The 111,364-nt window shown below is 63.0% G+C and carries 107 protein-coding genes and 4 tRNA genes (1 of these 111 only partly in view); 65 read left to right on the forward strand and 46 right to left on the reverse strand.

Translation table 11 applies throughout. The annotated features are described in order from the left end of the window. On the reverse strand, positions 1-927 hold the 5' portion of the coding sequence (locus tag MesoLj_RS19540; RefSeq protein ID WP_202321865.1) for an acetylornithine deacetylase/succinyl-diaminopimelate desuccinylase family protein. Its footprint begins 351 nt before the window's first position; only the first 927 of its 1,278 coding nucleotides appear in the window; its start codon is at positions 925-927; its stop codon lies off the left edge, out of view. A 220-nt stretch (positions 928-1,147) separates the two neighbouring features. Between MesoLj_RS19540 and MesoLj_RS19545 the strand changes: the two genes are divergently transcribed. Beyond that, positions 1,148-1,579, forward strand: a complete 432-nt coding sequence (locus tag MesoLj_RS19545) for a L,D-transpeptidase (protein WP_140773044.1) — start codon at positions 1,148-1,150, stop codon at positions 1,577-1,579. A gap of 67 nt (positions 1,580-1,646) precedes the next feature. On the opposite strand, the gene MesoLj_RS19550 is transcribed toward MesoLj_RS19545, so the two are convergent. From MesoLj_RS19550 to MesoLj_RS19590, 9 genes are all read right to left on the reverse strand, one after another. Beyond that, positions 1,647-2,630, reverse strand: coding sequence for a lipid A biosynthesis lauroyl acyltransferase (locus MesoLj_RS19550; protein WP_181179889.1), 984 nt, complete (start codon positions 2,628-2,630; stop codon positions 1,647-1,649). Positions 2,631-2,643: 13 nt separating this feature from the next. Further along, the gene (locus tag MesoLj_RS19555; RefSeq protein ID WP_202321866.1) at positions 2,644-3,672 is read right to left on the reverse strand and encodes a zinc-binding dehydrogenase; all 1,029 of its coding nucleotides are present in this window, start codon (positions 3,670-3,672) and stop codon (positions 2,644-2,646) included. Between the two features lie 115 nt (positions 3,673-3,787). Next, on the reverse strand, positions 3,788-5,065 hold the full coding sequence (locus tag MesoLj_RS19560) for a beta-ketoacyl-ACP synthase (RefSeq protein ID WP_140773050.1): 1,278 nt from the start codon (positions 5,063-5,065) through the stop codon (positions 3,788-3,790). A 51-nt stretch (positions 5,066-5,116) separates the two neighbouring features. Further along, a complete protein-coding gene (locus tag MesoLj_RS19565; protein WP_202321867.1) occupies positions 5,117-6,307 on the reverse strand; it encodes a beta-ketoacyl-ACP synthase in 1,191 nt (396 codons plus the stop codon). Between the two features lie 56 nt (positions 6,308-6,363). Next, a complete protein-coding gene (locus MesoLj_RS19570; RefSeq protein WP_027029416.1) occupies positions 6,364-6,657 on the reverse strand; it encodes an acyl carrier protein in 294 nt (97 codons plus the stop codon). Positions 6,658-6,891: 234 nt separating this feature from the next. Continuing rightward, the gene (locus MesoLj_RS19575) at positions 6,892-7,890 is read right to left on the reverse strand and encodes a slipin family protein (protein ID WP_244735104.1); all 999 of its coding nucleotides are present in this window, start codon (positions 7,888-7,890) and stop codon (positions 6,892-6,894) included. Between the two features lie 561 nt (positions 7,891-8,451). Next, positions 8,452-8,525 (reverse strand) — tRNA-OTHER (locus tag MesoLj_RS19580). A gap of 224 nt (positions 8,526-8,749) precedes the next feature. Continuing rightward, positions 8,750-9,298, reverse strand: a complete 549-nt coding sequence (locus MesoLj_RS19585) for a histidine phosphatase family protein (RefSeq protein ID WP_202321868.1) — start codon at positions 9,296-9,298, stop codon at positions 8,750-8,752. A 99-nt stretch (positions 9,299-9,397) separates the two neighbouring features. Continuing rightward, complete coding sequence (locus MesoLj_RS19590; protein WP_202321869.1) at positions 9,398-12,418, reverse strand: caspase family protein; 3,021 nt, start codon at positions 12,416-12,418, stop codon at positions 9,398-9,400. Between the two features lie 144 nt (positions 12,419-12,562). On the opposite strand from MesoLj_RS19590, the gene MesoLj_RS19595 reads away from it, so the two are divergent. The 3 genes from MesoLj_RS19595 (at position 12,563) to MesoLj_RS19605 (ending at position 16,280) form a co-directional block, all read left to right on the forward strand. Then, complete coding sequence (locus MesoLj_RS19595) at positions 12,563-13,513, forward strand: AEC family transporter (protein WP_202321870.1); 951 nt, start codon at positions 12,563-12,565, stop codon at positions 13,511-13,513. A gap of 194 nt (positions 13,514-13,707) precedes the next feature. Next, positions 13,708-15,165, forward strand: a complete 1,458-nt coding sequence (locus MesoLj_RS19600; protein WP_056572490.1) for an NAD-dependent succinate-semialdehyde dehydrogenase — start codon at positions 13,708-13,710, stop codon at positions 15,163-15,165. Positions 15,166-15,257: 92 nt separating this feature from the next. Beyond that, complete coding sequence (locus MesoLj_RS19605) at positions 15,258-16,280, forward strand: aldose epimerase family protein (RefSeq protein ID WP_202321873.1); 1,023 nt, start codon at positions 15,258-15,260, stop codon at positions 16,278-16,280. A 12-nt stretch (positions 16,281-16,292) separates the two neighbouring features. On the opposite strand, the gene MesoLj_RS19610 is transcribed toward MesoLj_RS19605, so the two are convergent. Continuing rightward, the gene (locus MesoLj_RS19610) at positions 16,293-17,213 is read right to left on the reverse strand and encodes a sugar kinase (RefSeq protein ID WP_202321874.1); all 921 of its coding nucleotides are present in this window, start codon (positions 17,211-17,213) and stop codon (positions 16,293-16,295) included. Positions 17,214-17,364: 151 nt separating this feature from the next. On the opposite strand from MesoLj_RS19610, the gene MesoLj_RS19615 reads away from it, so the two are divergent. Further along, on the forward strand, positions 17,365-17,814 hold the full coding sequence (locus MesoLj_RS19615) for a FixH family protein (RefSeq protein ID WP_140773928.1): 450 nt from the start codon (positions 17,365-17,367) through the stop codon (positions 17,812-17,814). A 7-nt stretch (positions 17,815-17,821) separates the two neighbouring features. Continuing rightward, entirely contained in the window at positions 17,822-19,021 is a 1,200-nt protein-coding gene (locus MesoLj_RS19620) for a cytochrome-c peroxidase (RefSeq protein ID WP_202321876.1), read from the forward strand. A 64-nt stretch (positions 19,022-19,085) separates the two neighbouring features. On the opposite strand, the gene MesoLj_RS19625 is transcribed toward MesoLj_RS19620, so the two are convergent. Continuing rightward, positions 19,086-19,538, reverse strand: coding sequence for an Lrp/AsnC family transcriptional regulator (locus MesoLj_RS19625; RefSeq protein WP_056572481.1), 453 nt, complete (start codon positions 19,536-19,538; stop codon positions 19,086-19,088). 162 nt (positions 19,539-19,700) lie between these two features. Between MesoLj_RS19625 and putA the strand changes: the two genes are divergently transcribed. Further along, positions 19,701-23,309 (forward strand): bifunctional proline dehydrogenase/L-glutamate gamma-semialdehyde dehydrogenase PutA, encoded by a 3,609-nt coding sequence (putA, locus tag MesoLj_RS19630; protein ID WP_202321878.1) that lies wholly within the window; start codon positions 19,701-19,703, stop codon positions 23,307-23,309. 81 nt (positions 23,310-23,390) lie between these two features. After that, positions 23,391-24,458: a glycosyltransferase gene (locus MesoLj_RS19635; RefSeq protein WP_202321880.1), complete on the forward strand. Its 1,068-nt coding sequence runs from the start codon at positions 23,391-23,393 to the stop codon at positions 24,456-24,458. Positions 24,459-24,501: 43 nt separating this feature from the next. On the opposite strand, the gene MesoLj_RS19640 is transcribed toward MesoLj_RS19635, so the two are convergent. The 4 genes from MesoLj_RS19640 to MesoLj_RS19655 all read right to left on the reverse strand — a co-directional run bounded on the left by MesoLj_RS19640 (position 24,502) and on the right by MesoLj_RS19655 (position 28,682). After that, positions 24,502-24,816 (reverse strand): antibiotic biosynthesis monooxygenase family protein, encoded by a 315-nt coding sequence (locus MesoLj_RS19640; protein ID WP_019858631.1) that lies wholly within the window; start codon positions 24,814-24,816, stop codon positions 24,502-24,504. 59 nt (positions 24,817-24,875) lie between these two features. Next, the gene (locus tag MesoLj_RS19645) at positions 24,876-25,922 is read right to left on the reverse strand and encodes an energy transducer TonB family protein (protein ID WP_342215752.1); all 1,047 of its coding nucleotides are present in this window, start codon (positions 25,920-25,922) and stop codon (positions 24,876-24,878) included. A gap of 91 nt (positions 25,923-26,013) precedes the next feature. After that, complete coding sequence (locus tag MesoLj_RS19650; RefSeq protein WP_202321882.1) at positions 26,014-26,457, reverse strand: hypothetical protein; 444 nt, start codon at positions 26,455-26,457, stop codon at positions 26,014-26,016. 5 nt (positions 26,458-26,462) lie between these two features. Then, the gene (locus MesoLj_RS19655) at positions 26,463-28,682 is read right to left on the reverse strand and encodes a TonB-dependent hemoglobin/transferrin/lactoferrin family receptor (RefSeq protein WP_202327361.1); all 2,220 of its coding nucleotides are present in this window, start codon (positions 28,680-28,682) and stop codon (positions 26,463-26,465) included. Positions 28,683-28,881: 199 nt separating this feature from the next. Here MesoLj_RS19655 and hemP point away from each other — a divergent pair, with 199 nt between their 5' ends. The 5 genes from hemP to MesoLj_RS19680 are packed head-to-tail and all read left to right on the forward strand — an operon-like array spanning position 28,882 to position 32,997. After that, positions 28,882-29,088 carry a hemin uptake protein HemP gene (gene hemP / locus MesoLj_RS19660; RefSeq protein WP_010909946.1) on the forward strand — a complete coding sequence of 69 codons (207 nt, stop codon included), beginning with the start codon at positions 28,882-28,884 and terminating at the stop codon, positions 29,086-29,088. A 21-nt stretch (positions 29,089-29,109) separates the two neighbouring features. Then, the gene (locus MesoLj_RS19665) at positions 29,110-30,171 is read left to right on the forward strand and encodes a hemin-degrading factor (RefSeq protein ID WP_202321884.1); all 1,062 of its coding nucleotides are present in this window, start codon (positions 29,110-29,112) and stop codon (positions 30,169-30,171) included. Positions 30,172-30,182: 11 nt separating this feature from the next. Then, the gene (locus tag MesoLj_RS19670; protein WP_202321887.1) at positions 30,183-31,073 is read left to right on the forward strand and encodes a heme/hemin ABC transporter substrate-binding protein; all 891 of its coding nucleotides are present in this window, start codon (positions 30,183-30,185) and stop codon (positions 31,071-31,073) included. A gap of 11 nt (positions 31,074-31,084) precedes the next feature. Next, a complete protein-coding gene (locus MesoLj_RS19675; protein WP_202321889.1) occupies positions 31,085-32,185 on the forward strand; it encodes a FecCD family ABC transporter permease in 1,101 nt (366 codons plus the stop codon). A 23-nt stretch (positions 32,186-32,208) separates the two neighbouring features. Then, positions 32,209-32,997 carry a heme ABC transporter ATP-binding protein gene (locus tag MesoLj_RS19680; protein ID WP_202321891.1) on the forward strand — a complete coding sequence of 263 codons (789 nt, stop codon included), beginning with the start codon at positions 32,209-32,211 and terminating at the stop codon, positions 32,995-32,997. 278 nt (positions 32,998-33,275) lie between these two features. On the opposite strand, the gene rirA is transcribed toward MesoLj_RS19680, so the two are convergent. Continuing rightward, a complete protein-coding gene (gene rirA, locus MesoLj_RS19685) occupies positions 33,276-33,737 on the reverse strand; it encodes an iron-responsive transcriptional regulator RirA (RefSeq protein WP_202321893.1) in 462 nt (153 codons plus the stop codon). A 330-nt stretch (positions 33,738-34,067) separates the two neighbouring features. Here rirA and MesoLj_RS19690 point away from each other — a divergent pair, with 330 nt between their 5' ends. The 3 genes from MesoLj_RS19690 to MesoLj_RS19700 all read left to right on the forward strand — a co-directional run bounded on the left by MesoLj_RS19690 (position 34,068) and on the right by MesoLj_RS19700 (position 36,595). Then, positions 34,068-35,363 carry a DUF445 domain-containing protein gene (locus MesoLj_RS19690; RefSeq protein ID WP_202321895.1) on the forward strand — a complete coding sequence of 432 codons (1,296 nt, stop codon included), beginning with the start codon at positions 34,068-34,070 and terminating at the stop codon, positions 35,361-35,363. Between the two features lie 103 nt (positions 35,364-35,466). After that, positions 35,467-35,895 carry a phasin family protein gene (locus MesoLj_RS19695; protein WP_140773084.1) on the forward strand — a complete coding sequence of 143 codons (429 nt, stop codon included), beginning with the start codon at positions 35,467-35,469 and terminating at the stop codon, positions 35,893-35,895. 202 nt (positions 35,896-36,097) lie between these two features. Then, the gene (locus MesoLj_RS19700) at positions 36,098-36,595 is read left to right on the forward strand and encodes a MaoC family dehydratase (RefSeq protein ID WP_027043813.1); all 498 of its coding nucleotides are present in this window, start codon (positions 36,098-36,100) and stop codon (positions 36,593-36,595) included. A gap of 25 nt (positions 36,596-36,620) precedes the next feature. On the opposite strand, the gene MesoLj_RS19705 is transcribed toward MesoLj_RS19700, so the two are convergent. Further along, the gene (locus tag MesoLj_RS19705; protein WP_202321896.1) at positions 36,621-38,096 is read right to left on the reverse strand and encodes an MFS transporter; all 1,476 of its coding nucleotides are present in this window, start codon (positions 38,094-38,096) and stop codon (positions 36,621-36,623) included. Positions 38,097-38,225: 129 nt separating this feature from the next. Here MesoLj_RS19705 and MesoLj_RS19710 point away from each other — a divergent pair, with 129 nt between their 5' ends. After that, complete coding sequence (locus tag MesoLj_RS19710; RefSeq protein ID WP_202321897.1) at positions 38,226-39,116, forward strand: LysR family transcriptional regulator; 891 nt, start codon at positions 38,226-38,228, stop codon at positions 39,114-39,116. A gap of 16 nt (positions 39,117-39,132) precedes the next feature. Here MesoLj_RS19710 and MesoLj_RS19715 read toward each other — a convergent pair whose 3' ends face one another. Next, a complete protein-coding gene (locus MesoLj_RS19715; RefSeq protein WP_202321898.1) occupies positions 39,133-40,551 on the reverse strand; it encodes an aminotransferase-like domain-containing protein in 1,419 nt (472 codons plus the stop codon). A 105-nt stretch (positions 40,552-40,656) separates the two neighbouring features. On the opposite strand from MesoLj_RS19715, the gene MesoLj_RS19720 reads away from it, so the two are divergent. After that, positions 40,657-41,520, forward strand: a complete 864-nt coding sequence (locus tag MesoLj_RS19720) for a DMT family transporter (protein WP_202321899.1) — start codon at positions 40,657-40,659, stop codon at positions 41,518-41,520. Between the two features lie 21 nt (positions 41,521-41,541). On the opposite strand, the gene MesoLj_RS19725 is transcribed toward MesoLj_RS19720, so the two are convergent. The 3 genes from MesoLj_RS19725 to MesoLj_RS19735 form a co-directional block, all read right to left on the reverse strand. Continuing rightward, the gene (locus tag MesoLj_RS19725) at positions 41,542-42,123 is read right to left on the reverse strand and encodes a hypothetical protein (RefSeq protein WP_202321900.1); all 582 of its coding nucleotides are present in this window, start codon (positions 42,121-42,123) and stop codon (positions 41,542-41,544) included. Positions 42,124-42,227: 104 nt separating this feature from the next. Then, positions 42,228-43,271: a zinc-dependent alcohol dehydrogenase family protein gene (locus MesoLj_RS19730; RefSeq protein ID WP_202321901.1), complete on the reverse strand. Its 1,044-nt coding sequence runs from the start codon at positions 43,269-43,271 to the stop codon at positions 42,228-42,230. 110 nt (positions 43,272-43,381) lie between these two features. After that, the gene (locus tag MesoLj_RS19735) at positions 43,382-43,843 is read right to left on the reverse strand and encodes a winged helix-turn-helix transcriptional regulator (RefSeq protein ID WP_202321903.1); all 462 of its coding nucleotides are present in this window, start codon (positions 43,841-43,843) and stop codon (positions 43,382-43,384) included. A 99-nt stretch (positions 43,844-43,942) separates the two neighbouring features. On the opposite strand from MesoLj_RS19735, the gene MesoLj_RS19740 reads away from it, so the two are divergent. Continuing rightward, the gene (locus tag MesoLj_RS19740) at positions 43,943-45,187 is read left to right on the forward strand and encodes an MFS transporter (RefSeq protein ID WP_202321905.1); all 1,245 of its coding nucleotides are present in this window, start codon (positions 43,943-43,945) and stop codon (positions 45,185-45,187) included. 5 nt (positions 45,188-45,192) lie between these two features. On the opposite strand, the gene maiA is transcribed toward MesoLj_RS19740, so the two are convergent. After that, entirely contained in the window at positions 45,193-45,840 is a 648-nt protein-coding gene (maiA, locus tag MesoLj_RS19745) for a maleylacetoacetate isomerase (protein ID WP_202321907.1), read from the reverse strand. A 12-nt stretch (positions 45,841-45,852) separates the two neighbouring features. Then, positions 45,853-46,551: a fumarylacetoacetate hydrolase family protein gene (locus MesoLj_RS19750; RefSeq protein ID WP_202321909.1), complete on the reverse strand. Its 699-nt coding sequence runs from the start codon at positions 46,549-46,551 to the stop codon at positions 45,853-45,855. 232 nt (positions 46,552-46,783) lie between these two features. On the opposite strand from MesoLj_RS19750, the gene MesoLj_RS19755 reads away from it, so the two are divergent. Continuing rightward, the gene (locus MesoLj_RS19755; protein WP_140773104.1) at positions 46,784-47,467 is read left to right on the forward strand and encodes a response regulator; all 684 of its coding nucleotides are present in this window, start codon (positions 46,784-46,786) and stop codon (positions 47,465-47,467) included. A 76-nt stretch (positions 47,468-47,543) separates the two neighbouring features. Here the strand turns inward: MesoLj_RS19755 and MesoLj_RS19760 are convergent, their stop codons facing one another. Both MesoLj_RS19760 and MesoLj_RS19765 read right to left on the reverse strand, forming a co-directional pair. After that, positions 47,544-48,884, reverse strand: a complete 1,341-nt coding sequence (locus MesoLj_RS19760) for a hybrid sensor histidine kinase/response regulator (protein ID WP_140773105.1) — start codon at positions 48,882-48,884, stop codon at positions 47,544-47,546. Positions 48,885-48,898: 14 nt separating this feature from the next. Then, complete coding sequence (locus MesoLj_RS19765) at positions 48,899-50,035, reverse strand: FIST signal transduction protein (RefSeq protein ID WP_202321911.1); 1,137 nt, start codon at positions 50,033-50,035, stop codon at positions 48,899-48,901. 315 nt (positions 50,036-50,350) lie between these two features. Here MesoLj_RS19765 and MesoLj_RS19770 point away from each other — a divergent pair, with 315 nt between their 5' ends. The 4 genes from MesoLj_RS19770 (at position 50,351) to MesoLj_RS19785 (ending at position 55,419) form a co-directional block, all read left to right on the forward strand. Continuing rightward, complete coding sequence (locus tag MesoLj_RS19770) at positions 50,351-50,851, forward strand: (2Fe-2S)-binding protein (protein WP_140773106.1); 501 nt, start codon at positions 50,351-50,353, stop codon at positions 50,849-50,851. Between the two features lie 109 nt (positions 50,852-50,960). After that, on the forward strand, positions 50,961-53,312 hold the full coding sequence (locus tag MesoLj_RS19775) for a xanthine dehydrogenase family protein molybdopterin-binding subunit (RefSeq protein WP_140773107.1): 2,352 nt from the start codon (positions 50,961-50,963) through the stop codon (positions 53,310-53,312). A 12-nt stretch (positions 53,313-53,324) separates the two neighbouring features. After that, entirely contained in the window at positions 53,325-54,122 is a 798-nt protein-coding gene (locus MesoLj_RS19780) for an FAD binding domain-containing protein (RefSeq protein WP_202321913.1), read from the forward strand. A 274-nt stretch (positions 54,123-54,396) separates the two neighbouring features. Beyond that, positions 54,397-55,419 carry an acyltransferase family protein gene (locus tag MesoLj_RS19785; RefSeq protein ID WP_202321916.1) on the forward strand — a complete coding sequence of 341 codons (1,023 nt, stop codon included), beginning with the start codon at positions 54,397-54,399 and terminating at the stop codon, positions 55,417-55,419. A 69-nt stretch (positions 55,420-55,488) separates the two neighbouring features. Here MesoLj_RS19785 and MesoLj_RS19790 read toward each other — a convergent pair whose 3' ends face one another. From MesoLj_RS19790 to MesoLj_RS19800, 3 genes are all read right to left on the reverse strand, one after another. After that, positions 55,489-55,971 (reverse strand): SRPBCC family protein, encoded by a 483-nt coding sequence (locus MesoLj_RS19790; RefSeq protein WP_202321918.1) that lies wholly within the window; start codon positions 55,969-55,971, stop codon positions 55,489-55,491. Positions 55,972-56,039: 68 nt separating this feature from the next. Further along, positions 56,040-56,528 (reverse strand): GNAT family N-acetyltransferase, encoded by a 489-nt coding sequence (locus MesoLj_RS19795; protein ID WP_202321921.1) that lies wholly within the window; start codon positions 56,526-56,528, stop codon positions 56,040-56,042. Further along, positions 56,525-57,283 (reverse strand): copper homeostasis protein CutC, encoded by a 759-nt coding sequence (locus MesoLj_RS19800; RefSeq protein ID WP_202321923.1) that lies wholly within the window; start codon positions 57,281-57,283, stop codon positions 56,525-56,527. The genes MesoLj_RS19795 and MesoLj_RS19800 overlap by 4 nt, the downstream gene beginning before the upstream one ends. Positions 57,284-57,556: 273 nt before the next feature. Between MesoLj_RS19800 and MesoLj_RS19805 the strand changes: the two genes are divergently transcribed. Beyond that, a complete protein-coding gene (locus tag MesoLj_RS19805) occupies positions 57,557-58,012 on the forward strand; it encodes a carboxymuconolactone decarboxylase family protein (protein WP_202321925.1) in 456 nt (151 codons plus the stop codon). An 84-nt stretch (positions 58,013-58,096) separates the two neighbouring features. On the opposite strand, the gene MesoLj_RS19810 is transcribed toward MesoLj_RS19805, so the two are convergent. Together MesoLj_RS19810 and MesoLj_RS19815 are read right to left on the reverse strand one after the other, a co-directional pair. Continuing rightward, positions 58,097-58,528: a cupin domain-containing protein gene (locus MesoLj_RS19810; RefSeq protein ID WP_202321927.1), complete on the reverse strand. Its 432-nt coding sequence runs from the start codon at positions 58,526-58,528 to the stop codon at positions 58,097-58,099. A gap of 130 nt (positions 58,529-58,658) precedes the next feature. After that, on the reverse strand, positions 58,659-58,952 hold the full coding sequence (locus MesoLj_RS19815) for a hypothetical protein (RefSeq protein WP_140773116.1): 294 nt from the start codon (positions 58,950-58,952) through the stop codon (positions 58,659-58,661). A gap of 230 nt (positions 58,953-59,182) precedes the next feature. On the opposite strand from MesoLj_RS19815, the gene MesoLj_RS19820 reads away from it, so the two are divergent. After that, the gene (locus MesoLj_RS19820; RefSeq protein ID WP_202321929.1) at positions 59,183-59,326 is read left to right on the forward strand and encodes a hypothetical protein; all 144 of its coding nucleotides are present in this window, start codon (positions 59,183-59,185) and stop codon (positions 59,324-59,326) included. On the opposite strand, the gene MesoLj_RS19825 is transcribed toward MesoLj_RS19820, so the two are convergent. Further along, positions 59,323-60,345 carry an acyltransferase family protein gene (locus MesoLj_RS19825; RefSeq protein WP_202321931.1) on the reverse strand — a complete coding sequence of 341 codons (1,023 nt, stop codon included), beginning with the start codon at positions 60,343-60,345 and terminating at the stop codon, positions 59,323-59,325. The two genes, MesoLj_RS19820 and MesoLj_RS19825, sit on opposite strands and share 4 nt — an antisense overlap. A gap of 599 nt (positions 60,346-60,944) precedes the next feature. On the opposite strand from MesoLj_RS19825, the gene MesoLj_RS19830 reads away from it, so the two are divergent. Next, positions 60,945-61,139: a hypothetical protein gene (locus MesoLj_RS19830; protein WP_202321933.1), complete on the forward strand. Its 195-nt coding sequence runs from the start codon at positions 60,945-60,947 to the stop codon at positions 61,137-61,139. 146 nt (positions 61,140-61,285) lie between these two features. On the opposite strand, the gene MesoLj_RS19835 is transcribed toward MesoLj_RS19830, so the two are convergent. Next, positions 61,286-61,360: transfer RNA gene (locus MesoLj_RS19835), tRNA-Asn, on the reverse strand. Between the two features lie 222 nt (positions 61,361-61,582). Between MesoLj_RS19835 and MesoLj_RS19840 the strand changes: the two genes are divergently transcribed. From MesoLj_RS19840 to MesoLj_RS19860, 5 genes are all read left to right on the forward strand, one after another. Then, on the forward strand, positions 61,583-61,843 hold the full coding sequence (locus MesoLj_RS19840) for a hypothetical protein (RefSeq protein ID WP_202321935.1): 261 nt from the start codon (positions 61,583-61,585) through the stop codon (positions 61,841-61,843). Between the two features lie 533 nt (positions 61,844-62,376). Continuing rightward, positions 62,377-62,450, forward strand: a tRNA-Cys gene (locus MesoLj_RS19845). Between the two features lie 91 nt (positions 62,451-62,541). Then, the gene (locus MesoLj_RS19850) at positions 62,542-63,210 is read left to right on the forward strand and encodes a protein-L-isoaspartate O-methyltransferase family protein (protein WP_140773122.1); all 669 of its coding nucleotides are present in this window, start codon (positions 62,542-62,544) and stop codon (positions 63,208-63,210) included. A 183-nt stretch (positions 63,211-63,393) separates the two neighbouring features. After that, positions 63,394-64,770, forward strand: coding sequence for a TolC family outer membrane protein (locus tag MesoLj_RS19855; RefSeq protein WP_140773931.1), 1,377 nt, complete (start codon positions 63,394-63,396; stop codon positions 64,768-64,770). A gap of 214 nt (positions 64,771-64,984) precedes the next feature. Continuing rightward, positions 64,985-65,821 (forward strand): PopZ family protein, encoded by an 837-nt coding sequence (locus tag MesoLj_RS19860; protein ID WP_140773124.1) that lies wholly within the window; start codon positions 64,985-64,987, stop codon positions 65,819-65,821. Positions 65,822-65,880: 59 nt separating this feature from the next. Here the strand turns inward: MesoLj_RS19860 and MesoLj_RS19865 are convergent, their stop codons facing one another. Next, positions 65,881-66,513, reverse strand: coding sequence for a bleomycin resistance protein (locus MesoLj_RS19865; protein ID WP_202321937.1), 633 nt, complete (start codon positions 66,511-66,513; stop codon positions 65,881-65,883). 264 nt (positions 66,514-66,777) lie between these two features. On the opposite strand from MesoLj_RS19865, the gene MesoLj_RS19870 reads away from it, so the two are divergent. The 4 genes from MesoLj_RS19870 to MesoLj_RS19885 all read left to right on the forward strand — a co-directional run bounded on the left by MesoLj_RS19870 (position 66,778) and on the right by MesoLj_RS19885 (position 73,985). Beyond that, positions 66,778-69,561: a valine--tRNA ligase gene (locus MesoLj_RS19870; protein ID WP_202321947.1), complete on the forward strand. Its 2,784-nt coding sequence runs from the start codon at positions 66,778-66,780 to the stop codon at positions 69,559-69,561. Positions 69,562-69,920: 359 nt separating this feature from the next. Continuing rightward, positions 69,921-71,132: an OmpP1/FadL family transporter gene (locus tag MesoLj_RS19875; protein ID WP_202321949.1), complete on the forward strand. Its 1,212-nt coding sequence runs from the start codon at positions 69,921-69,923 to the stop codon at positions 71,130-71,132. Positions 71,133-71,422: 290 nt separating this feature from the next. Beyond that, a complete protein-coding gene (gene ilvD, locus MesoLj_RS19880) occupies positions 71,423-73,147 on the forward strand; it encodes a dihydroxy-acid dehydratase (protein WP_140773132.1) in 1,725 nt (574 codons plus the stop codon). Next, entirely contained in the window at positions 73,134-73,985 is an 852-nt protein-coding gene (locus MesoLj_RS19885) for a tetratricopeptide repeat protein (RefSeq protein WP_202321951.1), read from the forward strand. Before ilvD ends, MesoLj_RS19885 begins: the two co-directional genes overlap by 14 nt. A 40-nt stretch (positions 73,986-74,025) precedes the next feature. Here the strand turns inward: MesoLj_RS19885 and MesoLj_RS19890 are convergent, their stop codons facing one another. From MesoLj_RS19890 to erpA, 4 genes are all read right to left on the reverse strand, one after another. Beyond that, positions 74,026-74,343 (reverse strand): hypothetical protein, encoded by a 318-nt coding sequence (locus MesoLj_RS19890; RefSeq protein ID WP_202321953.1) that lies wholly within the window; start codon positions 74,341-74,343, stop codon positions 74,026-74,028. Positions 74,344-74,432: 89 nt separating this feature from the next. Continuing rightward, positions 74,433-75,227, reverse strand: a complete 795-nt coding sequence (gene xth / locus MesoLj_RS19895) for an exodeoxyribonuclease III (protein ID WP_140773136.1) — start codon at positions 75,225-75,227, stop codon at positions 74,433-74,435. A gap of 14 nt (positions 75,228-75,241) precedes the next feature. Beyond that, complete coding sequence (locus MesoLj_RS19900) at positions 75,242-75,640, reverse strand: VOC family protein (protein ID WP_202321955.1); 399 nt, start codon at positions 75,638-75,640, stop codon at positions 75,242-75,244. Between the two features lie 4 nt (positions 75,641-75,644). Continuing rightward, positions 75,645-75,992, reverse strand: a complete 348-nt coding sequence (gene erpA, locus MesoLj_RS19905; RefSeq protein WP_013531288.1) for an iron-sulfur cluster insertion protein ErpA — start codon at positions 75,990-75,992, stop codon at positions 75,645-75,647. Between the two features lie 87 nt (positions 75,993-76,079). Between erpA and MesoLj_RS19910 the strand changes: the two genes are divergently transcribed. The 13 genes from MesoLj_RS19910 (at position 76,080) to MesoLj_RS19970 (ending at position 92,043) form a co-directional block, all read left to right on the forward strand. Beyond that, positions 76,080-77,294 carry a deoxyguanosinetriphosphate triphosphohydrolase gene (locus MesoLj_RS19910; RefSeq protein ID WP_202321957.1) on the forward strand — a complete coding sequence of 405 codons (1,215 nt, stop codon included), beginning with the start codon at positions 76,080-76,082 and terminating at the stop codon, positions 77,292-77,294. Positions 77,295-77,357: 63 nt separating this feature from the next. Further along, a complete protein-coding gene (gene argS / locus MesoLj_RS19915) occupies positions 77,358-79,115 on the forward strand; it encodes an arginine--tRNA ligase (protein WP_140773141.1) in 1,758 nt (585 codons plus the stop codon). 103 nt (positions 79,116-79,218) lie between these two features. Further along, positions 79,219-82,599, forward strand: coding sequence for an SPOR domain-containing protein (locus MesoLj_RS19920; protein WP_202321959.1), 3,381 nt, complete (start codon positions 79,219-79,221; stop codon positions 82,597-82,599). Positions 82,600-82,750: 151 nt separating this feature from the next. Continuing rightward, on the forward strand, positions 82,751-83,770 hold the full coding sequence (gene nagZ, locus MesoLj_RS19925; RefSeq protein ID WP_095790978.1) for a beta-N-acetylhexosaminidase: 1,020 nt from the start codon (positions 82,751-82,753) through the stop codon (positions 83,768-83,770). A 63-nt stretch (positions 83,771-83,833) separates the two neighbouring features. Next, a complete protein-coding gene (locus MesoLj_RS19930; RefSeq protein ID WP_056573419.1) occupies positions 83,834-84,637 on the forward strand; it encodes a segregation and condensation protein A in 804 nt (267 codons plus the stop codon). Then, positions 84,634-85,401 (forward strand): SMC-Scp complex subunit ScpB, encoded by a 768-nt coding sequence (scpB, locus tag MesoLj_RS19935; RefSeq protein ID WP_140773145.1) that lies wholly within the window; start codon positions 84,634-84,636, stop codon positions 85,399-85,401. The genes MesoLj_RS19930 and scpB overlap by 4 nt, the downstream gene beginning before the upstream one ends. Before the next feature lie 180 nt (positions 85,402-85,581). After that, complete coding sequence (locus MesoLj_RS19940; RefSeq protein ID WP_010909892.1) at positions 85,582-85,803, forward strand: twin-arginine translocase TatA/TatE family subunit; 222 nt, start codon at positions 85,582-85,584, stop codon at positions 85,801-85,803. Positions 85,804-85,833: 30 nt separating this feature from the next. After that, entirely contained in the window at positions 85,834-86,607 is a 774-nt protein-coding gene (tatB, locus tag MesoLj_RS19945) for a Sec-independent protein translocase protein TatB (protein ID WP_202321961.1), read from the forward strand. Beyond that, positions 86,604-87,479 (forward strand): twin-arginine translocase subunit TatC, encoded by an 876-nt coding sequence (gene tatC / locus MesoLj_RS19950; RefSeq protein WP_202321963.1) that lies wholly within the window; start codon positions 86,604-86,606, stop codon positions 87,477-87,479. The genes tatB and tatC overlap by 4 nt, the downstream gene beginning before the upstream one ends. Positions 87,480-87,670: 191 nt before the next feature. Beyond that, a complete protein-coding gene (gene serS / locus MesoLj_RS19955; RefSeq protein WP_202321965.1) occupies positions 87,671-88,975 on the forward strand; it encodes a serine--tRNA ligase in 1,305 nt (434 codons plus the stop codon). Beyond that, complete coding sequence (gene surE, locus MesoLj_RS19960; RefSeq protein ID WP_140773152.1) at positions 88,975-89,733, forward strand: 5'/3'-nucleotidase SurE; 759 nt, start codon at positions 88,975-88,977, stop codon at positions 89,731-89,733. Before serS ends, surE begins: the two co-directional genes overlap by 1 nt. Further along, positions 89,730-90,383: a protein-L-isoaspartate(D-aspartate) O-methyltransferase gene (locus MesoLj_RS19965; protein WP_140773154.1), complete on the forward strand. Its 654-nt coding sequence runs from the start codon at positions 89,730-89,732 to the stop codon at positions 90,381-90,383. Before surE ends, MesoLj_RS19965 begins: the two co-directional genes overlap by 4 nt. Before the next feature lie 127 nt (positions 90,384-90,510). Further along, positions 90,511-92,043 carry a peptidoglycan DD-metalloendopeptidase family protein gene (locus MesoLj_RS19970; RefSeq protein ID WP_202321966.1) on the forward strand — a complete coding sequence of 511 codons (1,533 nt, stop codon included), beginning with the start codon at positions 90,511-90,513 and terminating at the stop codon, positions 92,041-92,043. A gap of 110 nt (positions 92,044-92,153) precedes the next feature. Here MesoLj_RS19970 and MesoLj_RS19975 read toward each other — a convergent pair whose 3' ends face one another. Continuing rightward, positions 92,154-93,044 carry an NAD-dependent epimerase/dehydratase family protein gene (locus MesoLj_RS19975; protein ID WP_202321967.1) on the reverse strand — a complete coding sequence of 297 codons (891 nt, stop codon included), beginning with the start codon at positions 93,042-93,044 and terminating at the stop codon, positions 92,154-92,156. A gap of 106 nt (positions 93,045-93,150) precedes the next feature. On the opposite strand from MesoLj_RS19975, the gene MesoLj_RS19980 reads away from it, so the two are divergent. Further along, positions 93,151-93,972 (forward strand): AraC family transcriptional regulator, encoded by an 822-nt coding sequence (locus MesoLj_RS19980; protein WP_202327363.1) that lies wholly within the window; start codon positions 93,151-93,153, stop codon positions 93,970-93,972. A 27-nt stretch (positions 93,973-93,999) separates the two neighbouring features. On the opposite strand, the gene MesoLj_RS19985 is transcribed toward MesoLj_RS19980, so the two are convergent. Further along, positions 94,000-94,890 (reverse strand): ATP-binding protein, encoded by an 891-nt coding sequence (locus MesoLj_RS19985; RefSeq protein WP_140773159.1) that lies wholly within the window; start codon positions 94,888-94,890, stop codon positions 94,000-94,002. On the opposite strand from MesoLj_RS19985, the gene MesoLj_RS19990 reads away from it, so the two are divergent. From MesoLj_RS19990 to MesoLj_RS20020, 7 genes are all read left to right on the forward strand, one after another. Next, positions 94,874-95,086, forward strand: coding sequence for a hypothetical protein (locus tag MesoLj_RS19990; RefSeq protein WP_172350189.1), 213 nt, complete (start codon positions 94,874-94,876; stop codon positions 95,084-95,086). The genes MesoLj_RS19985 and MesoLj_RS19990 overlap by 17 nt on opposite strands. Before the next feature lie 94 nt (positions 95,087-95,180). Then, positions 95,181-95,522, forward strand: coding sequence for a preprotein translocase subunit YajC (gene yajC / locus MesoLj_RS19995; RefSeq protein ID WP_056572354.1), 342 nt, complete (start codon positions 95,181-95,183; stop codon positions 95,520-95,522). Between the two features lie 51 nt (positions 95,523-95,573). Beyond that, positions 95,574-98,123, forward strand: a complete 2,550-nt coding sequence (gene secDF / locus MesoLj_RS20000) for a protein translocase subunit SecDF (protein ID WP_140773163.1) — start codon at positions 95,574-95,576, stop codon at positions 98,121-98,123. A 28-nt stretch (positions 98,124-98,151) separates the two neighbouring features. Further along, complete coding sequence (locus tag MesoLj_RS20005) at positions 98,152-98,544, forward strand: Mth938-like domain-containing protein (protein ID WP_081295109.1); 393 nt, start codon at positions 98,152-98,154, stop codon at positions 98,542-98,544. Between the two features lies 1 nt (position 98,545). Beyond that, positions 98,546-99,397, forward strand: a complete 852-nt coding sequence (locus MesoLj_RS20010; RefSeq protein WP_202321968.1) for a phytoene/squalene synthase family protein — start codon at positions 98,546-98,548, stop codon at positions 99,395-99,397. A gap of 79 nt (positions 99,398-99,476) precedes the next feature. Then, the gene (locus MesoLj_RS20015; RefSeq protein WP_202321969.1) at positions 99,477-99,911 is read left to right on the forward strand and encodes a hypothetical protein; all 435 of its coding nucleotides are present in this window, start codon (positions 99,477-99,479) and stop codon (positions 99,909-99,911) included. Further along, positions 99,911-100,861, forward strand: coding sequence for a sterol desaturase family protein (locus MesoLj_RS20020; protein WP_202327364.1), 951 nt, complete (start codon positions 99,911-99,913; stop codon positions 100,859-100,861). The genes MesoLj_RS20015 and MesoLj_RS20020 overlap by 1 nt, the downstream gene beginning before the upstream one ends. Before the next feature lie 12 nt (positions 100,862-100,873). Here the strand turns inward: MesoLj_RS20020 and MesoLj_RS20025 are convergent, their stop codons facing one another. The 3 genes from MesoLj_RS20025 to trmFO form a co-directional block, all read right to left on the reverse strand. Beyond that, complete coding sequence (locus tag MesoLj_RS20025) at positions 100,874-101,206, reverse strand: type II toxin-antitoxin system RelE/ParE family toxin (RefSeq protein ID WP_202327365.1); 333 nt, start codon at positions 101,204-101,206, stop codon at positions 100,874-100,876. Beyond that, positions 101,178-101,480 (reverse strand): type II toxin-antitoxin system ParD family antitoxin, encoded by a 303-nt coding sequence (locus MesoLj_RS20030; protein ID WP_202321970.1) that lies wholly within the window; start codon positions 101,478-101,480, stop codon positions 101,178-101,180. Before MesoLj_RS20030 ends, MesoLj_RS20025 begins: the two co-directional genes overlap by 29 nt. Positions 101,481-101,547: 67 nt before the next feature. Beyond that, positions 101,548-102,960 carry a methylenetetrahydrofolate--tRNA-(uracil(54)-C(5))-methyltransferase (FADH(2)-oxidizing) TrmFO gene (gene trmFO, locus MesoLj_RS20035; RefSeq protein ID WP_202321971.1) on the reverse strand — a complete coding sequence of 471 codons (1,413 nt, stop codon included), beginning with the start codon at positions 102,958-102,960 and terminating at the stop codon, positions 101,548-101,550. A gap of 377 nt (positions 102,961-103,337) precedes the next feature. On the opposite strand from trmFO, the gene MesoLj_RS20040 reads away from it, so the two are divergent. Beyond that, on the forward strand, positions 103,338-103,484 hold the full coding sequence (locus MesoLj_RS20040) for a hypothetical protein (protein ID WP_202321972.1): 147 nt from the start codon (positions 103,338-103,340) through the stop codon (positions 103,482-103,484). Between the two features lie 47 nt (positions 103,485-103,531). Here MesoLj_RS20040 and MesoLj_RS20045 read toward each other — a convergent pair whose 3' ends face one another. Next, positions 103,532-103,672 (reverse strand): DUF1127 domain-containing protein, encoded by a 141-nt coding sequence (locus tag MesoLj_RS20045; protein WP_065005581.1) that lies wholly within the window; start codon positions 103,670-103,672, stop codon positions 103,532-103,534. Positions 103,673-103,722: 50 nt separating this feature from the next. Continuing rightward, on the reverse strand, positions 103,723-103,863 hold the full coding sequence (locus tag MesoLj_RS20050; RefSeq protein WP_013531315.1) for a DUF1127 domain-containing protein: 141 nt from the start codon (positions 103,861-103,863) through the stop codon (positions 103,723-103,725). Between the two features lie 235 nt (positions 103,864-104,098). Here MesoLj_RS20050 and MesoLj_RS20055 point away from each other — a divergent pair, with 235 nt between their 5' ends. Then, positions 104,099-105,217 carry a DUF2157 domain-containing protein gene (locus tag MesoLj_RS20055; protein ID WP_140773169.1) on the forward strand — a complete coding sequence of 373 codons (1,119 nt, stop codon included), beginning with the start codon at positions 104,099-104,101 and terminating at the stop codon, positions 105,215-105,217. Then, positions 105,214-105,798, forward strand: a complete 585-nt coding sequence (locus tag MesoLj_RS20060) for a GDYXXLXY domain-containing protein (RefSeq protein ID WP_202321974.1) — start codon at positions 105,214-105,216, stop codon at positions 105,796-105,798. Before MesoLj_RS20055 ends, MesoLj_RS20060 begins: the two co-directional genes overlap by 4 nt. Positions 105,799-105,818: 20 nt before the next feature. Here the strand turns inward: MesoLj_RS20060 and MesoLj_RS20065 are convergent. Continuing rightward, positions 105,819-105,901: transfer RNA gene (locus MesoLj_RS20065), tRNA-Leu, on the reverse strand. 358 nt (positions 105,902-106,259) lie between these two features. On the opposite strand from MesoLj_RS20065, the gene tig reads away from it, so the two are divergent. From tig to MesoLj_RS20090, 5 genes are all read left to right on the forward strand, one after another. Continuing rightward, a complete protein-coding gene (gene tig / locus MesoLj_RS20070; protein WP_140773172.1) occupies positions 106,260-107,744 on the forward strand; it encodes a trigger factor in 1,485 nt (494 codons plus the stop codon). 164 nt (positions 107,745-107,908) lie between these two features. Then, positions 107,909-108,433: a hypothetical protein gene (locus tag MesoLj_RS20075; protein WP_140773173.1), complete on the forward strand. Its 525-nt coding sequence runs from the start codon at positions 107,909-107,911 to the stop codon at positions 108,431-108,433. 150 nt (positions 108,434-108,583) lie between these two features. Beyond that, entirely contained in the window at positions 108,584-108,964 is a 381-nt protein-coding gene (locus MesoLj_RS20080; RefSeq protein ID WP_202321976.1) for a c-type cytochrome, read from the forward strand. Positions 108,965-109,122: 158 nt separating this feature from the next. Then, positions 109,123-110,058 carry a heme o synthase gene (locus MesoLj_RS20085; RefSeq protein ID WP_202321978.1) on the forward strand — a complete coding sequence of 312 codons (936 nt, stop codon included), beginning with the start codon at positions 109,123-109,125 and terminating at the stop codon, positions 110,056-110,058. Positions 110,059-110,531: 473 nt separating this feature from the next. Further along, entirely contained in the window at positions 110,532-111,344 is an 813-nt protein-coding gene (locus MesoLj_RS20090; protein WP_202321980.1) for a DUF2189 domain-containing protein, read from the forward strand. Positions 111,345-111,364: the final 20 nt, after the last annotated feature.

A 111,364-nucleotide genomic window follows, 5' to 3' on the forward strand; every position in this document is an offset into this window, starting at 1 on the left:
GGTCACTTCGCCCTTGACCGTCGCCAGATCTTCCTCGAGCAGGAAGCGGCGGTCGATGGTCAGCCGGCAGGAATCAGGCACGTTGGGCGAGGGCAGACCCGGCCGGAAATCCTCGGTCTGGCCGCCATGGATGGAATTGATGTTCATGGTCGAGCGCCTGGCGCCTTCGGGCACGACCGGCATGCGCGTAACCTTGCGGTCGAGCGCAGGGAACAGTTCATCCTCGAAAGCCTTGAGCACGGCGCCCATATGGCGCACCGCATTGTCGCCGAGAAACGGCATCGAGCCATGCGCGATCTCGCCCTTGGTCTCGATCTCCGCCCACCAGACACCGCGGTGGCCAAGGCAGATGCGGTCCTTGTTCAACGGCTCGGGGATGATGACGTGGTCGACCTTGGGCTTGGAGAAATAGCCGAGGCCGGCCAGATGGGCGACACCGCCGAAGCCGCCGGATTCCTCGTCGACCGTGCCGGATATTTCGATGGCGCCTGGAAAATCGGGATAGACGTCCATAAAGGCCTCGACCGCGATGATCGACGCGGCCAGGCCGCCCTTCATGTCGCAGGCGCCACGTCCATAGACCTTGCCGTCCTTGACGATGCCGGCAAACGGATCGACGGTCCAGCCGTCGCCAGCCTCGACCACGTCGATATGCGAGTTGAAGTGGACGCAGGCACCGGGCGATCGGCCGTCGAAACGGGCCACGACATTGACGCGTGGGTAGCGATCGGTGTCGCCGGGCGCGCCTTCGGCACGGATGAATTCGGTTTCAAAACCACGCTTCCTCAGCCGCGCGCCAAGATATTCGGCGCATGGCCGGTAGGCTTCGCCCGGTGGGTTGATGGTCGGAAAACGGATGAGGTCGGCGGTCAGCGCGACGACATCGTCGCGCCTGTCATCGATTGCCTTGAGGAGTCTCTCGTTCATCGGGAGAGTTGAGCAGCGATCGGTGTTGCATTGCAAGCCCGCCGGACATCAAGCCTGCGCGACGTGTCGTTGCGGCAACTATCGCGGGAAATCGTTCAAATTCGCTGCTTTGGATTGGGGAATTGATCAAGGAGTGTGTGCTATCTGTTCACTGCCATTAAAAAGGTGAAAAACAACGTGATGGCAAGCAGGCAAGGGGCAATCAAAGGGGTTTGATCGCATGAAGAAGTTCTTTCTCGTGGCAGCGGCGATGTTGGCAACCGCGCTGTTGGGTACGCCGTCGGCAAGTTACGCGGCGATGTTGGAAGCGAAGATCGACGTGTCGTCGCAGACGATGACGGTGCGCTACGGGTCGGAGGTCTATCGCTGGGCCGTGTCGACCGCCCGCTCGGGTTATTTCACCCCGCGCGGCACATATCGGCCGCAGCGAACCGCCAAGATGTGGTATTCGCGCAAATACGACATGTCGCCGATGCCTTATTCGGTATTCTTCCATGGTGGCTATGCCATCCATGGGACGGGCGCTGTCAGGCAACTCGGCCGTCCGGCCTCGCATGGCTGCGTGCGGCTGCACACGGCCAATGCCGCGGCCTTCTATTCGATGGTGCGGGAAGTGGGCTTCGGCAACACGCGCATTGTCGTGACGAACTGAAACGTCCCGGATTTGCCGGTCGCATCAATGGCTGGCGTAGAAGTCGCTTTCTCGCCAGCAGCTTGGGCTAAGCGCTCGCGGCAGGAGCCGGCTTCGGCCGCTTCTTGCGCCGCCAGTTGCTGATTTCCCACCTTTTGTGAAACCACATCCACTGGCCGGGATCCTCGCGCACCCAGCGCTCGACCACATCGTTCAGCATCTGGGTAGTGGCGTGGACGTCGACGCTGCCGTCAGCGGTGCGCGGCAAGACCAGCTTGTCCTCGATCTCGAGCCGGAAACGGTTGCCTGGCAATCTGATGCAACGCGCCGGATAGACGTCGCAGTCATAGTGGCGGGCAAGGGTGCCGAGCACACGGTTGCTCTGGCAGGGACGGCCAAAGAAGGTCGTGTCGAGACCGTTGGAGAATTTCTGGTCGACAAGGACGCCGATATTGCCGCCGTTTTCCAACACAGACGCCAGGGCAAACGAGGCTCCCGCCATCGACGGCAGCAGCGATCCCATGGTCGAGCGGCGGGTCGAAAGTATGTAGTCGGCAAGATAGGGGTTGTTGGGTGGGCGAAACAGCGCAGTGATGTTCATGCCGAAAGTTGCCGCTGCCACCGGCAGCAGTTCGAAATTGCCGAGATGGCCGGTGAAGACGATGTGCGGCTGCTTCTCCGCGGCGATCTCGACGAAATGTTCTGTTCCCTTGACCTCGACGCGGCCGGGCTTGCTGGCGGCAGGGTCATAGTCGAACAGGGCGTCGAGGAAGATGTATTCGGCGGCGAGGCGGGCCATGTTGCCCCACATGTCGGAGGCGATGGCCTGGATTTCGTCCTCGCTCTTTTCCGGATAGGCCTTGCGCAGATTGTCGATGGCGACCTGATGGCGCCCGACCCGGGGACCAATGAGGCGCGCGACCCGGTCGGCGAAATTCAATGCGCTGTCGACCGGCAGCAGGCGCAGCACCGAAAGGATGATCATCGCCGCACGCGCAACCAGCCAGTAGTTCGCCTGGCGCAACTGCCGGCCGTAGCGAAATCTGAGGTCGCGGCGAAACTTCTTGAGCACCGAGGTCAAGGCCCTAGGCGACGCGCAGAATGATCTTGCCGAAGACGTCGCGGCCTTCCATGCGCTTCAGCGCGGCGTCGATATCGTCGAATCCGACCTCGGTGTCGATGACCGGTGCGACCTGTCCCGCCGCCATTTTCTGCATGGCGTTGGCCATGTTCTCCATGCGGCAGCCGAAGGATCCGAGCAGCTTCAGTTGCTGCTGGAACAGCTGCATCAGGTTGATCTGCGTCGACACGCCGGAGGTCGAGCCGCAGGTCACCAGGCGGCCGCCGCGCTTCAGGCACAGCATCGAGCCGGCAAAGGTGTCGGCGCCGACATGTTCGAACACGACGTCGACACCCTTCTTCTTCGTCAACTTGCGCACGACGCCTTCGAAGCGGTCGTCGCGATAGTTGATGACATGGTCGGCGCCGAGCGCCTTGGCCTTGTCGATCTTGTCGTTCGAGCCGACCGTGGTGATGATGGTGCAACCCGTCCGCTTGGCCAGCTGAATGGCGGCCGAGCCGATGCCGGAGCCGCCGGCATGGACGAGGATGGTTTCACCCGGCTGAAGCCTGGCATTGTCGAACAGCATATGCTCGACAGTGCCGAAGGTGACAGGCGCCACCGCGGCGCCAATGTCGGTCACGCCGGGTGGGGCGGGGACCAGCAGGCGTGCGGGCAGGTTGATCTTTTCCTGCGCGAAGCCGTCGAGATGGAAACCGTGAACGCCGGAAACATGTTCGCACAGATTGTCGCGGCCTTCGCGGCAGGCGCGACAAAGGCCGCACGTGCGCGCGCCATAGATCGACACCAATTGTCCGGGCAGCAGGCTGGAAACGCCGGGGCCGACCGCCTCGACCTCGCCGGAGGCTTCAGCACCGACGACCAGCGGCAGCTTGCGCTTGGCGAAGGCCATGCCGCGCCAGCCCCAGACGTCGATGTGGTTCAGCGCCACCGCCTTGATGCGCAGCGTGACTTCGCCCAGTGCGGGCGGCGGGGGAGGCGGCAGGTCCACCGTTTCGAGACGGCGGTCCTCGATAAGTTGCAGTGCGCGCATAAGCCTGTCGGTTCTGTTCTAAAGCGCGTCGCGCTTCAGGTCTTGGTTTTATGCATGTCGTTGTCGCAGAACCAAGGTCACTTTTGCGCGACATGCATTGGCGGAAAGCGCTCGCTTAGACCGGTTCCCGCGCCATGACAAGGCAAGTGTTCTGGCCGCCGAAGCCGAAGGAGTTCGACAAAACACTGCGAACCTCGGCGTTGCGCTTCTTGTTCGGCACCACGTCGAGGACGATCGCCGGGTCGGGATTGTCGTAGTTGATGGTCGGCGGGATGACGCTTTCACGCATCGTCATCAGCGAGAACGCCGCCTCGACGGCTCCGGCCGCCGACAGCGTGTGGCCGATCATCGACTTGTTGGACGAAACCGGCATGGAGCTTATGCGCTCGCCGAATACGGTCGACAGTGCCAGATGTTCCATCTTGTCGTTCTCGGGAGTCGACGTGCCGTGGGCGTTGACATAGTCGATCTCGTCTTCACTCAGGCCGGCATCGGCGAGGGCGGCGCGAACCGCGGCGATGGCAGGCGAAGCGTCCGGCTTCGAGCGGGTGCGGTGGAAGTCGTCGGCCTTCTCGCCGCAACCGCTGAGGACGCCAAGAATGGTCGCGCCGCGAGCCAATGCCGCCTCAAGCGATTCCAACACCAGTGCCCCGGATCCCTCGGCCAATACGAAGCCGTCGCGATCCTTGGAGAAAGGCTTCGATGCCTTTTCGGGAATGTCGTTGTGCGTGGAGAGCGCCGAAAGCAATGAGAAGCGGATCAGTGCCTCGGCGGTGGCGGAACCGTCCGCGCCGATCGATAGCGCACGGTCGCATTCGCCGCGCCGGATCGCCTCGACACCGAGCTGGATCGCGGTGGCGCCTGAAGCGCAAGCCGTCGACAGGGTGATCGGCAGACCGCGCGTGCCAAGGCGGTCGGCAAGGCGGTCGGCGATCGAACCGAACTGGGTGGTCTCGAAAATATCCAGCTCTTTCAAGCTGCGCGCCACCCGAAGCAGTCTTTCGGCGGCGGTGTCATCCTTGTCCTTGTCGGAATTGTAGAGCGAGAAGCGCTCGGCCCAGTCGAGTTCGACCGGCGGCGATGCAAGGAAAAGCGGTCCGCCGAAGTCGCTGGAATCAAGACCGGATTCGGTCACCGCTTCGAGGCCCGCAAGCTCGGCCAGCTCATAGGTGAGCGGGCTGGCACCTTTCGAACTCGACGGCAGGAAATCGACCATGCCGGAGATGCGGGTGTTCAGTTGGTCGATGGGAAAGCGGGTGATCGGGTGGATGCCCGACTTGCCGGAGGTCAACGCCGCCCAATTGTCGGTCTTGCCGACGCCAAGCGAGGTGACCACGCCGATGCCGGTGACGGCGACGATTGGCCTGCCCATGTGATCGTTCAGATTGGCCATCCGGGAGCCCTCGAGCGTTTATCGTTGCAGCATGGATCGCGGAGCGCCGCGTTAGGCGGCGTTGACCAGCGCCATGCCCTCGAATTGGTGATAGCCGATCGCCGTTGCAAGGACGCTTGCGGGAATGCCTTCGAACGGCTTCTCGGCCGCGGCATCGAAAACAGGGTAAGCGGCCTTGCGGTCGACGGCGAGTGCCGCCAGCGCCACGGCGAAGGGAAATTGTGCTTCCTTCATGTGTCCGGTTAGTGTCGAGAAGCCGCGCGCGGCGATCTCGGGATTGGCATCGAGCACTGCCTTCTCGGCAGTGGTTGCGGCATGCGCGCCCGAGGCGCCCGACAGGGCAAGCAGCTTGCCGTTCGGCAGCGCCGCCTGGCCGAGCAGCGCGGCAATCTCGGCATCGAGCTCTCCGCGTGGCCGCCTGGCGCGGCCTGAGACGACCGGGCCGAGTTCAGCATAAATCTTGCGCCCGCGGCTTGTCGCGTGTTCGCGCTGCTCCAGCACAAGGAAGGCACCGCCGGATCCGGTGACGATGCCGCCGCCCTCGGCGCCCTGTCTTTGCCACACGGGTTTCCAGGGGCCGCGATGCAGATAGCCGGCAAGCTCGTAACCGAGCAGCATGTCGGAATGTTCGGTCTGGAAGGCGCCGCCGACCAGGATGTGCGTCGACTGGCCGGAGCGGATGCGCGCGGCGGCCGTTTCGACGGCGGCGACCCCGGCACCTTCCTCGCCCATGAAGGTGCGCGACGAGCCGGTCACCTTGTGGACGATGGAGATGTTGCCGGCGAGCAGGTTGGAAAGCTGCGCCAAAAACAGGGTCGGCCGCAACTCGGTGGTCAGCTTCTCATTGAGCAGCACGTCGCGGTCGTTGCGGCTCTCGGATGCGGCGAGAATGGCGGCATCGACCGCCTCGTCGCGCTCGCCGCCGCCGGCGGCCACCACCATGTCCATGGTCGTGCTGAGCTCGTCATTGCCTTTGATGCCGGCGTCGTCGAGCGCAAGCCCGGCGGCATAGGTGCCGAGCCGCTGCCATGTTTCCATCTGCCGTTGGTCGCCGCGCTTGGCGATCTGCAGGTTCCAGTCGATATCCGGCAGCGGATGGACGGTGTAGGGCGCAAAGCGCGCGGCTTCGAGCACCGGCTGCAGGCCCGGCTGCGCCAGCTTCTGCCAGTGGGCGTCAGGGCCTTCTCCCAGCGAGGAGACAAGGCCGATACCAGTGATGACGACGTCGCGGGGGCTGCTCATGGGCGGCTTTGTGGGTCAGGCGGCGGAGCGCGTCAAGGTCGCGCGCTCAACTGACGTCAGGCGGTCTTGGCGGCGACCAGCGCGTCGATCTTGGCGCACAGGTTCTTCATGACGAAGTAGTCGTCGGTCGACGCCTTGCCGTCATTGACTTCCTGGGTCCACTTTTCCAGCGGCACCTTGATGCCGAATTCCTTGTCGATGGCGAAGACGATGTCGAGGAAATCGAGGCTGTCGATGCCGAGATCGTCGATCGTGTGGCTCTCGGGTGTGATGGTGTCGATATCGATCTCGCTGGTGTCGGCAATGATCTTGGCGACTTTGTCGAACGTGGTGGAATTCGTGGTGGACAACGGGCTTTTCCTTCTTTGCGGGCGGAATCTGTCCGCATCTTGTTTGGGCGCTGTCTAATCGGTTTTTCCGGGCAGGAAAAGGCCTGATAGTCCGGGCGCAGATGGGTAGGCTGCCCAAGAAACGCAAGAAGGGCCGCCGGTCAACCCGGCGGCCCTTCCCATTACGTCACGTCAGTCTCTGTTTCGATGCCTGTCGTTTTCCCAAAACCGGAACCAATTTTGGGCGACATCCCATCAGTTGTCGCGGAGCTTGACCAGATCGTTGAGCAATCCGCCCGTTCCGTTGTGGACGGTCAGCCGCTCGACCTTACCGGCGATGGTTTCCAGAGCCTCGAGCTCCTTCAGCCGCAGCATCACCGGGTTCTCCGCCATCACCCTGGCCGTGTTGAGCAGCGAACGCGTGGCGTTCGTCTCCTCGCGGCGGCGGATGACATTGGCCTCGGCCTGCTTTTCGGCCGACACCACCTGGTTCAGGATCTCGCGCATCTCGCCCGGGAGGATGACATCCTTGAGGGCGATATCGCTGACCTCGACACCGATCTCGGCCATGTCGGCACGGACCTTGGCTGCCGCTTCCTCGTCGACTGTCACCTTCTTTTCAAGGATCTGGTCAAGCGTCAGCGCGCCCAGCGTCTTGCGGAAAGCGTATTGCAGGGCGCGGTAAAGGGCTTCAGAGAAGTCCTTCACGGCACTCACCGCCTTGACCGGATCGACGACCCGGTATTCGGCGGCGATATTGACGCGGATCGTCACGCGATCCTTGGTCAGCACTTCCTGCCCGGCGACGTCGAGCGACTGGCGCTTGAGGTCGACGACCTTCATCTGCACCATGCGTCCGACATTCCAGAAGCCGTGCACGCCCGCGGAAAGCGTCCGGACCAGGACACCGTCGATGAACAGCAGCCCGGCCTGGCCGTCGAGGACCGGGTGGACCGACATCAACTCCGCCTTCCGGGCCTGTCCGAGCCGGCGCATGACCGCCGGATCGATGGCCAGATCGGCCGATGTGTCGATCAGCGCCACCGTCCACGGACCGGCATCCGTCCACAGCACCAGCTTGCGATCCGGTGCCAGCACGGCATGCAAATTGCCGTCACGCTCGATGACGGCGACATCCGTGCGCCCGGTGCGAACGACGGTGAAATGACGCGCGGCCACATCCGGGAGCTTGTCGAACAACGCCTTCTCATATGCCGAAACGAATTCCGGGTTCTTCAGATCGTGCCGCGACACTTCCAGGCTTCCGCGCCGATTGGCGAGCGAGTGCTCGCCCGGCAGCAGGACGGCCTTGATCTCCCCCTTGTGGAGGGTGAGGGCACGTTCGTTTTCCTTTACGAGGACGCGCTAGCGTCCAAGAACCTTGTCGAGAATAGTCGTCATTTTATTACTCCTGTCGGGCATGGCCCCATGCGAGGCGTCACGTCATGCGTCGATCTTCCCTTCGTTTCTCGTTTCACGTCGTCATGGTCCGGACACGAATGATCCGGGGACTGGTGGTATCAATCCGTGGCGGGTCTTCGGGAGCGGGTCGCGGGGCAGCGAAGCGGGCTCGGCAAGCCGTGGCCTGCCTTGCCGGCGACACCGCGCCTTGACCGTCACCGCGGACCTGGCCGCGAGCCGATGGCGTCAAACCTTTCGATACGGCCTTGGCCCGAAGGCTTCGGTCGTCCGTCGGGTCTTCGGCATTCCAGTCCCCGGACCGTTTTTCAGATAACACCGTGGCAGGGTGGAGAAGGATTCGAACCTTCGACAATCAGAACCTAAATCTGATGCTCTACCAAACTGAGCTATCCGTGGTGCAGACAGCAGGAATCGAACCTGCGACCTCCGGACCCAAATCCGGCGCTCTACCCCTGAGCTACATCCGCGACCCCAATCCCCAAAGCGGCGCCGTATACAGGGCGGCAACGCCGCCTGCACGGGCGGAGACGAAAGCTCCAACCGTTGTGCTCACTTCGGTTCTCGTGACCGGGAGCGCGGCTATAGAGCCTGCGACGGGTTGTCGCAAGCGGCATTGTCGGGGCGAATTCGCGGCTTTTTTCAGTGGTGGCAATTCGGCAACACTGCGTCCAACGTTGGAAGCGCGGTACCGTTAGAAGGTGACGCGACCGAGTACACGCAGGCCGTCGCCCTGCGGCTCGACGATCACGGCTTCGCCCTCTCGCGGCGAAACCCCGGTCAGCGCCATGATGTCTTCCAGATGGGTGACCATGACCAGGTTGTCGGAACCGGAATAGGCGCGGATTTCCTTCATGATGGCGGCGATCTGCGCTGCCTTCTGCGCATCGTCGCCCTTCAGCAGATCGAGCGGCGCAAACAGCTCCGGCTCGGCCTCGAAGGCGATGCGCGCGGTGTCGAGGCAGCGGCAGTAGCGGCTGGACAGCACGCGCTCGATCGGAGCGGCGCGGGCGGCAAACAAGGCGCCGATCTTGCTTGCCTGCTGCTTGCCGCGCGCCGAGAGGTTGATCTGGGTGGCGCAGCTGTCGACGTCGAAATTAGCCGGATCGGTGGTGCCGGTGACCATGGCATGGCGCAGCAGCACGACATGGCCGCCATCGCGCAGCAACGCCCAGCCGGCATCCGTGGCATGGGCCGCGACGGGAATGGCGAGCAGGAACAAGGCCAGGGCAAATCGAATCATCGCGGTCCTTCCAGGAGCCTGACACCGGGCTCCGGTCATTCGCATATAGGGATCGGAAGGCCGGCACAAAGACAAGCGGGCGTCGCGGACGTCCCAGACTCACTTTTTGGCGAGCTGCTGCTTCACCAGATCGATCTTCTGGTCGGTGAGCGGGATGGGGATGGTGTAGCCGGCTTCGGTGAAGCCCAGCTTGGCGTTCTCGAAGAACTCTATGGCCCTGAGATATTCCGGCTTGCCGCCGCCATAGCTGGCGCGGTTCCAGTGGATATCGCCGAGATTATTCTGCTCGAAAGCCCATTGCATGGGCTGGTTTTCCCTGGTGAACACCTTCAGCGTCGCGGTGAAAGCCGCCTCGGCCTCATCGAGATATTTGCCGGTCCGTTCGATGTTGCCGAGGTTGAGCAGGCTCATGCCGATGCCGTTCTGGGCGTTGGCCCAGTCGACCGGTGCCGATTCGATGGACAGCACTTCAAGTGCCGCCCGCCGCGCCGCGATCGAATCCTGCAAGGTTTTCGGATCGGCATTGCTCATGCTCAGCCAGTGCAGCGTCGAGCCCAGACCGGCCTGGGCCAGCGCCCACTGCCGAGGGTTCGTCTCGCGCTTGTATTCGCGCAACGCATTCCGATAGGCGTCGACCGCCTCGCTGTAATGCTCGGGCTTGTCCGTCACGCCGCCAAGAAGCTGCAGCGTGTTGCCGAGATTGTAGTAGCTCATGGCCCAATCCAGCGGGAATTTCCGCCTGACATAGATCTGCCGGGCTGCCTGGAAGGCTGCCGCCGACTGTTCGAGCTTGGCCGCATCGCGGGTCCGCTGGCCAAGCGTCTGGTAGATCGAGCCGAGATTGTTCTGCGCCGACGCCCAATCCATCGGGAACCGCTGGCGGGTAAACACCGTCAGCGCGTCGTCATAGGCCGCGGCGGCCTCTTCGAGCGCGCCCGTGCCCATATCGAAGCGGGCAACCCCGCTCAGCGCGTTGCCGAGGTTGAGCCGGCTGGTCGCCCATGACACCGGGAAGGTCTTGCGGGTCCGCACCTTCAGCGCCGCGCGGAAAGCATCGGCCGCCTCGTTGATCTTGGCCTTGTCGTTGAGCTGGATGCCTGAAGTCACAAGGGTATTGCCGAGATTGTTCTCGACCATCGCCCATTCCACTGGCGTTTTTTCGCGCGTGTATTCCTCAAGCGCCAGCCGGTAGGCTGCTTCCGCATCCTTCAGATGCTCGCCGTTGGGCTCACGCTCCGAGAGCGCATAGAGCGCGAGGCCGAGATTGTTCTGCGAAGCGGCCCAGTCGAGCGGCAGCTTGTCGCGCGGGCGCTTTTCCAACGTGGCGCGCATCGCCGCCACTGCTTCATTGAGTCGCTTTGGGTCACTCTCGCGTTCGCCGATCTTCAAAAGCACATTGGCGAGATTGTTCTGCGCGGCGGCCCAATTGGGGTCGTCCTTCTCGCGCTCGAAGACGACAAGCGAATCGCGGAAGATCTGTGCTGCCTCCTCGAGACGCGCGGTCTCGGTCTCGCGCTCGCCGATGGTCTGCAGCACCACCGCCATATTGTTGCGGGTGATCGCCCAATCCCTGTTCTGCTCGCCGTTGGGAATGAAGTTCAGGATGACGTGATAGGCTTCGATCGCGTGCTGCAATGCATCGAGGTCGCCGGTGGCATAGCCATAGGCGTTGAGTGCCTCGGCTTCCTGGTTCTTGTAGTTCCAGCGCAGCTTGTCGTCCCATTTCTCGACCAGCGAGAAGGCTTTGGCGTAATCGTTGGCGGCGGATTTGTAGTCGAAGACCAGGGCGGCGGCGTCGGCGCGTTTGGCATAGATGGCGGCGTCGGCGATGCGTTTCTGTCGGACCAGGTCCTCGGCCTCGTCAACCGCGTCGCTGTTCTGCTCAACCCTGCCGACCGCGTCATCGAGGAATTTGCGCGCCGTCACCATAGCGCCCTGGCCTATGGCCTTGTCGGCGGACGCGACCAGCCGCTTGATCTCCGGATCGTCCGTGCGCAGCGCCGCGCGCTCGGACATCATCTTCTTCAGGCGCTCGGCTTGGGCGTCGAGCACCTTCTGCAGGTCGGCCGGATCCTCGGGGATCTTTTCCGTGCCGAGTGCCCTGAGCACGCCATAGAGCGCGTCGAGCGGCACTCCGTCCTGCAGCGAGGCCAGTTCCACCTGCGCCCGCTTGGGATCGGGCAGGTCGGAGATAGTCAAGAGCAACTGCCGTCTTTCGCCGGTGATCAGCCCGTCATCGCCTGTCGGTTCCGGTGGCGCGACGCCGAAATAGAGCAGCCGGCGCAGGCTTTCATTGACCCAGGGGCGCTGCTTTGCCTTGGTGTCGAGATAGACCTCCTCGGTCACCATGCGCATGACCGAGCCGAACTCCGTGCCTTTCATCGCCGCGAGGTGGCGCAGCAGCGCGGCCGCGTAAGGGCTGTTTTCACCGGCGGCGCCATCCAGAGCCGGACGCCCCGGTTCGGCGGCGAAGCCGACCACCGTGCCCAGGCTCGCATCCGCCGCCGGTGCGTTGCCGAGGGCCTTGGCACCACGCACCGGTTCCAGCCCGCCAGCACCGATCGGCTCGGCGGAAGCGGTTGGCGCGCGCCGCACCACGGCGTCGGCCGGGAACGGATTGGTGCGGCAGGCGTCGAGCAGCATGATCGTCACCGGCACGGTCTTCTTCAATTCATCCATGACGGCGGACATCGGCACCAGGGCCTGACCAGCATCCTTGAGCGACGAGACGTCTGCATCGACAGGAACCAGATAGTTTTCGCCACCGGCTTCGATACCGTGGCCGGAATAGTAGATGAAGGCGACGTCGGCGCCTTCGGCATCCTCGACGAACCGTTCGAGGTCGCGCTTCAGCTTGCCGGCATCGCGATCGGTGACGTTGCGGGCGTCGAAGCCGAGGTCGGTCAGCATCTTGGCCATGTCGCGGGCGTCGTTGGCCGGGTTGGGCAGGGCGGCGATGTGTTCGTATTTCGACTGGCCGATGATCAGCGCCACGCCCTTGAGGCTCTTCGTCTCGGCAAATGCAAACGCTGTCGCGGCAAGACAAAGCAGAGCGGCGACGAAGGCCGTCAGCCACATCCGTGCAAAAAGATTACGTCTTGAGGTCTCGACAAAGGTCATTTGTCGTTCGTGTCCGCCCTGATGTTCCAAACCCTCTATAACGCTGCCAGCAGACCATGATCAAATTCAGACATGATCAAATTCGGGCATGATCAAATTCGGGCGCGATTGCGCCACGGGCGCGGCTCGCCTATCCCTGAAAAAATGTCCCCGCTCACAGAAACCGTCCTTTTTGTCTTCAGCCTTGTCGCGCTCGGCTATCTCGCCGGGCTCACCGGCTATCTCAGGCCGGCGAGCGGCGAGGGGATATCGGACTTCGCGGTCTCGGTGGCGATGCCGCTGCTTCTGTTCCAGACGATGGTGAATGCCGATTTCCACGGCGTGGCGCCATGGCCGCTGTGGGGGGCTTATTTCACGGCGGTGGCGATCACCTGGGCCGCCGGCCATGTCGTCACCACGCGGATATTCGGACGTGATGCGCGCGCCGGCGTCGTTGGAGGCGTGTCGTCGGCCTATTCCAATGTGGTGCTGCTCGGCGCGCCGTTCATCCTCGGCATATTCGGCCCGAGCGGCTTCGAAGTGCTGTCGCTTCTGGTCTCGGTGCATCTGCCGGTCATGATGATGGCCTCGATCGTGCTGTTCGAAATGTTCGGCCGCGGCAGCGGCGACCATGTCCATCCGCTGCGGGTGCTGCGCAGCTTCCTGCGGCGGCTGTTCATGAACCCGCTGATCATCGGCATTCTGCTGGGGCTGGCATGGCGCCTCGGCGGCGTGCCGCTGCCCAACCTCGCCATGCGGCTGGTCGATGCGCTGGCCGACACGGCTGGGCCGGTGGCGCTGTTTGCCATGGGGCTCAGCCTGCGTCGCTTCGGCGTTTCGGGCAATGTCAGGCCGGCCCTGGCGCTTTCGGCGCTGAAACTGTTCCTGATGCCGGCGCTGGTTCTCGCCTTCGTCTGGCTGCTCGGCCTGCCGCCGATGACCGCCAAGGTGGCGGTCGTGGTCGCGGCGCTGCCGTCCGGCATCAATTCCTATCTCATCGCCGTGCAGTTCAACACCGGCCAGGCGCTGGCTTCGAACCAGATGACCATCGCCACGGCCTGTGCCGCCATCACCACGGCTTTCTGGCTGACCGTCGTCTTGCACGTATTCGGGTAGGCATTCCACGGACGAAGATGTCGACCGCTCTCGTCTCCGGCTGGTCCAACCCCTATATGCCATCTTGCGATTGCTTGCGGGCCTTGCCCTAGGTAAAGAGCAATGGCTCCGGCGTGCCGGCTTTTCAAGTCCTGGCGCACGCTCACCGAAGATTCACAGACCGGCCCGTCAGCGCGCCGAACGGAGGATAGACCATGCTTCAGAAAACCAGCCATTTCATGCGGCAGGCCAATCTCATCAACGGCGAATGGGTGCAGGCCGACAGCGGCCAGACGGTCGACGTCAACAACCCCGCCACCGGCCTCAAGATCGGCACCGTGCCGAAGTCGGGCAAGGCCGAGACCCGCCGCGCCATCGAGGCGGCCGATGCCGCCTTCAAGTCGTGGCGCAAGACGACCGCGCTCGAACGCTCGAAGCTGCTGCGCAAGCTGCATGACGCGATGATGGACAATCAGGACGTGCTGGCCGAACTGCTGACCATCGAGCAGGGCAAGTCGCTGTTCGAATCGAAGGGCGAGATCGGCTCGGCCGCGGCTTATATATTGTGGTTCGCCGAGGAGGGCCGCCGCACCTATGGCGACGTCGTGCCGTCACCATGGGCGGACCGCCGCATCCTGGTGACCAAGGAGCCGGTCGGCGTCATCGCTGCCATCACGCCGTGGAATTTCCCGTCCTCGATGCTGGCCCGCAAGCTCGGTCCCGCACTTGCCGCTGGCTGCACCGCCGTCGTCAAGCCGGCCTCGCAGACGCCATATTCGGGCCTCGCCTGGGGCGCGCTGGCCGAGGAAGTCGGCTTCCCCAAGGGCGTCGTCAACATCCTGACCGGTGCCGCCGGCGAAATCGGCGACGAGATCTGCGCCAACCCGCTGGTCAAGAAGATCACCTTCACCGGCTCGACCGAAGTCGGCAAGATCCTGATCCAGAAGTCGTCGGTCACCGTCAAGAAAGTGTCGATGGAACTCGGCGGCAACGCGCCGTTCATCGTCTTCGACGACGCCGATATCGACCGTGCCGTCACCGGCGCCATAACCGCTAAGTATCGCAATTCCGGCCAGACCTGCGTGTGCACCAACCGCTTCCTCGTGCAGGCCGGCGTCTATGACAAGTTCGTCGAGAAACTGGCCGCCGCAAGCAACGGGCTGAAGGTCGGTTCCGGCCTCGAGGAAGGCGTGCAGCAGGGACCGCTGATCGACGAGAAGGCGGTCGAGAAGGTCGAGGAACTGATCGCCGACGCCACCTCAAAGGGCGGCAAGATCGTCGCCGGCGGCAAGCGTCATGCGCTGGGCGGCTCGTTCTTCCAGCCGACGGTCATCGCCAACGCTACGCCCAAGATGCGCTTCATGAAGGAAGAGATCTTTGGGCCGGTCGCACCGGTGTTCAAGTTCGAGACCGAGGAAGAGGCGGTGCAACTCGCCAACGACACCGAGTTCGGCCTTGCCTGCTATTTCTACACCGGTGATCTCGGCCGTGCCTTCCGCGTCATGGAAGGGCTGAAATACGGCATGGTCGGCGTCAATGAAGGCCTCATCACCACGCCGGAAGCGCCGTTCGGCGGCGTCAAGGAATCGGGTCTTGGCAAGGAAGGCGGACATCAGGGCATCGAGGATTATCTCGATACCAAATATGTCTGCATCGGCGGCCTCGGCCTCTGATAGACTGGTCTTGAGATGGGCAAGCCAATGGGCGGCCCATCTCTCCTGGGAAAACCTCCCGAAGTCCTCTGGATCAACTGGCATTTGCGGGCATGGCGATGAAGGACGGCGAGGTTTTCGGCACGACACAGGCGGGCGAACCCGTGCGCCGTTTTACCATCAGGGGCGGCGGCCTCACCGCCAACATCATCGATCTCGGCGCCATCATCCAGGATTTGCGCCTGACCGGTCACGATGCGCCGCTGGTGCTCGGCTACGGCACTCTGCAAGAGTATGAGGCCGACAACGCCTTCTTTGGCGCGGTGGTCGGCCGCTATGCCAACCGTATCCGCGACGGCCGCTTCACCATTGGCGGCAACCGCTACCAGACCGAGCCAAATTTCCTCGACAAGCACACGCTGCATGGCGGCTCGCAGGGCTATTCGCACCGGCCATGGGCGGTTTCACTGCACGGCCGGGACTTCGTCACGCTGACGCTGCATGATCCCGACGGCGCGATGGGCTTTCCCGGCGCGCTCGACGTCACCTGTACCTACCGGCTGAAGATACCCGGCACGCTCAGCGTCGAGCTGACGGCCACCTGCGAGGAGCCGACGCTGTGCAATCTCACGCAGCACTCCTATTTCAACCTGGATGATGGCGGGGCCGGCGACATTCTCGATCACAGGATGATGCTGAACGCGGGCGCCTATCTGCCGGTCGATGGCGACATGATCCCGACCGGCGTGGTCAAGCCGGTTGACGGCACGCCTTTCGATTTCCGCCAGGCGCGGCCGTTGCGCATGGAGACCGAGGGCGAACAACTGCCTTACGATCAGAATTTCTGCCTTGCCTCGGCGCGCGGGCCGCTGCGGCAAGCGTCATGGACGCAAGGGGCAAGCTCCGGCGTCGAGATGGAGGTCTGGACAACGGAGCCCGGCGTCCAACTCTATACAGGCCAGTATGTGACGCCCCGCAAAGGGCTGGAAGGGCGGGACTACAAAGCCTTCAGCGGCTTCTGCCTGGAGCCTCAGATATGGCCGGATGCGCCAAACCGGCCGTATTTTCCACAGGCGACGCTGTGGCCGGGTGCAATTTATCACCACGTGACGGAATATCGTTTCCGCCTTCCCTAGTTTCTCCAGACATTAGTTTTCAAACGCCTCCCGCAATGTCTCGAACGGCGCCAGGGCGCCGCGGACCTGCACCACGGCGGCGGCGACGCGATGGGCCCGGCTTGCCGCTTGCCGCGGACCATGGCCGGCAAGGCGTGCCGCCAGATAGCCGCCATTGAAGGAATCGCCGGCCCCGGTCGTATCGACAGGGTCCGCGACATGGATGGCCGGCACGTCGTGCAGTGTTCCGGTTTCGGCAATCAGCGCCGGCTGTTCGCCGTTCTTGACGACGACTTCGCCGACCCATTGCCTGAGCCGCACTGCGGTCGCCTGCGGTGTCTCGTCACCAAACAGCATCTGCTCGTCGGGGAAGGTCGGCAGTGCGATGTCGGTGACGCCGAGTGCTTCGACAATCGCTGCCTGCGCGCTTTCGCGGTTGCGCCAAAGCCGCGGCCGATAGTTGGGGTCGAAGGCGATCAGCGAGCCAGCGGCGCGTGCCTTGGCCACGGCTTCCAGCAGTGTTTTGCGCGCCGCATCCTCCAGAATTGCCAAAGTGATTCCGGAAAAGTACACAAGCGCTTGGTTTTCAAGGTTTTTCAACAGCGCGGCGGAATCCGAAGCAAGCTGCCGGGCAGCGGCGTCGCCGCGCCAGTATGTGAAGGAGCGTTCGGCCCCGGTCAGCGTGATGGCGTAGAGGCCAGGCCTTGCGCCTGATATTACCGGGCTGGAGCCGATGCCGATACCGTTTTCGGCGAAGAAGCCGATCTGGCCTTGCGAGAAGGGGTCGTCGCCGAAGGCCGAGACATAGGTCGCCGGCCGGTCCTGGCTCAACGCATGCAGCGCCCAAAGCGTGTTGAACGTGTCGCCGGCAAAACCCATGCGCCAGTTCGCGCCGGTCTGGCCCGACAGTTCGAGCATGCATTCGCCGATCGATGCGACGCCGTTTCCCGCCATCTGCTATCCTCCAGTGATTTCCGTGCTGTAGCTTTTTGCCGGCGGCGGCGCCATGCTTGGCAAGCAGGCTTTTTTCCGCCACAGCGTTTTCCCACAAGCTGGCGGGATGCGATCCACCCGGCAGAACGTTGTCTGCAGAAGAGGAACCGGTTTGGCATCGATATGGCGTTATCTCCTGGCGGGTCTTGGTCTGGCTGCTCTGCTGGTCGGCGTTCTCGCGGTCGTCTATCTGACGGCGCCACAATCAGCGCAGCTTGCCGGCCCGGATGTCTCGCGGACGAAGAAATCCGAGAATGGGCTGTACATGGCCAGCTTCGTGCCGGAACGGGGCGTGGTGCGGCAGGGCGAACTGGAATCCTGGCTGCTGACCCTGAAAACAAAGACAGGGGCTTCGGTGGAGCGCGCCGCGATCGCCATCTCCGGCGGCATGCCGCAACACAATCACGGCCTGCCGACCAGCCCGCAGGTGACCGATTACCTGGGCGACGGCCGCTACCGCATCGAGGGGCTGAAATTCACCATGAGCGGCTGGTGGCAATTTCGTTTCGCCATTTCGTCCGGCGCCGGCTCCGACACGGTGCTGTTCAACGTGGTGCTGTGAGCGATCGATGAAGCGCCTTTTCTGCTTTCTGGCGCTGACGGTCGCCGTCATCCTCGTCGGCTGCGGCAAGCCGGATTTCTCCGACGCCGAGAAGAAGACCATCGCTTCGCTGGCGTTGAACACGCTGCCGTCGTTGAAGCCCGACACCACCAATCGCTTTGCCGACGTGCCGGCCGCGGCGGCGCTTGGCTCGACACTGTTCTTCGATCTGGGCATGAGCCGCGACGGCACCGTGTCGTGCTCGACCTGCCACAAGATCGACCGCCAGTTTCAGGACGACCTGCCGCAAGCCGTCGGCGTTGGCCGCACCAACCGGCGCACCATGCCGCTGGCGGGCGTGGCGCGCGATCCCTTTTTCTTCTGGGACGGCCGCCGCGACAGCCTGTGGGCGCAAGCGCTGACCCCACTCGAAAACCCGCTGGAGCAGGCTGGAAACCGCGCCGCCTACGCGCATTACATAAAGGCGCGCTTCGGCGAGCGCTATGAGCGGATCTTCGGGCCGCTGCCGGATTTTTCCGGCGTTCCGTCGAATGCCAGCCCGCTGGGAACCGATGCCGAGAAGGCCGCCTGGAATGCAATGAGCGATGGGCAGCGCGACGCCATCAACCGCGTCTATGCCAATATCGGCAAGGCGATCGCTGCCTTCGAACGCTCTATCGAGCCCGCGCAGACGCGTTTCGACCGCTTTGCGCTGGACCTTGCCACCGGCGCCGAACCCAAAGGCGATGCCGTCTTTTCCCGGGAGGAAATCCTCGGGCTGAAACTGTTCATCGGCAAGGCCAATTGCGTGACCTGCCACAACGGCCCGCGCTTCACCGACAATAGTTTTCACAACACCGGTGTGCCGCCAGTCGCGTATCTGCCACCGGATCGCGGGCGTGTCGATGCGGTTGCTCAGGTCGAGGCCGACCCGTTCAATTGTCTCGGCGCCTATCGCGACGGTGATGCGAGCGCCTGCGGCGAATTGCGCTTCATGGTCAAGGATGGACCGCAACTGATCCGCGCCTACAAGACGCCATCGCTGCGCGGGGCGGCCACGCGGCCGCCCTATATGCATGCCGGGCAATTTTCGTCGCTGGACGAGGTGGTGGCGCACTATGCCAAGGCGGCTCCCAGCGTCGAGGGGACATCCGAGGTCCATCCGCTGGAGCTGTCGGATCGCGAGCGTGCCGCGCTGGTGGCGTTCCTGAAGACGCTGTCGGAGTAGGCTCTGTTTTCTTGTTTGACCATGATCCCGTCCGAAAACCGGCGCCCGATTTTCGGGATCATGGTCAGCGGTCCTTCACCGTCTCCATCGCCACGAAGGTCGAGGTCTGGGCGACGTGGGGAAGGGCCGAGATGCGCTCGCCCAGCACACGGCGATAGGCGGCGATATCCCTGGTGCGGACCTTCAACAGGTAATCGAAACTCGACGCCATCATGTGGCACTGCTCGATCTCAGGCACGGACTGTACCGACCGATTGAATGCGTCGAGTGCTGCTGAACGGGTGTCGGACAATTTCACCTGGACGAAGGCGACATGGCCTTCGCCCATGCGCTCGCGGTCGATGATTGCCTGGTAGCCCCTGATATATCCGTCCTTCTCCAGGCGCTTTACCCGCGCCTGCACCGGTGTCTTCGACAGACCGACCTTTGCCGCCAATTCCGACATGGAAAGCCGGCCATTGCTTGCCAGCGCCGACAGGATGTTCCGGTCGATGCGGTCCAATTGGTCTTCTGTCATGCAAATCACAGTCCAAACCTTGGAAAATTGGCAGAATGATAGATCGATTGGTTTATCTTGTCGATTTCTTTGGACCGATGGAAACTCGCAGCTGTGCTAGCTTGCGCCATTCGGTCCGGTGACCGCCGGCCCGTTCCCTGATGCTCGTTCCGCAGGACCGCCATGCCGCTAGACACCATCCGCCAGCAGATCCGTGCCAACTATTTGCCTGACGAAGACGAGGCCGTGAAGCGGCTGGCCGAGGCGACAGGACTCTCGACAGAAGATCGGAATGCGATCTCGGCCCGCGCCGCCGATCTGGTGCGGGCGGTGCGCGGCTCGTCCGATCCCCGGCTGATGGAGGTCTTTCTCTCGGCCTACGGTCTCTCCACCAAGGAAGGTGTGGCGCTGATGTGCCTGGCCGAGGCGCTGCTCCGCGTGCCGGACACCGAGACGATGGACGATCTGATCGCCGACAAGATCGCGCCGCATGATTGGTCCGCGCATTCCGGTGGTTCGAGCTCGATCTTCGTCAACGCGTCGACCTGGGCGCTGATGCTGACCGGTCGTGTCCTCGACGAGGGCGAGGGCGGTATCGAAGGCACGCTGCGCTCGATGGTGCGGCGGCTGGGCGAGCCGGTCATCCGCAAGGCGGTGGCCGCCGCCATGCGTGAAATGGGCGAGCAGTTCGTGCTCGGCCGCACCATCGCCGAAGCCGTCAAGCGCGGCCGGCCGATGATCCAGAAGGGCTATCTCTATTCCTTCGACATGCTGGGCGAGGCGGCCCGCACCGAGGCTGACGCGCTGCGCTACCACAAGGCCTATGCCGATGCGATCTCGTCGCTCGATTCCGGCTCGAACGGTCCTGATATCAGGCAGAACCATGGTATCTCGGTGAAGCTCTCGGCGCTGCATCCGCGCTATGAAGTGGCGCAGAAGGAAGAGATGCTGCCTGTCATGGCCGAGCGTCTGTTGTCGCTGGCGCTCGCGGCACGGCATTCGCGCATGGGCCTCAATATCGACGCCGAGGAGGCGGATCGGCTCGACCTTTCGCTCGACGTCATCGAGCGGGTTCTGGCCGAGCCGGAACTCGCCGGCTGGAACGGCTTCGGCGTCGTCGTCCAGGCCTATGGCCCGCGTGCAGCCTTCGCTATCGACTGGCTCTACGCGCTGGCGAAGAAGTACGACCGCACCATTATGGTGCGGCTGGTCAAGGGTGCCTATTGGGATACCGAGATCAAGCGGGCGCAAACGCTCGGGCTTGACGGCTATCCCGTCTTCACCCGCAAGGCCAACACCGACGTTTCCTACATGGCTTGCGCGAAAAAACTGCTCGGCATGACCGACCGCATCTATCCGCAGTTCGCCACCCATAACGCACATACCGTCGCCGCCATCCTGTCTATGGCGGGTGACCGCAATTCCTTCGAGTTCCAGCGCCTGCACGGCATGGGCGAGGCATTGCACGAGACGGTGCGCCAGGCCGAAGGCACGCGCTGCCGTATCTATGCGCCGGTCGGCGCGCATTCCGACCTGCTGGCCTATCTGGTCCGCCGGCTGCTGGAGAACGGCGCCAACTCTTCCTTTGTCCACCAGCTGACCGACGAAGACGTCGAGCCGGAGGACATCGCGCGCGATCCGCTCGAAACGATTGAAAGCCAGGGCCCCGCCGCCAATCCGGCGATAGCCCGGCCTTCCCAGATTTTTGGCGCTGGCCGCCGCAACTCGAAGGGATTCGACATCACCGACACGGTGACGCTGGCGGCGATCGACAGGGCCAAGGCGGCCTTTGCCGGGCCGGACCGCTGGCATGCCAAGCCGATTACGCGGGCCGCCGGCTATGGCAAGCAGCGCCCGGTGGTCAATCCGGCCAAGCCTGACGACGTGGTGGGCACTGTTCACGAGGCCGCGGCCAAGCAAGTCGCGACCGCCGTGCGCATTGCGGTGGAAGCGCAGCCGGCCTGGGCAAAGCGCCCCGTTGCCGAGCGCGCCGCCATCCTCAACCGCGCCGCCGACCTCTATGAAGCCAATGCCGTTGAGTTCTTCGCGCTGGCCACCCGCGAGGCCGGCAAGTCGCTGGCCGACGGTGTGGCGGAAGTGCGCGAAGCCGTCGATTTCCTGCGCTATTACGCGACCGAGGCGGCAAACGCCGAGACGGGCACACAAGCGCGCGGCGCCATCGTCTGCATTTCACCGTGGAATTTCCCGCTCGCCATCTTCACCGGCCAGATGGCGGCAGCGCTGGTCACGGGCAATTCGGTGATCGCCAAGCCGGCCGAGCAGACGCCGCTGATCGCCTTCCGCGCCGTCGAATTGCTGCGCGAGGCCGGCGTGCCGGAAGACGTCATCCAGCTTCTGCCCGGCGACGGCCCATCGGTCGGCGCGCCGCTGACGGCCGACCCGCGCATTGCCGGTGTCTGCTTCACCGGCTCGACCGAGGTCGCCAAGCTGATCGAAAAGCAGCTTGCCGAGACCGCGGCACCGGACGCCATGCTGATCGCCGAGACCGGCGGTCTCAACGCGATGATCGTCGATTCCACCGCGCTGCCTGAACAGGCGGTGCGCGACATCCTGGCCTCTGCCTTCCAGAGCGCCGGCCAGCGCTGTTCGGCACTGCGCGTGCTCTACGTGCAGAAGGACGTCGAGAAGAAGATGCTGGAGATGCTGAAGGGCGCCATGGAAGCGCTCAGCATCGGCGATCCCTGGCAGATTTCGACCGATGTCGGCCCTGTCATCGACGATGAGGCACAGGCTTCGATCCGCGACTATTGCACCAGGAAGGGCCTCGAGGGCCGGCTGATCGCCAAGCTCGAGGCGCCGAAGGATGGCCGCTTCGTCGCGCCGCATGTGTTCAGGGTCAAGGGCATCGAGGAGATGGAGCGCGAGGTGTTCGGGCCGGTGCTGCATGTCGCGACATTCGACGCAGATGAGATCGACGCTGTGATCGCCGCCATCAACCGCAAGGGCTATGGCCTGACTTTCGGCCTGCATACCCGCATCGAGGGACGCGTGCAGCATTTCGTCGACGGCATTCACGCCGGCAACATCTACGTCAATCGCAACCAGATCGGCGCTGTCGTCGGTTCGCAGCCCTTTGGCGGCGAGGGGCTGTCCGGCACCGGGCCGAAGGCCGGCGGACCGCATTATCTCCGGCGTTTCCGCAAGGGGCCGGAGGCGGGCACCCATCTGCAGGATGGCCACAAGGTGACTGCGACCGAGCTGGCCGACAATCTGCCCGATCCCACGTTGGGCGGCTGGTCAACGCGCCCGGACCGAATCGCCATCCTGAGGAAGCACCTGCGCGGCAAGGGAGCCGCCGCCATCGGGGCCGCCGCCGGTATCGATTTCGGCCAGGTCGATCTGCCCGGGCCAACCGGCGAGGCCAACACGCTGTCGCTGTCGCCGCGCGGCCGCGTGCTGTGCCTGGGGCCGGATGCCGACACGCTGCTTGCCCAGACGATCCAGGCGCTTGCCGCCGGAAATGCGGTGCTGGCCGTTGCCCCTGGGGCGCCAGCGGCGCTTTCGGCGTTGACCGGCAAGGGGCTGCCGCTCGCGGCAATAGATGGCCGGCCTGATCCGGTCGAGGCCCGCTCGCTGCGCGTCGATGTCGTCGCTTTTTCGGGCACGCCTGAAGCCGCGCGCATCGTGCGCAAGGTCATTGCCGAGAGGACTGGTCCGATCGTGCCGCTGGTCAGCGAAGTGCTCAACCCGGCGGCCTATGCGCATGAGCGTGCCGTCTGCGTCGACACGACCGCAGCCGGCGGTAATGCCAGCCTGTTGGCCGCGGCATAGGGACGATTCGCGCCTCGCTTGCCTTATGTCGAGTTGCCGGGGATAAACATGGCCGGCGACTCGAGCGGGGCAACCGATCAAATGAATGACAAGTCCCCACCGTTCGAACTGCCGTGCGTGGCGGTGGTCATCACCTGCTACAATTACCGAGCCTACGTCGAACAGGCGATCCGCTCGGTGTTGGCGCAGACCTATCGGAACTGGGACTGCGTCATTGTCGACGACGCCTCGACCGACGGCTCGGCCGACCATATCCGCGAGCTTCTGGCGGCCATAGACGATCCGCGCCTGCGCCTGCTGGCGCGCCCGCAGAATGGCGGGCAGATCGCGGGATTCCGCGATGGCTTCGCCGCGACCGACGCGCCTTTCGTGGTATTCCTCGATTCCGACGATGCGTGGCTGCCGGATTTTCTCCTGGCGCATCTATCCGCTCACCTCAACGCAACACATTCGGCCGCGCTATCGAGCTCCGACGTGTTCCTGGTCGACGGCCGCGGCACCTTGCTGAGCGGCACTTTCATTCCCTTGCGCAAACCGCGCTCCGGACCGGATGGCAATGGCCTCGCCATCGTGCCTGGTGGCCAGCTTGCCGACATGGCGTCCGGGATTGCCTACGCATCGGAGCATCCGGTGACTTATTTCGCGCCTGCGATAACCGGCTGGCTATGGTCACCATGCTCGGCGATCATGTACCGGCGCGGCGCGCTGGAACCGGTCTTGTCCTTCCCGTTCAAGGCCAATATGGGGGCGGATTATCTGACCGCCACATGCGCGCATCTGGCCAGCGGCAGCCTCATCCTGTCCGAAGGACTCAGCCTCTACCGCCTGCACGGATCGAACATGTCCTCCATCGGCGCTGCCTTCACCGGGGGCCATGTACCGCAAACGCCTAGCTACCGCGCCTACAGGAGCATATTGGCGGCGGATGTCGTCGACTATGTGCTGGAGAATTCAGCATGGCTCAGTGATGTCCACGGACGCAAGTTCATACCCGCATTCCTGAGGCAGCATGTGCGCCAGTTCAGAGAGATAGCCGACGATCCGCGGCTGATGCGATACCTGACCCGAGGACGGCCCTGGCAGTGGCTGCGCATGCACATTGCCCAATGGCTGCGTCGGCTGGGTGGGCGCGGTTCCACGCGATCATGACGAGGGTGCCAGAGGTCCTCACATTCGCTCGGGCAAAGCCACGTCAGGCGCCCTCGACGACGGAGAAGCCCTCGAATTGCGGATGGCCGAGATAGTGGACTTTCGTCGTGCCGACATTCCTGTGGGCCGCGCGGAAATTCTCCGATTTGGTCCAGGCGACGAAATCGTCCTGGCTTGCCCACACGGTGTGCGAGGCAAACAGCGTATAGCCTTCGGTCTCGTTGACCGGGCCGCGCAGCAGGTGGAATTCCCGAAAACCCTTCATCTCGGCAAGGCTGGAATCGCGGTTCTTCCATACGGCTTCGAAATCGGCTTCCGAGCCGTTCTGCACCTTGAAGCGGTTCATGGCGATGTACATGGGATTTCCTTTTTCAATCAATGAATTGCATGAGCGGTTGATGGTGGAAAGCGGGTCATTCAAAACGGCCCGATAGCGCCGGTAAACTCGAGGCTGCTGCCAATTTTGGGCGGAATGGGCGGGAACGGCGCCGCCTTGCGGACGATGCCAAGCACGATCTGGTCGAAGTTTGGCGATCCGGAGCTTTCCAGGATACGCAGGTCATCAATGCCGCCTTTGCTGCTGATAACGAATGTCACAACGGCATTGTTGCGCGCGGTCAGTTGCAGGGAAGGCGGGACGGCTCGATTGACGCGGCTGAGCTTTCTGATCACATCGCCGCGGTAGCTGTCTTCCGCGGCGCTGCCTGGCTCTTCCTGTTTTTTGCCCTTGCTGGCCGCCTGCGCCAGCCGGTCCTGGCCGTCAGCGGTGCCGCGCTTCTCGTCCACCGCTTTTGAAGGCGCCGCCGCCGGCGTTGGCCTAGCGCTGGGGATCGGCGGCTGGTTCGGAACGGCGACAGGCATATCGGTGGTTTCGGCCTGGGCGCTTGGCTGTGCCGCCGTTTCGGCCTTGGCAGCCACGCTTTGGTCATCGGGGCGCGGGGCCGCCGCCACCAGTATGTCCGGCGTGACCGCTTGCTGTTTGACAGCTTCCGGCAAAGGCTGGGGCGATTGCTTTGCCGCTTCCTTTGCCGGCTCTGGAGCTTGGTTCACCGCTTCCTGCTCGGGCTGCGGAGGTTTTGCCGGCGTCGCTGGTCTGGCGGCCTCTGCCTGATGTGGCTTGGCCGGCCGAGGGCTTGGCACCAGCCTGACGTTTACCGCCTCGGGGTCCTTGTCGAGCGCGCTGCCGGCGACCTTGTCACCTGTCCGATCGCTGCCTTCCGACTGCTCCGCGTCCTGGAAATCGAATGTGCCGGCCGGCGAGATCAGAAAGGCCGCCGCTGCCGCGGCATGGAGCAGACCGGAGATGATAATAGCCGTCGCCCACTTGCCGTTGCCGGCTTGCGGCCGCGTCTGGGCAAGCGGCTCGGCCGGCGCTATCGCCAACTCGCCGCCAGCGTCGGGGAGGGGACTGACTTCCTGCATGTTGCGGGCCGGAAACTGCAGCGGCCCGCGCAGTGTTGTCAAATCAAGATCGTTTGCCCCGCACGGCAGCAGACCGCGGCCGGCCATGGACCATGCCGCGGTGTCTTGTGTGAACGTGGTGTGCAGCCCCACCTCAGACGCCGAAAGCGATGCCGGTCTTGGTGTCGGTCTTCAGCTTGCGCATGCAGGCATTCGGCTCGACGCCGGTGCCGGCGCACTCGGTCGCGCTGTTGATCAGAACGCGGCTGACCTTGGTGCAATCGGTGCCGGCGAGATCAAAGCGCGTCACCTTGGTCTTGCCTTCAGGCAGATCCTTGAAGTCGAGCACGGTCAGCCGGTCGACGACGCCGGCCTCGTTGAACAGCGCGATCTCGAACGCCGCCTTGGAGAGGCCGGCACCGAGGTTGTTGTTGACCAGGAATGTCAGTCGGCAACCCTTGTCGGAAGGTTGCGCGGCATTCAATTCGAGAGTCAGTGCGGGGACCGGCGCGGACCCTTCAGCCCACGCCGGAACCATCGCCAGCGACATCGCAAACGTCGAGGTCAGCAGACGAAGGGATGTCGCCAAGCTCTTCATGATCATCAGCCTCCAAAACGCATGGTTGCCGCCAGTTTCAACGTTATGCCCGGCTCATAGACCGCAACTGTCGTGCTGCCGTTCAACGGGTTGGCGTATTTGACGTCGAACAGATTGTCGGCCCGGAAATCGACCTTCAGATTGTCCGTCGCCTGATAGCTGGCGAAGGCGTTGACCAGCGTATAGTCCGTGGCCACGGCATTGCCCTTCGGCTTGCCATTATATTGCACTTCGCCGCCGACGGTCAGCTTGTCCTCGAGGAAGCGCAGGCCAAGCTGGGCCGTGACCTGGGAGGATGGTATCGTGGCGAGGTCTGCTCGAACGCCTGTGTAGGAAATGGTGTGACCATTGGTTATCGAGGCAGAGAGGCCAGCATATCCCCACGCGGCGTCATAGACGCCTTCAAATTCAAAGCCTTGGATCTTCGCATTGGCAAAGTTCTGATACTGCGCGCAGGTGGGTATGTAGTAGCCGCCGGGCGGGCCAATGATCGGCAGGCCTGGAATGAAACGACAGCCATTGTTGCCGATGCCGACATCGTCGTTCAGACCGATGTAGTCGTCTACATCGTTGTGGAAGTAGGCCGCCTTGATGCGCAATGCATCATCGGATTGAATGACGCCATTGGCTTTGTAGTTAATGCCGGCTTCGAGCGTCTTTCCGGTTTCCGGCCTCAGATTCGGATTGGGCAGGAACGGGAAGCTGACACCGGCCGGATGAAGGCCGCTGATCAGGGTTTCCGTGAGCGAGGGAGACCGGTAGCCTTCTGCGTAAGTGCCATAGAATTGCAGCCCATCCAGGCCCGCACTCTCGAATGGCGACACGCCTACGGTAATACGCGGTGAGAGGCGATCCCCCGACGTATTCCCCTCATCACTCTTCAAACTATAGTTGTCATACCGCAGCCCGGCGATGACTTCGAGCCAGTCCCAGGTGAGCTTGTCTTGGACATAGGCGCCGGACACGTTGCGCTTGCCCGAAGGGGTGTAGAAACTGTCGCCACCCGTCGTGCCACCTGTCTCGACATTGTCGCCCACCCAGTCGCCGCCATAGGTCAGTTCGTGGGCGATGCCACCTGTCTCGAACCGTGACGTGTTCCAGATGTCGATGCCGGTGGTGCCGACATCGAAAGTCGATGTCGAGCCTGCCGGCAAGATGACGGGAAGGCCGGTGACCGGGTCAAACCTGTTGAGCGGGGCCAGACTTGTCAGGCCGAGATTGGTCTTGTTGTAGGAGGCATTGATGTGCAGGTCGAGCCAGCTCTTTGCGTCGTCGGTAATGTTGTAGCGGGCGGTAAAGGTGTTGGACTTCAGATCCGCGTCATTGGCCGGGATGCCGCGGCTGGTTTCAGTCCAGCCGTCGCTTGAGCCGACCCAGCCGAGCTTCAGCTCGCTGTTGTCGGTCGGGCGGATGGTGGTCTTGAGAAGGCCGCTCAGCACGTCGAAGCCGGTGCCCTTGACGGTGTCGCCGCCACCATCCTTATAGTCGTCATAGTTGCGGTAGACGATATTGCCCAACACATCCCAGTTCTCGTTGAGGCGATAGGCGCCGGCGGCGCTGGTGGTCCAGCCCTTGCCGTTGCTCTCGTAGCGTCCGGTGACGGAGCCGGCCCACGTCTCTTCAGGCTTGAGAAAATCCGAGGCATCCTTGGTGTCGAAGAAGACGACACCGCCGATGGCGCCCGAACCGTAGGTGTTGGCGACAGGACCACGGATCACATCGACGGATTTGACGAGTTCGGGATCGATATAGAAGGTCGACTGCGTGCCGTGGTCGGACCGCTGGAAATTCTGGCGTGCGCCATCGACGATGACGGCGACACGGCCAAAATCCTGCAAGCCGCGGATGTTGATGCTGGTGCTGACACGCCTGGCGTCGGCCTGTGCGGCGACACCGGGCACGCCGAGCAGCATCTCGTTCGGCGTCGTCGCCATGCGACGGTCCAGCTGTTCCTGGTCGATATGGCTGGCCGAGGCCAGTGATTCGATCGCTGTTTCGCCGGTGCGGCTGAGCACCAGGATCTTGTCGAGCAGCGTAGCGCCCGCGGGGGCTGCTTTTTCCTGGTCAGCCTTCTTCGATTGATCCGTTTGATCGCCCGCCGGCTGCGTTGCCTGTTGGGCGTGGGCTGCTGGCGCGGACAGGGCGATGACCGCCACGCTTGCCAACAAAGCCGCCATGCCGCTCGCCGCCGACCGGCCGCGCGATTCCCAGTTCACCAACCCCATGCCCCAACTCCAAATTCCAGGTTTCATGCTGGCTGGCCCGGGGCTGGCTGGCATTTTTCATCGTGTCCGGCGTGTTAAATGTTGACTCATTTGCTCCGGTATTGCACTGACTAATAAACATGATTATTCAAGTCAAGAAATGAATCGGCAATATGCAACGCCTAGCCAGATGCCCGGCACAGGAAAGGGATCGACCCAGATGAACACGCACAATCCCAACGATTTTCGTTATCGCGTCCGCCGTTCCGATGATGCCTCCACCCGCTTCGACCGGATCCCGCTGGCGGTGCGAACGCTGTCCAGCAACACGCTGTTCCAGGGCGAGCACGAGATCGGCATCGAGCATCATGGTGCGCTCTACCGGCTGAAGATCACCCGGCAGGGCAAGCTCATTCTCAACAAGTAAAAAGGTATCAGGGGTTAAGACATGGACCAGCGCGTAAAACCCGCCCCACATGAAATCCGGCGGGCACGGACGGACAATCCGAAAGCGCGCGAGCGTGACCTGGCCGCCCAGCTCGGCATTTCGGAAGCCGAACTGGTGGCTGCGCATTGCGGCGACGGCGTCGTGCGCGTCGAGCCGCGCGTCAACGACCTTCTGACCGGCCTCGAGGCCGTCGGCGAGGTGATGGCGCTGACCCGTAATGAAAGCGCGGTGCACGAAAAGATCGGCGTCTATGACAAGGTGGTCACCGGCAACCACAATGCCATGGTGCTTGGCGAGAACATCGACCTACGCATCTTCCCGAAAGTCTGGGCGCATGGCTTCGCGGTGGAAAAGCGTGACGGCGAAGAGATCCGCCGCAGCCTGCAGTTCTTCGACGTGGCGGGCGAGGCGGTGCACAAGGTGCATCTGCGTCCGGCCTCCAGCCTCTACGCCTACCAGAAGCTGGTCGCCACGCTGGCATCGTCGAACCAGGAGCCGACGATCGATATTTCGGGACCAATCGCGGATGATGAGAGCGAGGCCGGAGCAACCACCGCCAATCTTGACGATCTGCGCGACCGCTGGAGCCGGCTGACCGATGTGCACCAGTTCTTCGGCATGCTGAAGACACTTAAGCTCAGCCGTCGCCAGGCGGTGCGCATGGTTGGAACGGACTATGCCTGGCTGCTCGACAATGACGCGGTCCGCGCCATGTTCCATCACGCCTCCGAAGGCGAGATGCCGATCATGTGCTTTGTTGGCAACCGCGGCTGCATCCAGATCCATTCCGGACCGGTCAGGTCGATCAAGCCGATGGGGCCGTGGATCAACGTGCTCGACGAGACCTTCCATCTGCACCTGCGCACCGACCACATCCATGAAGTCTGGGCGGTGCGCAAGCCGACCAAGGATGGCCATGTCACCTCGCTCGAGGTCTATGCCGCCGACGGCGAGATGATCATCCAGTTCTTCGGCAAGCGCCATGAAGGCGAAAGCGAGCGCGACGATTGGCGATTCCTGGCGGAGAATCTGCCGCGCATCCCAAACCCGACCGCAGCCTGAGGAGAACGACAATGGGCTGTTTTTCCAGGATCATCGCCGGCCCGATGGTCGGCCTTGCTTTGGCTTTCACCGCGCTGCAACCGGCGGGTGCCGCCGAGGGCGTTTCCGTTTTCTCCGATCCGTCGAAGATCGCCGCCATAGGCGGTTCGATCACCGAAATCGTCTATGCGCTTGGCGAGGAGAAGCATCTGGTGGCGCGCGATTCCACCAGCCGGTACCCAAAGGCGGCGCTCGACCTGCCCGATGTCGGCTATATGCGCGCGCTGTCGCCGGAGGGCGTGCTGTCGGTCAATCCGACCGGCATCCTGGCGTTGCAAGGCAGCGGTCCGAAGGAAGCCGTCGACGTGCTGAAGAAGACGAGCATCCCCTTCATCGAAGTACCTGAACATTATAGCCGTGAGGGCATCCTGGAGAAGGTCCGTATCGTCGGCAAGGCACTGGGCGCCGACGCCAAGGCCGAGGTGCTGGCCAGGGAGCTCGATGCCAGGCTCACCGCTGCCGAAAAGCAGACTGCCTCGATCAAGGAGCGCAAGCGCGTCCTGTTCGTGCTGTCGGTCCAGGGCGGCAAGATCCTGGCGGCCGGCAGCGAAACCGCGGCCGACGGCATGGTCAGACTGGCGGGCGGCGTCAATGCCGTCGAAGGCTTTTCCGGCTACAAGCAGATGTCCGACGAGGCGATCATTACCGCCAGGCCGGATGTGATCCTTATGATGAGCAATGCCGGGCCGCCGGTATCGGACGACGAATTGTTCGGCAATCCGTCCGTCGCCTCGACGCCGGCAGGTGCCGCCCGCAAATTGATCCGCATCGATGGCGGTTATCTGCTCGGCTTCGGGCCGCGCACGGCCGACGCCATCCACGACCTCGCCGTCTCGCTCTATGGCGGGCAGGTCACGGACTGAGCGGGCGCATCATGGTCGATCAATCGATCGTCGGCCCGGTGAAGGCGATGAGTGTGTCCGAAGGCGATCGCTCGGGCCGCGCCCGCATCGTCATCCTGCTGCTGTGCCTCGGGCTCACCGCCGCCGTGTTTCTGTCGCTTACATCAGGCGCGTCGGACGCATCGGCCGTCAATGTCATCAGGGACTGGCTGTCCGGAGCTGTTCCACTTGATGCGGCGCTGAGCGCGCGTGACAGCCTGATCGTCTACGATATCCGACTGCCGCGCATCATCCTCGGCATGCTGGTCGGCGCGGCGCTCGCGGTGTCGGGCGCCGTCATGCAGGGGCTGTTCCGCAATCCGCTGGCCGATCCCGGCCTGATCGGCGTTTCGGCCGGCTCCAGTCTCGGTGCCGTGGCCATCATCGTGCTTGGCGGCACCATTCTGGCGCCGGTAACGGCTTTGCTGGGCACGCTTGCCCTGCCGCTGGCGGCTTTCTTCGGCGGCCTCGCCACGACCCTGGTGCTCTACCAGGTCGCCACGCGGCGCGGGCAAACCTCGGTTGCGACCATGCTGCTCGCCGGCATCGCGCTGGCAGCGCTTGCCATGGCGCTGACCGGCATCCTCATCTTCATGGCTGACGATCGTCAGCTGCGCGACTTGACCTTCTGGTCACTGGGATCCCTTGGTGGCGCAACCTGGGCGAAGATCGCGTCCGTCGGGCCGATCATCATATTGGCGCTGGCGGCAATGCCGTTCCTGTCGCGCGGTCTCAACGCGCTGGCGCTTGGTGAGGCGACCGCCGGCCATCTCGGCATACCTGTCCAGCGCCTGAAATACACCGCCATCATCGGTGTCTCGGCGGCGGTCGGTGCGTCCGTCGCCGTCAGTGGCGGCATCGGCTTCGTGGGCATCGTCGTGCCGCATCTGCTGCGCCTGCTGATCGGTCCGGACAATCGCTATCTTTTGCCGGCCTCGGCACTGCTCGGAGCCTCGCTGCTGCTGCTTGCCGATGCCGTCGCACGTACCATCGTGGCGCCGGCGGAACTGCCGATCGGCATTGTCACCGCGGTCGCCGGCGCGCCGTTCTTCCTGTGGATACTGCTGCGCAAGCGAGGCGTAATTGACCTGTGAAATTCGGGATTTGTGAGGCTGGGATGATCGAGGCAAGGGATGTTTCGGTTGATATCGCCGGCAAACGCATCGTCGGCGGTGTCGATTTCGATGCGCGACCCGGCGAAATCGCGGCGATCGTCGGCCCCAACGGCTCGGGCAAGACGACCTTCCTGAAGGCGTTGTCCGGCGAGCTTGCCCATACCGGGCGCATCGCCCTCAACGGCCGCGACCTCGCGGCGATGAAACCGGTCGAGATCGCCGTCCATCGCGCGGTCCTGCCGCAGGCGACGACGCTGTCGTTTCCATTCACCGTGCGCGAGGTGGTCAAGCTCGGGCTGGTCGGCGGCCGCTCGGGTGCCTTGCCTGGCGAGGATGCGCGGCTGCCGGAACGGGCGTTGGCCCGCGTCGATCTCGATGGGTTTGCCGGGCGGCTCTACCAGGAGCTTTCGGGCGGCGAGCAGCAACGAGTCCAGCTTGCGCGCGTGCTGTGCCAGGTCTGGGCGCCGGTGCTCGACGGCAAGCCGCGCTACCTGTTCCTCGACGAGCCTGTTTCCAGCCTCGACATCAAGCACCAGCTGATCATCATGAACATCGCCCGCGATTTCGCCAGAAGGGGTGGCGGCGTGGTCGCCATCCTGCACGACCTCAATCTGACGGCCATGTATGCCGACCGCATCTTCGTCATGCATCGCGGCCGGTTGGCTGCCACCGGTTCACCGCAGGACGTGCTGAGCGACGATTTGATCGAGAAAGTGTTCGACTGCCGGCTCAAGGTCGGTGTGTTGCCGGCCGGGAATATGCCGTTCGTGCTGCCGCAATCTGCCGTTTAGGCTTGGCAGTGACCTTCGTCATCCACGGGCGGAGCGGGAGCGAAGCGGACGCACAGACCCGAGGATCCATTCCGTTACATCAACCGAAGGATGCGGCGATGCAGAACAGGCGCTGCCGCCACTCGTTCTGCATCGTTGCGGCGCTCGAACGTCACGGAATGGATTCTAGGGTCTGCGCTGCGTCGCTTCGCTCCTTGCTCCGCCCTAGAATGACGACCCCATGGGTGGCGTCGCGCGCAAGGCATCAATAGAATCAAACCGCTAAGCCGCGTTGTGGACTACGCTGCCGGGGCGCGGCGTTCCAGCATGTCGATGCCAAGCAGGTTGCGCACATTCGGCCGTGCCGCCACCATATCGGCGATCGTGTAGCGGGCAAGCACGGCGAAGAAGGCGTTGAGCGCCTCGCGCAGCGCTGAATTCAACGCGCAGCTGTCGACCAGCGGGCACTCGGCCGCATCGTTCTCGAAGCATTCGGCCATGGCGAAGCTTTCCTCGGTGACGCGCACGACGTCGAAGAGGCTGATCGCCTCGGCGGCACGGCCAAGCCGGACGCCGCCATTGCGGCCGCGCACCGTCTCGACCAGCCCATGCTCGACCAGCGGCTGCAGGATCTTGAACAAGAAAAGTTCCGAGACGGAGTAGGCGGCCGCGATTTCGGGAATGCGGCTCAACCGGTCATTGTTGGCGGCACAATACATCAGGATGCGCATGGCATAATTGGTCTGGCGGGTAAGCCGCATTTCGTCCTCACTAGGCGCCGGCGTGGTGTGACCGCGCCAGATTCCAGAACTTTGCTGGCGCGGCTGTGATCCGGAATTTCGGATTCGCCACACTGGCCTCGACCGAATATGGCGTATACCTTGGAATAATTCCAGACTAGCTTCGCACTATAGATGAATATTCTCGTCAACTTTATGTGCGCAACCGGGCGGAACGCGGGGAAAACCGGTCGTCACGGGCATTTTGGCTGATGAAACCCTAGATAGGCCGGAGATCGACCCCAGAGATCGACCAGCGGTCGACCAGAGATACCAGTGGTCGACCAGAGATCGACGAGGAGCAGTTCGTCCATGTCACAATCGGCTTCGTCCCTGGCGCCTGTCCGTTTCGATGCCGACGCGGCCGCCAAGCTCTCGGCGCTGCGGCGGACCAAATTCATCGCCACGGCCGCGCTGGCGCTCTGCGTGCTGGTGTTCGCCTTGGCCAAGTCGTTCCAAAACAGCTATCCGTGGCTGGGCTTCGTCGCCGCCTTCGCCGAGGCGGCGACCATTGGCGGCCTGGCCGACTGGTACGCGGTGGTGGCGCTGTTCAGGCGGCCGCTTGGGCTGCCGATCCCGCACACCGCCATCATCCCGGAAAACCAGAACCGCATCGCTGACAATCTCGGCCGCTTCATCGAAGCCAATTTCCTGGCGCCGGAGCCGGTGCGGGAAAAACTCGCCGAGGTCGATTTTGCGGCACTCGTCGCCGACTGGCTGACTGATGCCGAACGCGCCGCCGGCCTGTCGCGTTTCGTGGTTCGACTGGTGCCGCAGACACTTGCGGCCGTCGAGCAATCCGGCCTGCGCGGCTTCGTCACCAGCCGCATGCTTGAACAGATCGAAAAGGTGCCGCTTGCGCCGCTGGCGGCGGAACTCCTGTCGGCGCTCACCGACGATCGTCGCCACCAGAAACTGTTCGACGAATTCATCAAGGTGGTCGGCCGCTTCCTCAACGATGAACAGGCGCTGGCAACGATGCGCGAAAAAATCCGCGAGGAATTGCCGTCGCTGTTCAACCTGTTCAGAGCCGACGCCTATCTCCTGAAGAAGATCGTCGCTTCGGCGGGCTCCCTGCTCGACGAGGTGCGGGCCGATCCGGACCATCCGATGCGGGCCGAGTTCGATCGTTTCGCGCAAGGCTTCGTCGAACGGCTGCGGACGTCCAAGCAATATGCAAAGCGTGCCGAGAAGATGAAGCACGATTTCCTCGCCCGCCCCGAAGTCAGGGCGCTGGCCGGGGACATGTGGGAGAGCCTCAGCCTGTTCATCGAGCAGGACGCCAAGGCGCCGAATTCGGTGATCCGCGCGCATCTCGCCAGTATGTTCGTCGAGGTCGGCCGCCATCTTGCCGGCGATGCGCAGATCCGGGCCGATATGAACCAAGGGTTCGTCGTGGCGCTGGCCTCCTTCGTCGAGAGCCAGAAGAGCGGCGTATCGAAATTCATCGCCGACCAGGTCAAGCGCTGGGACCTTGCCCAACTGACGCGGCTGATCGAGATGAACATTGGCCGAGACCTGCAATACATCCGCTTCAACGGCATGATCATCGGCGGGCTGGCGGGCATAGTGCTTTATACGATCGAGCTGCTGCTCCCGGTCAATTGATTCCGTGTCCATCGCCATGCCTGTGTCCGAATGGACTCGTGACACGCGAGTGCTATTCTCCGGCGAGGGCGCCCGCATTCGCGGCGACAGGGGAGAAGACGTCATGGCAAAACAACCGGAATCCGATTCCTTCATGGACATGTTCGGCAAATTCGGCCGCGACCTGAAGGTGCCCAATGTCGATGTCGAGGCGATCCTCGCCCATCACCGCAAGAACCTGGAAGCGCTGGAGAAGGCGGCGCGCGCCGGCGCAGCCGGAGCGACCTCGCTGTTGTCAAGGCAACGCGAAATGCTGCAGGACACGTTGCGCGAGGTTGCCGACGTGGCGCAAAGCTATCGGGCGCCGGGCAATCCACAGGAGCTCATGGCCAAGCAGACGGAGTTCGCCAGGAAGTCGTTCGAGGCGGCGCTCAAGAATGCCGGCGAAGTGGCTGAATTGGCCCGGAAATCCGGCACCGAATCGATCGACATCCTGCGCGCACGGATCAAGGAAGCGATGGAGGAAATCCGCGCCGGCTACGAGAAGAAATAGGTCTGCGTGGGCCGTCGTCCGCATCCCCCAACGCGGATCGCCGGCACTCCTTACCCCCTTGCGCATAGTTGCATCGGCGCCACGCGTCAGGCGGCATGGGGCGATTCAGCCGGAATTCGGCGGAACGGATTCACGCAAGGCGAATTGACAGGAGCCGTCCGTTCGTGGTCCGGAGGCACTGCAAGCTATCGGGAAAGCAGGAATGACTGAAGTACGGCCTAAAACGCCGCCGACCTACGAGCAGTTGAGGACGATGTCCGGGCAGGAACTGGGCGTCTCGGAATGGACCACGGTCGACCAGAACCGTATCAACCAGTTCGCCGAATGCACCGGCGACCATCAATGGATCCATGTCGATCCCGAGCGGGCGCGGCGGCAAAGCCCGTTCCGCACGACGATCGCGCATGGCTACCTGACGCTGTCGATCATCGGCGCGCTGGCGCTCGGCATGGGCATCGTGCCCGAAAATACGCAGGCCGCCTTCAACTACGGCTTCGACAAGGTGCGCTTCCTCGCGCCGGTCAAGGTCGGCGCACGCATCAGGCTGCGCACGGTCTTGCTTTCCATGGAAGACAGAGGCCCTGGCCAATATCTGATGAAGGCAGCCAACACCGTCGAGATCGAAGGCGAGGAAAAGCCGGCACTGACGGCCGAAACGCTGGTCATGCTGTATGAGCGCCGCAAACGGGCAGGGGCCTGAGCGCATCAGCCCAAGCCCCGTACTGTCAGGAATCCCGCGTTGATTGCCCCGGCTGTTCAAGCTTGATCGCATTGCGTGCCGAAAACAGGGCAAGCAGCAGCGCCACCAAGGCCATGGCTGTTGCCGTCTCAAAGGTGATTTGCATGCCGCGGGCCGCAGAAGCGGAGGTCAGGACGTCCGGTCCTGTTGCTTTCGGAGCACCAGCCGACGCAACCGCGAAGATGGCGCCCATCAAGGATGCGCCGGTGATGAGGCCGAGATTGCGCGACAGGTTGAGCAGGCCCGACATGACACCGCGTTCGCCGGCGCCGACACCGCTCATGACGGCTGCATTGTTGGAGGTCTGGAACAGGGCATAGCCTAAGCAGGTGACGGTGATCGGAACGACATAGCTGGCAATGCCGAGTTTCGTCATGGCGAGCGAAAGCAGGAACGTGCCCGCGGCAAGGCTGATGAGCCCGGCGACCATCATCCTGTTGGCTCCGAAGCGATCGGAAAGCCGCCCAGCCAGCAGCGCCGACAGGGTCGAGACCAGCGGCCCGGTTGAAAGCACCAAGCCGACCATCGCGGCATCGAGCCCCAACCCTCGCGACAGATAGAACGGGGCAACCACCAGGGTTGCCATCATCACCGTGGCGACGATGAGGCTCATGGCCAGGCTGGCGCTGAGCCGCGGATCCCGGAAACTGGCAAGCTGAATCAACGGGGTTTTCACTCTTGATTGCGTGACGGCGAAGAGAGCAACGCCGATGCCGGTCGCAAAAAGCAGGCCAATGTTGAGCGCGCCGAAATTGCCTCGCCCAAGTGTCATGGCCAGCGCATAGGCAGCCAGGGTCAGGGCCAGCAGGACAGTGCCTGTCGCGTCGAACTTGCCTTGGGCGGCCCGCGCGTTCTTGTCCCTGGCAGGCAAGGCACGCCAGGCGAGGGCGAAGGTCAGCAGACCCAGCGGCACATTGACGAGAAAGATCGCGCGCCAGCCGAGACCGGCGATCAGCAGGCCGCCGAGCGAGGGACCGAGCGTGGTGCCGATGGCCGACATGGCGCCGAGCAGACCCATGGCGCTGCCGGTCCGCTCCTTGCTCACGGTCTCGGCGACAAAGGCCAGCGTCAGCGCCATCATCGATGCGGCGCCAAGCCCCTGCACGGCGCGCGCGGCGATCAGCAGCCAAAGCGTCGGGGCCAGGCCGCAGAGCACCGAAGCCGATGTGAACAGCGCGATGCCGCCAAGCAGCAGCGGCCGGCGTCCGAACATGTCGGCCAGCCGCCCGGCGCTGACGATCAGCGTGGTGATGGCGAGGAGGTAGGCCAGAACCACCCATTGCACGGCCTGGAACGACGCGCCGAACGTCTGCATCAGAGATGGCAGCCCGACGCTGGCGATGCTGGTCCCGAGCGACGACAGCAGCGTGGCGAGCGACAGGCTTGCCAGAGCCCAGCCGACCGATTCTTTCTCTTGCGGGGCTGATATCAACCCATCTCGACTTTGTGCGGCGACTGCCATGGCGATCTCCTTTCCATTCGCTCCGGAACCGGAACCATCAGAGATCTAGCCTTGTGGTTGATATGGCGGAAGGCGCAGCATTTGCATCATATCAATGCATGAGACGCCACATCATGTTATGGTTCGCGGATGACGTCTCCTGATCTCAATCTGCTCTTTGCTCTCGACGTGCTGCTGGCGGAAGGCAGCGTGGCCCGCGCCGCGCGCCGTCTGCGGCTCAGCCCCTCGGCGATGAGCCGGACGCTGGCGCGGCTGCGCGAGGCAACGGGCGATCCCTTGCTGGTGCGGGCCGGGCGCGGCCTGGTGGCGACGCCGCGCGCGGAGGAATTGCGGCGGCAGGTCGGCCCCGTCGTCCAGGACGCGGAGATGCTGCTGCGCCCTGCCGAACTGCTTGATCTCTCAAGCCTGGACAAGGTCTTCACGCTGCGCACCAATGAAGGCTTCGTCGAGGAGTTCGGGCCTCGCCTTGTCGCCCGCATCGAGGCTGATGCGCCAGGAGTGCGGGTGCGTTTCGCGCCGAAATCAGACAAGGATGTGATGTCGCTGCGCGACGCGGCGATCGACCTGGAAATCGGCGTTGCCGGCGAAACCGGACCCGAAGTGCGCATCCAGGCCTTGTTTCGCGACCGCTTCATTGGTGCTGTTAGAGCAGGCCATCCCTTGAGCGAAGGCACGGTGACGGCCGAGCGCTATGCGGCGGGCCGGCACATCAGTGTTTCGCGGCGTGGCCGCGAGAAGGGGCCGATCGACGAGGCCCTGAGCGCGCTTGGCCTGCGGCGGACGGTCGTGTGCATGGTTTCGGGTTTTTCGGCAGCACTCGCCATGGCGCGCGCCTCGGACCTGATCGCCAGCGTGCCCGAGCGGCACACGGCCGGCGCGCGCGCCGGCATGCACAGTTTTCCACTGCCGGTCACGACGGTGGAGGTCACCATTTCGATGCTCTGGCATCCGCGCCTCGATGCCGATCCGGCGCAACGCTGGTTGCGCGACTGCGTGCGGGAGGTCTGTGCGGGGCGTTGATTAAAAGTGGCTGAGATCAACGCTTCATCGCGGTTTCCAGCACCTTGAAAATCCGCTCGTCGTCGCACTGGGCGACGTTGAAGCGCAGGAAACGGCTGGCCGTCTGGGACAGGCTGAACGCATTGCCGGGCGCCAGCACGACGTTGTCTGCCAAGGCATGCCGTGCGACGTCGGCCGCATCCACGCCATCGGGCAGGCCGCACCACAGGAACAGGCCGGCCGGCTGGTCGATCCAGGGCGTGATGCCGATCGCCTTCAGGCGAGTGCCGGTCTCGGCCATCGCGCGCGCGAGCTTGGCGCGCAGCAGATCCATATGCTTGCGGTAGCTGCCGTCCTTGAGCAGCGTCAGCACCAGTTCGGCCGCCAGCCGCCCGCCGCCGAAGGTGGTGGCGATCTTGAGGTCGGTCAGGCCCTCGATCCAGTCGCGGGGCGCGGCGATGAAACCGCAGCGGACCGAGGCCGACAGCGTCTTGGAGAAGCTGCCGATCTGGACGACGCGGTTCAGCCCATCGAAGGCCGCCATCCTGGGGGCAGGGGCATGTTCGAAATCGGCGAAGATATCGTCCTCGACGATAGTCAGGTCCGACTGGTCGGCGAGTTTCAGCAAGCGGTGCGCGGTGACCGGTGACAGGATCGCGCCGGTCGGGTTGTGGATGGCGGAATTGGTGATGTAGAGGCGCGGCCGGTGCTCGGCGAGCGCCTGGGCGAACAGCTCGATATCAGGCCCCGACGGCGTGTAGGGAACGCTGATGACCTTGGCGCGGTGGGCACGCAGCAAAGCGTGGAAGTTGAAATAGCAGGGGTCGTCGACCAGCACCGTGTCGCCGGGTTCGATCAGGAACCGGCACAGGAGGTCAATGGCCTGCGTGCCCGATTCCGTCAGCATGATCTGTTCGGGCGAGGCTTCGATGCCGTGCCCGGCCATGCGCCGGGCCAGCAATTGCCGCAGCGGCGGCAGGCCGAGCGGCGTGCCGTAGTCGGCAAGCGCGGCATCATCGGCACGCGCCGCCGTGCGTAGCGCGCGGCGCAGTCCGGCCTGAGGCATCCACGAGGCCGGCAGCCAGCCGCAGCCGGGTTTCAGCACCTCGTCGCCAGCATCCAGCGACTGGCGCGAGACCCAGAGCGGATCGACGGCACGGTCGAGCCGGGGACCGATCTCGGCCAGCGACAGCGGCGCCAGCGTGCCGGCGGCATAGAAGCCTGAACCCGGCCGGGAGCGGATCGTGCCTTCGGCGGCGAGCCGCTCATAGGCTTCGACCACGGTGGATTTGGACACCTGCATGGATTGCGCGAAGGCGCGGATCGACGGCAGCCGCGCTCCTGGTGTCAGGCTGCGCGCGGCGATCCGCTGGCGTATGGCCGCCATGACGCTTTCGACCAAAGTGGGGGCGGCCAGGGCGCGCGCGCCGTCGGTTTCCAAAGCGAAGTCCGTCATCCGTACTGCTCGTCATGCCATTACAGTTTCGCTGAATTGTACTCCATTGTCTCTGGCCGCGCCATGACATCTGCCCGATAGAGGGCGAAAGACATGGAGCCTGGAATGGACAAGACCGCGAGCGGCTGGCTGAACGGATTTATCGGCGTGCTGATCTTCTCAGGCTCGCTGCCGGCGACGCGCGTGGCCGTGATGGATTTCGATCCGACCTTCGTGACATCGGCCCGCGCCGCGATTGCCGGGCTGCTTGGCCTGGCAATGCTGGTCTTGTTCCGGCAGAAACGACCGGAGCGGGGCGATCTGCTGTCGCTGGTGATCGTCGCCCTTGGGGTGGTGGTCGGCTTTCCGTTGCTGACCGCGCTGGCGCTGAAGCACGTCACCTCCGCCCACTCGATCATCTTCGTTGGCCTGCTGCCGCTGGCAACCGCGATCTTCGGCGTGCTGCGCGGCGGCGAGCGTCCACGACCGGCGTTCTGGCTGTTTTCGTGCATCGGCAGCGCGCTTGTCGCCGGTTTTGCCCTGTCGCAAGGCGTGACCGCGTCACCGCTCGGCGACGGCCTGATGCTGGGCGCCATCGTCGTGTGTGGACTGGGCTACGCCGAGGGCGCCGCGCTGTCGCGCAGGCTAGGCGGCTGGCAAGTGATCTGCTGGGCGCTGACGCTGTCGCTGCCGATCATGCTGGTGCTGACTTTCGCGACTCTGCCGCCGTCCTTTGCCGCCGTCGGCTCCCACGCCTGGATCGGTCTCGCCTATGTCTCGCTGTTCAGCATGCTGATCGGCTTCGTCTTCTGGTATCGCGGCCTGGCGCAAGGCGGCATTGCCGCGGTCGGCCAACTGCAGCTGTTGCAGCCCTTCTTCGGCCTGGCGCTCGCGGCGAGCTTGCTGCACGAACAGGTCAGCCCGCTGATGGTGGTTGTCACGCTCGGCGTGGTGGCCTGCGTGTTTGGCGCGAAGAAGTTTGCGCGGTAGGGGTACCGCTGTCGCGGATGCTCACTGAGGCGGCTTGCCTATGTAGGCTAAACCAGGGCACTCGGAGGTATCCACGACTTTCTCGCGATCCTCGTAACGCTTGACGAATTTGCGCCCCGTCCACTCAAAATCTTGACGCACGCACACGGGATTTTCGGAGGGGTCCGCCCAGGCAACCCTCATCAACCGACTCCTCACATGGTATTCCAAATCCAACTGGTAGCCCCCTGGTATCCAAAAGAGCTGACCGGTGCGCAAATCGATCATGCGCGCGGCGATGCAAGCGGTACCGCAATTGACCAGAACAACGGAGAAGTGGCCGGCGAAATCGGCACCACGTTTCATTGCTTGGCGAATATCCGCCTTAACTGCCTGCGCCCAGGAGTCACTAGGGTGAACTTGGATGTTTTTCGCAGCCTTCAGTTGAAAAATTTTCGCTGGAAAATCTTCGAACCGCAGGGTGGATTCCTTTGCCGTCCCTGGCTCATTGGATATCGAGGCGCCCTGACCTGGCGCTTGGGCTTCGTCGTGAACTCCACTGTCTTGCGCCCAGGCGCTGAGCGTGGGCCACAGCAACAAGAGACAGAGCAGAAAAATTCTCATCTCCGACATCGATCTATGCGCGCTCTTTGAATTTTTTGCTACTTAAGATTGTGTATGACCTCGCGTCGGTTGTAAAGCAATCGCGCAAAATTTTTGTCGGACGGCTATCCGAACTTCGTCACCACGCCGATACCGATGCCTTCGAAACCGCCCATCGCCATCAAGGCCGCGGGCGCTTCGTCGAGGCTGATCTTCTTGCCGATCAGCAGTTCGGGTTTGAGCTTTCCGGTACGAATCATCTCCATCATCGCCTGGTAGCGGTAAGCTTGCATGCCGTGACTGCCGAGGATCTCCAACTCGAAAGCGATGATCTTGCTCATGGGAACCGCAGCCTTGGCATGGTCGCCGAGCATCAGGCCGACCTGCACATGGCGGCCGCGCCGGCGCAGGTTCGAGATGGAGTTGAACGAGGTGGTCGGATGGCCGAGCGCGTCCATCGACATATGAACGCCGCCATTGGTGATCTGCTTGACGGCCTTCACCACATTGGGGGTGGTCGATGCGTTGATGGTCGCCACCGCGCCGATCTTGCGGGCAAACTCCAGTTTCTCGTCGGTGAGATCGATGGCAATGACATTGGCGCCCATGGCGCTGGCGATCATGATCGCCGAAAGCCCGACGCCGCCGCAGCCATGCACGGCAACCCATTCTCCGGGCTTGACCCGTCCCTGGTCGACGATCGCCCGGAACGACGTGACGAAGCGGCAGCCCAGGCTGGCGGCGGTGGCGAATTCCATCTCTTCCGGCAGGCGTACGAGATTGGTGTCGGCGAAGTCGATGGCGACATATTCGGCGAAAGAGCCCCAGGCGGTGAAACCGGGCTGGAACTGATGCTCGCAGACCTGGTGGTTGCCGGACGTGCATTCGAAGCAGTGGCCGCAGCCGCCGACAAAAGGCACCGTGACCCGGTCGCCTGCCTTCCAGTGCGTCACGCGCTTGCCAGCCGCCACAACGACGCCCGCCAATTCATGGCCCGGCACATGCGGCAGCCGGATATCATCGTCATGGCCCATCCAGCCATGCCAGTCGCTGCGGCAGAGCCCCGTCGCCTCGACCTTGATGACGACACCATCGGCGGCCGGCTTCGGATCGGGGACGGTCTGGATCGTCGGCGCTTCGCCGAATTTCTCGAAGACGACGGCTTTCATCGGTCACTCCACCCTGCGTACTGTCTGTGGAAACGATAGCCGATTCCCTGTCCGGTCAAGCGGAAATCGATTCCGCCAGCCCTGCCAGTCCGCCGAACCAGCCAGGGCGCTCAGCTGTTTTCCTGGTCGCGGAAATCGGCGAGCCTCGTGTCGCCGGGGACCAGCAGCCTCCCGTCCTCGGCATGCACTTCCAGGCGCCTGATCGGCCGGCCGCTCTGCGTGTCGACCATGAAAGTGTAGGGCTCGCCCGGTCCGGAGAAATAGGCCTCGCCCCATTGCCGCAAGGCGACCAAGACATAGAACAGGCCGCGCCCTTTTTGCGTCAGCACATATTCATGGTGCGCGCTGCCGTCGGGCGCGGGAACCGTTTCCAGTATGCCGTGCGCGACCAGATTGCGCAGCCGCGCCGACAGGATGTTCTTGGCGACGCCGAGGCTCTTCTGGAATTCGCCGAAGCGGCGCAAGCCGTCGAAGGCGTCGCGCACGATGAGCAGCGACCACCAGTCGCCGATCGCATCCAGCGGCCGCGCGATCAGGCAATCCGCTTCGTGGTGGCTCGTTCGTTTCACCATGGCAATCGTTGGTCCAGATCAATCATCTCGGTTGCAAGATAAAACTGATTTGGCTATCCAGCAAGTGGTTTCAAGTTGAAACCTATTGTGGAGAGCGACATGAATCTGCGGGTGGTGAACGGCGTGGCAACAGGAGCGGAGCGGGCCGACAGGCTGTTGCAGGCAACACCAGATTCACCACCGGGATTGTCGAGAATGACGGCACTGGTCTTCGCCATTGCCTGTGGCCTGAGCGTCGCCAACATCTATTTTGCCCATCCGCTGCTCGACGCCATCGCGCATGATTTTGCCATCGCGCCGGCCTCGGTCGGCATCGTGGTGACGGTCACCCAGGTCGGCTACGCGCTCGGCCTGTTCTTCATCGTGCCGCTTGGCGATCTGTTCGACCGCCGCAAGCTGATCGCCGGCCAGGCGGTGCTTTCCGCGGTGGCGCTGATCGCGGTCGGGGTCGCGCCGAACGCGGCGATGCTGCTGGCAAGCCTGGCGGTTGTCGGCCTGCTTGCCGTGGTGGTGCAGGTGCTGGTGGCGTACGCCGCCGACCTCGCGCTGCCATCCGAGCGGGGGCGGGCAGTCGGCACCGTCACCAGCGGCGTCATAACAGGCATCCTGCTTGCCCGCTTCGTCGCCGGCGTCGTCGCCGACTTCGCCGGCTGGCGCTGGGTCTATCTGGTCTCGGCGACGCTGACGCTCGTCATGGCGGTGGTCCTCTTCCTGATGCTGCCGCGCCACGAGACGGAGCGGCCGCGCACGTCCTATCCGCGCCTGCTCGCTTCGGTCGTGCTGCTGTTCGTGCAGGAGCCGCTGCTGCGCGTGCGCGCCGTGCTCGCCATGCTGATCTTCGCCACTTTCAACGTGCTATGGGCGCCGCTGGTGCTGCCGCTGAGCGCCGTGCCATTTTCACTCTCGCACACCGCGATCGGGCTGTTCGGCCTTGCCGGCGTCGCCGGCGCACTGGGCGCGCGCTGGACGGGAGGCTTGGTCGATCGCGGGCGCGGGCAACTGGTCACCGGCCTCAGCCTGCTTCTGATGACGGCTGCCTGGCTGCCGATCGCCTTCATGGGTCTGTCGCTGTGGCTGCTTGTCGCCGGCATCGTCATGCTGGACCTGGCGATCCAGGCCGTCCACGTCACCAATCAGAGCCTGATCTTTTCGCGCCGGCCGGATGCGCGCAGCCGGCTGGTTGGTGGCTACATGATCTTCTATTCGCTCGGCAGTGCGCTCGGCTCGATTGCCTCGACCATGGTCTATGGCGCCATGGGCTGGAGCGGCGTCTGCCTGCTTGGGGCGGGTATCGGCCTGTTCGCTTTGGCGTTCTGGGCACTCACGCTGCGCGTGGGTCGGTAGAGGCCCTATTCGGCATCGATCTGGTTCTGCGGTGCGGCTTTCTGGAAGGCCGGCAGTGCCATGCAGGCGGCGTGGATGCGGGCGATCGTCGGGTAAGGCCCCATGTCGACGCCGAAGCGGGCATTGTTGGTGACCTGCGCTGCCAGGCAGATATCGGCCAGCCCTGGCGCCTCGCCGTGGCAGAACGTTCCAGTGTCGGGCGAGGAAGCCAGAATCTTTTCAAGCGGCTGAAAGCCTTCGTTCACCCAGTGGCGGAACCAGTTGGTGATGTCCTGGTCGCCGGCGCCGAACAAAGTGCGCAGCGAGGTCAACACGCGCAGATTGTTCACCGGGTGGATGTCGCAAGCGATCATCTGCGCCAGCATGCGCACGCGCGCTCGGCCAAGCGCGTCCTTCGGCAGCAGTGGCGGTTCCGGCCGGATCTCGTCGAGATATTCGATGATCGCCAGCGACTGCGTCAAAAGCGTGCCGTCGAGCATCAATGCCGGCACCAGCCCCTGCGGGTTGACCGCGAGATAGGCCGGTTCCAGGTGCTCGCCATGGCGCAGATGATGCGGGATGTAGTCATAGCTCAGCCCCTTCATCTCCAGCGCGATCCGCACCCGGTAGGAGGTGGAGGAGCGATAGTAATTGTGCAGGACGATGTCGCTCATGGCTTTGTCGTTTCAAGATTGCGGCTGGCCGATCGTCACTTCGATCGTGCCGATGCCGTCGACGCCGCCGGTCATCGTCTCGCCCGGCTTGACCGCGCCGACGCCGGCCGGCGTGCCGGTGAAGATCAGGTCGCCCGGTTGCAGTTCGACTGCCTCGCTGCAGATCGAGACGATGTCGGCGATTGGCCAGATCAATTCGGTGAGGTCGGCATCCTGTTTCACAGCACCGTTGACGGCGAGCCAGATGCGGCCTTTCGTCGGGTGCCCGGATTTCTGCGCGGGAACCAGCGGGCCGCAAGGGGCTGAACGGTCGAAGGCTTTCGACCAGTCCCAGGGCCGCGCCGCCTTCTTGGCCTCATCCTGGAGATCGCGGCGGGTGAGGTCGATGCCGACGGCGTAACCCCAGACGTGATCCAGCGCCCGCTCGCGCGCGATGCGGAAGCCCGGCCTGCCGATCGCGGCCACCAGTTCGATTTCGTGGTGCAGATTGGCCGTCAGCGGCGGGTAGGGGATCACTGTGCCGGAATCGACCACGGCGTCGGCGGGCTTGGTGAAGAAGAAGGGCGGATCGCGTTCATCGTTGCCGAACTCGCGCGCGTGCGCCGCATAGTTGCGGCCAACGCAGAAAACGCGCCGCACGGCAAAGCGCTCGGCCGACCCGCTGATGGCGACTGAAGGTGTTGGCGGCACGGGAAGGACAAAGGCGGTCATGGTGGTCTCTGCGTTTGGATATCGGGTTGCTGGCGGCACCTTCGACCGATTTCGGGGGGCGGGCAAGGCGTCGCTTTTCATAAAGCAGGGCCTTTGCCTGGGCTGTATGAGGAATTCAGGGTTTCCATTGCTTTTACAGCGGTGCATCCTGGCAATTGGCGATAGACTATTTGCCAATAATCCGGCCATGGTCGCGGGACTATGGTGTGGCCGGTAAACCGGAACGAGCCACATGACAGCACCCAACGATCGCGCCCGGTTCCTGATCATCGACGACCATCCGCTGTTTCGCGAGGCGCTGCATAGCGCCGTCCAGATGGCCTATCCGGAAGTCGATACGGTGGAAGCGCGCTCGATCACCGAGGCGGTGGAATTGCTGGCAGGCGCCAAACCTTTCGACCTTGCGCTTCTCGATCTCTCCATGCCCGACGTGCACGGTTTCGAGGGCCTGCTGCAGCTCAGGACCCGCTATCCGCGCCTGCCGGTGGTGATCGTGTCGGGATATGAGGAGCCGAGGATCATTTCCGAGGCGCTGTCCTATGGTGCCGCCGGCTTCATCCCGAAATCGGCCCGCAAGAGCGATCTGGCCGCCGCCATCCGCTCGGTGATGGACGGCGCAATCTATGTGCCGGAAACCTATGAAGGCCAGCCGGCGGATGCCGACAGCATCGACCGCGCCGACATGGTCCAGCGCCTGTCCAAGCTGACACCGCAGCAACTGCGGGTGCTGCAAATGCTGCGCCAGGGCCTGCTCAACAAGCAGATCGCCTATGAGCTGCAGGTCGGCGAGACCACGGTCAAGGCGCATGTCTCGGAGATCCTGCGCAAGCTCAACGTGTATAGCCGCACGCAAGCGGTGATCGAGGTCTCGAAACTAGACAATGCGGAGCTTTTCAGGGATCAGGCGGGGTTCTGAGCTTTTACCTCCCTTGGCGCCGCACCCCACCCCGGCGCTGCGCGCCGACCCTCCCCATCAAGGGGAGGGTAAGCCTCTAAGCCAGCAAATGCGCCAGCAGCGCGCGCAGCTGGGCAGGTTTCAGCGGTTTGCGCATTAGCTCGATGCCCCCGGCGCGCGCGGCCTTGGCGACGGCTTCGGAACTGTCGGCGGTGACGATGAGCGCCGGCACGGCGCGGCCGAGATAGTCGCGGACTTCCGATATGGTGGCGGTGCCGAGATCGCCGCCGTCGAGATGCTGGTCGGCGATGATGATGTCCGGCACCCAGTCGGTGTCGCCGAGCAGGTCCAGCGCATCGTCGGTCGAGGTCGCGGCGCGCACCAGGCACTGCCAGCGTTCGAGCAGGAAGGTCATGGCCTCCAGCACCTCGATGTCGTTCTCGACCAGCAGCACCTTGGTGCCGAACAGGCCGTAGCCGCGCGACCGCTCAAGGCCGGTGGCGCTGGCGATGGCGTCGGCGGGCGCCCCGATGCCGACGGGGACATCGATGTGGAAGATCGTGCCGCGCCCGACCTTCGACGAGAAAGTCACTGGGTGGCCGAGCGCGCCGGCCATGCGGCGCACGATGGCAAGTCCGAGTCCAAGGCCGCCGCCGTCGAGTTCGGCACTGGTAGGCGAGGTGCCGCGATGGAACTCCTCGAAAACCGCCTCGCGCTGGTCCTCGGGAATGCCGCAGCCGGTATCGGCGACATCGATGCGGATGGTGTCGCCGCGATGCCTGGTGCCGACAAGGACGCCACCCGAGCGGGTGTAGCCCAGCGCGTTGGAGAGAATGTTCTGCAGGATGCGGCGCAGCAGCGTCCGGTCGGAGCGGACCACGGCATTGACCGGCCGGAATTTCAGCGACAGCCCCTTCATTTCCGCGACCGGCTGGAAATCCGAGCGCAGCGACGAGAACAGCGCCTCGAGGCTGACGTCGCCAATGTCGGGCTGCACCACGCCGGCGTCGAGCTTGGAGATGTCCAGCAGCGTGCGCAGCAGGTCCTCCATCGTTTCCAGCGAGCGCTCGACCTGCCGCACCAGCTTCCTGCCCTCGTCGCTGGTCTGCACCTCGGCGAGCGCCGAGACGGAGAGATGGGCCGCGTTCAGCGGCTGCAGCACGTCATGGCTGGCGGCGGCGAGGAACCTTGTCTTGGACAGGTTCGCCAGTTCGGCATTTTCCTTGGCGGCGCTGAGATCGATGTTGGATTGCTCAAGCCGCCGCAAGGTCGAGTGCAGCTCCTCCGTGCGCGTGCGCACGCGGTTTTCAAGCGAGATCGCGGTCTGGAACAGCGAGAAGGCGTTGCCTTGCTGGTCCATCGACCGCTCGACGCGGCTGACCAGGGCGGCGTTGATCTTCTTCAGCTTTTCGAGATCGTTTATGTCCCTGAGCGGCATCTTATTTCGCCGCCCTATTCTGCTGCTTGGCGTTCGCCGAAAGCGATGCCGGTGAAAGTCTGGTTGAGGTGCATCGACCGGTACTGCTCGCCATAGGTGCCGAAGCCGACGACGTTGTTGACCCGGTAGAGCTCCGAAATGTCACGAAAGACCTGCCGGTTGCGTGCATCGAGCCGGCGCAGCACGCAGTCGAAGCCGAGGATCATGTCGATGCCGCCAAGCCGCTCCTCGACCTCGCGCAGGGCGGCGCGTGTCGATTCCACCATATCCTTGGGCTGGGCGATCGACAGCACGACGCCGTCGTCGATGGCGCAGAAGAACGACAGCGAACCGTCCGGGTGCATCTTCTGGATGGAACGGCAATAATATTCGCCGCCCACCTTCACCACCACCGGATGCGAGGCGAAGCTCAGCGGCGTCAAGGTCTGCGGGATGATCCCGACGGAAGCGGCATATTCCTCCGCCGCATTGGTGGCGTTGAATTCGCGCACGATGCGGTGATCGGCATCGGACGCCGTCACCACCAGCTTTTCGTCGGTCGGAACGAAATTGTCGGTCTTGAAGACGTGGAACGGAATTTCCGTGGCGATCAGCACGATGATGGCGCTGTCCGAGGTGACCCTGCCGTTCGAGATCAGGCGTGTGGTCTCGAACTTCAGATCGTCGCCTGCCGAGCCGCCGAGCAGCGGTATGTCGTCAAGTCCCCAGTGGATGGCGGAGCTTACCGCTTCCTCGGCATAGGACAGCCCATCGATGAAGCAGAGCGCGAAGGTGTTCCTGGTCTGCTCACCGCCGAGCCGGCGGCGCAGCGTGCGCCGCAAGGCCTCGACCTCGCCGGTGATCCTGTCCATGCCCGATGTGGACAGGTTGTCGACCATGGTGCTGACCGCGGTGAACGACGCCGCCGGCAGCAGCATTGCCAGCATATGGCCTTCTTCGAGCCCTTGCGGCGTAATCTCGCCGGCGGTGGAGCAGCCTGCATGATGGAGCCCCGGCGCGTGGACCGAGAGTGCCCGCGACAGGGCACCGGCCTCGACGAGGCTCTGGGAAAAGAACAGCAGCGCAAAGCCGGCGTTGATTGCGGCAGCCTCGGCGGCCACCGCGCGCGCGAAAACATCCGGGTTGGGCTCGTCCGTGGTCAGCGCCGACAAGCCGCATGCGTAGCGCGTCCGTGAACTGGCCAGCGGCGTTCTCCCGCATTTCCTCCGACGCTGTTTTTGTACGCGGCTGTTTTTACAAGCTTCTGGCGCGCGAGCGTCGGGGGATATTGTTGCTTCCAATAGGCGTTTTGGCAATGGGGGCGAGGGAGTGCACCTTTGGCCTTGGCCATGACCCGAAAGTACAATGATCCGCCTTTTCCGTCGCGCTGTTTTTTGTGCGTTGTGCGGTGTACGAATAACGCATGGCCGAAGCGCCAGCGGCGCGTCGGCAGCGTGATGACCAAGGTTGATACCCAGGGAGGGACCATGTCGGACGTTTCTTTGATGGTGAACGGGAGGCGCGTCAGCGGCGTTGCCGAGGATCGAACGCTTCTGGTCCATTTCCTGCGCGAGAATCTCGGCCTTACAGGCACTCATGTCGGGTGCGATACCTCGCAATGCGGGGCCTGCGTCGTCCATGTCGACGGCAAGGCGGTCAAGTCCTGCACCATGCTTGCGGTCCAGGCGTCCGGCTCGAGCGTGGTGACGATCGAGGGTCTCGCCAACGGCGCCGACCTGCATCCGGTGCAGGCAGCCTTCAAGGAACATCACGGGCTGCAGTGCGGTTTCTGCACGCCAGGCATGATCATGACGGCGACCGACATGATCAACCGCCACCCCGAAGGCCTCGACGAGGCGACGGTGCGGGCCGAGCTGGAAGGCAACATCTGCCGGTGCACCGGCTACCACAACATCGTCAAGGCGATCCTCGCCGCATCGAAGACGATGTCGAAGGGAGCCAAGGGCAAGGCGAAGCAGGCTGCGTGAAGAGTGAGCAGTAGAGTAGTGAGTAGTCAGTAGCCGGTCTGAACCGGCGGCGATCTTCACTATTAACGTACTCGCTACCTCATACTCACCATTTCGGGAGGAATTTCTTATGGGCATTGAAGGTGTTGGCGCTCGGGTCGCGCGCAAGGAAGACAAAAGATTCATCACCGGCGCCGGCCGCTATGTCGACGACATGGTGGTTCCCGGCATGAAACATGCGGCCTTCGTGCGCAGCCCGCACGCGCATGCGCAGATCAAGAAGATCGACGTCAAGAAGGCGCAAGCCATGCCCGGCGTCATCGGGGTGCTGACCGGCAAGGAGCTCAAGGCCGATGGCATCGGCAACCTGATCTGCGGCTGGATGATCCATTCCAAGGACGGTTCGCCGATGAAGATGGGCGCATGGTCGCCGCTGGCCTTCGACAAGGTTCGCTATGTCGGCGATGCGGTCGTCATCGTCGTCGCCGAGACCAAGGGCCAGGCACGCGATGCGGCCGAAGCGGTCGAGATCACCTACAAGGAACTGAAGGCGGTCGTCGACGCCTCGAAGGCGATGGACAAGGGCGCGCCGCAGATCCACCCGGAAGCCGACAACAACCTGATCTTCGACTGGGACATCGGCAACGCCGACGAGACGGCGGCTGCCTTCAAGAAAGCATCCCATGTCGTCAAGATGGACATCATCAACAACCGGCTTGTTCCCAACGCGATGGAGCCGCGGGCGGCTCTTGGCCACTACGACAAGGCCGAGGATCACTACACCTGCTGGACGACGTCGCAGAACCCGCATGTCGCGCGGCTGGTGATGAGCGCTTTCTACAACGTCGCGCCGGAGAACAAGCTGCGTGTCATAGCGCCGGATGTCGGCGGCGGCTTTGGCTCCAAGATCTACATCTATCCCGAAGAGATCGTCTGCCTGTGGGCGTCGAAGAAGACCGGTGTGCCGGTCAAATGGGTAGCCGACCGCACGGAGAGCTTCCTCACCGACGCGCATGGCCGCGACCATCACACCCATGCCGAAATGGCCTTTGACGCGAACCACAAGATACTTGGCCTGAAGGTCGAGACCAAAGCCAATCTCGGCGCCTACATGTCGCTGTTCTCGTCGGCGACGCCGACCTACCTCTACGCGACGCTGTTGTCGGGCCAGTACAACATTCCGGCGATCCACGCCAATGTGAAGGCGATCTACACCAACACCGCGCCGGTCGACGCCTATCGCGGAGCGGGGCGTCCGGAAGCGACCTTCGTCATGGAGCGCATGATGGAAACCGCCGCTCGCCAGTTCGGTGTGTCGCCGGCAGAGTTGCGGCGCAAGAATTTCGTCACCTCGTTCCCGCACCAGACGCCGGTCATCATGTGCTATGACGCCGGCGACTATGCGGCTTCGCTCGATGCGGCCATGAAGGCTTCGGATTATGCCGGCTTTGCCAAGCGCAAGGCTGCCGCCGCCAAGAAGGGGCTGCTACGCGGCATCGGCATGAGTTGCTACATCGAGGCCTGCGGCATCGCGCCGTCGGCGGCGGTAGGCAGCCTTGGTGCCGGCGTCGGTCTTTGGGAATCGGCGGAGGTGCGGGTTAACGCCGTCGGCACGATCGAGGTGCTGACCGGCTCGCACAGCCACGGCCAGGGCCACGAAACGACGTTCGCGCAGCTGGTCAACGAGCGTTTCGGGGTGCCGATCGATTCGGTTTCGATCGTCCATGGCGACACCGACAAGGTGCAGATGGGCATGGGCACCTATGGTTCGCGCTCGGGGGCGGTCGGCATGTCGGCCATCGTCAAGGCGCTCGACAAGGTTGAAGCCAAGGCCAAGAAGATCGCGGCTCATCTGCTCGAAGCAGACGAGGGCGACATCGTCATCGAGAATGGTGCGCTGAAGGTCGCCGGCACGGACAAGAACGTGCCGTGGTTCCAGATGGCGCTCGCCGCCTACACCGCTCACAATCTGCCGGGCGGCATGGAGCCCGGGCTGAAGGAGACGGCGTTCTACGATCCGTCGAATTTCACCTTCCCGGCGGGCTGCTACATCTGCGAGGTCGAGGTCGATCCGGAAACCGGCCTGACCGAGATTGTTCAATTCGTTGCCGCCGATGATTTCGGCAACATCATCAACCCGATGATCGTCGAAGGCCAGGTGCATGGCGGACTGGCGCAGGGCATCGGCCAGGCACTGCTGGAAGGCGCCCACTATGACGCCAGCGGACAGCTGCTGACGGCGAGCTACATGGATTACACCATGCCGCGCGCCGGCGATCTGCCGTCGTTCACGGTCTCGACCTCGAACACCCCATGCCCGGGCAACCCGCTTGGGATCAAGGGCTGCGGCGAGGCCGGCGCCATCGGCTCGCCGCCGGCGGTGATCAACGCCATCACCGACGCCATCGGCATCGCCGATATCGCCATGCCCGCTTCGCCGTCCACCGTATGGGCCGCGATCCGCGCCGCGACGAAGCACTGAGGAGGAACAACCATGTACTCGGTCAACTATCACCGCGCCGCCTCGGTCACTGAAGCCGCCAAGCTTGTGAAGAGCGGCGACGCCAAGCTTTTGTCGGGGGGCATGACCTTGATCCCCGCCATGAAGACGCGGCTGGCGGCTCCTTCGGATCTCGTCGACCTCTCGCGCATCAAGGAACTGCATGGCGTCAAGGTATCGGGCAAGACGGTCACCATCGGTGCCGCCACGACCCATTATGATGTCGCCAATGACGAGAAGCTGCGGAAGGCGTGTCCGGCGCTTGCCCATCTGGCGTCGCTGATCGGCGACCCGGCCGTGCGCCACAAGGGCACGATCGGCGGCTCGATCGCCAACAACGATCCGGCGGCGGACTACCCGGCGGCCCTGCTGGCGCTGGGCGCCACCATTGTCACCAACAAACGCGAGATATCAGCCGACAAGTTCTTCAAGGGGCTGTTCGAAACGGCATTGAAGGACGGCGAGATCATCACCGCGGTCAGCTTCACCGCTCCGGCAAAGGCCGCTTACGAAAAATTCCGCAACCCGGCCTCGCGCTACGCGATCGTCGGCGTGTTCGTGGCCAAGGGCAAGGATGGCGTCAGCGTTGCCGTCACCGGCGCCGGCGACGACGGTGTCTTTCGCTCGAAGGAAATCGAGGCGGCCCTAGCGAAGAGTTTCGACGCTGCATCGCTCGCGGGCGTCAAGGTGTCGGCCAAGAACCTGATGAGCGACATCCACGCCTCCGCCGACTATCGCGCAAATCTGATCGCGGTCATGGCCAAGCGCGCCGTGGCAGCCGCCAACGCCTGACACGACGAGTTTCATGGTTTCACGGAAAGGGGCCATCGCGGCCCCTTTTTCGTGGTGGCCGGTAGTGACCCACTTGATGATGGAATCAGCCCCAGCGCAACATCCTTTTGCTTGAAGCAATTTCGGGCCGTACCGGTCTGGAAACCGTATCGGCGGCAATCTCGCACTTGCACAAATTTATATTGCACTGCAGTATGGGCCGGGGCGGGAATGCGAGCCGGGTTCGGAACACGTACCGCCGTGCCCTTTCGCATGCCAATGCGAAAGGATCGGCATGTCCGAAATTTCCGCGACCCATATGGTTCCGTCCCGGGCCGTCGTAGACAGGTCGGCCAGGACAAGGTTGGCCTATCTCGATGGCTGGCGCGGCCTGTCGATCGCCCTGGTGTTGATCGGCCATTTTTTCCCGATTCCCGGAATCAACCTCGGCGTGCTCGGCGTCGAGTTCTTCTTCGTGCTCAGCGGCCGGCTGATGGCCGAGATCCTGTTCATCGAACGGTATCCGCTGAAGAAGTTCTTCAAGCGCCGTTTCTCGCGCATCTATCCGGCGCTCCTGGTCTTCGTCATCGTTGCCATGATCGCGCTGTCCGGCACATTCATCGCCTTCAAATGGAAGGCGGCGCTGACGGCGCTGACATTCACCTACAATTACGCGGGAATCCTCGTCACCCGCGCCGGGGCGCTTGACCATATCTGGTCGCTCTGTGTCGAGGAGCACGCCTATGTCATCCTGGCGCTGATCAGCGCGACGGTCGTCAGCCGCAACCGCGTCCTCCCTTTGCTGGTGGCGCTGGCCTTGCTCGCCATGGCCAATGGCGCGGTGTCGTACTGGGTCTTCAAACTGGACTACGAGGCCACTTACTGGCGCACCGATGTGCACATCGCATCAATCCTGCTGTCGGCCTCTATCTGCCTGCTCAAGGCCGAGGGCAGGCTGCCGGACGTGCTGAAAGGGCCTTATGTCGCCCTGGCCGCGGCGGCTGGCGCGGTTTTCCTGTTCGTGGACGCGGTGCCGACGCCGATCCATTATCTCCTGGCCACGCCGCTGCTGGCGCTGGCCGTCAACGCGCTCGATTTCAGCAGCCGGATTTTTTCCGGTCTGCTGTCGTCCTGGCCAATGACGACATTGGGCCTGTGGTCATATTCGCTCTATCTGTGGCAGCAGCCATTCTACAAATTCGTCTATGAGCAAGGCAGCAACCCCTGGCTGATGCTGGCCGGCGCCTTCGCCTGCGCGCTCTGCAGCTACTACCTCATCGAACGCCCGGCGCGTGAATGGCTCAACCGCAACTGGTGAGTACGCCAAGGCCGTTGCGGCGGGGCGGACATCGTGGCTGCAACCGGCCGCCGAATTTCGGTTTGGCGGTCAAGCGGCTCTGTTTTTCGCCATCAGATAACGGCGCAGGCCGGCTTCGCCGCGCGGCGTGGTCCAGCGATGGTTCCATGCGAAGGCCGGCCGCAGCAACGGTGCGAGGAATTTGAGGATGGGCCTCTCGACCGTGACCTGCCAAGTCAGCTGAACATGGGTGCCGGCGCCTGAGGGTGACAGTTCGGCCCGCCATAATCCGTCGAAATCGCCAAAAGTTTTCACCACCACCAGCCGGCCGGGCTCGAGTTCGGCGGCTTCGATGATGAAGTTCAGTTCATAGGGCAGGGCGCCGCGAGCACGCGCCCTTGCCCGCGAACCGACTGACGCCTTGCCCTTGGCGTCGAGCGGCACGACTTCCTTGTAGACGTCGCCCCACCACAGCGGCAGCAACTCGGCGTCGGAGAGCACGTCCCACACTTGCCGAGGTGTGCCTTCGGGAATGTGCCAGCTTTCGTCGAAGCGGAAGACGTTGCTTGGCATCGCTGTTCCTCCGGTTGGCGGAACGGCTATATTAGTTGCCGCTTCATTGTGTGGCCAGCGCTAGCGGATCAGGCGACGATCCGCCTGACGTAGTAGCGCACGGCTTTCTTGCCGCCATGGATGACGGCGTCGCCGACTTCGGCGAAACCGAGAGCGGCGTGGAAGGCATCAGACGCGGGGTTGGGCGGGTCGATGTTGACCTCGCAGGTGACCAGCGTGTAGCCGGCGCGCTGTGCATGCTCGAACAGATCCTGATAGAGCCGGCGCGCGTGGCCGCGGCCCCTTGCGTGCGCCGCCACGACGACGCGGTCGACATAGATGAAGCGTTCATAGCGCTCGCGGAACCAGACGAAGTTCGGGCTGTCGTAGTTGGCTTCCTGGTCGAAGGTCATGATGAAGGCTTCGAGATCGCCGATGCGCCGCGCGTAGAATGCCTCGCCAAGCAGGAACGACAGCCGCTCGGCTTCAAGCCAGGAGAGTTCCGCTGCATGTTCGTTGTTGAGCGCCAGTATGGCCGCTTCGTCGTCCGGCGCTATGCGATCTATCGGAGAGGTCATGCCTTGGCCGCCGCGATTGTCGCCGCCACCAGCGGTGTGTCGGTCAATGTGTTGCGGTATTCGCGGTCGAGATCGGAGCCGCCCATGCCGACCTTGGGATTGCGGTAACCCATGGCGCTTGGCACATCCTTCAGCGCCGCGAAATGCATCTCGGCCAGGCCGGTCTTTTTGCGCACCTCGGCGATGTTGCCGAGATCGAGCCCGCCGCAGCCGAGGATGACTATGCGGTCGCCCGCTTGCCGCACCAGATCGGCCAGCAATGGCAGGCCTTCGATCGCGGTGTCGCGCTGGCCGCTGGTCAGCACGCGGCCGACTTTGCAGCGGATCAGCGCCTCCAGCGCCTCGCTGGGATCGCGTGTCATGTCGAAGGCGCGGTGGCAGGTGACGTTCAGGGACCCGGCAGCCTGCGTCAGCTCGCCCATGCGCTTCTCGTCGATGGTGCCGTCGGCGTTCAGGCAGCCGAACACCACGCCGGCCACACCGAGATCGCGCAGCGCGGCGACGTCGGCGAGCATCGAGCCGTATTCGGTCTCGCTGTAGAGAAAATCGCCACCGCGCGGCCGCACCATGACATGAAACGGCACCGTCGCCTGGTCCAGCGCCGCGCGCACGGTGCCGAGGCTCGGCGTGATGCCGCCTTCGACCAGGCTGGCGCACAGTTCGACCCGATCGGCGCCGGCAGCCTGCGCTGCGAGCAGGCCATCGATGCCTTCGACACAGATTTCGATCAGCGGCGGGCGGGTTTGTGTGGTCAAGGGGCGATCCTGTCCATGATGGTGCGCAATGCCCTAGCACCCGGGCGGCCAACACGAAAGCGTGAACGAAACAAAGCCATTTGGACCAGGCGCCATTTCCCTGCTTGACAGTCCTATAACCGTGTAGTTATGAATCAAACCCATAGCTGATGGGTTATTGATTGACCGTCGGCGATCCGGCGGCCGCCGAAATTTCATCAAATCGAAGCTGGATGCGCGGCATCCGGGCTCGGCAAAACATGCCCTGCGAAACGCCTTCAATGGAGAAAGACCATGCAAGCTCGAATCAAGAACCCGGTCATGCTCATCCCGGGCGCCCTGCAAGCGCTGCTGGCCCTGGACAAGTCGACGGAGGCGGCCGACGTGCCTTATGTGACGCGCAAGCTCGTTCATCTGCGCGCCAGCCAGATCAACAATTGCGCCGTCTGCGTCGACATGCACGCGCGCGAACTGAAAAAAGCCGGTGAAAAGGACGAGCGCATCTTTGCGCTGGCCGCATGGCGCGAGACGCCGTACTTCACCGATGCCGAACGGGCGGCCCTGGCGCTGGCCGAGGCAGGCACAAGGCTCGCCGACCGCCCGGACGCCGTGCCGGACGATGTCTGGGACGAAGCCGCCAGGCACTATGATGAAAAGGCGCTTGCCGCCTTGGTTGTCCAGATCGCCTTGATCAACGCCTTCAATCGGCTGAACGCGACCACTCGACAGATGGCCGGAGCCTGGGGCTGAGCGCTCTTTGAAGCGCTTGGGGCAGGTTGGTATCCGCGACGGAACGGGAAAGCGGATTGCTTTCCGCTTTCGGGGCATGGGCGGCTACTGCCGCAATTCCGTATTCTTGGCGCCTTCCTCGACCTGATCGATCACCAGGAGCTTGACCGGGCCATCGCCGACATTGGTGGCTTGGTGCCACTGCCCGATCATTTCGATGATGAAATCGCCTGTCTTGTAGGTGTTGCTGTTGCCGGTCTCGACATTGGTGACCTTCAGCGTTCCGGCCTCGACATAGGCGTAACGCGGGAAGGGGTGCCGGTGCACCGGCAAGGTCGCACCCGGCGCGATATCATAGGTCGACACCAGCACCTGCACGTTCTTTTGCGGCAGCGTGATCGGCTGGCCGGACGCGGTCGTCGTGCGCGACGCAAGCGGTGTCACCACGACGGGCGTGCCGCTGCTGTCGAGTGCGAGAGCACAATTTGCATAAAGTGCGGCTGCGGACAGCAGCACCGATGCCAGGATCTTCCGCATGATTCCTCCCTGAACCGGCGCATCTATCGCGCGACGGATATCCAAGCGCAAGCGCCGTGAGGTGCTGATGGACACCTCCAGATCGGGGAAAACGTCAATCCATGCGCGATTGCAAAGGCGAATCCGCCGATCACTCGGAAACTTGAGGCGAGGGCTGTTCGCACCGATAGACCATGCATTGACCGCCGCTGGTCGGAACATAGGCTACCATCGGTATGAAGGGAGCATCGCATTCATCGCCGAATTGTCTGATGTAGCGGTCATAGGTGTTCGGCCCGGTGCTCAGCACCACCGCATGCTGGCTCTGGATGAGCGCCTGGGTCTGCGCGCAGGTCATCTTGCGCGTGTCCGGCCTGGCGCTGGCGAAGCTTGTAGCGGCAACCATCATCGCTGCCGCGCAGAGCACAATCTTGCAGATGGGCATGACGACATCCTCGCGAAACATCGGAGCGGCAAATTCGCATCTTGCGAGGGGGGCGGCAATGGTCGCGCTGTCACGATGCAGCGAGCCGGACCGCGACCGATAAGCCGTGCCTGTTTTGCCTAAACTTCAAATGTTTGACGCGCTTGCCGACTTTGTCGCGTCGGCTGTCTCGCATCATCGCCCAGCCCCGACCATCGCAGCGAATCTAGCCGCATGGTTTGTGAGAGCAAATGCTGCTCGGGAAGCCAGGGCTGCTATCGAGGCTGAAGCCCAAGCCGCTCGCCGCAGCCGTTGAGGCCGAAGCCGTGCGCCTTGCTGACACGCAGGCGCTGATAGCTGCGGCCGTCCAGGCGGCCCTTGCCGCGAAGAACTAGGCAAGGGCAGTGACCCTGCTGCGGAAACGCTCCTTCATCAGCAGGGCGGGAGTTTCGATGTACTTGAATGACATGCCTGCCATGGCATAGGAAACGGGCGCCAGGATGAATAAACCGATTGCTTGCTTTTCTCCGACAGACAGTGCGGTTCCGAACTTGTGCACCGTCAAATACCAGATCGGGTAATGGTAGAGGTAAAGACCGTAAGATATTTTGCCTGTGTAGACGAGCCAGTCAGCCGACATTGCTATGTGCATGCGCGAGCCTGCATTTGACGAAAGATGGAGCACGATGACGGCGACCGACGCAACAACAAACGGCTGCTTCCAGGCGAGGTAGTCGGTAGGCAACAGCAGCACAAGAATGATTACCATGACGCCAGCGGGCGCCGCCAACCAAAGCAACCTCTTCAACTGTTCCGATATTCTGGCGTGCGCGACGATGATGGCGGGCAGCGCTCCGGCAAATATCGCGTCCGCGCGAGTGTGGAATGCTGCAGAGACCCACATCTCCGGCGCGCCACGGGCCACCAACATGTAGCGGTTCACCTGTATTGCCAGAACCAAAAACAGCACACCGGCAAAAATCGCCGTGAAGTTCCGGACGCGACCAATCAGGAAGAGGAGCGCTACCGGCCAGATAAGATAGAACTGCTCTTCTATTGCCAGCGACCAAGTGTGCCCGAACTCAAACATATTCCACCGATCTGTGGCGCGCACCCAGTTGCTCACATAAAAGATAGCGGCAGGAATTGATCGCAGGATGATGTTGCGGGGGAATATCCCAAATGCGAGATCGATTGCGCCGAAAACAAAAACACAGACGAGCAGAGCTGGAGCCAACCGCAGGACTCGGCGGGCATAGAAATTGGCAAAGCTGACGGTGCCTGTGTCGGCAATTTCGCGAAGCAGCAGCGAAGTGATTAGAAAACCACTCAGAACGAAGAAGATGTCGACACCGAGATTGCCTTTCGTGATGCCGAAAAGTCCGTCAAAATGAGAGCACATCACGACTAGCACTGCGCACCCGCGAAGTCCGTCCAGTGAAGGAATCCGCTGGCGTTCTACAGTCGCTAGAGCATCGGCTGGCGCTGATCTCGGGAACAGTCTTTCTGCAAGCGACCTAAGCAATCGGGGTCTCTCAATTGGAAAATTGGGCGCAACCTATTCGCGGTCATGGTTCATGACAACTGAAAGAAAAGGCAGAAAACAACTTCTGCGGACTTTAGATGGACTAAACCAACTCGTCCTTCCACTGGCAAAGTGCGTCACACGGATGAAGTCCTGATCGGTAGGCTCCCGGCCTAGCCCGTCCTTCACTGGTCCCCAGGCAGCAGCGGCTTCAGACATGCTGCCGCTCTCTATCTCGACGCGCCTGATGGCTTTGCCAGCGTGCATCAACACATCATTTGAGGATGAAGTAGAGCGGGACGAGAATCGCGAATGCCGCGACAGCGGCGAGAAACAGGTCTGTGGTCATGAGCCCCCGCTCGGAATTCCATGACCATCTCCCACATCTGATTTGGCTAAAATGCAAGGCGTCACATCGCCCCGATGGGAACGGAAGCGGGGGGGCGAAGTTTACTGATCGCTAATGCGACCTTGCGCGGAGGTGGCAAATGAAAACAGCGGTTGGACCTGACACAGTCGACGTGGCCATGGTGGTCGAGGCGATGCTGGGTGAAGATGACTTCCAATCCATGGCCGAATTTATCGAATTGCTTCGCCAAAGGACGGGAACGGAACGTTCCGACGCGGATTTGAAAGCTCTGATCTTGAAGAAGGCGGCAGTGCTTGGTGTCGTTGTAGAGTGAGACGCCCGACGTTCGGGTACGGTGAGCACCCTGAAAACTGGTCGATTCTCTCGCGCCGGCACTGGATTGTTGCCCCGAACATTGCACAAGGCAGAGCTTGGCACTGTTGAGTGCGCTCTAACATATCATAAGTGCATGGAAATGATTGGCTCCCCGGGCCGGATTCGAACCAGCGACCAACCGGTTAACAGCCGGTTGCTCTACCACTGAGCTACCGGGGAACGGAGGCTCTTTCAGCAAGTGGCGCAGCCTATAGCAAACCCCTTTCGGCTTTGCAAAGAAGCATTTCGTATTTTTCCGAGACTTTTTCGCGCGGCGGTTTCTCGCAATCGGCGATGCCCGCCCTCATATTAGCCGTCTTGGCGACGGGCGCGGAACCGATAGGGCGGTCGCGGCTTTCGTAAACTGACATTATCGAGCCACCAGATGGGCAGCCATTCGCGATGACGGCAGCAGACGAAAACCGGATACCGGCACGAAAGATCTCGATTTTCGGGCGCGAGTTCACCATGCCGCAGTCGCGGGGCCTCAGAATCACGATCGGTATTCTTTTGACCATGGGCGGCATTCTCGGGTTTCTGCCGATTCTTGGCTTCTGGATGGTTCCGATCGGGCTGCTGGTGCTTTCTTATGAATTCGCCATGGTGCGGCGCCATCGCCGTCGCCTCGTCGTGTGGTGGGAGCGGCGGCGGCGTCCGGACTGAACGACGGCCACCAAGCCGCGTCCTTGACCGGGCCGACCTGCCGGCGCGTCATGCCCTTGTTCGGGTTTCGGATTTTCGCGAATCCGCTTGTCGGTCCGCACTTCTTTCAAGATCCTCGCGGATTTCCCTGAGAATGGCGGCAGCCGAGGCGAGGCGCGCTCGGTCACGCGGCGAAAGCTTGGCGGCGCCGTCTATCGCAAGGCAGTCGATGGCGTGCCGCAGCAACTCCTCGCATGCCGATCGCGACAAGCCGTCCCAGGCGTTCATTGCGTTGTTGTTCGGGGCGTTGTTCGGGCTTGCAGGCAGCATGGAGCAGTCCTCCCGTTTCTCAACTGCGGCCTGGGGCGTGGAGTTTCGCTTGATCTGCTGTTATACCTAATGCCGTGCTAATATGCGTCGTGATCACCGTGGCCGCGACGCCCGATGTGGGGGTAAGGATTCATTCAGAGGAAACCGCGAGGAATGCATGGAGGCCGCTTGACGCCATTTTCGCCGCAACCTATTGGAACCAGGTGGAACGCCGGGAGCAATGAGGCCTCGTGGCGGAGTGGTTACGCAGAGGACTGCAAATCCTTGCACCCCGGTTCGATTCCGGGCGAGGCCTCCAATGCCCCAGGCTCCCGCGCGCAAGCGCCGGGGCCTGAAGTTCCAGTCGAAATGAGCCGCGTTTTCGACGCGGCAAGCGGATTGGTTGGAACATGAGCGCTGATTTCTCCGAGCTTCGCGTCAAGATGGTCGACGGTCAGGTTCGCACCACCGACGTGACCAGCGCCCCGTTACTGGAAGCCTTGCTTTCCGTGCCGCGCGAGCTCTTCGTCGGCGACCGACAGCGCGATCTCGCCTATATCGATGAGGACATCCGCATCGGCGGCGGCGCCGATGGCGCGCGCTATCTCATGGAAGCATCACCGCTGGCCAAGCTGATGCAACTGGCCGAGATCAACCCGACCGATTCGGCGCTCGATGTCGGCAGCGGCAGCGGCTATGCCTCGGCCATCCTGTCGCGGCTGGCGAGATCCGTCGTTGCGCTCGAAAGCGATTCGGTACTGGCGCAAATGGCGGAGTCGACCCTTTCCGGCCTGGGCTGCGGCAATGTGACCGTGGTCCAGGGCGCGCTTGCGCAAGGTCATGCGGCCAAGGCACCCTATGACGTCATCTTCATCGGCGGCAGCGTCGAGAAAGTGCCGGCGCCGCTGCTTGATCAACTCGCCGATGGTGGCCGACTCGTCGCGGTCGAAGGGCAGGGCAATTCCGGCGTGGCGCGACTTTTTTTCAAGGCTGGGGGGGTTGTAACCGGGAGACGGGCATTTAATGCGGCAATTAAGCCACTACCCGGATTCGAACGTGAGCATGCTTTCGAATTCTGAATGGTTTGGCCTTGCAGCAAAGGCTTTGTCATGGTCGCTTGCATTTGAACAATCGTTGCTGATCCCGGACTGGGGGCACTTTGGGACCGAGCGACAGGGAACATCGAAACACGTCACTCCGGCTACTCCTGTGAGAAGCTGGCGCGGCGCGGTTCCCATGGAAAACGAATGAGGGATATACCCGTGCCGTCTGTATCCAAGACCCTTTTTGCCGCTGTCCTTGTTTCCGCGACCGCGCTGTCTCCACTGACCGCCTCCGCGGAAACCATCACCGGCGCGCTCGCCAAGGCCTATCAGAATAATTCCTCGCTGAATGCGTCCCGTGCCGGCGTGCGCGTCACCGATGAAGGCGTGGCCATCGCCAAGTCCGGCTGGCGCCCAACCATCGCCGGATCCGCCGACGCCAATTATGTGAACACGCGCGCCAGCGGCGCCAACAGCAAGACGTCGTCGGCCAGCGTCGGCATCACCATCAACCAGACCCTGTTCGACGGCTTTCAGACCAGGAACAACGTGGCGGCCGCGGAATCCCAGGTGAAGGCGTCGGTGGAGAGCCTGCGCAATACCGAAGAGAACACGCTGTTCAGTGCGGCCACGGCCTATATGGATGTGATCCGCGATCGGCAGATCGCCGTGCTGACCGAACAGAACCTGCAGTTCCTGACCGAGCAGGCGCGCGCCGCGCGCTCGCGTTTCGAGGTTGGCGAGGGCACGCGCACCGATGTCGCCCAGGCCGACGCGTCGCGCGCCTCGGCGGTGGCCTCGCTCAGTGCCGCCCGTGCGCAGGCGTTGGCCAGCGCTGCAACCTATCACCAGGTGGTCGGCGACGAGCCGGGCAAGCTCAAGCCCGCTTCGCCATTGGGGAAACTGTTGCCGGCGAGCCTCAATTCGGCGATTGCCATTGGTTCGGCCGAACATCCGGCCATTCTCGCGACCCAGCATCTGGTCGACGCGGCCGCGTTTTCGGTGAAGTCGGCGGAAGGCGCGCTGTTGCCGCAGCTTTCCGCATCGGCCGGCATCTCGGATGACTATCTCAATCGCAATCCGAACGTCGGAACGAACGGCAATTCGACGTCGGCCAATATCGGCGCGACGCTGACCATTCCGATCTATTCTGGCGGGCGGACATCGGCGGTGGTGCGGCAGAACAAGGAATCGCTTGGCGAGGCCCGCATCCAGGTCGATGTCAGCCGTGACCAGGTGCGCCAGGCCGTTGCCACCGCATGGTCGCAATACACCGCCGCCCAACAGAGCGTCTCTGCCAACAAGCAGGTGATCGATGCCGCGCAACTGGCGCTGAACGGCGTTATCGAGGAGCGCAATGTCGGCCAACGCACCACGCTCGACGTGCTCAACGCGCAGGCCGCCGTCATCACCGCCAAGATCAACCAGGCCAATTCCGAACACGATGTGGTCGTGGCAAGCTATGCCATCCTGTCGGCGATGGGCCGCCTGTCGGTCGACCGGCTCGGCTTGCCGGTGACCAAGTACAAGCCCGAAGAGCACTACAACGCCGTCAAGGACAAGTGGATCGGCGTGCGGACGCCGGATGGCCGCTAAGGCCATCGGCTGGAATTCTCGCTTTCTGCCAGGACGGGATTTTTTAAAACCCGTCCAGCTTTTTTCGGCTTCACGCTCTAATCTGTTGAAATCCCACGTGTCCCCAGATTGGGGATTCTCGTTCGGCGATCCGTCGGTTACGCTGTCGCCATGATTCGAATCCGGCTTTGCCGGAGTGGAAGTCTGCAGGGTCACCAGGGCGGCGGAAGTGACGATGGCAACGGCAAGCAGCGCACAGCGCGAACCCTCCATGGAAGAGATACTGGCTTCCATCAGGAGGATCATCGAGGATAGCGATAACGGCCGCAAGCAGCCCGGCGAGGCCGATGAGCTGCGGCAGGATCTGGAGCCTTCGCCGAGCGAAGCTCCGGCGGCGGACGTCGATGCGTTTCGCGCCGAACTCAATGCTGCCCCCGAAGTCAGGAAGCCGGTCGCTCTGGCGGAAGTCCAAGCGCCGTCGCCCGAGCCGGTGATCGCGCGCATGGAATCGCAGACGCGCGCCGATCCTGTGCTGGTCAGGCCGTCGATGACACTTGCAGAGGTCAGTGCAAGGGTCGCCGAGCCGGCGCCTGCCGCCAGGATCGACGCGCCACCGGCCCCAGAGGCCAGCGCGACAAGCGATACCATCGTTGCCGATTGGCGGCGCGAGATCGCCGCGGTTGGAGAGCAGGCGAAGGCGATGCCGGACAGGAGCATCCGCAAGCCGGTTGCCCAGCCCGAAGCCCCGGCGAGCGAACCGGTGGTGGAGGGTGCGTTCGGACGGCCTTCTTCGAGCGACGCTTCGGCCGGCACCGCCCAGGCATATGCTGCGGCAAATGAAGCGCCTTCGGCTCGTCCGGCAATTCTTTCCGAACATACGGGCCGGCAGGTCGCCGCGGCCTTTGGCGAGCTGTCCGATGCCTTTGCCAGCCGCAGCAAGAAAACGTTCGACGAGATGGCCGAGGAGATGCTGCGGCCGATGCTGCAGGACTGGCTGGACAACAATCTGCCGACGCTGGTCGAGCGCCTGGTGCGCGAAGAAATCGAGCGAGTCGCGCGCGGCGCGCAGTAGTCTCCTCCAACGATCACTCTGGAAACGCCGCCCATGAGGCGGCGTTTTTGTCGATCAGGTCAGCCCGCGCTGGTCGCGAAGCAGATGAGGTTGCCGTCGGGATCCCTGACGATGAACGTGCGGGCGCCCCAGGGTTCGGTCCGCAATGTCTGGTGGAACGGGGCCGTGGCCGCCTGGTATTCCAGAAACAGAGCCTTGATGTTGTCGACAACGATCGTCGCCGCCAGGAGGTCATCGGTCGAACTGGCGGCGAGTGGAGGCTTGTCGACATGGCGCAGGTTGAGCCGTGCGCCATCGCGGATGATTTGGGCGTAGAAGGGCGGCTCGCCATAGGTGAAGCGCGTCTCGAAGCCGAGCTTTTCCCGGTAGAAATTACAGGCCGCTGCGATGTCGCGGACAAAGAGCTGTGGCTCGGCAAAGGCGAGATACGGCTTTACGGCGTCTGTTGCTGCATGATCGGTCACGGTTTGAAGGCCTTCCTTCAGCGCCTGCCAGCTCTCGAAACCTGACTTCCTGGCGACGAGTTCCTGGGCATCGGCCAACTTGAAGTCGTGATCGAGGATTTGGCTGTCGCTGAAATGGCGAAAACGCGGCAAAAGCCATCCAATCACAGCGGCGACGGGATAATACCGTTCGCGGTGCCATTTGAGATAGAGCTTGGCCTGTTTCTTGTGATGTTCGAGTGTCGGCATGGGCGCATTGCGGGGTTAAGGTGGCGTAGGCGGGCAATGCCCCTCCGGCCGGAAGCCGATGCGCCCTACAGCAGCATCTACAAGGTATTGCCTGGACGGCCGCGGGTCAAGGCGCGGGCGCCGCGCGGCATGGCTCCCGTTGAAATGAACACCGCCACGCCTATCTGCTTCTCATGAACCGAAGCGGCCCTTGCGGTTGACTTGGCCAGGACCTTCCGATTTACACCGAACCAGCAAAAATCCCGACAGCGCGGACCATTTCCCATGCTTGAAAAGACCTACGACGCAAAGACCGTCGAGCCGAAGATCGCCAAAGTGTGGGAAGAGGCGGACGCGTTTCGCGCCGGTGCCGGGGCGGAAGAGGGGGCCGAGGCCTTCACCATCGTCATCCCGCCGCCCAACGTGACCGGCTCGCTGCATATGGGCCATGCGCTCAACAACACGCTGCAGGATATATTGATCCGCTTCGAACGCATGCGCGGCAAGAATGTGCTGTGGCAACCGGGCATGGACCATGCCGGCATCGCCACGCAGATGGTGGTCGAGCGCCAGCTGATGGAAAAGCAGATCCATCGCCGCGACCTGACGCGAGAGGAATTCATCGAGAAGGTGTGGGAATGGAAGGCCGAATCGGGCGGCGCCATCTTCAACCAATTGAAGCGGCTCGGCGCCTCGGCCGACTGGAGCAGAGAGCGCTTCACCATGGACGAGGGCCTGTCCAAGGCCGTGCTCGAAGTCTTCGTCACCCTCTACAAGGAAGGCCTGATCTACAAGGACAAGCGCCTTGTGAACTGGGACCCGAAACTGCTGACCGCTATCTCCGATCTCGAGGTCGAGCAGCAGGAGGTCAATGGTAATCTCTGGCACTTCCGCTACCCGATCGAGGGCGAGACCTTTGATCCGGAAAATCCGAGGACTTTCATCGTCGTGGCGACGACTCGCCCCGAGACAATGCTGGGCGACACGGCTGTCGCGGTGCATCCGGACGACGAACGATACCGGCATCTGGTCGGCAAGAACGTGGTCCTGCCGATCGTCGGCAGGAAGATCCCTGTCGTGGCGGACGAGTATTCCGATCCCGAAAAGGGTTCGGGCGCGGTCAAGATCACGCCGGCGCATGATTTCAACGACTTCGAGGTCGGCAAGCGCCACAAATTGCCGGCGATCAACATTCTGACCGTCGAGGCCGCCATCAAGTTGAAGGACAATGAGGACTTCCTCGCCGGCATCGATGTGACGCCCGAGCGCCAGGCGGTGTGGGATGAGCTCGACGGGCTTGATCGTTTCGTCGCGCGCAAGAAGATCGTCGAATTGATGGAAGCCGGCGGCTTCCTCGACAAGATTGAGCCGCATCGTCACGCCGTGCCGCATGGCGACCGCGGCGGCGTGCCGATCGAACCCTTCCTGACCGAACAGTGGTACGCCAACGCGGCGGAGCTCGCCAAGCCGGCGATAGCCTCGGTGCGCGAAGGCCGTACGAAGATCATCCCCAGCAGCTGGGACAAGACCTATTTCCAGTGGATGGAGAATATCGAACCCTGGTGCATTTCGCGCCAATTGTGGTGGGGCCATCAGATTCCTGCCTGGTACGGACCGGACGGACGTGTCTTCGTTGAAAAGACCGAGGAAGAGGCGCTGGGTGCCGCGATCGAATATTATCTGGCGCTCGAAGGGCCATGGAAGGCCTGGGTCGAGGACAAGCTGGAAAACTTCAAGCCGGGCGAGATCCTGACGCGAGACGAGGATGTGCTCGACACATGGTTCTCCTCGGCACTGTGGCCATTCTCGACACTGGGCTGGCCTGACCAGACGCCGGAGCTGAAGACCTACTATCCGACCGATGTGCTGGTGACTGGATTCGACCTCATCTTCTTCTGGGTCGCCCGGATGATGATGATGGGCTTGCACTTCATGGACAAGGAGCCGTTCCACACCGTCTACATGCATGCGCTGGTTCGCGACAAGAACGGCGCCAAGATGTCGAAGTCGAAAGGCAACGTCATCGACCCGCTCGACCTCATCGACGAGTACGGCGCCGACGCGCTGCGTTTCACGCTGGCGGTGATGGCGGCGCAAGGGCGCGACGTGAAGCTCGATCCGGCGCGCATCGCCGGCTATCGCAATTTCGGCACCAAGCTGTGGAACGCGACGCGCTTCGCCGAGATGAATGAAGTCGCCCGCAATGACGATTTCTGGCTGAACGATGCCAAGCTGGCGGTCAACCGCTGGATCCTGACCGAATTGACACGCGCGGCGCGCGAGGTCACGGACGGCATCACTTCGTACCGCTTCAATGAAGCGGCCGGGGCGGCCTATCGCTTCGTCTGGAACCTGTTCTGCGACTGGTATCTCGAGCTGCTGAAACCGGTTTTCATGGGCACGGACGAGGCGGCCAAGGCCGAGAGCCGCGCCTGCGTCGCCTTCGTGCTCGACGAGATTTACAAGCTCTTGCATCCGATGATGCCGTTCATGACGGAAGAGCTGTGGGCGCAGACGGCGGGCGAGGGCAAGGAGCGCGAGTCGCTGCTTTGCCACGCCGCCTGGCCGGCGCCGGATTTCGAGGACGCGGATGCCGCCGCCGACATCAATTGGCTGGTCGACCTCGTCTCCGGCATCCGCTCGGTGCGCTCGGAAATGAATGTGCCGCCGGCGGCGATCGCACCACTCGTCGTGGTCGGCGCCAACGATCTCACGCGTGAGCGGCTGGTTCGCGAGGACTCGGCGATCAAGCGGCTGGCGCGCGTCGGTGACATCTCGCTCGCCGATGCAGCGCCCAAGGGCGCGGCGCAGATCGTGCTCAACGAGGCGACGATCTGCTTGCCGCTTGGCAGCTTGATCGATCTCGCGGCCGAGGCCGCGCGGCTGCAGAAGGAGCTGGCCAAGGTCACCGAGGAAATCGCGCGCCTGCACAAGAAGCTGTCCAACGAACGGTTCGTTGCCAGTGCGCCGGCCGAGATCGTCGAGGCCGAGCGCGAAAAGCTCGCCGAATATCGTGACGCGCAGGACAAGCTTTCGGTGGCTTTGACCAGGGTTCGCGACGCTGGTTGAAGGACAGATTCGCGCACGACATGAGGGCGAGTGCCCATGCGTCAGCTGCCTCGAAAACAAGTATTCCGCTACGTTAATTTTGACGTAAACGGAAACTTTGCGCCCTGTTGTTGCCATAATGTAACAATGGGGCCATAAGCCCCTTGAATTGGCTGTTTTTGTGCCTTTTCAGGCGAGTTTTTCCTTGTTTGCCGGTTGGACAAGCACGCTTTGATCCGTTTTCGGCCTTGCGATGCGTATCCGCATTTTGTCGAAAATGCGCCCGGTGAGCATGTACATGTACGCCTCGAGAATTCGTTGTTGCGCCGTTAACCTGAATTGGTTCTAGCTTGACGCACTCGAATTCGGGGAGGAGATTCATGACCATTCTGCGACTGAAAGCGCTACTGGGGGCGGGGTGCTTTTCGCTGACTTTGATCGGAACCGCAATGAACTCGGCTCATGCAGGCGGCCTGGAGCGCGGCGGCTACGACATCGACCTGCTGTTTGATCCGGCGCCGTTCGCCACGGAAGCCGAAGCGACCTACGTAATGCCCGACCGCAAGTACAAGAATGCGCGTGGTCCAACCGGGGCCGACCTCGGCTTAGGCACCACAGCCAACGGAGCCGAAGGTTACTGGGTCCCACGCATAGGTGGTAAGGTCCAGGTTGTACCGGGCGTCGACTGCATGGTCGATTATTCGCAGCCTTGGGGGGCACATACCGCGCCTGGTATTTGGAACGGCGCGATTTCCAATATCGAAACCAACATCCAGAGTAATAACTACGCGGCCACCTGTTCCTATAAGATGGATGCCGGCAAAGGTCAGATCCGCTTCATTGGTGGCGTCTTTTATCAGGAAGTATACGGCTTCAAGGAAGGTCTGGTGTCCCTCGCGCCGCTTGCCACTGGCCGGGTCGACCTGTCGAGCAGCGGTTGGGGCTGGAGAGCCGGGCTGGCCTACGAAATTCCAGATATCGCTTTGCGCGCAAGCCTTGTCTATAATTCTCAGGTCAAGCTTGACAACATCTCCGGCACACTCACGACGCCCGGAGGTTCTACGGGCATCTATGCCCCCACGGAGTCGATGCCGGATTCGCTGGAATTCAAATTGCAGTCAGGCATTGCGCCCGGATGGCTGGCTTTCGGTTCGGTCAAGTGGGTCAATTGGAGCGTCCTACAAAGCGTTCCGATTTGCCCGACTTACGCTCCATCTGCAGCTTGTTTCACAAATGGTCCGGGACAGGCGACTTCGCTTGACCTGATGTATCGTGATGGCTGGACAGTGACGGGTGGCATCGGCCACAAGTTCAACGATCAGTGGTCTGCTGCCGGCCAGCTCTCTTGGGATCGCGGCACTTCGCATGGCTACGGCTCGCAGTCCGATACCTGGACTTTGGGCGGCGGTGTTGCCTACACGCCTTCGGCGAATATCGAATTTCGCCTCGCCGGCGCGATTGGCGTAATGACCAGCGGGCGCTCAGGAACGCTGGTCGGCGAAAATGGTTATGTTGCTGGTGAAGACGCAACTTACGACTTCGGCAACGATCTGGTCACCGCGCTTTCCGGCGGCGTCAAGATCAAGTTCTAACCTATTGAGAATATGACAAAAAGGCCGGGCGTTGCCCGGCCTTTTTCGTTTGTGCCGGCGTTGTCGCTACTTCCGTCGTCCAAGCTCCGTTGCACATAAACCGCACCATGGCCGCCTCGTGCGATTGTGACGTTTTGGCAACACTTTCTGAACAACCCCTGCGCTAAAAGTCAGGCCGGGGAAATTGCCTATTTCCCGCCATAAACCCGGCGCACCTCGAACCTGTCTCGGGACACGTGCCAAAAGGCCCGGCGATGAGGCAGGCCGCACCGCCCGCGGCAAGGATGAGAATGGACGCCAAGGTCATTTCAAAGGCTAAGCTCCCTAGCCGCCATGTGACTGTCGGTCCGGCGCGCGCGCCGCACCGGTCCTATCTCTATGCCATGGGGCTTTCCGCCGCCGAGATCGCGCAGCCGCTGGTCGGCGTAGCCTCGTGCTGGAACGAAGCCGCCCCTTGCAACATCTCGCTGATGCGCCAGGCGCAGGTGGTCAAGAAGGGTGTGGCGGCCGCCAACGGCACGCCGCGCGAATTCTGCACCATCACCGTCACCGACGGCATTGCCATGGGCCATCAGGGCATGAAGTCGTCGCTGGTGTCGCGCGAGGTCATCGCCGATTCGGTCGAACTCACCATGCGCGGCCATTGCTATGATGCACTGGTCGGCCTTGCCGGCTGCGACAAGTCGCTGCCAGGCATGATGATGGCCATGGTGCGGCTCAACGTGCCGTCGATCTTCATCTATGGCGGTTCGATCCTGCCCGGCAGCTATCGCGGCCGACAGATCACCGTGCAGGATGTGTTCGAGGCGGTGGGCCAGCATTCGGTCGGCACGATCGGTGATGCCGAACTGCTCGAGATCGAGCAGGCCGCCTGTCCCTCGGCCGGCTCCTGCGGCGCCCAGTTCACCGCCAACACCATGGCTACCGTCGCCGAGGCGATCGGCTTGGCGCTGCCCTATTCCTGCGGCGCGCCGGCCCCTTACGAAATGCGCGACCGTTTCAATTTCGCCTCGGGCGAAAAGATCATGGAGCTGATCGCCAAGAACATCCGGCCGCGCGACATCGTCACGCTGAAGGCGCTGGAGAATGCGGCGACCGTGGTTTCGGCCACCGGCGGCTCGACCAACGCAGCATTGCATCTGCCGGCGATCGCGCATGAGGCGGGCATCAAGTTCGATCTGTTCGACGTGGCGAAGATCTTCGAGAAGACGCCTTACATCGCCGATCTCAAGCCCGGCGGAAAATATGTCGCCAAGGACATGTTCGAGGCCGGCGGCATTCCGCTGTTGATGAAGACGCTGCTCGACCACGGCTATCTGCATGGCGATTGCCTGACGGTCACTGGCCGTACTTTGGCCGAAAATATGGAGCACGTTGCCTGGAATGAACATCAGGATGTGGTCCGCCCGGCCAACAGACCAATTACCCAAACCGGCGGTGTCGTGGGGTTGAAGGGAAACCTTGCCCCCGAAGGCGCGATCGTGAAGGTCGCGGGCATGGCGGAGTTGAAATTCTCCGGCCCGGCGCGCTGCTTCGATTCGGAAGAGGAATGTTTCGAGGCGGTGACGCATCGCAACTACAGGGAAGGCGAGGTTCTCGTCATCCGCTACGAAGGACCGCGCGGCGGCCCGGGCATGCGCGAGATGCTGTCGACGACGGCGGCGCTCTACGGCCAGGGCATGGGCGGCAAGGTGGCGCTGATCACCGACGGCCGCTTCTCGGGCGCGACGCGCGGCTTCTGCATCGGCCATGTCGGGCCGGAAGCGGCGGTTGGCGGTCCGATCGGTCTGATACGGGATGGCGACGTGATCTCGATCGATGCCGTGAACGGTACGATCGAAGTGGCGCTGACCGACGCCGAATTGGCGGCGCGGGCAAAGACATGGAAGGCGCGCACGACCGACTACCAGTCGGGCGCGATATGGAAATACGCACAGACGGTCGGGTCTGCCAGGGATGGTGCGGTCACCCATCCGGGCGGTGCGAAAGAAACACACTGTTATGCGGATATCTGAGTTGTTGAGGTCAACACCAGAGTTGTTGAGGTCGTCTGTCCTTCCGGCACTGGTCGCTGTTGCGATCTTTGGCGCCGTGGGCCAGGCTTTGGCCTTCGACGACAAGGTGTTCGACGACAAGACCGGCGTGAAGCCGCAGTCCAGTCCCTGGGCAGTGTTCCAGTTCGGCTTCTCCGCCTACAAGAACGGCCACAAGGAACAGGCCGCCGAGGCTTATAAATACGCCGCCGAAAACGGCCAGATCGGCGCCACCTGGAAGCTCGCGCGCATGTATGCCGAGGGCGATGGCGTGGCCCGCGACGACTATGAGGCGTTCAAGTTCTTTTCGGAAATCGTCGACCAGGATGTCGAGCCCGGCTCGCCGGAAGAAAGCTATGTCTCGGACGCGCTGGTGGCGCTTGGTGATTATCTGCGCAAGGGCATTCCCGGCAGTCCGGTCACCGAGAACGAGGTGGCGGCCCAGGAGTATTACATGCGCGCAGCCGCCAACTACCGCAACCCGAACGCCCAGTTCGAGATGGGGCAGATGTTCCTGAAAGGTGAGGGCGGCGTGAAGGCCAGCGTCAAGCAGGCCGGGCGCTGGTTCCAGCTCGCCGCTGAGAAGGGCCATGCCGGCGCGCAGGCGACGCTCGGCCATCTCCTGTTCCAGAGCGGCAAGATCGTTCGCGGGCTGGCGATGATGACCGCGGCGCTCGAACGCGCGTCGCCGGCCGATCAGCCCTGGATCCGCGGCATGCAGGAAGAGGCTTTCGCCGCCGCCGGCGAAGCCGACCGCCGCACGGCGATTTCGCTGGCCGATGACATCCTGACCAAGGGCACCACCAACGCAGACCAGTAAGGGTGATCTTCCCCCGAGGGAGATCAGCTATCGGGAAAAATCAGTTTTCGGTCGGTTCCGTCGGCACCATGCTTGGCGCGGGCGTTGAGATCGGCGTGACATTCAGGTGCGGCGCCATCTTGTTTTCGGGGCAGCTGTCGCCGACCTTGGTCCAGGATGTGTTGTTGAGCACCATGTCGCAGCGCGCCATATGGCTCTGGTTGGCAACCGTCAGGCAGGCGACCTGACCGACCGGATAGGATTTTCCATTGGCGAGACATTCCGGGGCGGCGAAAGCCGGCAGCATGACGACCGTGGCAAATGCCACGCCGATCGGACAAACAACAAATCGAATAGTCATGGGAACCCCGGCCGCCATGATGATCTTCCATCATGCGCCTGATTTGTGGCGATACAACGTCGTTGTGGCAAAACAAAGCCGGGGCGATTCGAGGCGGAAGGGGCCGGTCAGGCTGGCTGCAGCGCGAGATCGATCGCCACCGGCACGTGATCGGATGGCTTTTCCCAAGCGCGCACATGCTTTTCAATCGAGGCCGACGAGAATCGGTTGGCGGCTTCCGGCGATAGCAGCAGATGGTCGATGCGGATGCCGTTGTTCTTCTGCCAGGCGCCGGCCTGATAGTCCCAGAAGGTGTAGGTGTCGGGCGCATCGGTCACCGCGCGCACCGCTTCGGTGAAGCCGAGATTAAGCAGCCGCCGGAAGGCCTGCCGCGTCTGCGGCTGGAACAGCGCGTCGCCCAGCCAGTTCTCCGGGAAGCGCGCATCGATCGGCTCGGGAATGACGTTATAGTCACCGGCCAGCACCAGCGCCTCTTCCAGCCTCAGCCGCTCTTCGGCCCAGCGTTCCAGCCGGGCCATCCAGGATAGCTTGTAGGGAAATTTCTTCTCGTCATCGATCGGATTGCCGTTCGGCAGATAGAGCGAGGCGACGCGAAGCGCGCCCTTGTCGGTCGAGAATACCCCTTCGATGAAGCGCGCCTGCTCGTCGGTGTCGTCACCCGGCAGCCCTCTGATGACTTCGTCAAAGCGCAGCTTCGACAGCAGCGCCACGCCGTTGAAACCCTTCTGACCATGAGTTTCGACATTGTAGCCAAGCGCCTCGATCTCGGCGCGCGGGAACTGCTCATCGACCGTCTTGATCTCCTGCAGGCAAACGATGTCGGGCGCGCTTTCGGTCAACCAATGGGTGAGGTTGCCGATGCGGGCGCGAACGCCGTTGATATTCCAGGTGACGATTTTCATGACGCTCTCGGTGCTTATTCAGAGGGGCCTTGCGCTGGATGGCGCTCGACCAGGCCGATCGTATTGCCTGCCGGGTCCTTTAGGAAGGCCATCCACTCGCTTTCCCCCGCCGGACCGAACTGGCCCTCGGTATCGCGATGCACGAGCGTCGGCGGCGCGGTGAAGGGGACACCCGCTGCTTTCGCCCCGCCGTGGAAGGCTTCGAGGCCCGTTATGTCGAGATAGACCGTGCCCGCGGGTATGCCGTCGGTAAACAGCAGCCGCACGCTGCCTGCCATGATGAAGGCGATGCCCGGTGGGTCGAAGCGCGCGTGCACATTCAGGCCGAGCACATCGCGCCAGAAGGCGAGCGTCGAATCAAGATCGCGTCCGGCCGACAGCGCGACCTGACGGACCGCGCCGACGGCAGGCATGCCGCTAGATGGAGAAACTGGTGCCGCAGCCGCAGGAGGCGACCGCGTTCGGATTGCGGATCTGGAATGACTGGCCCATCAAATCGTCGACGAAGTCGATCACCGACCCGCCCATATAGACGAGCGACAAATCGTCGATCAGCACCGTGGCGCCATCCTTCTCGATCGCAACGTCATCGTCGTTGCGCGTATCGACCAGATCGAACTTGTAGGAAAAGCCGGAGCAGCCGCCGCCCTCGACGGAAACGCGCAACGCCGTCTTGCCGGCCTCGTTGGAGACAATCCTGGCGATCCGCTTGGCGGCAGCCTCGGTCATATCAACTTTCATGGCAGTCTTGGCATCCGCGCCCATGGGCGTCACCTTGCTTTCGGTTTCACATGATAGGTATGAAGCGCAAGCGGCCAAGTCAACTAGACCAGTCAACCTGCGGCATCGACCATGACCAACGAGTTGGGCGACATCGGATTCGGCTACCGGCCGCGCGCGGCCTATGCCACGGATCCGGCGCGCTCGCGCGGCCGGCTGTTCGATGAGGTCGAAAGCCCGACCCGCACGCCGTTCCAGCGCGACCGCGACCGCATCATCCATTCGACGGCGTTCCGGCGGCTCAAGCACAAGACCCAGGTCTTCATCGCCCATGAAGGCGACCATTATCGCACAAGGCTGACCCATTCGATCGAGGTGGCCCAGATCGCGCGTGCTCTGGCGCGGGCGTTGCGCGGCGACGAGGATCTGGCAGAGGCGGTGGCGCTGGTGCATGATTTCGGCCACACGCCCTTCGGCCACACCGGCGAGGACGCGCTGAACGACAAGATGGCGGCCTGGGGCGGTTTTGATCACAACGCTCAGTCGCTGCGCATCGTGACGCGGCTGGAGGCGCGCTACGCCGAATTCGACGGGCTGAACCTCAGCTGGGAGACACTGGAAGGCCTGGTCAAGCACAATGGCCCGCTGACGGACAGCAGCGGCAAGGGCCTGAAGGGGCCGGTGCCGCAGGCAATCCGCGATTATTCGGAGCTGCAGGATCTCGAGCTCGACCACTTCGCCGGCATCGAAGCGCAGTGCGCCGCCATCGCCGACGATATCGCCTACAATACGCATGACATCGACGACGGCTTGCGGGCAGGGCTGCTGACGCTCGACATGCTGGAGGACGTCTCGCTGCCGGGAGCGATCCTGCGGGGCGTGCGACAACGCTATCCGGCGCTCGATGGCGTGCGCACCGGCCACGAACTGATGCGGCGGCAGATCACCGCCATGGTCGAGGATGTCATCGTTTCCGCGAAAGCCAATCTGGAGCGTGTCGGCCCGCGCAGTGCCGATGCCGTGAGGGCGGCCGGCGAGACGATGGTGATCTTTTCCACCGAGATGGCCGCGGCCGAGAAGGAACTGAAGGCCTTTCTCTACAAGCACCTCTATCGGCACAAGGAGGTGATGCGGGTGCGCGCCGGCGCCGAGCAGATCGTCAGGGACCTGTTCGACGTCTATTTCGCCGATCCGCGCGCCATGCCCGACGGCTGGCGCGAGGGGCTGGACCGGGCCGAGGACCGCATCAAGGCGCGCAGCGTGGCCGATTTCCTGGCAGGGATGACCGACACCTACGCGCTCAAGGAACATCGGCGTTTGTTTGACCGCACCCCGGATTTGAGCTAGGGCGGGCGCGATTTTGCCGGCCAACGAGCCGGATTCGCCCATAAAGCCGCCAGAGCAATACCCATGAACATCTTCGCCGATTTCACCGCGCGAGTCACAAAGGCTGTCGAAGCGCTCGATCTGAAAGACAAGGACGGCGTTTCGCCCGACCTGTCGCGCATCGCCGTCGAACCGCCCCGCGACGCCAGCCACGGCGACCTCGCGACCAATGCGGCAATGGTGCTGGCCAAGCCCACCGGCCAGAATCCGCGCGCGCTGGCCGAGAGGCTGGCGCTGGCGCTGCGCGATGACAAGGATGTCGCCGCCGCCGAGGTTGCCGGCCCTGGCTTCGTCAATCTCCGGCTCAAGGACGGCTTCTGGCAGGCCCATCTCACGGCCCTTCTGGGCGAGGGACGCAATTATGGCCGCTCGACGGTCGGCGCCGGCCGGAAAACCAATGTCGAATATGTCTCGGCCAACCCCACGGGGCCGATGCATGTCGGCCATTGCCGGGGCGCGGTTGTCGGCGACGCGCTCGCCAATCTGATGGCGTTTGCCGGCTACGACGTGACCAAGGAATATGTCATCAACGATGCCGGCTCGCAGATCGATGTGCTCGGACGCTCGGCCTTCCTGCGCTATCGCGAGGCACTCGGCGAGGAGATCGGCGAGATTCCGGCCGGTCTCTATCCCGGCGACTACCTGGTCCCGGTCGGTCATGCGCTGGTCAAGGAGTTCGGCCGTTCGCTGCTGCAGATGCCCGATGACGAAGCACTGGCCATCGTCAAGGACCGGACCATTGACGCGATGATGGCGATGATCCGCGAGGATCTGGCGCTGCTCAACGTGCATCACGACGTGTTCTTCTCCGAACGCACGCTGCATGCCGACAATGCCAGGAAGATCCGCTCGGCGATCAACGACCTGACGCTGAAGGGCCATATCTACAAGGGCAAGCTGCCGCCGCCCAAGGGCGAGAAGCCGGACGACTGGGAAGATCGCGAGCAGACGCTGTTCCGCTCGACCGCGGTCGGCGACGACATGGACCGGGCGTTGGTCAAGTCCGATGGCGCGTTCACCTATTTCGCCGCCGACGTGGCGTATCTGAAGGACAAGGTCGACCGCGGCTTCGTCGACCTGATCTATGTGCTTGGCGCCGACCATGGCGGTTACGTCAAGCGGCTGGAGGCGCTGGCACGGGCCATTGCGGGCGACGAGGTCAAGCTCACCGTCCTGTTGTGCAACCTGGTCAAGCTGTTTCGCGATGGCGAGCCGGTCCGCATGTCGAAGCGGTCAGGTGACTTTGTCACGCTTCGGGAAGTGGTGGAGGAGGTTGGCCGCGACGCCATCCGCTTCATGATGCTTTACCGCAAAAGCGATGCGCCGCTCGATTTCGACTTCGCCAAGGTGACCGAGCAGTCCAAGGACAATCCGGTGTTTTACGTGCAGTACGCCTCGGCGCGCTGCCATTCGGTGTTCCGGCAGGCAAGCGAGCAGTTGGGCGAGGCGAATTTCGACCGCAACAGCCTGGCGGCCGGCGTCGCGTCGCTGACCGACGAGGGCGAGATCGGGCTGATCCGCAAGCTCGCTGAATATCCACGCCTGATCGAATCCGCCGCTCTTGCGCTGGAGCCGCATAGGCTGGCATTTTACCTCTATGATCTGGCTTCCAGTTTCCATGGACACTGGAACCGGGGCACGGATAATCCGGACTTACGTTTTGTTAAGGTTAACGACCGACAATTGACGCATGCCAGACTAGGGCTGGTGCAGGCTGTTTCGGACGTTCTGACGTCCGGCCTGACGTTGATCGGAGCCGCAGCGCCTACCGAAATGCGTTAGGTTTGACTAAAAAACCTGTCACCTTTTGCCCACATTGCGCTGGTAAGGGCCAACCCTGCGCGACGTCCATGGCGTCCGAATGAGTGCGAGTTCGGGAACAATAATGGCAGACAGAACCCAGCTGAGAGTAGCCGACAACAACGACATCGCTGACGATGATCCGTTCGCGGAACTGACCAGGATCATGGGATTCGACCCGCGCCAGCCGGTCAAGCAGCAGGCGCCGGCACAGGCTCCTGCCGCCGGCCCGTCCGTGCAGGAGGACGATTTCGACATCGACCTCGAAAAGGAGTTGATGGGCGAGTTCGACGCTGGCGACAGTGCGGCCGCTCCATCCGTCGAGGTTCATGAGCCGGCATTCGAAACGGCGGCCACGCAGGCGGCCGACGATGACCTTGCGCTGTCGCTCGACGACGATTTCCATCTGGACTTCACGGGTGCCGATGATCACGGGCTGGTCGCCAGCCATGCCAACCCTCACGCTGCCGAAACCGCGCCTTCCGTCGAACCCGCCTTCGACGCCGATTTCGACAATGCCGTTGCCAGTTCGCTCGAAGACGTTTCGCCCTTCGAAGACGATCTGCCGATGGAGGACGAGCTTGCCGCGTCGCTCGATCAGGATTTCCACATCGAGGACGACACCCTCGAGGCTCAGCATGCGGTGGCCGAAGTGCCGGCGGCTGTCGAGCCCGATCATCAATTCGACGATGCGGTCGCGCTTTCGCTCGAAGACGAGCTGATGCTTGACGACCATCCGGCGGATCAGCGCCATGTGGCTGCGGCCGCCGTCGACTATCCCGAGCCGGCACTGGCCGTCGCGAATGAGGTCCAGGCGACTTCCGACCAGGATTTCGCGGGTCATTTCGACGACGCCATGGCTGATGTCGATATGGATTTTGACGTTCAGGCAGACGAGCCGGTGGCCTTTGATGCAGCGGAAGCGCACGGCGTGCTCGCCGATGCCGTGGACACGGAAGGGGAGTTTTCAGGTCCCGAAGCCGTTTCGGATGATGCTTTCGATCTGAATTTGGACGATGCGTTCGCCGAGCCTGCCGAAGAGCCGGTCGCCGAGGTTACGGCGGCGGTCCAGCCGATAGCTCCGGCAGCGGTCATGGCCGAGCCGGTGCGGGCCCACGCGGCGGACGAACGGAGCCTCGAAGACGAGTTGAACGCGCTTCTGGGCGCGATGACGGCGCGCACGTCGCCGTCGGTCAGCGAGCCTGTCGTTGCTCGGCCTGTTGTCGCTCAGCCGGCCGCTGCTCCCGCCCAGGTCCATGCCGCCGCACCGGCGAAGATCTCTGCGGAACCTGCCGATCTCGTTGGCGATCTCGACTGGGATCTCGACGACCATGCGCCCGAGGACCTGCATCCTTCGAGTGCCGCCCACGCCGCCGATGCCGACCTCGACAATCTGCTGCTCGACGAACTTCAAGGCCAGGATCTTGCTTCGGATGCCGCTGATCATGTCGATCTCGACGATGATGCGTTCGATGCGGCCCTGGCCAGGAGCCTCGATGCGCGCCACGCGACAGCTCCCCAGCAGGATCAGGCCGATTCCCTCGATTGGCTGGCCGAGCGCTCAGCGCCGACGGAGCCAACCCGTTCGTGGAGCCGCGTGACACCGGTTCCCCAGCAGCCGGCATTTGCCGCGCAGCCGGCCGCTTCGATGGCGGCCAGGGCCGCTGCGCCGGAAGTGGCCCCGGCAGTGGCTGTGGTGCCGACCTATCATGCGCCCGAGCCGGTTGCGGCTGCGGCCTATGCAGCTCCTGTATCCGCACCGCAGCCGCGACAGCCGTCGCGCTATGAAGAGATGCCTGATGTCGAAACGGTCGATGTGCCGGAGCGCGTCGTGGCGCTGGCGGACGATCTCGACATTCCGGAACTGCATTTCGAGGAAGATGAGCCGGCCACGCCTGGCTATGACGATCTCGACGCCGAGTTCGCCAGCCTTCTGACGGAAATGAATTCGGTGGAGGTCGCGCCTGCTCCGGCAGCTCCCACAAGCAGCGCCGCCTATGCCGACGAATCCTACAATGCCGGATTCAATTCGGGATATGAGAGGCCCAATCCGGGATATGAGAGCCTCAATCCGGGATATGAGAGGTCGAATACCGGATACCAGGCGCCTGCATACGAAGAAGCCAAGCCTGCCTACCAGCCTGAAGCGCGCACCTATGCGGCGCGGCCGGCGGAAACGCCTGCTCGTGCTGCCGCGAACACTGGCTATGCCGATGCCTCGGACGGCTTCGACCTCCACAATCTGCCCGGCAGCCAGCCGGTCTCGCAGGCGGACGATTTCACCGTCGATGAACTCGACTACGATCCTGAACTGGACGAGGCAATGTCCGTTCCGGGTCTCGGCGAGCGCGAAGCGGCCAGATCGTCGGGCCGCCGCGGCCTGTTCATCGCTGCGATCGTCGGGGCCGTTGCGGTCGCGGGCGGTCTTGGCGCCTTTGCGCTGTCCTTCGGCGGCAAGGGCGGCAGCGAAGCTCCGGTGATCGTCAAGGCCGACAATTCACCGATCAAGGTCAAGCCGGAAAATCCGGGCGGCACCGTGGTGCCGAACCAGGACAACAAGGTCTACGACGCGGTGGTCAAGGGCGCGAAGCCCGCCGAGCCCGTGCAGCAGAAGCTTGTCACCAACACCGAGGTACCGGTGGACGTACAGGCAAAGGATCCGGCCCGCGCCATAGATCTGTCTCCTGACCAGAGTGCTGCCGTTGGCGGAGCCGACGACAGCAACGCCTCGCCCGCCGCCAATGCGGCCCCGACCGCCAGTGCGGCTTCTGCTGACAATACGGCGCCGGCGCCCAAGTCCGAGGATCGCATCGCGCAGGTGCTGCAGGATGCCGACAAGGGCACCAACACCGATGTCGTCGCCGTTGCGCCGCGCAAGGTGAGGACCATGGTTGTCAAGTCGGATGGCTCGCTGGTGCCGCGCGAGGACCCGGCGCCCGCCGCGCCGCAGGTCGCTGCTGCCGAGCCGACCGATCCGGCGCCGCAGCATGTCGCGCCGTCTGCCGATGCCGATCAGACCGGCACCGTGGCGCCCGCCGCCCAGTCGGACGACGAGCCGGCCCTCAAGCCGGCAGCCAAACCGGCCAAGGCCCAGTCGACCAACACCCCGGCCAAGGTTGCGATCGCGCCGCAGCGCCCGTCCGACCAGCCGGTCGACGTCGTCGGCGAGGTCAAGCCCGATCAGGTCGCTTCCATCGATCCGGCAACGACGGCGACCGGTGGCGGTTCGTGGTCGATGCAGGTTGCTTCGCAGCCGACGGTGGAGAGCGCCCAGTCGACCTACCAGGATCTGCAGCGCCGCTATGGCAGCGTGCTTGCCGGCCGCACCGCCAACATTGTCAAGGCCGAGATCGCCGGCAAGGGCACGTTCTACCGCGTTCGCGTCGCGGCTCAGTCGCGCAACGATGCCATCAACCTGTGCACCAGCTACAAGGCGGCTGGCGGCAACTGCTTCGTCTCGCGTTAGACGCCTACCCAACCTTTCAAAGCCGGCGCGGCCTTGGGCAGCGCCGGCTTTTTCGTGTGCCCAGCGTTTTCATGTGGAAGCACTTCCGGCGTTGGACCGCATGTGATCGCAAGCGATTCCCTTTGGTCGCGCGAAGCCCTAAACTCCTGACATGACCGAATCAAAATCCATGATCCTCGGCTGTGCCGGGAAATCGCTCACCCGCGAAGAAATCAATTTCTATCGCAATGAATGCCCGTGGGCCTTCATCCTGTTTGCCCGCAACATTGGCGAGACCGAGCAGATCCGCGATCTGGTCGCCGAGATGCGCGACTGTATCGGACGCCCGGACGCGCTCGTTTTCATCGACCAGGAAGGCGGCCGGGTGCAACGCCTGCGGCCACCGCTGGCTCCCAACTATCCGGCCGGCGGGGCGCTTGGCGCGCTGTGGCGCGACGATCACGACGCCGGCGCGCGTGCCGCATGGCTGATGGCGCGCCTGCACGCCTTCGACCTGCTGCGCTACGGCATTACGGCGGATTGCCTGCCAGTGCTCGACGTGCCGATCGAAGGCGCCAGCGATGTGATCGGCGCGCGCGCCTATGGCAAGGAGCCGCGCGCGGTCATCGAACTCGGCCGTGCCGCCGCCGAAGGCCTGATGTCCGGCGGGGTGCTACCGGTGATGAAGCATATTCCGGGGCATGGCCGGGCCTTTGCCGACACGCATTTCGAGCTGCCGACGGTCGACGCTTCGCTCAGCGATCTGCAGCGGCATGACTTTGCGCCGTTCCGGGAACTCAACGACCTGCCGATGGCAATGACGGCGCATGTCGTCTATAGCGCCATCGACCCGAAGAACCCGGCGACGACGTCGGGCAAGGTCATCGACGAGATCATCCGCCGCGACATCGGCTTTGACGGGCTCTTGATGAGCGACGACACCTCGATGAAGGCACTTTCTGGGGATTTCCCGACAAAGGCGGCCTCGATCCTTGCGGCGGGCTGCGATCTGGTCCTTCACTGCAACGGCGTTTTCGAGGAGATGGCGGGCATCGCATCGCGCACCACGGGGCTTGAAGGCAAGTCGCTGGAGCGTGCAAAGCGGGCTCTGACCTATATAAGGAAACGCGACGCGGCCGAGGAAACCGAGATACGTGCTGAATTCGCCACCTATTTCGATGCGGTGGCCTAACGACAAGGAAGTGACAAGGCTGTGGCGGAAACATTGGAGAGCAAGGCCGCGAAGGCCGCACCGATGGACCGCCTGTGGGCCGAGAATGATGATTCACGGCTGACCGGCGATCCCTCGCTGGTCGTCGACGTCGCCGGCTTCGAAGGTCCGCTCGATCTCTTGCTGCATCTTGCCCGCAACCAGAAGGTCGACCTGGCGCGTATTTCCATCCTGGCGCTGGCCGAGCAATATCTGGCCTTTGTCGAGACGGCGAGGACGCTGCGCCTCGAGCTTGCCGCCGATTATCTGGTGATGGCGGCGTGGCTTGCGTTCCTGAAGTCGAAGCTCCTGATCCCAAAGCAGCCTGGCGAAGAGGGCGAAAGCGGCGAGGAACTGGCGGCGGTGCTGCAATTCCGTCTGAAGCGGCTCGAGGCCATGCGTGATGCGGCGTCGCGTCTCGTCAACCGCAACCGGCTCGGTCGAGACGTGTTCGCGCGCGGCATGCCCGAAATGGTCATTATCGAGAAGCGCAACACCTATTCGGCGTCGCTTTACGACCTCTTGACCGCCTATGCCCAGCAGCGGCAGAAGCAGGCGATCACCAATGTGACGATCGCCCGGCGGGGTGTCTGGTCGCTCAAGGACGCGCGCGACATCCTGACCCGGCTGATCGGCTCGCTGCGGGACTGGACGGCTCTCGACAGCTTCCTCATCCAATACATGACCAGCCCGGAAGAGCGGCGCACGGCGATCGCCAGCTCATTCGCGGCGACACTGGAACTGGTGCGCGAGCGCAAGATGGATGTGCGGCAGGACGAGGTGTTCGCGCCGATCTATTTGCGCGACCACCGCGCACCGGCAATCAAGGCAGTCGAGGTTGCATCATGAGCGAACGCGCCAACGCTTCTGTTATCCCCTTCAAGGTGGATGATGGGCCGGACGAGGGCGATCTCGACCAGGCTTCGCCCCAGAATCCGCCCCAGAATCCGGCCGAGCGCCTGCATATGGCGGAGGCCGTGCGCATGGCCGAGGCGATCGTGTTCGCCAGCGCCGAACCGGTCAGCGAAAAGCAGCTTGCCGCACGCCTTCCCGATGGCATCAACATCGCCCTCGCCATGGACGAGTTGCAGCAGGTTTACGCCCGGCGCGGCGTCAATCTGGTGCGGGTCGGCGACGCCTGGGCGTTCCGCACCGCCGGCGATCTCGCCTTCCTGATGAGCCGCGACACGGTGCAGCAGCGCAAGTTGTCGCGCGCGGCGCTCGAAGTGCTGGCGATCATCGCTTACCACCAGCCGGTGACGCGCGCCGAGATCGAGGACATCCGCGGCGTCGAGACCTCGAAGGGCACGCTAGACACGCTGCTCGAGACGGAATGGGTGCGCATGCGCGGCCGTCGCAAAACGCCCGGCCGTCCCGTCACCTACGGCACCACCGAAACCTTCCTCGACCATTTCGCGCTCGAGGAAATCCGCGATCTTCCCGGCATGGAGGAGCTGAAGGGCGCCGGCCTGCTATCGGGCCGCATGCCGTCCAATTTCTCCATTCCGCAGCCGCCGGCCGACCCCGATGCGCTGACCGAGGACGAGGATCCGCTGACCGACATCGACCTTGAGGAACTTGGCCTGCTGACACCGCGCGTCACGGAAGATTGACCCGCCGGCCTCTGTCAAAGCGCGCCGATAGGTCGTAGATGCGCCGATTGGTAGCGGGCCAGTGAGTCGAAAAAGCGTGACATCCGTCACCCTTTCATAAACTCTGTCGCTGTTGTGTTTGAATCCCAACGCGAAAACGCATAGATCATCGCCAGGGAAAACATTCGAGAGAGATTTGCTATGGGTTCATTTTCGATTTGGCACTGGATGATCGTGCTGGTGATCGTGCTGCTGGTTTTCGGCCGCGGCAAGATTCCCGAGCTGATGGGTGACATGGCCAAGGGCATCAAGAGCTTCAAGAAGGGCATGGCGGACGACGACGTCGCAGACGACAAGCGCACCGTCGAACACCGTGCCGACGAGACCGTTTCGGCCGTGAAGGAAAAAGCCAGCAAGAGCTGAGCCAAGAAGTTCTAGTCGGAACAGAGTGCCATGTTTGAAGTCGGCTGGACCGAAATGCTGGTGATCGCGATCGTCATGATCGTGGTCGTCGGGCCGAAGGATTTGCCCAATATGCTGCGCACCTTCGGCCGCACGACGGCGAAGCTGCGCGCCATGGCGGCCGACTTCCAGAAACAATTCAACGACGCACTGAAGGAAGCTGAGCTCGACGACGTGAAGAAGTCGGTCGACGAGCTCAGGGGCCTCAGCCCGGTTGCCGAGATCAAGAAGCAGCTCAATCCGTTCGAGCAGGCGGCCGCCGATGTGCGCGCCGGCGTCGACGCCGCGATGAAGCCGAAGCCGGCCGCCGATCCGTCGGCGCCCGCCGCTTCGACCCCGCTGCCGGCCGAGCCGTTGAAGAATGGCGCAACGGAAATGCCTGGCGTCAGTGCGGCGGGAGCTGCGGCGCCAACACCGATTTTCCCGGCGATGACCGATGAATCGGTGGTATCGGCATCCACGGAAGCTGCCGTGGCGCCAAAGGCATCCGCGGCCAAGAGGGCTGCCAAGTCGGCACCGGTGGCAAAAGCGCCGGCCAAGGCCCCGACATCCGCGAAGACGGTGACGGCAAAAGCCGCACCCGCGGCGACCGCAAAAGCCGCACCAGCGACAAAGGTCGCGACAGCAGCAAAGCCTGCAACCGCCGCTGCGACGAAGCCCGCCGCCGCCAAGGCGACTGCCGCCAAGGCCGTGGCGAAAGCCGAACCGAAACCCGCGCCCGCGAAGAGGCCGGCCACCAAGAAGACGGCTGGAGCCGCCAAGTGAGCGTTTCGGACAAGGAAAAGGACGAGATCGAAAAGTCGTCGGCGCCGCTGATCGAGCATCTCATCGAGTTGCGCCGCCGGCTGATCTGGTCGCTTGGCGGCTTCTTCGTCGCCTTCCTGGTCTGCTTCTTCTTCGCCAAGAAGCTGTTCAACCTTCTGGTCGTTCCGTTCAAATGGGCGACCAAGTGGGCGGGGCTCGACCCCCACAAGGTCGAGCTGATCTACACCGCGCCGCAGGAATTCTTCTTCACGCAGGTCAAGCTCGCCATGTTCGGCGGCATGGTGATCGCCTTTCCGCTGATCGCCACGCAGATCTACAAATTCATCGCGCCCGGTCTCTACAAGAACGAGCGCAACGCCTTCCTGCCGTTCCTGATCGCGTCGCCCATCCTGTTCCTGATGGGCGCCTCGCTGGTCTATTTCTTCTTCACGCCGATGGTGATGTGGTTCTTCCTCGCCATGCAGCAGGCCGGTACCGACGAGCAGGTGCAGATTTCGCTGCTGCCGAAAGTGTCGGAATATCTCAGCCTGATCATGACGCTGATCTTCTCCTTCGGCCTGGTGTTCCAGTTGCCGGTGGTGACCAGCCTGATGACCCGCGTCGGCATGCTGTCGTCCAAGGCGCTGGCCGAGAAGCGCAAATGGGCGATCGTCATCGCCTTCGTTGTCGCGGCGGTGCTGACGCCGCCCGATCCGATGAGCCAGATCGGCTTGGCCATTCCGACCATCCTGCTCTACGAGGTCGCCATCTGGGCCGCGCGGTGGATCGAGCGCAGCCAGGAGCGCGAGCGCCTGGCACGCGAGAAGCAGGAAGCCGCCGAGACCGTGGCGGATAAGGCACCGGACGAACCTTCGGCGCCGGCAGCCTCCTAAGACATCAACGCGGCGGAAAACGACAACCGCCGCCCAGCCTCATCTTGCATCGGTCAAGGATGCGGTTTACGCCCTCTGACTGAAACGCATCGCCATCAAGGCGGTGCGTTTCAGTTTTTGTTTTGAGCATGTCGTTGTCCCAAGACCGCTGCGCACTTTTGGGCGACATGCTACCCGAGGACGGATAGACCATGCTTGACATCAAATGGATTCGCGACAACCCGAAGGCCCTTGTCGAGGCGCTGGCCAAGCGCTCGTGGTCGGCGGCAGAGGCGCAGTCCACGGTCGATGGTTTGATCGCCAGGGACGAGGCGCGTCGTGAGCACGTCACCGAGCTGCAGACCAAACAGGAGCGCCGCAACGCCGCCTCGAAGGAGATCGGCAACGCCATGCGTTCGGGCGATGCCGCCCTTGCCGAGAAACTGAAAGCCGAAGTCGGCGAGATCAAGACCTTTATCCAGAATGGCGAGGCGCGCGAGCGCGAGCTCGACAAGGCGCTGAACGATGCGCTGGCGGTGCTGCCCAACGTGCCGCTCGATGACGTGCCGGTCGGCAAGGACGAGCACGACAATGTCGTCAAGCACATCGTCGGCAAGGTGCCGACGCGGCCGAACTGGGTGAAGGAGCATTTCGAGATCGGCGAAGCGCTCGGGATGATGGATTTCGAGCGGGCGGCAAAGCTGTCGGGCTCGCGCTTCACCGTGCTGAAGAGCGGCCTGGCGCGGATGGAACGCGCGATCGGCCAGTTCATGCTCGACCTGCACACGACCGAACACGGCTATGAGGAAGTCATCCCGCCGCTGATGGTCCGCGATGAGGTGCTTTTCGGCACCAACCAGCTGCCGAAGTTCGAGGAGGATCTGTTCTTCACGCCGCACGGGGAGGGCAGGCTTGGCCTGATCCCCACCGCCGAGGTGCCGCTTACCAATCTCGTGCGCGAGGAAATCACCGCGCATGAAAAACTGCCGCTGCGTTACACGGCGCTGACGCCGTGCTTCCGTTCGGAAGCAGGCTCGGCCGGGCGTGATACGCGCGGCATGCTGCGCCAGCACCAGTTCTACAAGGTCGAACTTGTGTCGATCACCGATCAGGAATCCTCGCTCGCCGAGCATGAGCGGATGACGCAATGCGCGGAGGAAGTGCTGAAGCGGCTCGAACTGCCGTTCCGCACCATGGTGCTGTGCACCGGCGACATGGGTTTTGGCGCGCGCAAGACCTATGACATCGAGGTCTGGCTGCCTGGCCAGAACGCCTATCGCGAAATCTCGTCCTGCTCGGTCTGCGGCGATTTCCAGGCGCGCCGCATGGACGCCCGCTACAAGGACAAGGATGGCAAGGGCAATCGCTTCGTCCATACGCTCAACGGTTCGGGCACCGCTGTCGGCCGCGCTCTCATAGCTGTCATCGAAAACTACCAGAATGAGGATGGCAGCGTAACCATTCCTGAAGTGCTGCGGCCTTACATGGGCGGTCTGGAAAAGATCGAATCGAAATAATGCGCATTCTTCTGACCAATGACGACGGCATTCATGCCGAGGGCCTGGCGTCACTCGAACGCGTCGCCCGCACGCTCTCCGATGATGTCTGGGTGGTGGCGCCGGAGCAGGACCAGTCCGGCTATGCGCATTCGCTGTCGATCTCGGAGCCGTTGCGGCTGCGCAAGATCGGCGAGAAGCATTTTGCCGTGCGCGGCACGCCGACCGACTGCGTCATCATGGGGGTGAAGAAGATCCTGCCCGGTGCGCCCGACCTGATCCTGTCCGGCATCAATTCCGGCGCCAACATCGCTGACGACGTGACCTATTCGGGAACCGTCGCCGGCGCCATGGAAGGCGCGCTGCTCGGCATCCGCTCGATCGCGCTCAGCCAGGGCTACTCCTATGTCGGCGAGGATCGAGTCGTCCCCTACGAGACCACCGAAGCGCTGGCGCCGGCGCTGTTGAAGAAGCTCGTCGCGACGCCGCTGCCGGACGGCGTGCTGCTCAACGTCAATTTTCCGAACTGCCTTCCCGAGGAGGTCGCCGGCACGGTGGTCACCTCGCAGGGCAAGCTCGTGCACAGCCTGTGGGTCGACGAGCGCCGCGACGGGCGCGGGCTGCCTTACTATTGGCTGCGATTTGGCCGCGAGCCGGTCGAGGGCAAGCGAGGCACCGATCTCCACGCCTTGCGCAATCGCCTGGTGTCGGTGACGCCATTGCAGCTCGACCTTACCGCGCATGAGATCCGTGACCAGCTGAGCAAGGCGCTTGCATGAACCCGCCAATCGATGACCGCGAAGGATTTGCCGCTTTCCTCCTGCGCCTGCGCGGCAGGGGAACCGTGCCGAAGGCCTTGATCGCGGCTTTCGAGGCAACGCCACGGCGAGGTTTCCTGGCAGCGCAGTTCCATCAAATCGCCTGGTCCGACCGCATGCTGCCGATCGAGTGCGGCGAGGCTATCGAAGGCGCGGACATGCAGGCGGCGGTGATCGCGGCGCTTGCCATCGAGCCCGGCAATCGCGTGCTCGAGATCGGCACCGGCTCGGCTTATACGGCCGCCGTGATGTCGCGGCTCGCCGCGCGTGTCGTCACCATAGATCGCTACAAGACCCTGACCGAACAGGCGAAGCAGCGCTTCGAAGCGCTCGGCATCAGCAACGCCATAGCGCGCCAGGCCGACGGCTCAGCCGGTTTGCCCGCCGAGGGGCCGTTCGACCGTATCGTCGCCTGGGCTGCCTTCGACAGCCTGCCACGCTTCCTGCTCGACCAATTGTCGAGCGGCGGCATCGTCATCGCGCCGATCGGGCCGGAGGAGGGCGAGCAGGTGCTGGCCAAGCTCACCAAGGTCGGCAGCCGTTTCGAGCGTGAGGACATCGGGCTCGTGCGGCTGCAGCCGATCCTGCGCAGCGTTGCAGCGGTCATCTAGGCGCCCCCGGCGCGCTCGAAAATGTTTTAAGAAAATTTTCGTCGGATTCTAATGGGTTAACCGCCCAGTAACATTAACGCGCTTTAATCCTGTCTCAGTTGGTGCAGAGTTTGTGCGGGTTAGTGCGATGCAACTCAATGTTTTGAAGGCAAATAGTCGCAATCTGGCGCGGGGCTGCGCCGTTCTCATGATTGCGGGCGCGGCCGCCGGGTGCAGTTCCCAGGCGTCGCGGTTCAACAGTGTCGACGACGTCTTCACTTCCTCGACCAACAATCAGCGCGCCATCATCAACAAGCAGGATGCCGTGCAGCCCTATCCGGGCGATGTCTCGGCAGCCCCGCTCGACGGCAGCCACACGCAGTCGGTCAGCCGCTCCAGCCTTGAGCCGGTCTCCAGCCGGCCGCTGCCTCCGCCCGTTTCCGCCCAGGCGCAACCCGCTCCGGCGCTCGCGCCTGCCGCCAACCCCGTCCGTGTCGCATCGGCGCCGGCCATGGTTCGGCCCGCTCCTCATGTCGACAGGACGACGACCGGCACTGTCGAGCCGGCCGCGAGGCCATTCAAGAATGCCCAGCCCGACGCGCCGAAGATGGCGCAGGCCGGCACGCCGCATGCGACCGAGATCGTCGTCAGGGACGGCGAGACCATTTCCGGCCTGGCAGCGCATTACAAGGTGCCGGCCGATGTCATCATGAAGGTGAATGGCCTGAGCGCGACCAAGGGGCTGAAGACCGGCCAGAAGATCGTCATTCCGGCCTATGCCTATTCGAGCAAGGCTGAGCCGAAAGTCGCCGATGCAAAACCGGCAAAGGATGGCAAGCGCGACCTGCCGGCCACCGCGCCGGACAAGGTCGCCGTTCTGCCGCAGCAGCCGAAACTCAAGGAGGGCAAGTCCGCCGCTCAGGTCGATGCTTCGGCCGCCGCGAGCCAGCCCAAGGAGCCCAAGCCCGCGCAGGTGGCCAAGGCAACCGGCGCCGGCGGTACCTACACGGTCCAGTCGGGCGACACGATGTCCTCGATTGCCAGGAAGACCGGCGTTGGCGTCGTGGCTCTGAAGCAGGCCAACGGCATGAAGGACGGTTTGCTCAAGATCGGCCAGACCCTGAAAGTGCCGGCCGGTGGAACGGCAACGGTCGCCAGCGCAAAGCCGGCGAAGGTCGATCCGGTGACCACGGCAACCACGCAACCCCCGACAAAGACCACGCCATCGGAAACACTGGCGTCCTACACGCCGCCGAAGAAGGATGCGAAAGTCATCCAGCAGGCCGAGGACGACGACGCGGTGGCGCCGGGCGCCACGGGTATCGGCAAGATGCGCTGGCCGGTGCGCGGCCGGGTGATCTCCGGCTTCGGATCCGGCAAGGACGGCGTCGACATCGCCGTGCCCACCGGCACGCCGATCAAGGCAGCCGAAAACGGCGTCGTCATCTACGCCGGTGACGGGCTCAAGGAATTCGGCAACACGGTGCTGGTGCGCCACGAGAACGGCCTGGTCACTGTCTACGGCCATGCCAGCTCGATCGAGGTGCAGCGCGGCCAGAAGGTCAAGCGCGGCCAGGAAATCGCACTTTCGGGCATGAGCGGCACGACGGACTCGCCGAAGCTGCACTTCGAAGTGCGCAAGAACTCGGCGCCGGTCGATCCCTCGACCTATCTCGAATAGAATAAAAAAAGCGATTTGCGGGCCGTCTGACCTCCAGTCCGGCCCGCCGGCTCAGCCCGTTCCGCGAGGAGCGGGCTTTTTCAGTTTTGCAAAATGTCTGCCCGCAAAGCTCAGAGATGATCAAGGAGCGTGTCGGCGATCATCTCCTCAAGGCTGCTGGCCTTCACGCCGAGAAGTGTCTCGGCGTCCGAGGAGTCGACCAGCAAGGGACGTTCAAAGAGGTAGCTCATCTCGATGAGCTCATGCATGCCCAGGGCCTCCATTTCGGTGACGGAGTAGGAACGTGTCTCCGAGATCTCTTGCCCGAGCATCGCCGCGGTTTTCTGGATGAGTTCCCGAGGGGAGGCGTATTGCGAGGGAACGTGAAACGCCCGTCCCCATTCACCCGTGTATCGGGCGGCCGCGACAAGTGTCCTGGCGACGTCCTTGGTGAAGGCCCAGGCATGGGTTGCGTCGAGGTCTCCAATGAAGGCGGTAGGCTTGCCCTCGATGATGGAGGGCAGCGCGACCAGTGAGAAATAGCTGATTGCGCCATGTCCGAGATAGTCGCTGGACCGTACTTCGATCGCTGGTACACTGGCACGAACCGCCCGCTGCCACATGATCGTCCGGGCGGTTCCCTTCTTCGAAGTCGGGTCCAGAGACAGGTCGGAGCGAAGCGGGCTATCGGCATTTGCCCCGTAGCCATAGAGGTTTCCGAGCACGATGAGCTTCGCGCCGACCGCTTCCGCCGCGCGCACGGTTCCGTCGATGATGGGGAAAAAGTCGGTCGGCCACCGATGATACGTGGCCATGGCACACATGAAGATGGCCTCGGCGCCCTGGCAGATACGCGCCAGTTCCGAGGCATCCGTGGCGTCGGCTTGCATGGCCCGCACGTTGCGCAGTGCGTTCGAGCCGACGCTTCGGCTCGTGAGGACGACGTCATGTCCTTCCTCGCCAAGAAGGCGAGCGGTCTCGCGTCCAACCGGGCCCGCGCCGACAACAACATAGAAACTCATGGCAACCTCTCTGCTTGATGGAGAGGCGTGAGTACCGGTTCCCGGCATTGAAAATCGCGCGGGAATTGCCAAATCTTGGACAGGTTTTGCCATGAATCGAGAGAGCATGCGTCCGCAATTCGCTCCGGCCCAATCCTCCTCCGACATCACAATGGTTTCCCGGCATATCGAGGCCGGCGTCCATCGTCTGTCGCGCGCGTCACACCACCGCATCATGGTGCATGCAAGCGCGGCGACGCGCTCCTACTGCAATCAGGTTGGGCGATATTTCGTCAGGCGCGCCGGCGACATCGACCTGGTGCCGGCTGGCGAGGAGGGCGGTTTCGAGGCTGAAACCCCGTTCGATACGATTGAGATTGTCTTGCACCCAGCCCTGATGGAAAGGGTGGCGGCGGAACTTGGCGGCAAGGCGCTGGCAACGCGGCTCGACACACGCCATTTGCTTCGTGACCAACGCATCGAACATCTTGCTCGAGCACTCCAGAGCGATCTTGATGCCGGCGCGCCGAGCGGCTCTCTGTTTGCCGACAGCATTGGCGCCGCGCTCGCGGTCAGGTTGCTTGGCTTCGACGATTCAGACATCAATCGAACAAACCGGCTGTCGGATGCCCAGCTCAAGCGCGTCCTGGAGCACATTGAAGCCGCCCTCCATGAGCCGCTTTCGATTCATCGCCTAAGCCGGGTTGCCGGCGCCAGCAGCTCGCATTTGCGGACATGGTTCAAGGTGGCAATGGGCGTCACCCTGCATCGTTATGTGTTGCGACGTCGCGTCGAACGCGCGCGCGTTCTGCTGCAGCAGGGCGATCTCAGCACAAGCGAGGTTGCGGAACTGACGGGCTTCGCGCACCAGTCACATCTGGCGCATTGGATGCGCCGCGAGATTGGCCAGACGCCGCGTGACTTGCGACGGGCGCAGCCGCCCAGGTGACATCCCGGAATTTGCTTTGGCGATGCCTCAATCCTTCAGCGGCTTGCCAAGCCGGCCGGCCAGATCCTGCGTGAACTGCCAGGCGACGCGGCCCGAGCGGCTGCCGCGCGTCGTCGCCCATTCCAGCGCCTCGGCGCGCAGCTGCTCGGGATCGATGTCGAGGCCATGATGGCTTGCATAACCGTTGATCATCTCGAGATATTCGTCCTGCGAGCATTTGTGGAAGCCGAGCCAAAGTCCGAAACGATCGGACAGCGAGACCTTTTCCTCGACCGCCTCGGACGGGTTGATGGCTGTCGAGCGCTCATTGTCGATCATGTCGCGCGGCAACAGATGGCGGCGGTTCGAGGTGGCGTAGAAGATGACATTGGCCGGGCGCCCCTCGACGCCGCCCTCAAGCGCCGCCTTCAGCGACTTGTAGGACGTATCGTCGTGATCGAAGGACAGATCGTCGCAAAACAGGATGAAGCGGAAGGGGGCTGCCTTCAGCAAGCCCATCAGCTTCGGCAGCGTGTCGATGTCCTCGCGGTGGATCTCGATCAGCTTCAGCGGCAGGTCGGATCTGGCCTTTTGTGATTTGGCCTTGGCATTGATCTCGGCATGCACGGCCTTGACCAGCGACGATTTGCCCATGCCGCGCGCGCCCCACAACAGCACATTGTTGGCCGGATGGCCGGCGGCGAAGCGCTCGGTGTTGTCGACAAGGATGTCGCGGACACGGTCGACGCCCCGGATCAGGCCGATATCGACGCGGTTGACCTTGCGCACCGGCTCCAGGTAGCCCGGATCAGCCTGCCAGACGAAGCAATCGGCTTCACCAAGGTCGGTTTCGGGCACGGGTGGCGGGGCGAGGCGGCTGACAGCCTCGATCAGGCGGTCAAGTTTCTTGTTGAGGGCGTCGATGCTGCTGTCGGTCATTTCAGGTCTTTTGGTTCGTTTCCTCGGGGCGGGCAGGTGGGACCCGTTCGATTCCGTCGGGTTCGAAACCGGTTCCAACCTTTTGTTCGAGCGTGATCTTTTCCGAAAACCGGCTCGCGCTTTTCGCGATCATGCTCTAACACGGCCCGGCAGGCCGGAAAAGCAGCCGATTTGCCCGGCCGCGCAGTTGCATTGACAACTTTACCGACTATATTCCGGCCAAATTTCAAGGGGCCGCCAAACTCCGCAGGACGGTTGGCGGCTGTTTTCAAAATTCAGGAGTACTCTCGATGTTCGTGACACCGGCATACGCCCAAGGCATCGGCGGCACCTCTCCCGATATGCTCATCAGCATTTTGCCGTTTGTCCTGATTTTCGTGATCATGTATTTTCTGATCATCCGCCCGCAGCGCACGCAGCTGAAGAAGCGCGGCGAGATGCTGGCGGCGGTCCGTCGCGGCGATACTGTCGTCACCGGCGGCGGTTTCGTCGGCAAGGTGACGAAGGTGATCGATGACAACGAGCTCGAGATCGATCTTGGTGGTGGCACCAAGGTGACGGCGTTGCGCTCGACGATCGCCGATGTGCGCGTCAAGGGCGAACCCGTGGCGAACCAGAACGCCAAGAAATAACCTAATTCCAGGCGGAGCGATCCGCGGACACGCTCTGACGGACGACGCCATATGCTGTATTTTTCGCGCTTCAAGATGATCCTGATCTGGTTGGCCGTGGCCGCCACAGTGGTCCTCGCCGCGCCCAATCTCATTCCCGCGAGCACATTGGCCCAGCTCCCGAGCTGGGTGCCGAAGCGGCAAATGACACTCGGCCTCGACCTGCAGGGCGGTTCGCACATCCTGCTCGAGATGAACCAGAACGATCTGATCAAGGATCGGCTCGAGACGACGCGCGACGAAATCCGCACGCTGCTGCGCGACGCCAAGATCGGCTACACCGGCCTTGGCGGCACGGGGCGGACCTTGCAGGTCCGCATCACGGATCCGGCGCAACTCGATGCCGCCAAGAAGGCGTTGAAGACCTTGACCGATCCGGTCGCCGCCGGCCTGTTCACCGGCGGGTCGATCCAGGAAATGTCGCTGGACGATTCCGAACCGGGCCTGCTCAAGTTCACCGTCACCGACGCCGGCATCAAATACCGCACGTCGACCGCCTTGGCGCAATCGATCGAAGTGGTGGAACGCCGCGTCAACGAGCTCGGCACCACCGAGCCCATCGTCCAGCGGCAAGGCGACGACCGTATCCTTGTCCAGGTGCCTGGCCTGCAGGATCCGCAGCGGCTGAAGGAAATCCTCGGCCAGACCGCGAAGCTGACGTTCCAGATGGTCGATCAGTCGATGCCTGTGCAGGACGCGCTCAAGGGTCGTCCGCCCGCCGGCTCCTCGGTGCTCTATTCCCAGGACGATCCGCCGGTTCCGTATCTGATTGAAAACCGCGTCATCGTTTCGGGCGAGAACCTCGTCGACGCGCAAGCGACGTACAATTCGCAGAACAACGAGCCGGTGGTTTCATTCCGCTTCGATTCGAAGGGCGCCGCGCGCTTCGGCCAGGCGACCTCGCAGAATGTCGGCAAGCTGTTCGCCATCATCCTCGACAACCAGGTGATTTCGGCGCCGCAGATCCGTGAGCCGATCCTCGGCGGCACCGGCCAGATTTCAGGCAATTTCACCGCCCAGAGCGCCAACGATCTGGCCGTGCTTTTGCGTGCCGGCGCGTTGCCGGCGACACTGACCGTTATCGAGGAACGCACCGTGGGTCCGGGCCTTGGCCAGGATTCGATCCATGCCGGCAAGGTCGCCGGTATCATCGGTTCGATCCTCGTCGTCGCTTTCATGTTCGTCGCCTATGGTTTCCTCGGCTTCCTCGCCAATATCGCGCTGGCGGTGCACGTGGCGATGATCGTCGGGCTCTTGTCGCTGCTCGGCGCGACGCTGACCTTGCCCGGTATCGCCGGTATCGTGCTGACCATCGGCATGGCTGTCGATTCCAACGTGCTGATCTATGAACGTATCCGCGAGGAGCGACGAAACGGGCGCTCGGTGATCCAGGCGATCGATACGGGCTTCACCAAGGCGCTGGCGACGATCGTCGACTCCAACGTCACCTCGCTGATCGCGACGGTGGTGCTGTTCTATCTCGGCACTGGGCCGGTCAAAGGTTTCGCTATCACCTTCGCCATCGGCATCCTGACCACGGTGTTCACCGCTTTCACCTTCACGCGCCTGCTGGTGTCGATCTGGCTGCGCCGCGCCCGTCCGAAGGAATTGCCGAGGGCGCCGGTGACCTTCATTCCGCCCGGTACGAAAATTCCGTTCATGGGCATCCGCCGCTGGACTTTCGCCCTGTCGAGCATCCTGTCGGTGCTGTCGGTCGTGCTGTTCATGACCGTCGACATCAATTACGGCATCGATTTCAAGGGCGGCTCGCTGATCGAGGTGCAGTCCAAGAGCGGCGACGCCAATCTTGGCGATATCCGCGCCAGGCTGACCGAGCTCAACATCGGCGAAGTGCAGGTGCAGCAGTTCGGCGCGCCAAACGATGTGCTGATCCGTGTCGGCGCCCAGGATGCGGGCGAGAACGCCGAACAGACGGTCATCGACAAGGTGCGCGGCGAGTTGCAGGACAGTTATGACTTCCGCCGCGTCGAGGTCGTCGGGCCGACCGTGTCGGGCGAACTCGCCAAGCAAGGCACGATCGCCATGCTGATCGCGCTCATCGGCATCCTGATCTATGTCTGGTTCCGCTTCGAGTGGCAGTTCGCGGTCGGCGCCATCGTTGCGACCGTGCACGACGTGGTCATGACGCTCGGCTTCTTCGTGATCACGGGCCTTGAATTCAACCAGTCATCGCTGGCGGCGATCCTGACCATCATCGGCTATTCGCTGAACGATACGATCGTGGTCTATGACCGCGTCCGCGAGGATCTGCGAAAATACAAGCGAATGCCGCTGCCTCAGCTGCTCAACAACGCCATCAACGAGACGCTGTCGAGAACGACGCTGACTTCGGTGACGACGATCCTGGCTTTGCTGGCACTGGTGCTGTTCGGCGGCGAGGTCATCCGCTCCTTCACCATGGCGATGCTGTTCGGCGTCGTGTTCGGCACCTATTCGTCGATCTTCATCGCCGCACCGCTGCTGATCCTGTTCAAGCTGCGGCCACAGACCACGGCCGACGAGGAGAAGCCGGTCGGCGGTGGCAAGGCGGTCGCGACCTGACGCGCGGCCCCGAAGGGGTGACTGAGTGGTGACCGGCAAAGGGATTGTCATCCGCGAGGCGCATTTCCCAGGCCGCGCTCCGATCGAGGCCTATGGCAATGGCGGGTTCCGCTTTGCCGACATGTCGCACCGCGGCTCGTTGCTGTGCCTGCCATCCGGCATCCATGGCTGGGAGCCGGCGGACGCGGCAGCGCTGACGGTGGCGGATTTCGACAAACTTCTGGCCGAGGCCGACAAGGTCGAGATCCTGCTGGTCGGCATGGGCAGGGATCTCCGGCCGTTGCCGGCAGCGCTGCGGGCGGCGTTGAAAGAGGCGGGCATAGCGTCCGATCCGATGTCGACCGGGGCAGCGGTGCGGACCTACAATGTCCTTCTGGCGGAAGACCGCGCCGTGGCTGCCGCGCTCATCGCCGTCGATTGATATGTCCCAGAATGCCAAAATCGTCATGGACGCGGTGCGCGCCGCCGACCATGACCGGTATCTCACGGCGCTCTACGCGCCGGTCGACAAGCGCGATGCGCTGTTTTCGCTTTACGCTTTCAATGCCGAGGTCGCGGGCATTCGCGACCGCATCCATGAAGCGCTGCCGGGTGAGGTACGGCTGCAATGGTGGCGCGATCTCATCGCCGCCGACAATGAAGGCGCAGGCATCGGCCATCCCACCGCCGACGCGCTGAAGGCGACAATTTCCATTCATCGCCTGCCGAAACTGGCCTTCGAGAATATGCTCGAAGCGCGCATCTTCGATCTCTACGACGATCCGATGCCGTCGCGCACGGATCTGGAAGGCTATTGCGGCGAGACAGCAGCCGCGCTCATCCAGCTAGCGGCGATGGTGCTTGATCCCGTCGAGGCGCCGCGCTTTGCGGAACTGGCCGGCAGGGCGGGCTGTGCGCAGGCGATGACCGGCCTACTTCTGCTGCTGCCGCTGCACCGCAAGCGCGGGCAGTGCTTTATCCCGGCCGACATCCTGGCGGCGGCGGGATCGTCGCCGGAAGAGTTTGTTGCCGGCGATGGCGGGCCTGGAGCGCAGCGCGCCGTGGCGGCGATGATCGCGCTGGCACGTGAACACCTTTCAGCCTTCGAGCGGGGCGCCGCGGAGTTGCCGGCGTCGTTGCGCCCGGCATTCATGCCACTTGCGCTGTCGCGCGCCTATCTCGACAAGATGGAAGGCTCGAGCCATTCACCGCTCGACAGCGTCGCGCGGCTCTCTGCCCTGCGCCGGCATTGGCTCCTGTTGCGGCGCGCAAGCAAGGGCTGGCCGGCACTTTGACGTAAACGTCAATCGTGTTAAGGATTCGGCCGAGCCGAAAACTGTCGCCGAAGACGACAGGCCGGCGCGGAGGAAATCCATGAGCTTGCCCGTGCTGGTCGCGATCGTCGCCTTTGGCATTGCGCTGTCGGTTGCCGCGGTGCATTTCACGGGCGGCAGCAAGACGGCCACACTGGCTGGTCCGGATCAGGCGCTGCGCCGATTCGCAGAAGATTATCCTGACGAGACGGCTGCGACAGTCCGCCTGACGGCGGATGCCAAGACCGCATTTCTCGATCTTGGGCGAGGGCATATCGGCATTGTTCATAGCATCGGCGATTGCTTTTTGACCCGCATCGTCACGCCCGCAGACACAAAGGTGTCCGGCGCTGGCGAGGCGCATACGGTTCTGGTTCGGCTGACGGATTTCACCTGGAAGGGCGGCCGATTCCGCTTCGCGAGTGCCGCCGATGCCCAGGCCTTACTGAATGCTCTCGGGTCGCATCATTCAAATTCCGCGAGGGGGGCCGCGTGATGGACAGCTATGATTTCCCGCAGGTCACCCAGCTGGCCATTCCGTTCTTCGTCGCCGCGATCCTGATCGAGCTCTGGCTGGTGCGCAGCGGCCGCGCCAAGGGCTCGTTCGAGACGCGCGATACGCTGACCAGCCTGATGATGGGCACCGGCAATGTCGTCGCCGGGCTGCTGCTTGGCGTCGTCTCCTACTGGGCGCTGCTGTGGCTATGGCAGTTCCGCGTCTTCAATCTCGGCCTGTCGGTCTGGGTGTTCCTGGCCGCCTTCCTGCTCGATGACCTGCGCTACTATGTCTATCACCGCATTGCGCACCGGGTGCGCTGGGTGTGGGCCGAGCATGTCAACCATCATTCGAGCCAGCACTACAATCTGTCGACGGCGCTCCGGCAAAGCTGGACCGGGCTGTTCACTTTCATGTTCGTGCTGCAGGCGCCGCTGGTGCTGCTCGGCTTCCATCCGGCGGTCATCGCCTTCACCTTCGGTTTCAACCTGGTCTGGCAGTTCTGGATCCACACCGAGACCATCGGCAAGATGTGGGGCTGGTTCGAATTGATCTTCAACACGCCGTCCCACCACCGCGTCCACCACGCCACCAACCCGCGCTATCTCGACGCCAACTATGCCGGAACGCTGATCATCTGGGACCGCATGTTCGGTACCTTCGTCGAGGAATTGGAGGAAGACCGGCCGCGCTACGGCATCGTCAAGAATCTCGGCACCTTCAACCCGCTGAAAGTGGCGTTCCACGAATGGATCGGCATGTTCAGGGATGCTTTCGCGCCGGGCCTGACGCTGCGCGAGCGCCTGAATTATCTGATCAGGCCGCCGGGCTGGAGCCATGACGGTTCGCGCGAAACCTCGGAAAGCCTGAAGGCCGCCTATGTCAGGCGGAATCCCGGCGAGGCGGGCAAGCCGGGACTGCCTGTGGCGAGTGCCGAGCCGGCGGAGTAGCTGCTTTGGCGGCTAGGAGGCGTCGCTCGAACCGCCATCGCGCATCAGCGTCTCGTAGTCACGGCCGCCGTAGAAGATGTTGACGATGCGGACAACATCGCCCTCGATCACATAGGCGATGACGGCGGAGTGCTCGAACGGGACGGCTCGCAGTCCTGGCAAAATCTCGTCGCGCGAGCGACCGCCACGAGGCGCATTGCCGATGCGCTCGCACCGCACCTTGATCCGATCCACAAAACCGTTTGCGATGTTTTCGCTGCCGCTGCTCTCAAGAATGTAGGTGCCAATCGCTTCGAGATCGGAAATCGCGTTTTCGCTAAGAACGACGACGAGACGCTGGATCATCATGGTCTTGCGCCAGTTGCGAAATCCGCTTCTTTACCCGGTCGATTGCTTCGTCGAGCGGAACAGCAGGCCTTGTATCATCGATTGACGCCTTCACTCGCGCCCTGATCGAGGCCATGCGTTCGGCATGCTCTTCCTCTTCGCGCTGGAAAGCGCGAAGCGCGGCGCGGATGACTTCACTCGCGGAGCCGAAAGACCCATCCTCGACTTTCTCGCGGATCATGCGCGCCATTGCGGGCGTGACAGTGATGGACAGTTTCTCGGCGGATTCCATAGAACGGCTCCGGTAGGTGTGAAGTAGGATAGTATCCTACTTTCTCCTTCGGGTCCAATCCGGGGTGCTATTCCGCAGCTTCGGCCGTTTGCGCCGGCAGCCCCAGCCATTGCCGGCAATCGCCCAGCGCGCGCGATGTGATGGCATGTCTTTTGGCGACCGTTTTATCCTTGCCACGCAGGCGCTTGCCTTCGGTCTTCGGCGCTTCCACCGGGGGGAACAGGCCGAAATTGACGTTCATCGGCTGGAACGAGCGCTTACCTGGCTCGTCATCGGAAACAATATGGCCGCCGGTGATGTGGTTGAGCAGCGCGCCGAAGGCCGTGGTGAGCGGCGGCAGGGATGGTGCGTGGCCGAGCCGTTCGGCGGCGGCGAAGCGGCCGGCGAGCAGGCCGATGGCGGCGCTTTCGACATAGCCCTCACAACCGGTGATCTGGCCGGCGAAACGCAGGCCAGGGCGCGACTTCAGCTGCAGCGAGGCGTCGAGCAGCGTCGGCGAGTTGATGTAGGTGTTGCGGTGCAGGCCGCCGAGGCGGGCGAAATCGGCGTTTTCCAGGCCTGGAATGGTGCGGAAGACGCGGACCTGCTCGGCGTGCTTCAGCTTGGTCTGGAACCCGACCATGTTGTAGAGCGTGCCCAGCGCATTGTCCTGCCGCAGCTGGACAACGGCATAGGCTTTCACCGTCGGATTGTGCGCATTGGTCAGGCCCATCGGCTTCATCGGCCCGTAGCGCAGGGTCTCGACGCCGCGTTCGGCCATGATCTCGATCGGCAGGCAGCCGTCGAAATAGGGCGTGCCTTCCCATTGCTTGAACTCGGTCTTCTGGCCGTCGACCAGCGCCTGCACGAAGGCGAGGTACTGGTCCTTGTCCATCGGACAGTTGATGTAGTCCTTGCCGGTGCCGCCGGGCCCGACCTTGTCGTAGCGCGACTGGAACCAGCAAATGTCCATGTCGATCGTGTCGAAATGGATGATCGGCGCGATGGCGTCGAAGAAGGCGAGCGCATCGGCGCCAGTCGCCTCCGCTATCGACTGGGCAAGTCCAGGCGCGGTCAGCGGCCCGGTGGCGATGATCGCCTGGTCCCAGTCCGCCGGCGGCAGGCCTGGCACCTCCTCGCGCTGGATGCTGATCAGCGGGTGTGCTTCGAGCCTCTTCGTCACGGCCTCGGAGAAACCGTCGCGGTCGACGGCAAGCGCGCCGCCGGCCGGCACCTGGTTGGCATCGCCGGCGCTCATGATCAAGGAGCCGGCCAGCCGCATTTCGGCGTGAAGCAGCCCGACCGCGTTGTTTTCGGCATCGTCGGAGCGGAAGGAATTGGAACAGACCAGTTCGGCCAGGCCATCGGTCTTGTGGGCGTCCGTGCCGCGAACCGGTCGCATCTCATGCAGCACAACGGGAACGCCGGCCTGCGCCACCTGCCATGCGGCTTCGGAACCGGCGAGACCACCGCCGATGATGTGGATAGGATTTTTGCTCATGAGCGCCGGAATAATCGCTTGCCGCCGCGATTGCAATTGTCGCGCGGCGGTGAACGGGAAACGCCTGGTCGGGAGAGCCTGCCCTGAAAACAACAACACCCGCCGGGGGAGGAGGTCCGGCGGGTGTCGTTTTGGGGGTCGACCCTCGGGAGGAGGTGAAGGCCGACCGTATTCGTCATCGCCGGGGAGGAGGTCGGCTTTGACGAAATTCCTTTCGCCATTTGAAGAGGGGCGAAACCTCCGGGGCAAAATTCGTTTGCCACCTGGGAAACAGCGCCCGCCGCGGGAGGAGGTGCGGCGGGCGCCGTTTGGTTGGCCAACCCTCGGGAGGAGGTGAAGGTTGGGCCTATTCGTCATCGCCGGGGAGGAGGTCGGCTTTGACGAAATCTCTTTCGCCATTTGAAGAGGGGCGAAACCTCTGGGACAAAATTCGTTTTGCCGCCTGGGAAACAACGCCCGCCGCGGGAGGAGGTGCGGCGGGCGCCGTTTTGGTGGTCAACCCTTGGGAGGAGGGTAAGGGCTGACCGTCTTCGCTGGGCTCGGGGAGGAGGTCGACCCCAGCGAAATTCCGTTAGATCGCCTTGCGGGCGATGATCTTGATTTCGTCGCGGACGATACCGAGATCATGCAGCTGGCGGTTCGAAAGGCGACCCAGCTCGGTAACCGTCTCGCGATAAACGCGCCAGTTACGATAGTTGCGGATCAGGTTCATTGTCGTTCTCTTTTTTAGAAACTTGTTCGGACCATTCGCGGTCCGAAGAATTAGACCGCCTTGCGAGCGACGTAAGGAATGTCGCTGCGGCTGATGCCGAGGTCGGTCAGTTCGCGGTTGCTCAGGCGGCTCAGCTCGGACACGGTGTCCCTGTAGCGGCGCCAGTTGCGGTAGTTGCGGATCAGGTTCATGGTAGTTCTCGTTTCGTCTTTCTTGCGGATCATTCCGTTTGTGTACGAACCATAAATAGGCGGGCCCATATCGATTTAAAAGCGCTATGGCTGCATGGCAGCAATGCAAATTGTGCAATGCAGCATTAACGCGCCTTCACGGACCTGACACAAAGAAGCCAGAATCAGAAAGTGCCGTGACGTCAACGGTTTGGCTGGTTCGGCTGAAAAAACGACCTAGCGGGGGAGGCAGGGGATGGCAGGGTACTCGACACGGGTCAGGTCCGACATCGCGCGGTGGCTGCAGACAGGCCTGATCGACGCAGCGACGGCCGATTCCCTGACGCGTGACGTCGAGGCCAACGCGCGCAAGTCGCTCAGCTTCGGTTCGATCCTGGCGATGATGGCGGCGCTGCTGTTTGGCGCGGCCATCCTGATCTTCGTCGCCGCCAACTGGGATGCGATCCCGCGGCTCGCTCGAGTGGCCGCGCTCTTTGCCATCATCCTCGGCGGCTATGTCGGCGGCGCGGTGCTGAAGACGCGCGACCATGCGGCGATCGGCGAAGCGCTGTGGATCGTGGCTGCTGCTGCTTTCGGCGGTTCGATCGCGCTGATCGGCCAGATGTATCATTTGTCCGGCGACGAGGCTTCCGCGCTGGTCACCTGGGGCGCCGGCACAGCGCTGGCGGCGGTGGCGCTACGGTCGAACCCGCTGACCGTCGCGGCGGTTGGTATCGCCGACGCCTGGCTGTTCCTGAAAGGGTTCGATTACTACAGCCGCAGCAACTTTCCGCATGCCTTCGTCATCATGGCGGTCGCGCTGTTTGCCGTCTCGTTCTGGACCCGCAGCCAGCCGGCGCGGCACCTGATCATCCTGTCGCTGCTCTTCTATCTCGTGCTGTTGGCCGGGAATCACGCGACGCTGCCGGTGGCGATCCCCCTTGTCGTTGTCTCCGCCGTGCTTTTCGCGGCTGCCGTCTTCGCACCGGAACCAGTCGACCGGATCGTGCAACTTGGCGGCCGCTTGCCCTTGCATGCCCTGCTCGGCTTCCTGACGGGCCTGGCAATCATCCAGTTCGAACTGGCGGACGAAAGCACCTATAACAGCGGCTTCACCATCGCCTCGGTCGTCGCGCTTGCCGGCATTGTTGCCGCTATCGTGCTGGCGGGACGGGAAAGCCGAGGCCTGCGCTGGCTTGCCTATCTCGGCTTCGCCTTCGAACTCGCCATGATCTATGTCGTGACCTTGCAGTCGATGCTCGACACGGCCGGCTTCTTCCTGGCCGCCGCGGTGCTGCTCGGTATCCTGGCAGTCGTCATCATTCGCGTCGAAAAACGCATGAACGGTCCAGCGACCGGGGGAGCCACGGCATGACGACCGGAAAGAAACTTGTCATCTCGGCGCTGGTGCTGGCGCTCGTCCAGATAGGGTTCCTGAGCTGGATCATCGCCGGCCGGGCGGCGATCCTGCGCAACGGCAAGGACGTGCTGTTGAAGATCGAGCCCGTCGATCCGCGCGACCTGCTGCGCGGCGACTACATCATCCTCGGCTACGATATCTCGCGCATTCCGGTGAAAATGATCGCCAACATTCCCGCCGGCAAGTTCTCCAGCGACGACACCTCGATCGTGGTCCGCCTGAAGAAGGGTGCCGACGGCTACTGGGCGCCGACCACCGCCTGGTTCGGCAAGGCGCCGACGCCCGCGGCCGCCGACGAGGCCGATATTCTGGGCCATGTCGCCGAAGGCTGGGACCTGCGCAGCGAGGGCACGACGATCGCGCCGGACTACGGCATCGAGCGCTTCTACCTGCCCGAGGGCGAGGGCATCGCGATCCAGAACGACATGCGGGTGCGCCCGTTCGGGATACGCCTTGCGCTCGCCAGCGACGGTACCGCGCAGATCAAGGCGCTGGTCGACGGCGACAAGACGTTGTTCGAGGAGCCGCTCTATTAGTAATGTTGGATGTCGGTCATTGGTGCGGGTAGAGGGACTCGAACCCCCACGATCTCTCGCCAGAACCTAAATCTGGTGCGTCTACCAGTTCCGCCATACCCGCATGGCCCGGCAATCTCATGTAGCCATCATTCTGTCAATGTCGGAGACAAGATGTCGGGTCAGGGCCGAAATGCTGGTTATTCGCCTAAACGCGAAGACTGTTGAAAATTAGCCTCGCCTGTGACAAAAGGCGTGTCAAATGTGACGGGACGCGACGATCCGCTTCTGCAGAATGTGATAAGAAGTAGGAAAAACAAGAACTTATTCACATTTTGGAACGCAGTTTGGGAGAGTTTGAGCCGTAATTTCGGTCAAATCGCCAGGTTCCGTACCAAAAGCCATTCCCGGCAAGATTATACCGGCAGGCTGTAAACGGCAGAGGCCGTGGCAGTCTCATTGGTGAAAACAAAGGTTTTACGATGCAGGTCACCGAAACGCTCAACTCCGGTCTCAAGCGCGAGATCAAGATCACCGTGCCGGCCGGTGACATGGAAGCCAAGCTGATGGCGCGGCTGTCGGACGCGCGCAACAAGGTCCGCATCAACGGCTTCCGCCCCGGCAAGGTGCCGGTGCAGCACCTGCGCAAGGTCTACGGCAAGTCGTTCATGGCCGAAGTGGTCAACGAGATCCTCAATGATTCGACCCGTTCGATCATTACCGGCCGCGGCGAAAAGGCCGCCATGCAGCCCGAAGTCATCATGACCGAGGACGAGAAGGAAGCCGAGAAGATCCTGGCCGGCGGCACCGACTTCGAATTCCGCCTCAACTATGAGGTCATCCCGGCGATCGAGATCAAGGATTTCTCCGACATCAAGGTGACGCGCCAGGTGTTCGACGTGCCGGACAGCGAGATCGACGAGCAGGTCAAGCGCGTCGCCGAATCGGCACGCAGCTACGAGCCGAAGACCGGCAAGGCCGCCGAAGGCGACCGCGTCAGCATCGACTATGTCGGCAAGATTGACGGCGAGGCCTTTGCCGGCGGCGCCGGCACCGATCAGCCGCTGGTGCTGGGCTCCAAGGAGTTCATCCCGGGTTTCGAGGACCAACTCATCGGCGCCAAGGCGGGCGACGAAAAGCAGGTCACCGTGACCTTCCCTGAAAACTATCAGGCGGCGCATCTGGCCGGCAAGGAAGCGACCTTCGACGTCACCGTCAAGGAAGTGTCGAAGCCGGGCGAACTGGAAATCAACGACGAGACCGCCAAGAACCTTGGCCTGGAATCGCTGGAGCGGCTGCGCGAGATCGTACGCGGCCAGATCGAGAACCAGTTCGGCTCGATGACGCGCCAGAAGGTCAAGCGCCAGCTGCTCGACCAGCTCGATGCGGCCTATTCGTTCGAGGCGCCGTCGAAGCTCATCGACGCCGAGTTCAACAACATCTGGGCGCAGGTCAATCGCGATCTGGAAGCCGCCGGCCGCACCTTCGCCGATGAAGAGACGACCGAAGAAGAAGCCCGCGCCGAATATCTGCGTCTTGCCGAGCGCCGCGTGCGCCTTGGCCTGGTGCTGGCGGAGATCGGCGAGAAGGCAGGTGTCACCGTTTCGGACGAGGAATTGCAGCGCGGCCTGTTCGAGCAGGTTCGCCGCTTCCCGGCCAACCAGCAGCAGGAAGCTTTCGAGTTCTACCGCAGCAACCCCGAGGCACTGAACGCGCTGCGCGCACCGATGTTCGAGGAAAAGGTGGTCGATCACTTGCTCGGCCAGATCTCGGTCACCGACGTCAAGGTCAGCAAGGAAGAGCTGATGGCCGATGACGAGGAAGCGGAAACCACGACCAAGGCGAAGCCCGCGAAGAAGGCGGCGGCCAAGAAGGCTGAAGCCAAGGCGAGCGAGGCCGGCGACGAGGCGGAAGAGCCTAAGAAGAAGGCCGCGCCGAAGAAGAAGGCCGCCAAGGACGCCGAATAAGTTTCCCGCACTGATGGAATCGACGAAGGCCGCCCTCGGGGCGGCCTTTTTCGTTGCGAAACTGCAACAGCCGGCTCGCTTCTCGGGACGCGGCACTTGGCGATACCAGGCGTTGATCATTATCTGCGCTGCTGCTGCAAACCGTATGGTTCCTGGAGGGGGCGTTGAGCCTATTCTTTGAAACGGGGCGTACTGTCGCCTTGGCGCTCGTTCTGGCCTTCGCCTGTGATCTTGCCCAAGCCGGCGCGCTTGCCGGCGACTGGCGCTTCGGCACGGACGACGCCGGCCTTGTCACTGCTTCGCTTCATGCCACCAACAAGCTGATCACCGGCGGCGGCGCCTTGAGCTACAGCCCGGTGCTGACCATTGCCTGCCGGGCAGACGGCGAACCGCGCTGGACCGAATGGCTGCAGTTGAATGACGGGGTTTCGGCCAGCCGCAAGATCACCATGTCGGTCAGCGTCGACGGCGGCGGCAAGTTCGACGAGAGCTGGTCGGTCGGATCACGCGGCCGAATGCTGGTGCGCGACGGCGCCGACGGCATCAAGCGCCTTGTTCCCGCAAGCCGGCTGTCGCTTTCCTGGCGGTTCGGATTGTTGTCAGGTCGCGGCCAGGCGGATTTCGACCTTGCCGGGCTTGAAGAGGCGGTCGAGCAGATCGCCGGGACCTGCCGGACCGATCCGCCTTGAGCGCGGCCGGGTTCTAAACCTTCGCAATGCTTGGGTTTTTCTACCCGCGGCCTGGATTCCATGGTATGTTGGCGCTGCAGTTCCACCGGGGAGATATTCCGCCCAGGCGCGATCGTCCGAGGCATAAATGGCGATCAGGGAGGAAATGCCATGCGCGCTATAGCGTTTTTCGCTGCGGTGTCCGCTACGATCTTCGTCGTGCATCCGTCGCAGGCACAGGATGCCGCGGCTGGTGAGAAGGTCTTCACCAAATGCCAAGTCTGCCACATCGCAAACGAGGACAAGAACAAGATCGGTCCATCGCTGCACGGGGTCATCGGCCGCACGGCCGGTACGCATCCGGATTTCAAATATTCCGATGCGATGATTGCGGCAGGCAAATCCGGCATCAAATGGGACGAGCCAACGCTGACGACCTACCTTCACAATCCCAAGGCCATGGTCAAAGGCACCAAGATGACGTTTCCCGGCCTCAAGAACGATGCCGACGTGGCCAACGTCATTGCCTATCTGAAAACCTTCTCCAAGTGAGCTGGCTCCTCCGCCATCTATCTAACGTCTTGTTTTTCCGTCGTTTTATCCATATCAAAGGACAGCGTAAGCAGAAGAGGGTTACAGTTTTCGCTCACGCGGGCGTTCAGTCCGGGATCATGGCCCAGCCTGCCTGATACCATCGGTGGTCGTCGAAGATGTCGACTAGGGAAAGCCGCCTCAAGGATACCGCCATCCGCCTCTCGGAAGCGACGGCGGGTGATTTCTTCGCGCTTTTGAAGCCGCGGGTCATGGCGCTTGCCGTGTTCACCGCCTTCGTCGGCCTGATGGTGGCGCCTGGCGCGATGAATCCGGTCATCGCCATGATTGCAATCGGCGCGATTGCGATCGGAGCAGGAGCGGCGGGGGCCCTCAACATGTGGTACGACGCGGACATCGACGCGCTGATGTCGCGCACGTCGAGGCGGCCGGTTCCGTCGGGCCGTGTCACGCCGGGCGAAGCGCTCGGATTCGGCCTTGTGCTATCGGCGCTTTCGGTCATGACACTCGGCGTGCTGGTGGGCTGGCTTGCCGCATCGCTGCTGGCCTTCACCATCTTCTTCTACATCGTCATCTACACGATGTGGCTGAAGCGCTCGACGCCGCAGAACATCGTCATCGGTGGCGCGGCTGGTGCCCTTCCTCCTGTCATTGGCTGGGCGGCCGCAACTGGCGCCATCGGCGTTGAAAGCCTCATCCTGTTCCTGATCATCTTTCTGTGGACGCCGCCGCACTTCTGGGCGCTGGCGCTGTTCAAGGTTGGCGACTACGCCGCAGCCGGCATTCCGATGATGCCGAATGTGGCCGGCCCTGCTTCGACGCGAAGGCTGATCCTTGCCTATGCCTTGCTTCTGGCGCCAGTGGGCGTGCTGCCCTGGCTCTTCGGATTCGCCAGCGGCTACTACGGAATTGCCTCGGCCGCATTGGGCGTCGGTTTCATCTGGCACTCCTGGAAGGTTCTGGCCGCTTCCGAAAAAGAGTTGAAATCCGCCAAGGCGTTGTTTGCCTATTCGATCTTATATCTTTTCGCGATCTTTGCCGCGCTGCTTGCCGACACCATTGCCATGCGCGCGTTGATCTCAGCCGGAGTCTGAGCGCGGATCGCCGTCCGCGAACCGCTCTGGCCGGTCGGCAAATGCCGTGCCGAAGACGCTGCGGTGCCGTCACCGTGGCAGCGCACAGAATCCCAGCAACAGCAGAATGATTATGCCAAGGCCGAGTATGAAAAGCGTCCTTGCGTCCATGACCTTCGCCTTCGACCCGGTGCATGGTCCTGAAGGTCGGGATCGACCCTGCTTCGCCGATTCCGGTTCGCAAAGGATCATGCGTGGTCCAGCGTCTTTACGTGCCCAAAAAGGGACACGCGGCGCGCTATGAGAATATCGAATAAGGGCCTCCGGAGCCAGCCGTGCGGCTCGGCCCCCCTGTCGGTGCCAACAACGGGCGACAAGCCTCTCACAAGAGAGTATACTGGAGGCGGTGCAGGTCGCGGTTTTGCGTGGCCGGTCCCGCAGACGACAGCACCGCGAAACCGCGACCTTTCCGGACCCAGTCTGGAGGAATGGTCATGGCAAGCTTTCATGTCATAGCAGGCGCCAGCGAGACGCTGGAACATACCAAAATTCGAAAAATCGCTGTTTCCGACCTTTTTGACGCGCTCAAGCGGGGCGTCGATGATTTCATGATCAAACCGTCGCATATCGTCTTTCTCTGCCTGATCTATCCACTCGTGGGCGTCGTGCTCGCCGCCTGGACTTCGGGCGCCAATGCCTTGCCGTTGTTGTTTCCGCTGGTTTCCGGTTTTGCGTTGGTTGGCCCATTCGCGGCGATAGGCCTCTACGAAATCAGCCGTAGACGGGAAGCCGGACTCGACACGTCCTGGAGGCACGCTTTCGAGGTCAGGAATTCTCCCGCGCTGCCGGCCATCGCCGCGGTAGGGATCATGCTGTTTGCAATCTTCATCGCGTGGCTTTTGACGGCGCAGATGTTCTACGAATATCTTTTCGGCCCAGCTCCGCCGGAATCGATATCCAGCTTCATCAACGCGATATTTGCCACCGGACGCGGCTGGACGCTGATCATACTGGGGCACGCCATCGGCTTCGTCTTTGCCGTGGTGGTGCTGTGCACGACGGTCGTCGCCTTCCCATTGTTGCTCGACCGCGATGTCGGCGCCTATGAAGCGATCCACACCTCGGTGCGCGTGGTCATGGCGAATCCGGTCGTGATGGCTGTCTGGGGGCTGATCGTCGCCGTCGGCCTGATCATCGGCTCGCTGCCGGTGTTCGTCGGCCTCGCCGTCGTGTTGCCGATCCTCGGTCACGCCACCTGGCACGTCTACCGCAAGGTTGTGGAATCGCCCGCCAGACCGACGAAGTGAGGACGTTCTGCCTCATCGCA

Source organism: Mesorhizobium sp. 113-3-9 (assembly GCF_016756515.1).
Taxonomy (GTDB): Bacteria; Pseudomonadota; Alphaproteobacteria; order Rhizobiales; family Rhizobiaceae; genus Mesorhizobium.

What these genes read in the sequence shown, in the direction of transcription:
- MesoLj_RS19545 (WP_140773044.1), top strand. Translation starts at nt 1,148, where the DNA reads ATGAAGAAGTTCTTTCTCGTGGCAGCGGCGATGTTGGCAACCGCGCTG.
- MesoLj_RS19555 (WP_202321866.1), bottom strand. Translation starts at nt 3,672, where the DNA reads ATGCGCGCACTGCAACTTATCGAGGACCGCCGTCTCGAAACGGTGGAC.
- MesoLj_RS19560 (WP_140773050.1), bottom strand. Translation starts at nt 5,065, where the DNA reads ATGGCCAATCTGAACGATCACATGGGCAGGCCAATCGTCGCCGTCACC.
- MesoLj_RS19565 (WP_202321867.1), bottom strand. Translation starts at nt 6,307, where the DNA reads ATGAGCAGCCCCCGCGACGTCGTCATCACTGGTATCGGCCTTGTCTCC.
- MesoLj_RS19585 (WP_202321868.1), bottom strand. Translation starts at nt 9,298, where the DNA reads ATGATTCGATTTGCCCTGGCCTTGTTCCTGCTCGCCATTCCCGTCGCG.
- MesoLj_RS19590 (WP_202321869.1), bottom strand. Translation starts at nt 12,418, where the DNA reads ATGACCTTTGTCGAGACCTCAAGACGTAATCTTTTTGCACGGATGTGG.
- MesoLj_RS19595 (WP_202321870.1), top strand. Translation starts at nt 12,563, where the DNA reads ATGTCCCCGCTCACAGAAACCGTCCTTTTTGTCTTCAGCCTTGTCGCG.
- MesoLj_RS19600 (WP_056572490.1), top strand. Translation starts at nt 13,708, where the DNA reads ATGCTTCAGAAAACCAGCCATTTCATGCGGCAGGCCAATCTCATCAAC.
- MesoLj_RS19605 (WP_202321873.1), top strand. Translation starts at nt 15,258, where the DNA reads ATGGCGATGAAGGACGGCGAGGTTTTCGGCACGACACAGGCGGGCGAA.
- MesoLj_RS19610 (WP_202321874.1), bottom strand. Translation starts at nt 17,213, where the DNA reads ATGGCGGGAAACGGCGTCGCATCGATCGGCGAATGCATGCTCGAACTG.
- MesoLj_RS19620 (WP_202321876.1), top strand. Translation starts at nt 17,822, where the DNA reads ATGAAGCGCCTTTTCTGCTTTCTGGCGCTGACGGTCGCCGTCATCCTC.
- MesoLj_RS19625 (WP_056572481.1), bottom strand. Translation starts at nt 19,538, where the DNA reads ATGACAGAAGACCAATTGGACCGCATCGACCGGAACATCCTGTCGGCG.
- putA (WP_202321878.1), top strand. Translation starts at nt 19,701, where the DNA reads ATGCCGCTAGACACCATCCGCCAGCAGATCCGTGCCAACTATTTGCCT.
- MesoLj_RS19635 (WP_202321880.1), top strand. Translation starts at nt 23,391, where the DNA reads ATGAATGACAAGTCCCCACCGTTCGAACTGCCGTGCGTGGCGGTGGTC.
- MesoLj_RS19640 (WP_019858631.1), bottom strand. Translation starts at nt 24,816, where the DNA reads ATGTACATCGCCATGAACCGCTTCAAGGTGCAGAACGGCTCGGAAGCC.
- MesoLj_RS19650 (WP_202321882.1), bottom strand. Translation starts at nt 26,457, where the DNA reads ATGAAGAGCTTGGCGACATCCCTTCGTCTGCTGACCTCGACGTTTGCG.
- MesoLj_RS19655 (WP_202327361.1), bottom strand. Translation starts at nt 28,682, where the DNA reads ATGGGGTTGGTGAACTGGGAATCGCGCGGCCGGTCGGCGGCGAGCGGC.
- hemP (WP_010909946.1), top strand. Translation starts at nt 28,882, where the DNA reads ATGAACACGCACAATCCCAACGATTTTCGTTATCGCGTCCGCCGTTCC.
- MesoLj_RS19665 (WP_202321884.1), top strand. Translation starts at nt 29,110, where the DNA reads ATGGACCAGCGCGTAAAACCCGCCCCACATGAAATCCGGCGGGCACGG.
- MesoLj_RS19670 (WP_202321887.1), top strand. Translation starts at nt 30,183, where the DNA reads ATGGGCTGTTTTTCCAGGATCATCGCCGGCCCGATGGTCGGCCTTGCT.
- MesoLj_RS19675 (WP_202321889.1), top strand. Translation starts at nt 31,085, where the DNA reads ATGGTCGATCAATCGATCGTCGGCCCGGTGAAGGCGATGAGTGTGTCC.
- MesoLj_RS19680 (WP_202321891.1), top strand. Translation starts at nt 32,209, where the DNA reads ATGATCGAGGCAAGGGATGTTTCGGTTGATATCGCCGGCAAACGCATC.
- rirA (WP_202321893.1), bottom strand. Translation starts at nt 33,737, where the DNA reads ATGCGGCTTACCCGCCAGACCAATTATGCCATGCGCATCCTGATGTAT.
- MesoLj_RS19690 (WP_202321895.1), top strand. Translation starts at nt 34,068, where the DNA reads ATGTCACAATCGGCTTCGTCCCTGGCGCCTGTCCGTTTCGATGCCGAC.
- MesoLj_RS19695 (WP_140773084.1), top strand. Translation starts at nt 35,467, where the DNA reads ATGGCAAAACAACCGGAATCCGATTCCTTCATGGACATGTTCGGCAAA.
- MesoLj_RS19700 (WP_027043813.1), top strand. Translation starts at nt 36,098, where the DNA reads ATGACTGAAGTACGGCCTAAAACGCCGCCGACCTACGAGCAGTTGAGG.
- MesoLj_RS19705 (WP_202321896.1), bottom strand. Translation starts at nt 38,096, where the DNA reads ATGGCAGTCGCCGCACAAAGTCGAGATGGGTTGATATCAGCCCCGCAA.
- MesoLj_RS19710 (WP_202321897.1), top strand. Translation starts at nt 38,226, where the DNA reads ATGACGTCTCCTGATCTCAATCTGCTCTTTGCTCTCGACGTGCTGCTG.
- MesoLj_RS19715 (WP_202321898.1), bottom strand. Translation starts at nt 40,551, where the DNA reads ATGACGGACTTCGCTTTGGAAACCGACGGCGCGCGCGCCCTGGCCGCC.
- MesoLj_RS19720 (WP_202321899.1), top strand. Translation starts at nt 40,657, where the DNA reads ATGGACAAGACCGCGAGCGGCTGGCTGAACGGATTTATCGGCGTGCTG.
- MesoLj_RS19725 (WP_202321900.1), bottom strand. Translation starts at nt 42,123, where the DNA reads ATGAGAATTTTTCTGCTCTGTCTCTTGTTGCTGTGGCCCACGCTCAGC.
- MesoLj_RS19730 (WP_202321901.1), bottom strand. Translation starts at nt 43,271, where the DNA reads ATGAAAGCCGTCGTCTTCGAGAAATTCGGCGAAGCGCCGACGATCCAG.
- MesoLj_RS19735 (WP_202321903.1), bottom strand. Translation starts at nt 43,843, where the DNA reads ATGGTGAAACGAACGAGCCACCACGAAGCGGATTGCCTGATCGCGCGG.
- MesoLj_RS19740 (WP_202321905.1), top strand. Translation starts at nt 43,943, where the DNA reads ATGAATCTGCGGGTGGTGAACGGCGTGGCAACAGGAGCGGAGCGGGCC.
- maiA (WP_202321907.1), bottom strand. Translation starts at nt 45,840, where the DNA reads ATGAGCGACATCGTCCTGCACAATTACTATCGCTCCTCCACCTCCTAC.
- MesoLj_RS19750 (WP_202321909.1), bottom strand. Translation starts at nt 46,551, where the DNA reads ATGACCGCCTTTGTCCTTCCCGTGCCGCCAACACCTTCAGTCGCCATC.
- MesoLj_RS19755 (WP_140773104.1), top strand. Translation starts at nt 46,784, where the DNA reads ATGACAGCACCCAACGATCGCGCCCGGTTCCTGATCATCGACGACCAT.
- MesoLj_RS19760 (WP_140773105.1), bottom strand. Translation starts at nt 48,884, where the DNA reads ATGCCGCTCAGGGACATAAACGATCTCGAAAAGCTGAAGAAGATCAAC.
- MesoLj_RS19770 (WP_140773106.1), top strand. Translation starts at nt 50,351, where the DNA reads ATGTCGGACGTTTCTTTGATGGTGAACGGGAGGCGCGTCAGCGGCGTT.
- MesoLj_RS19775 (WP_140773107.1), top strand. Translation starts at nt 50,961, where the DNA reads ATGGGCATTGAAGGTGTTGGCGCTCGGGTCGCGCGCAAGGAAGACAAA.
- MesoLj_RS19780 (WP_202321913.1), top strand. Translation starts at nt 53,325, where the DNA reads ATGTACTCGGTCAACTATCACCGCGCCGCCTCGGTCACTGAAGCCGCC.
- MesoLj_RS19785 (WP_202321916.1), top strand. Translation starts at nt 54,397, where the DNA reads ATGTCCGAAATTTCCGCGACCCATATGGTTCCGTCCCGGGCCGTCGTA.
- MesoLj_RS19790 (WP_202321918.1), bottom strand. Translation starts at nt 55,971, where the DNA reads ATGCCAAGCAACGTCTTCCGCTTCGACGAAAGCTGGCACATTCCCGAA.
- MesoLj_RS19795 (WP_202321921.1), bottom strand. Translation starts at nt 56,528, where the DNA reads ATGACCTCTCCGATAGATCGCATAGCGCCGGACGACGAAGCGGCCATA.
- MesoLj_RS19805 (WP_202321925.1), top strand. Translation starts at nt 57,557, where the DNA reads ATGCAAGCTCGAATCAAGAACCCGGTCATGCTCATCCCGGGCGCCCTG.
- MesoLj_RS19810 (WP_202321927.1), bottom strand. Translation starts at nt 58,528, where the DNA reads ATGCGGAAGATCCTGGCATCGGTGCTGCTGTCCGCAGCCGCACTTTAT.
- MesoLj_RS19815 (WP_140773116.1), bottom strand. Translation starts at nt 58,952, where the DNA reads ATGCCCATCTGCAAGATTGTGCTCTGCGCGGCAGCGATGATGGTTGCC.
- MesoLj_RS19820 (WP_202321929.1), top strand. Translation starts at nt 59,183, where the DNA reads ATGCTGCTCGGGAAGCCAGGGCTGCTATCGAGGCTGAAGCCCAAGCCG.
- MesoLj_RS19830 (WP_202321933.1), top strand. Translation starts at nt 60,945, where the DNA reads ATGAAAACAGCGGTTGGACCTGACACAGTCGACGTGGCCATGGTGGTC.
- MesoLj_RS19840 (WP_202321935.1), top strand. Translation starts at nt 61,583, where the DNA reads ATGACGGCAGCAGACGAAAACCGGATACCGGCACGAAAGATCTCGATT.
- MesoLj_RS19850 (WP_140773122.1), top strand. Translation starts at nt 62,542, where the DNA reads ATGAGCGCTGATTTCTCCGAGCTTCGCGTCAAGATGGTCGACGGTCAG.
- MesoLj_RS19860 (WP_140773124.1), top strand. Translation starts at nt 64,985, where the DNA reads ATGGCAACGGCAAGCAGCGCACAGCGCGAACCCTCCATGGAAGAGATA.
- MesoLj_RS19865 (WP_202321937.1), bottom strand. Translation starts at nt 66,513, where the DNA reads ATGCCGACACTCGAACATCACAAGAAACAGGCCAAGCTCTATCTCAAA.
- MesoLj_RS19870 (WP_202321947.1), top strand. Translation starts at nt 66,778, where the DNA reads ATGCTTGAAAAGACCTACGACGCAAAGACCGTCGAGCCGAAGATCGCC.
- MesoLj_RS19875 (WP_202321949.1), top strand. Translation starts at nt 69,921, where the DNA reads ATGACCATTCTGCGACTGAAAGCGCTACTGGGGGCGGGGTGCTTTTCG.
- ilvD (WP_140773132.1), top strand. Translation starts at nt 71,423, where the DNA reads ATGGACGCCAAGGTCATTTCAAAGGCTAAGCTCCCTAGCCGCCATGTG.
- MesoLj_RS19885 (WP_202321951.1), top strand. Translation starts at nt 73,134, where the DNA reads ATGCGGATATCTGAGTTGTTGAGGTCAACACCAGAGTTGTTGAGGTCG.
- MesoLj_RS19890 (WP_202321953.1), bottom strand. Translation starts at nt 74,343, where the DNA reads ATGGCGGCCGGGGTTCCCATGACTATTCGATTTGTTGTTTGTCCGATC.
- xth (WP_140773136.1), bottom strand. Translation starts at nt 75,227, where the DNA reads ATGAAAATCGTCACCTGGAATATCAACGGCGTTCGCGCCCGCATCGGC.
- MesoLj_RS19900 (WP_202321955.1), bottom strand. Translation starts at nt 75,640, where the DNA reads ATGCCTGCCGTCGGCGCGGTCCGTCAGGTCGCGCTGTCGGCCGGACGC.
- erpA (WP_013531288.1), bottom strand. Translation starts at nt 75,992, where the DNA reads ATGGGCGCGGATGCCAAGACTGCCATGAAAGTTGATATGACCGAGGCT.
- MesoLj_RS19910 (WP_202321957.1), top strand. Translation starts at nt 76,080, where the DNA reads ATGACCAACGAGTTGGGCGACATCGGATTCGGCTACCGGCCGCGCGCG.
- argS (WP_140773141.1), top strand. Translation starts at nt 77,358, where the DNA reads ATGAACATCTTCGCCGATTTCACCGCGCGAGTCACAAAGGCTGTCGAA.
- MesoLj_RS19920 (WP_202321959.1), top strand. Translation starts at nt 79,219, where the DNA reads ATGGCAGACAGAACCCAGCTGAGAGTAGCCGACAACAACGACATCGCT.
- nagZ (WP_095790978.1), top strand. Translation starts at nt 82,751, where the DNA reads ATGACCGAATCAAAATCCATGATCCTCGGCTGTGCCGGGAAATCGCTC.
- MesoLj_RS19930 (WP_056573419.1), top strand. Translation starts at nt 83,834, where the DNA reads ATGGACCGCCTGTGGGCCGAGAATGATGATTCACGGCTGACCGGCGAT.
- scpB (WP_140773145.1), top strand. Translation starts at nt 84,634, where the DNA reads ATGAGCGAACGCGCCAACGCTTCTGTTATCCCCTTCAAGGTGGATGAT.
- MesoLj_RS19940 (WP_010909892.1), top strand. Translation starts at nt 85,582, where the DNA reads ATGGGTTCATTTTCGATTTGGCACTGGATGATCGTGCTGGTGATCGTG.
- tatB (WP_202321961.1), top strand. Translation starts at nt 85,834, where the DNA reads ATGTTTGAAGTCGGCTGGACCGAAATGCTGGTGATCGCGATCGTCATG.
- serS (WP_202321965.1), top strand. Translation starts at nt 87,671, where the DNA reads ATGCTTGACATCAAATGGATTCGCGACAACCCGAAGGCCCTTGTCGAG.
- surE (WP_140773152.1), top strand. Translation starts at nt 88,975, where the DNA reads ATGCGCATTCTTCTGACCAATGACGACGGCATTCATGCCGAGGGCCTG.
- MesoLj_RS19965 (WP_140773154.1), top strand. Translation starts at nt 89,730, where the DNA reads ATGAACCCGCCAATCGATGACCGCGAAGGATTTGCCGCTTTCCTCCTG.
- MesoLj_RS19970 (WP_202321966.1), top strand. Translation starts at nt 90,511, where the DNA reads ATGCAACTCAATGTTTTGAAGGCAAATAGTCGCAATCTGGCGCGGGGC.
- MesoLj_RS19975 (WP_202321967.1), bottom strand. Translation starts at nt 93,044, where the DNA reads ATGAGTTTCTATGTTGTTGTCGGCGCGGGCCCGGTTGGACGCGAGACC.
- MesoLj_RS19980 (WP_202327363.1), top strand. Translation starts at nt 93,151, where the DNA reads ATGCGTCCGCAATTCGCTCCGGCCCAATCCTCCTCCGACATCACAATG.
- MesoLj_RS19990 (WP_172350189.1), top strand. Translation starts at nt 94,874, where the DNA reads ATGCTGCTGTCGGTCATTTCAGGTCTTTTGGTTCGTTTCCTCGGGGCG.
- MesoLj_RS19985 (WP_140773159.1), bottom strand. Translation starts at nt 94,890, where the DNA reads ATGACCGACAGCAGCATCGACGCCCTCAACAAGAAACTTGACCGCCTG.
- yajC (WP_056572354.1), top strand. Translation starts at nt 95,181, where the DNA reads ATGTTCGTGACACCGGCATACGCCCAAGGCATCGGCGGCACCTCTCCC.
- secDF (WP_140773163.1), top strand. Translation starts at nt 95,574, where the DNA reads ATGCTGTATTTTTCGCGCTTCAAGATGATCCTGATCTGGTTGGCCGTG.
- MesoLj_RS20010 (WP_202321968.1), top strand. Translation starts at nt 98,546, where the DNA reads ATGTCCCAGAATGCCAAAATCGTCATGGACGCGGTGCGCGCCGCCGAC.
- MesoLj_RS20015 (WP_202321969.1), top strand. Translation starts at nt 99,477, where the DNA reads ATGAGCTTGCCCGTGCTGGTCGCGATCGTCGCCTTTGGCATTGCGCTG.
- MesoLj_RS20020 (WP_202327364.1), top strand. Translation starts at nt 99,911, where the DNA reads ATGGACAGCTATGATTTCCCGCAGGTCACCCAGCTGGCCATTCCGTTC.
- MesoLj_RS20025 (WP_202327365.1), bottom strand. Translation starts at nt 101,206, where the DNA reads ATGATCCAGCGTCTCGTCGTCGTTCTTAGCGAAAACGCGATTTCCGAT.
- MesoLj_RS20030 (WP_202321970.1), bottom strand. Translation starts at nt 101,480, where the DNA reads ATGGAATCCGCCGAGAAACTGTCCATCACTGTCACGCCCGCAATGGCG.
- trmFO (WP_202321971.1), bottom strand. Translation starts at nt 102,960, where the DNA reads ATGAGCAAAAATCCTATCCACATCATCGGCGGTGGTCTCGCCGGTTCC.
- MesoLj_RS20045 (WP_065005581.1), bottom strand. Translation starts at nt 103,672, where the DNA reads ATGAACCTGATCCGCAACTATCGTAACTGGCGCGTTTATCGCGAGACG.
- MesoLj_RS20050 (WP_013531315.1), bottom strand. Translation starts at nt 103,863, where the DNA reads ATGAACCTGATCCGCAACTACCGCAACTGGCGCCGCTACAGGGACACC.
- MesoLj_RS20055 (WP_140773169.1), top strand. Translation starts at nt 104,099, where the DNA reads ATGGCAGGGTACTCGACACGGGTCAGGTCCGACATCGCGCGGTGGCTG.
- MesoLj_RS20060 (WP_202321974.1), top strand. Translation starts at nt 105,214, where the DNA reads ATGACGACCGGAAAGAAACTTGTCATCTCGGCGCTGGTGCTGGCGCTC.
- tig (WP_140773172.1), top strand. Translation starts at nt 106,260, where the DNA reads ATGCAGGTCACCGAAACGCTCAACTCCGGTCTCAAGCGCGAGATCAAG.
- MesoLj_RS20080 (WP_202321976.1), top strand. Translation starts at nt 108,584, where the DNA reads ATGCGCGCTATAGCGTTTTTCGCTGCGGTGTCCGCTACGATCTTCGTC.
- MesoLj_RS20085 (WP_202321978.1), top strand. Translation starts at nt 109,123, where the DNA reads ATGTCGACTAGGGAAAGCCGCCTCAAGGATACCGCCATCCGCCTCTCG.
- MesoLj_RS20090 (WP_202321980.1), top strand. Translation starts at nt 110,532, where the DNA reads ATGGCAAGCTTTCATGTCATAGCAGGCGCCAGCGAGACGCTGGAACAT.